The organism is Flavobacterium sp. S87F.05.LMB.W.Kidney.N (assembly GCF_004366435.1).
Lineage (GTDB): Bacteria > Bacteroidota > Bacteroidia > Flavobacteriales > Flavobacteriaceae > Flavobacterium.
Window position 1 is genome coordinate 57,672 of the sequence record NZ_SODX01000005.1, and the last position, 115,343, is coordinate 173,014.

Here is a 115,343-nt window from a genome sequence, read left to right on the forward strand (position 1 = left end):
AAGACCGATGATAAACGCAAGAACAATGTTGTTTTAACCGAGAAAGGACTTTTGATTTCGAACAAAATCAAAAATCAATTATTAGACATCGATGTGGCTGTTGAAGGCTTGATTTCTGAAGCAAAACATAATCTTTGGGCTGCAATTGAAGAATGGGAATTCTTGTTACAGCAAAAATCATTATTTAAAAGAGTAAGCGACCAGAAAAAAATTATAGAAAGTAAAGATGTTGAAATTGTAGAGTATAAACCAGAATATAAAGAAGCATTTAAATCTTTAAATGAAGAATGGATTTCGACTTATTTTGAAATGGAAGAAGCTGATTATAAAGCCTTAGATAATCCAGAAGATTATATTTTGAATAAAGGCGGAAAAATTTTAGTGGCTTTGTATAAAAATGAACCTGTTGGAGTCTGCGCACTTATAAAAACGAAAAATCCTGAATATGATTTCGAAATGGCTAAAATGGCCGTTTCGCCAAAAGCACAAGGTAAAAATATTGGCTGGTTGTTAGGAAAAGCAATAGTAGATACTGCAAAGGAACTTGGTGCAAAAAAGATATATTTAGAAAGTAACACGATCTTAAAACCTGCTATAAACTTGTATTACAAATTGGGTTTTGAAAAAGTTTTCGGACTCTCAACCCCCTATAAAAGATGCAATATTCAAATGGAGTTGATTTTATAAAGGTGCTAAGGTTCTGAGATACTAAGACTCTAAGAAAAAACTTAGTATCTCAGAATCTTAGTCTCTTAGAACCTTTTTCTCACCTTCCAAATCGATAATACTCCAAATCTGTATTTTTTTTATTGTGAAGAGAATCTAATATAGAATTCATTCCGATCACGCTGAAGGTTATGCCGTTTCCTCCGAAACCTAGAATATAATGTTCGTTTTTTCTCGGATTTGGTTTTCCAAAATAGGGGAGTCCGTCTTTGGTTTCTCCAAAAGTACCTGCCCAGGAATAATCAATTTTGAAATTTAAGTCTGGAAATCGTTTAAAAAAATTCTTCAAAAGATACTGCTCTTTTTTAGGCAGTAATTTATCGCGTTTTACAGCATCTTTAAAATCTTCGTCGCCGCCACCCATAATAATTCGGTTATCTTCTGTAGTCCTAACGTAATGGTAAGGAGAGGCGGTATCCCAAAATATAGCATGTTTAAAACTTTCAGGGAGATCCGGCTGACTTTCAGATGCAATAACATAAGTGCTTTTTAAGTCGACAACCTTTTCGGCTAGGGTCTCTGTACTTTCATAACCTGTGCAATGAATAATATGTGAGGCGGTTATAGTATGTTTAGAATCAGTTTCAGCGATTATTTTGCCTTTTTGATGTTGTATAGAAGTTACATTTGTTCGATCAAAAATCTGCATGCCTTTTTCATGGCAATGAAATAAAAGATCAGTAGCTAATTTGAACGGATCCATTACGGCTGCAGTTTTAGATTCTATTGCTGCAATGGCATTTAATCCCATTTTTTGTAATTCAGACCGATTGAGCCAGCTAACTTCAAAACCATGCTGTTTGCGGGCTTTAAATTCATTTTTTAAATATGGGACATCCTTTTTTAGTGTAGTAAAATAGATGCTTTTTTTAAATTCAAAATCACAGTCACACCCTACCGTGTCAATAATATTACGAAGATCAAAAATGGCTTTTTTTCCATTTTGATAACTTTCTACGGCACATTTTACCCCTCTAAGTTTAATAAGTTGATGCAACGGTACATCAATTTCGTATTGCAGTAAAGCAGTGCTGCCTGATGTACTGCCTCCGCAAACATCACGACGGTCTATCAAAACAATTTTTTTTCCTTCGTTAATTAATTTGTAAGCGGTAAGGGCTCCAGTAATACCTCCTCCAATAATTAAAATATCGGTATTGATATCAGAATCGATTGAGGGATAACTATGTTTTATGGCATTTTTTAATGGCCAGTAAGTTTCTATAGAGCTTAATTTCATTTTTTAGATGCGTTTTTGGTAGTGTTTTTGGTATTCTTCGGAGTGGTTTTGCCCGTTTTCTTTATGGTTGTTTTATCTGATGGTTTATTTTTTTGTTGTTTTCGATTGTGCAGCTCATGTGCCTCTGCAATAGAATGTGAAGTTCTTATGCTTTCGTCTTTTTTGGCCAGTTCACTCAATCGATGATAGTATTTTTGAACAATAATCATTTCTTCTTCGGTCATGCTTTCAATATCAACCAAACTATTGCTGGATAAATCATTAGAAGCAACAAGCTCATTTAACTTTAATTGAATGGCGAGCGAATCTTTATTTTGAGCTTTTTGAATTAAGAAAACCATCAAAAAAGTAATAATTGTAGTTCCAGTATTAATGACCAGCTGCCAAGTTTCTGAATAATCGAAAATTGGTCCCGAAACGGCCCAGGCAACAACGATAATAAATGCGCCAATAAAGGCAGTGGTACTTCCTGCTGCCTTGGAAACTTTTGTAGCAAATTTCTCAAATGCACTTTGACTATGTGGAGATTTAGAATTCATTACGATTTTTTTGTTTTAGATTTACTTACTTTTTCTTCCTTTATAACTTTATTGTTTTTTTCGTCATAAACAGCAGGATCAATTTCTTGTCCCGTTTTGCTGAATATTTTAATTTTTGGAGCGTCATGCGTACCAGTAATAACAATCGGAAATCCGATAAGTCCGAAAAGGGGAAGACCCAAACGCATTCTAAGATCCAATAGTCCGTCAAAGCTTGTAGTTCCTTTTATAGTTGGTTTAAAACCGGCTACAGTAAAGGTGAATGGTTCAATATGAATAAGATTTTTATTTATTGTAGATTTGACTTCAATTCCTTGCATATCAGGATTATTCAAACCATTTTGTCCTGTTTTAGAACTAATTCCATCAAAAAGTTTTAGTCCTTTAATTTTTACGTCTCTTAAATTCAATGTACCGCCTCCCTGAAGAGATTCATAAATAGGTCCCATATTGCCATTTAAATCTCCTTTGATGTTATAATCTACGGAAATTATTCCGTAAGCATTTTCAGCTGCGGTAACCATATCATGAAACATCGGAATTTCTTTGTAAGCTCTTTGTACATCAAAATCTTTCGCACGGAAGTGAGCATCAAAATGTGCTGCTGTAGGTGATTCATCTTTGTAAGTTGCATCAATTCCTAAAATACAGTCAATGATGTTAAAGGTTGTATTTTCTAAATAAAACTCACCTTTCGTAATACCCGTTTTTCCGTTAAGTTTGTTGAAGACCAGTCCGTTATATTCTACCTTGTCTGCACTTGCATTTAAACTGACATTTAAGTTTTTCGGAATTATAACTACACCGCTCATTTTCGGATGATCTTCTTTGGCATATTCTACCTCAATATTTCGATCTTTATTTTCGCCTTTCTCAAGTGCCATAAATTCGTCAACATTTATCAATTTTGATTTTAAGTTGAAATTACCGCTCAAAGTTCCGTTCGATTCTAAGAAATAATTTATTGTATTTAAGAGGTAACCGTTAATATCAAAATCTGATTTTCCGTAAGAAGCATTAAATTTCTCAAACCACATTTTCTCGTTTTGAAAACGGAAATTTCCCTGTTTGATAAAAAAAGCTTTCGGAAACAACTCAGATGTTGCTTTTATATTTTTAAGGATTAAAGTTCCTTTATTATCTAGTTTGTCATATTGTCCAGTTGTAGCGTAACTTTGTTTTCCTTTCAATGAAAGATCTGCTTTTGCATAACCCGTTAAATCGAGACCTTTTTGAGAGAAAACCTGATAGATTCTACCAACATTTAATTCACCTTTTATTTTAGCATTATAAGCCAAATCATTGAAATCTGATACAGTTGCATTTACGTAAACAGGATTTCCTTCAAAAACAAAAGAGGCTGGAGCAACTGCAACAATCAAATCTTGATAGGTTCCTGCTTTGTTAAGCATATTGGCAACAAAAGTGATATTGGTGATTGGATTTGGATAATATTCTGTTTTAAGCCATCCGTTTCGTAATGAAATACCACCGATAGTTTTTGGAAAAAGTTTTTTAGAAGTGCTGAAAGTACCGCGTGCCTGAATATCGGTTTTTAAAATTCCTTTTACGTTAACACTGGTTAAACCTAAAGCGGCATCCACGACAGCCAAATCCAAAGCGCCTTTGACACTTGCATTGATATCCATTTCGCTCAGACCTTTACTATGCAGATAAGCGTTGAAATAATCTTTTTCGCCTACTTTAAATTTGAATGTTCGCAGATTAATCAATAATTGTTCAGGATCCAATGACGGAAGTATTGCATTCAAATCCACTTGGAAATCGGTTAATGGAACAGGGGCGTTTTGGTAATTTACCGAACCTTCATTGATTTTTAAGTTGAATGCTAGATTTGGTTTTTGTTTTTTAGCGACATTATAATCGCCTTTAAAAGTAAATACCAAATCACTTCGGCCAGAAATATCCGTTTTTTCTAACCATGTTAAATATTCTGGCGGCATGACAGACAATAAATCTTTAACAGTTGTATTCTCTGAAGCGGCTTTTATATTTATTTTATAACCATCTCTAAGAATGGAAAAAAGGCCAGTGAATTTTAAGGGTAATTTATTGATATTAAGTTCATTCTTTTGAAGAATAAACGAAAGCGCATGTGTATTAATTCGGGTAATTAAATCGGCGCGAACCTCTTTTTTTCTAAGATAAGCTGTTCGGTTGTAATAGAAATCCAGATTTTCAATTCTGGCATCGGTTGCAAGATCAAAAATATCTTCGCTTAAGTTTCCTTTTCCAACATAATTAAAACCTTGAGCATCGACCAAAATTTTGGCCGAACGATCGTTATATTTAACATGACAATTTTCTAAATCAATGCGTTCTAGTCGAATTGCTGTTCCTTCTTCTGGAGCGTTTGGATCGTTTTTCTCGTCTTTGGGAGCCACATAAATATTATAGTTTGCCTGACCTTTTTCATTAACCATTACATTGATTAAAGCATCTGAAATATACAGCTTATTGATTTTTACTTCATTATCAAAAATCAAACGTTTTAAGTTTATACCAAAAGCAACTTGATCTGCTTTTAACAAAGTATCATTGCTAAACGGTTTAGAACCGGTAAGAGATAAATCGTCTAAAGAAACTGTCAAAGATGGAAAATGAGTGAAAAATGAAAGTCTTGATTTGCTAAAATCTAGTTTGGTATCTAAACGTTCATTGGCAATCTTCTTTACTTCAGAAGCAATTTTACCAGGAAACAGCAGCGGAATTATAAACAATAAAAACAAAATCACCGCAATCGTAATTCCGGTAATTTTTAAGACTTTTAAGGCGGTATGTTTAAATGAAGTTGGCATGTACAATACGTTTTTGTTGTTTAAAAACTGAAATAAATTTAGATTTAAAGTGTTAGAAATTAGAACTTAAAGTTGTAATAAGGAATTATGATTTAAACAGATTCTGAATTTTCAATTTCAAATTTTCTCAATTTATTTTTTCTTTTCAGCTTCAGCTTTTTTAGCATCTTCTTCTTTTTCCTTTTGTTCTTTCTCTTTCTGCTCTTTCTCCTTTTGTTCTTTTTCTTTTTGCTCTTTTTCTTTTTGAGCTTTTTCTTGCTGTTCTTCTTTTTTCTCTTTGGCTTCTTCTTTTTGTTTTTCTTTTTGTTTCTCTTTTTTCTTGAAATAACCTCTAAACAGGAAATTGCTTTTTGCAGCTTCCATATTTTCGCTGAAACCCTTTGTTCCACTTTCTAAATTAGAAAGCGTGTTCGAAACGCTGTTCGCCATTTTATCATCTCTAACCAATCTAGCTAGCGCACCGTTTCCGTTGTTCATACTGTGGCTGAAAATGGCTATTTCATCTGAAATTACACCAATATTATCCACGCTTTTCTTAACGCTTTTCATAATATCGTGCATTTCTATTCCGTCGACAGAAGCAATCTGCCCGTTGTCTTGAATGACTTTTTGGGACTTTTGCCCTGGAGTAATTGTCAATACTTTGTCGCCCATTAATCCGTCAGAACCAATGCTGGCCGTTGCATCTGTTTTAATAAATTTTCGAACATCTTCTTTCATTACTAAAACAACAACTACAGATGAATCGTTTATTAATTGAATTTGTTCTACAGTTCCGACATTAATACCCGAAAAACGAACATTATTTCCAACTTCTAAACCACTTACAGTTTTAAACTGAGAAGTAATATGAAAGGTTGAACCGAATAGGTTTTTTTGTTTTCCGATAAAATATACGGCCATTATAAAAAGCAGTAAACCTATTGTTACAAACATTCCTAATTTCCAAGTATATCCCGATTGCTTTTCCATGATTTCTATTATTTATTTTGCTTTATTCAAAAAATGAGCGTACCCATTCGTCTTCGTTTTTTTCTAATTCTTCGTATGTTCCTTCAGCGTGAATTACTCCTTCTTTTAAAACAATAATTCTATCGGCAGTTAATTTCGCACAAGCCATATCATGTGTGATAATGATCGAAGATGTTTTTTGTTTGTGTTTAATATCAAGAATCAATTCACTAATTTCTCTCGATGTTATCGTATCTAAACCTGTTGTAGGTTCGTCGTATAAAATAATTTCAGGCTTTAAAATTAAGGTGCGGGCCAGACCAATTCTTTTTTTCATTCCTCCAGATAATTCAGAAGGCATTTTGTCAATTGCTTCTGATAAACCAACACTTTCAAGAGCTTCCATAACTTCACTTTCAATTTCTTCGGCACTTAAATCACGTTTGTGTTTGGTCAATGTAAAAGAAAGGTTTTCTCTAACCGACATTGAATCGTAAAGTGCACCACTTTGAAATAAAAATCCGATTCGGACTCTAATCTCATTTAGTTCTTTTTTGGAAATGTTCAGTACATTTTCGTCAAAAACTTTAATTTCACCTTTGTCAGGTTCAATCAATCCAACGATGCATTTTATCGTTACCGATTTTCCAGATCCTGAACGTCCTAAAACCACCAAATCTTCTCCTTTATTCAAAGTAAGATTTACGCCTTTTAATACTTTATTATCTTTTCCAAAAGTTTTGTGCAGATCTTTAATCTCTATAATTGGAGCTTGATCTTTTTCTTTCGTTTTGGGTTCTTTATGTAGTTTTTCTTTGGTCATTTTTAAAAGAATAAATCGGTTATTTGAACGGCAACCATATCAATAATAAAAATGCTTAATGATGCTGTTACAACGGCTGAATTGGCAGCTTGTCCAACACTTTCTGTTCCATTTGATGCGTTAAAACCTTTATAGCATCCAATCATTCCAATAAGAAATCCGAAGAAAAAAGTTTTAATAGTAGCAGGAAACAAGTCTAAAAACTCTAATGATTGAATAATTTGAGTTAGATATCTGTAAAAGTTAACATCTCCGTGAATATTAATTCCTACATATCCGCCCATAATTCCGATTGCGTCTGCAAAAAAAACTAAAATCGGCACCATCAAAGTACAGGCTAATACTCTCGTTACAACCAAATAGTTATAAGGATTTACTGCCGAAACTTCCATTGCGTCGATTTGCTCTGTCACTTTCATAGATCCTAATTCGGCTCCAATTCCAGATGAAATTTTTCCGGCGCAAATCAAAGCTGTAATTACTGGTGCAATTTCTCTAATTAACGAAAGTGCAACCATTCCTGGAAGCCAGCTTTCGGCTCCAAATTTTACCAAGGTTGGTCTTGACTGGAGAGTAAGTACCAAACCCATAATAAAACCTGTAATGGCAACTAAAGGCAGCGATTTGTAGCCAATGACATAACATTGTTTTAAAAACTCCTTCGTCTCATAAGGCGGAATAAATACCTCCTTAAAAAACTTTTTGGCGAACAATGTTGTTTCTCCAATTTCAGCAAATGTATTTTTTAGGTTGAGAATCAAAATGTTTTTGTTTTTAATATGAATGATATAAAATGAGAATCAATTATTTAACAGTTTTTTTCTACTGATTAAATTATATATGAAAGTTAGCCCGATACTTGTTAAAATATATTACACAACTTTTTTCGAGCCTTATATAATTTTCATAGGCTCACAATATTTGAAATAAATTTCCGTTGCCGTTTTTGCAAATAAAAAAATCCCTTTCGTTTAGGAAAGGGATTTATAAAAATGAAAACTTTTAAATTTTGGCGTATATCGTTATTCTTTAAATTTTTTAAAGATTGAGCTGGCAACATGACCTCCAAAACCGAAAGTATTACTCATAGCATAATCAACTATTCGCGATTGTGCTTTTCCTAAAGTAAAATTGAATTTATCGGCATATTCTTGTTCCACAGTTTCTGTATTTATAGTGGGCGGTACAATGTTTTCCTGAAGTGCTTTTATACAGGCAATTGCTTCAATAGCTCCAGCGCCGCCAAGCAGATGTCCAGTCATGGATTTTGTAGCACTAACATTTGCATTCGGATTTATTCCAAAAACTTTTTCCAATGCTTTAAGTTCGCTTAAATCACCAGTTGGAGTAGAGGTAGCATGTGCGTTGATATAGTCAATTTTGTCTGGAGTAATCTCCGCTTCTTCAAGAGCAAGTTCCATTCCTAAAACTGCACCTTCGCCTTCAGGATGTGTTCCTGTTAAATGATAAGCGTCTGCCGCCAGTCCGCCGCCAACAATTTCGGCATAAATTACCGCATTTCTTTTGATGGCATGTTCATAGCTTTCCAATATGACAACGCCGGCACCTTCGCCCAAAACAAATCCGTCTCTTGTAACATCAAAAGGACGTGACGCTTTAGTGTAATCATCATTTAAAGTTGACAATGCTTTCGAAGCATTAAAGCCGCCAATTGAAGATTCTGTAACAGAAGCCTCAGACCCGCCGCTGATAATCATATCTGCTTTACCCCATCGAATGTAATTGAAAGCATCTATTATTGCGGTATTACTTGCAGAACAAGCCGCTGCTGTGGTATAATTAATGCCGCGTAATCCATATTTAATAGAAATGGCTCCCGAAGCTATATTGACAATTCTCTTTGGAATGAAAAACGGACTAAATCTAGGTGTACCGTTTCCTAATTTGTATTCTCCAAATTGTTCCTCAAAAGTAGAAATACCGCCGTCTCCACAGCCCCATATAACACCAATTCGGTTTTTATTTAAGGTATCAAAATCAATATTTGCATTTGTTATTGCTTCGTCTGCTGCATATAGAGCATATTGCGTGAAAAGATCATATTTCCTAATTTCATTTTTCTCAAAAATGTGCTGCGGATTAAAGTTTTTAACTTCACATGCAAATTTAGTTTTGAATTGTGAGGTGTCGAATCTTGTTATTGGTGCTGCACCGCTGACTCCATTAATCAAGGAATGCCAGTATTCTGACACATTATTTCCAATGGGAGTTACAGCTCCTAATCCTGTTATAACTACTCTTTTCATTATTTTTTAGGTCTTAATTCTGTTAATATTGTTTCTCTTACCAATTCAAAATCATCGTCGGTTGTAAGCCTCGAAAGCTGTACAATGGCTACCATATTTGTTATAATCATTATTGCTTTTGTTCGTGGTGTCATATCAAAATCAAATATGTTTTGCTCTTTTCCTTCAATTAAAATTTCAGTAAGCCATGTAATTACCAATTGAGCAAATTGTTGTAATTCTGTTTTTATAGAATCATCTAAGGTGTTTAAATCGGTGGCTAATGAGCCTACAATACACACTTTATTCTCTTTTTTGATTTTAGCCTGTACTTCTAAGAAAGCTTGCAGTTTTGTTAATGGTGATTCGTTAGCTACTTTTTCCTTTAAAATTTCAACTCTTTCGATATGTTCTTTTATTGTCGCTACACCCAAATTTGATTTTGTAGGGAAATGATAATGTATTGATGCTGTTTTTATTCCTATATCATTAGAGATGTCTTTAAAACTAAAAGCGTTATAACCTTTATCCCTTATTAATTGATCTGCTTTTTCAATAATAGATTCTCGTGTTGTCATGGCAATAATTTTTATACAAATATACTACCTATTAGTAGATAGGCAAATTATTTAAACAGTTTTTTATTCAGTGAAGATTTTGATGATTTGACGAAATAGCAAAAAACAAAAAATCCCTTTCATTTAGAAAGGGATTTTCAGGGTTTTAAAAGAGAAGTATTTGGTTAGCTTCTACCTTATTTTTATGAATTAATTGCGATTCCAGTACGGGATTTCATTAACGGAATAACTTTAGACTGTGTCTGAGCTAATTTTTCCATTAATAATCTTGCTGTTAAAAAACATACTGTAGATTCTGCGCCTTGATTTAAGTTTACATTTTCTTTTTCAAGTCCGTCATAACCACCGCCGCTTACTGGGTTGTACATAATTTGATTCAAGTGGTTTTTACCTAAGAACCAATTAAATGCAATTCTCATTTTCTTTTTATATTCTGGAGTTTTAAATGCATCATAAAAAGCATTTAAAGTCTGTATCGTATAAGTAACATCTATTGGCTGTTCTCCATATTGCTGTGGTTCTGAACCTTTATGGTGCCAGCTTCTATTAGAAATTGCTTTAAAATCACCATTTACGAATGTTTTAGAAATCAAGAAATCTAAAGAATCCAAAGCAACCTTTTTGTAAATTGGCTTATTAGTAATTAAGTAAGCATACAGCATTGATTCTGGTAAAACACCATTTCCGTATGTTAAATAATTTTCAAACCATTTCCAGTCTTCTGTAGCTGTATCTTCGTAATTTTTAAGCAGTTTTGCATTCAATTTATTAATAATTGCCGCTACATATAAATTAGGAATTGTTGAGTGATACAAGTACAAACCTTTTGTTGCAAAACCAATAGAACGTGGCGATTGAATAGTTTCAGTCCATTTTAATGAATTCAATAAACATCTAGTTGCTTTTTTAGTAATAGCTTCTGGAAGAATATCTGAAAGTGAAACCACAGTTCCTAATGCCCAAATTGCTCTTGCATTTGAATCTTCTAAGTTAACTTCGGCATTTTGTTCAACATGTTCACGATTTTCCTGATCTACGTAATTGATGAAATCACCTTTTGGTTTTTGACAACGCTGGATAAAATCTAAGTAGATTAGGATATAAGCTAAATCATCTTTATCTTGAGTCAGTTTGTAATGCATACAGAAAGCAATCAATGCTCTTGCGTTATCGTCTAATGTATATCCAGAATCTAAATCTGGAATTGAAATTTTACTAAATTGAATAATACCCAGTTCGGTAGTTAATCTTTTAATATGTCTTAGTTGAATTTCCGGATAACTGTATTTAATCTCTGAAGAATTTTCCATTAAGTTTTTATATGTATTCATGTGGGTAATGGCAGCATTTTCCCAAGAAGAAGCACGCATTTTTGTAAACGAGTTAATACCCATTTCATTTCTTAAGTTTTCATCAGCGATTAATTTAATTGCCGCGTCGGCAAACTGATCTACATCTCCGATATCTACTAATATTCCTGAATCTGGAGTTAATACTTCTTTTGTATGAGGAATTTTAGAAGCCACTATAGGACACGCACAGCTCATTGCATAAGCAAAAGTACCGCTTACAGCCTGATTTGGATCTTTAGATGTAAACATATAAATATCTGTAGCTTTTAGGTATTCTAAAAGTTCATCAGTGTCTAAATATTTGTTTATAAAACGTACATTATTCTGCAGATTTAATTCTTCTACAATTGACTCTAATTTTTCTCTATAAGTGTCTACACCATCTTTAATTAAATTTGGATGTGTTTTTCCAATAATTAAATACAATGCATTTGGTGCTTTCTCAACAATTTTTGGAAGTGCCTGCAATCCAGTTTCGATATTTTTTCCTTCGCCTAAAAGTCCAAAAGTTGATAATACGATACGATCTCCAATGTTTAATTTTTCCTTTGCATTTTGAGGAGCTTCATAAACAACGATATGAGTTCCATGAGGTACGCAAGTAATTATTTCTTCATTGATGTCATAGTCTTTAATTAGTATTTCTTTTGATTTGTTAGTCATTACAAAAACCGAATTGCTGTAACTCAATAACAGTTTTACAAAAGTTTTTAATTCGTTGTTTGGGTTTGGTATTACACTATGGAAAGTGTATGTCACAGGTACTTTAATTACATTTAAAAAATCTAATAGATGATCTCCGTAATTTCCTGAAAACAAACCAAACTCATGTTGAATGTGAACTAATTTTACAGCTCCATCCTGATTGATTTCTTCTGCTACTTTTGCGTACTCTTCTCTGTTTTTTGTGTTTAAGGTAAATGCCTGTGTTGGTTTTTCTTTTGGTGTATCCACGAGCTCACATATTTCGCATGTGATAGATTTACCATATACATCGGTGATTCCTTTAATTGTATCTTGAGTATAAGTTGCTATGCCGCATTGTGTTGGCGGAAAAGTAGATAGAAAAACTATTTTTGATTTATTTGATATTGTTTTCATGAGAATTCATTTTTAGTTCGGTTAATAACTCGTTCAGGTTCAAAGATGCCACCGCAATTTTGTCATCGGCAGCGCCATAATAAATATATAATCGGTCATCAAAAATTGCAGTTCCAGTCGGGAAAACTACATAATTTACATAACCATGTCTTTCGTAATATTCAGAAGGAGTAATAATTGGTTTTGGCAGTCTGCCGATTACTTTAGCTGGATTTTTTAAGTCCAGTAAAACGGCACAGGCATGATAAACCAATCCTTTTTCTCTTCTTTCAGCAGCATGATAAATTAAAAGCCAGCCGTCTGCTGTTTCGATCGGCGGAGCTCCTGGTCCAATATGACTTGTTTCATGGTCAAACTTGGGTTCCATTACAATATGACTCGGAAGATCTTTTAAATAATTTTTCCAAAAGTCTTCAGTCAGCTCAGATTTTTTTTCAAACATAACAATCTGAATAGACGGGAAGAGCCTGTGCAATGCGACAAATTTTCCATTAATTTTTTTCGGAAAAAGAACCACATTTTTATCCCACACGTATAAGTGCTCTTTCATGGTCTCCGTAAGCGGATAGTTTCTTTCGGTATTAAAAGCTAATATCTTTGCAATACTCGGATTTTGTAAATGGTTTCTAATTAGATTAGTAAATTCATTTAAAATAAATCGCGGTGTAATTATTCCTTTCTTTTTAAACTTTACTAAATCTTTAGAAACAGCAAAGGCACCGCAGGCATTTAATCCGTCATACGTGACATAAGTCATATAATACAGGTCATCTATTTTAGTAATTCTTGGGTCTTCAACTCCATGAATTTCATAAATATACTCTGGAAGAAAAATCGGATTTGAACGTCTTTCTACTAAAGTTGTCGGTCCTTCAAAACGACAATAACCTATAGTGGAGAAATTTCCTTTTTTGGCAGCTCTGTAAAACATGTGAACAGTATTTCCATCTTGATAAATGGCTGGATTTAAAACACCCAATTCTTCAAAATTTCTTTCTGTTTTTTCTAAAAGAACACCATGCTTTTTAGCTTCTTCCATTACTGTAATTATTTTTGATAAAATTACCTTGGGATAGGAGCAGCGATTAATCCAATCCATTAAAAAATTAACTCAAAAGCGTAAACATGGTAATTCTGTAAGACTAAAAAATAATAATGAAAACCTGCGGTAAATACTTGTTTTTTAGTTTATTGAGTTAATTTAAAAAGCGTTTTGAGTTAACAAGATTTGTAGGAATAAAATAAATTTGAATAACAAACAAAACAGACTATTGAATAGTCGTATTTACGAACTAAAAAATCTAAAATTATGTTACGCTGGACAGTCATTTTTATAATTCTTGCTATTATAGCCGGAATTTTTGGTTTTGGTGGTATTGCCGCTGGAGCTGCAGGTATTGCAAAAGTTTTGTTCTTTATCTTTATAGTGTTATTTATTATTTCACTAATTACAGGTAGAACAAAGGTTTAAGCACTTTTAAGAAGATATTTTTTTTAACATATAAGTAATTCGGGTTCTACGGAACTTGAATTACTTTTTTGTTTTTAGACCATTTGAGATTATTTTCAGAAGTTAAAAATGTAAAAAGTAAAAGTATAAAAGCAACTAAATTAAACCTTTGCCCCTCTGTCTCTCTGTCCCTTTGAACCTTTTTTCTAATACCATTTAGCATAATATTTTCGCGTTATGAATGCTATTGGTATCCCTACGCAGCAAATTACGATTAAAATTGACAATAGGAGAGCAAAGTCTAATTTCTTTTCTGGTAAAACTGGAAAAACAATTGGAAGTACAATAAGATTCATTACAACCCAGATAAAGAAGCCATAAGAAACTCCAGATAAAAGGGTATTTATTTTAAAAAAAGGAATGTACGGAAAGATCTTAAAATAAAACCAGGCAAAGATAAAAGTGATTAAGAAATGTAAACCTAAACCCGCAAAAGTCATTTCTGTTCCAGCTGTATAAGCTTCTTTTTTAAAAACACCGCTTGCGATAGACTGCAGGATTTTTTCGGCTGTTGTTTTATGAAGAATCACGGCATAAATTAAAATAGCTGCAGTAATATCTAATGTGCCAGCTACTAAACCAGAAGAAACAATAGTCTTAACTTTTGATCTCATAAAAATAAATTTTGGTTTAACTATTTATTATTTTTTGATATTTTCATAAATCAATTTCAATTGATGTGTATGTCTTTGTGTATGAACAATTGCAAAATAAATCCATTCGTAAATAGTGAAATTTTCAAAACCTGGTATTTTGGCATCAAGACACGTCAGCGTTAAATCATAGGTTTCAGCAGCTTCAAATAAATCTTTTTGTATTTTATTTAATGAAGTCAGTAATTTGCTTTTATCATAATCAATTTCAGCAGGTTTTATATTTTCGGGAGATTGGTATTTGGTATTAAAATCTAAAAAAACCGCATCTAGATTTTTAACGTTTTCATCAGCCTCGCGGTTTGTTTTCTCTGTTTTTCCAGCAAACAGTTTTGGAATATCAGCACAAGCTAAAATAATATGCTGTGCAGTTTGGCCGGCCGTCCAGCTTCCTTCAAATGGTACAATATTAATTTCTTCGTCCGAAAAAGAAGCAATAGTATCATTCAATTCACTGTAAGTTTCTATAATAGTATTTTGGATACCGCTTTTCATCTTATTTTAATTTTAGAATTAGATCAATAACAGCTGTGAACCGATGGGTTTTAAGAAAACCTGCCAGTGCATTTTGTTCAATTAAATTTATAGAATTAGGGGAATGATAGTACTTCAAATATACGATAAAAAAAATAAAATTCTAATAATCAGTATTTTGAATTTCGGTTTTCTGCTTTAATTATTTACAGAGGTAATCCACCACACATTTCCAAACGGATCTGTAACACCGCAGGTTCTGCCATAATCTTGGTCGCTTAACTCCATTAAAGAAACAGCTCCGTTTTCTATAGCTTTTTTATATGTTTCATCGGCATTGGGAACATAAACAAATAGGTGTGAAGTTTGTTTTGCCCAATCCGTAATTTCATCCGTAATCATAATGGTGCTTCCGTTAAGGGTAACTTCAGCATGCATTATACTTCCGTCTGCGCGGATTGATTTTGTGTTAGTTTCAGATGCTCCAAAAACAACTTTTGTAAAATCGATAAATTTTGCTGCGCCTTGTAAAATTAAATAAGGCATTATGGTTTGATGTTCTGCCGGAATATTCATTTTCGATATTTTAAAATTAGTATTCTAAAATTACGATTTTTATTTTACTATTTGTAAATCAATAAATTATGTTTTTATAAAAGAACCTCACAATGAAAACCATGTGCATTCAGAAGCTCAATTATTATATTATTTGAAATTCCCGCAGCATGAATTCGTAAAATTTTATCGCAGTCTTCAAGGTCAAAATTAATAGCGCTGTTAGGATAGTGTTCAAGAAGTTTCTCAATAATAATTTTACATTGAGATTCTTCTTGAACATTTGTTTTAAAAACTTCAATCATAAAGTTTTGAATTTACAGCGCGATATTTTTGTATCGCTCTATTTTATGATAATAGATATAAGAAATCGCCAGAATCACTAAAAAGATCAATGGAAAAAAACTTTGAAAATTCACTCCGTCAACCGCAAAATGACTGATAGAAGCAAAGATAAAATCGAAACCAAATCCAGCATATGCCCATTCTTTTACATTTTTAGGAACTTGTGGAATTACCAAAGCCAAAACACCTAGAATTTTAAAAATTACCAAGGCAACTCCAAAATATTCAGGGTAACCTAAATGTCTGATTCCTTCTTTAGCTTCCTGGCTTTGTGAAAATAAAGCGGGCATAACGCCTTCAAATAGAAAAATAATAATAGTCGTAATCCAAAAAATAATTTTTGCTTTTTTCATTGGGTATTGTTTTAAAAGGTTATTAGTTAATGTATTACAAATCTAATAATGTTTTGCTTTTTAACGAATACGCATTTGCGACTATTTTAGGGGCATTTGGGACATTGTTGATTTTAGATTTTAGTCCCGAAGCCTCGGGATAGATTTTAGACTTTAGATTTTTAACCGCAATGACAGAAAATGAGAAATTTGGATTTTTTGATTTTAAAATTTACTTCAGTTGGTAATTAGTAATCAAAAACAAATCTTCAAAACCTAATCTTGTATAAATCCCTTTTCCTAAAGCTGAAGCTTGTAACTGGGCATATTCACAGCCGGCATCTATTGCTTCGTTGAGGGCAAATTTCATAATTTCTTCTGCAAAACCCTTTTTACGCATTTCTGGAATTACTCCGACGCCATGAATTCCCATTATATTTCCAGTTTGAAAAAGGGTCAGTGTTCCAATTGGTTTTTCTTCAAAATGAACCAGATAAAACTTCACATTTTCGTAATTATGCACCAGCGTTTCTTTACTGATTACATAGCTAAAAGATAATGGATAAATATCAGACCAAGTTTTGGCATCTTCTTCATTTAGAACTCTTTTAAAATTCAACTTATTTTGAAGTGTGAATTTTTTATTCAGTTTTAAGGCCATAGCCATCAGTTGAATTCGAATTTTAAATCCTTTATTTTCAAAAAATTCACTGGAGTTACTTCCAAAAATATCCCAATACGGAATAACTAATCCCGGATTTTTTTCCATAATTTCCATAATCTGCGGAAGATTTTCTTCTTTAATATCTTCACGAAACCATAAGCGGTTTGGCCAGCCTGAGTTTTTTATTTGGCTGAATTCAAAAGGATCGAATTTATGATAGGAAAGGAGAGGAGTGGCAACAGTTCTCCAAAGTGCTGTAAGATTGTCAATATTGTCTTTAATAAGGTTTCTATTGGTCATTGTAATAACAAGTTTGAATTATAGAGCAAAGATAAAACCAGTCTTTTAGAAAAGCCTTTACATATGTTGATTTACAAATCTTTTTCCAGACTTTTTCTAATTCGGCTTAACTGCGTTGGCGTAATACCTAAATGCGATGCAATATGCAATAACGGAACCCGATCTGCAATACTTGGATGTTTCTCTAAAAGACTTACATATCTCTCGGTTGCGTTTTGCATAACCAAAGCGACTTCTCTCTGCTCTTTATCTATAATCCAGTTTTTCTCTAAATGAGCGATATAAAAGTTTTTGAGATCATCGTTTTCATTAATTAACGAAATGTATTTTTTATAATTAAGATTAATGATAATGCTGTCTTCCAAAGCTTCAATTGTAAAATTCGAAGGTGATTGCAACATTAATGAAACCTTAGAACCTGCAAAATAATTTTCAAGAAAGAGATTTTTGTTATAGAAATTTCCCTCTTGATCTGTGATAAAAGCTCTTAAAACACCTTTCGCAATAAAATGAAGATTTTTAGCGATTTCTCCGTTTTGCAATAACGTTTCACCTTTTTTAAGGGTTTGAAATGCTGCAATGCCCTCAATCAATTGCCATGAGTTTTCAGAAAGAGGATAGTAGCTTTCAATGGTTTGTTTTAAGTTATTGAGGTATATCTGGTGGTTAGAAATCATTATATAATTTTTAAGCTTACCAAAAATAGCTAAATTTTGAGTCAGATTTGTCATTGCGAGGAACGAAGTAAACTCATTTGCTGAATCACTAATGCTAGTGTGGTTGCTTCGTTCCTCGCAATGACGTAGAGTGAGATAAAAAAAATCAGCGAGAGGCTTAAAAAAACTTCGTGCCTTAGCGCCTTCGTGGCAAATTAAAAAAACTAAAAAACGCCATGAAACCCAAAGGTCTCACAGCGTTTTCATCTCAAAAAATAAATAATTAACGGGTAACGGGTATTATTTCCAGCCTCCTCCTAGAGCGCGGTACAAATCTGTATTAGCTGTAAGCTGTTGTCTTTTAATATCAGCAAGTTCCAGTTCGCTTTGTAATAAATTCGCTTGTGCTGTTAAAACTTCCAGATATTCTGCCATACCATTTTTGAATAAAAGGTTAGCATTTTTAATAGCCAATTGTAGTGTTTTTACTTTTTCCTTTAGGAAAGTTTCCTGCTGTTGTAATTTTTCTACTTTAACCAAAGCATCAGAAACTTCGCTTACAGCAACCAAAACCGATTGTCTGAAATTTAAAACTGCTTTTTCTCTTTCCGCGACAGCAATATTATATTGCGTTCTTACTCTTTTGTTGTTCAAAAGCGGTTGTGTTAAACCTCCCGCAACAGTTCCAAATAAAGAAGCCGGAATGTTGAACCAATTGCTAGTTTCGAAAGAGTTTAATCCGCCTTGCGCAGTGATTCTTAAAGCTGGATATAAATCGGCTTTTGTGATTCCTACGTTTGCGTTGGCAACTTTTAAAGCCAATTCGGCACTTTTTACATCAGGTCTTCTGCTTACTAAGGCAGACGGAATCCCGATTGCTGTATTGTGTTTTACATCAATTGCACTTAAACGAATTGTTCTTTCTTTTGAATTCGGAAAAGAACCCGTTAAAACACTCAAAGCATTTTCCTGAATCGCAATATTTTGTTCTAATAACGGAATCAATTGCGCTGAGTTTAATTTCTGTGCTTCAGATTGTTGAATCGCTAATGTCGTTACCTGACCAGCATCGTATTTTAATTTGATAATATTCGTTGTACTATCGTTTAATTTTAGATTTTGTCTCGCAATTTCCAATTGTGCATCCAGCATTAAAAGATTATAATATCCTCTTGAAACATTAGCCACAATATTAGTCTGCAAAGCTTTTTTTACTTCTTCAGATTGAAGATATCCTGCATAAGCACCTTTCTTTTGGTTTCTGATCTTTCCCCAAATATCAGCTTCCCAAGAAAGTGAAGCTCCAGCAGAATAATCATCAATATGTTTAGCTCCAATTGCCTGATTTAAGTTTAATCCTGTAAAACTATTGTCAGACGGATTGCTTGTACTGGCGTTTACAAATAAATTAACCTGAGGTACATTTCCCCATTTAGATTGTGTGAATCTGTATTGTGCAATTTCGATGTTCTTTTCAGCAATCTGAAGATCGTTGTTTCTCGCAACGGCGCTGTCAATTAGTTTGATAATATCTTTTTCTGTAAAGAAATTTTTCCACTCCACATCGGCAATACTGGTTGTATCACTCGAAACAGATGCATTCCTGAAATTCTCAGGAAATGCATCTTTTGGAGTTTCAATATCCTTCGAAACTTTACAGGATATTAAGGTCGTGATCAGAATGGCGAAGGTCACGATTTTGGTTATATGATTTTTCATTGTTTTGTTATTAAATTTCTGTACAAGTATCTTTTCTAGTTTCAAGATCTTTTGAGATTCTGTACGATATATAAGCGATGCCAATGATAATGGCTACTAAAGCTGTTGTTATATAGTTTTCCATATTTTATTTTTCTTCATTATGAATTACGGCAACTGGTTTTCCAGAAACCTTTTCTTGTAAATGCTGGAAGATGATGAAGAGCACCGGAATGATAAACAAACCTAGAATTACTCCTGAAAGCATCCCTCCAGCTGCCCCGATACTGATAGAGTGGTTACCTTGTGCAGATGGACCTTTGGCACTCATCATTGGCACTAAACCTACTACAAAAGCAAGAGACGTCATGATAATTGGTCGCAAACGTAATTTTGCTGCATCGATTGAAGCTCTGACTAAAGCTTGTCCCGATTTTCGTTTTTGAACGGCAAACTCGACAATCAAAATCGCATTTTTAGCAAGAAGTCCAATCAGCATGACGAGCGCAACTTGTACGTAAATGTTATTTTCGATTCCAGTTAAACCAATCGCTACGAATACTCCAAAAATACCTGCAGGGATTGACAAGATTACAGCCAAAGGCAAAATGTAACTTTCATACTGTGCAGCAAGTAAGAAATAAATGAATATCAAACACAGTAAGAATATAGTTGCAGACTGTCCTCCGGAAGAAATCTCCTCACGAGTCTGGCCCGAGAATTCAAACCCGTAACCTGCAGGTAATTGTTGTGCTGCTACTTCTTCAATGGCTTTAATGGCATCTCCCGAACTAAATCCTGGTTTCGGAATCGCATTAATCGAAATTGAATTAAATAAATTGTATCTAGAAGCGGTTTCAGAACCATAAATACGGGTTAGTTTCACTAAAGTATTTATTGGCACCATTTCGCCTGTTTTGTTTTTGACAAAAACTCTGTCAATAGCAGTTGGATCAGCTCTGTCTTCGATATCGGCTTGAACAACCACACGGTAATATTTACCAAATCGGTTGAAATCAGAGGCCTGAGCGCTACCAAAGTAAGCCTGCATCGTTTGTAAAATGTCTTTTACATTAACGCCTAACTGATTTGCTTTTTCGTCATTAACTTCCAATTGTAATTGCGGATAATCTGCTTTGAAAGAGGTAAAAGCAACAGCAATTTCTGGACGTTTCATTAATTCGCCGATAAAGTTTTGAGAGATTCCAGAGAATTTATCCAGTTTTCCTCCCGTTTTATCTTGAAGAACCAAATCTAAAGCCTCAACGTTACTAAATCCAGGAACAGTTGGGAAACTGAATACGAAGAAACTTCCGCCAGAAATAGCGCCCAGTTTACCACGAACCTGATTCATGATTTCGTCAATATTTTTCACTTCGCCTCGTTCCTCATTTGGTTTAAGCAATACGAAAACTACTGCAGAAGATGGACTTGTTGAATTTGTCAATAAGTTGAAACCTGAAATCGCTGTTACAAATCGAGAAGCATCTAAACCTCTTAAAGTATTCTCAGCTTCAGTCATTACTTTTTGAGTTCCGTCCAATGATGTTCCAGATGGCGTATTTACTGCAATTGCAATAAATCCTTGATCTTCTGTTGGGATAAATCCTGCTGGAGTTGTTTTCACCATAATTACTGTTGCAACAGTAATTAAAGCTAATCCGCCTAAGCTCAGCCATTTTCTTCTGATTAAGAATTTCAATCCGCCAACGTAACGGTTTGTCAACGATTCAAAACTGCTGTTGAAAGCGGTAAAGAATTTTTCTTTAAATCCTTTTTTCTCATAAGGCGCGCCATGATCGTGAGATCCATGATTATCCTTTAAGAATAAAGCAGCAAGCGCCGGACTCAATGTTAAGGCATTAACAGCCGAAATTACAATTGCGATTGCCATCGTAAAGGCAAACTGACGATAGAAAACTCCTGTTGAGCCTTCCATAAAACCAACCGGCAGGAATACAGCAGCCATTACCAGCGTAATCGAGATAATAGCACCCGTTATTTCGTGCATTGCTTCATGGGTTGCGATTTTTGGAGACAAACGTTTGTGCTCCATTTTCGCATGCACCGCTTCGACTACCACAATGGCATCATCGACCACAATACCAATCGCCAGAATTAATGCGAAAAGCGTTAAAAGGTTGATCGAAAATCCGAATAACTGCATGAAGAAGAACGTTCCTAAAATTGCTACAGGTACAGCAATAGCCGGGATTAATGTTGATCTAAAATCTTGCAAGAAGATAAATACCACAATAAATACAAGTATAAAAGCTTCCAGTAATGTATGCTCAACCTGTTCGATAGATTGGTCAAGAGATACTTTTGTACTATAGAAAATATTGTGTTTAATGCCTTTTGGAAAATCTTTAGAAGCCTTTTCCATCATTTTGTTAATAGCAATCTGAATATCATTCGAGTTAGATCCCGCTAACTGAATAACCCCAATTACAATTCCTTTTTTACCATTTAAACGAGTTAAACTGTTGTATGAGTAAGCACCAAGTTCAACTCGTGCTACATCTTTTAAGCGAAGTACTGAGCCATCTGCATTAGAACGTATAGCAATATTTTCATAATCTTCTGGTTTAGTTAATTTTCCTTTGTATTTAATAACGTATTCAAAAACTTCTTTGCTTCGTTCTCCAAATTTCCCTGGAGCCGCTTCCAAACTTTTGTCCTGAATTGCCCCCATAACTTCGCTTGGCGTAACTTTGTAAGTCGACATCTGCGTTGGATTCAACCAAACACGCATAGAGTAATCTTTAACACCACCAAAAATACTGGCAGAACCTACGCCCGGAATACGTTTCAACTCCGGAATAATATTAATCTGCGCATAGTTGGCCACAAAAGTCTGATCGTATTTGGATTCATCCTCAGTGTACATACCAATTGCCATGATGAAACTGTTTTGCTGTTTCGCCGTCACAATACCCTGCTGTACAACCTCCGCAGGAAGCTGGCTTGTTGCCTGCGCAACACGGTTTTGTACGTTTACCGCGGCCTGATCGGCATCTGTTCCCAGTTTAAAGAAAACCGTAATCGCTAAAGTACCGTCATTACTGGCTGTAGAACTCATGTAAGTCATGTTTTCTACACCATTTATTGATTCTTCGATAGAAGGTGCCACAGAACGTAAAACCGTTTCTGCGTTGGCTCCAGGATATACCGCCGTAACCAAAACCGATGGAGGCGCAATATCAGGAAACTGTTGTAAAGGCAGTTTAGTTAAACCCAATACCCCCAGAATTACCAATAAAATGGAAATTACGGTTGCCAGTACAGGTCTTTGTATAAATATTTTGAACATTGTCTTTTAGAATTATTTTTTATTAGTTACTTGGGCAACTTTTGCAGCTTTTTCTGGCTGAATCGCCTGTCCGTCCTGAAGTTTGTCAATACCGCTCATTACGATTTGATCACCCGTTTTTACACCGTCTTTAATTAAATAATTGGTACCGTTTTTACCTACAACTGTAATTGGCATTTTGGTTACCTTGTTGTCTTTGCCTACGGTGAAAACAAATACTTTATCCTGCATTTCAATTGTAGCGGCTTGCGGTACTAAAATCGCATCGTCGTGTTGTAATCCTAAACGGATTCTTCCTGTGTTTCCAGAACGTAACGTTCCGTTTGCATTTGGGAAAGTTGCTCTAATGGTAATCGCTCCTGTAGTTTTATCAAACTGACCGTCAACCATATCGATTTTTCCCGTTTGAGGATAAGCGTTATTATCAGCCAAAATCAAAGTAACCGGAGGCAGTTTTTTAATTTTATCACCAAGTGAACTTCCTGCGTATTGTGATTTAAAGTTGATGAAATCTGTTTCGCTCAAAGAGAAATAAGCAAAAACTTCATGAACGTCTGATAAAGTCGTTAAAGGTTCAACATCCGAAGCTGATACTAAACTTCCTTGTTTTTTAGGCAGTCTTCCAATGTAACCACTAACTGGAGCTGTCACATTTGTATAGCCTAAATTAATTTTAGCAGAACCAACCATTGCTTTTGCCTGCTCGATATTCGCAGCAGCAATTTTTTGAGAAGCTTTAGCCGTTTTCAACTGATAGTCAGAAACTACTTTGTTTTGAACCAGCGGAGTCAGTTTATCTACTTCTAAATTAGCGTTGATTAAAGCCGCTTCTGCAGCGTGTAGACTTGCCAAAGCATTGTTTAACTGCTCACGAAACGGACGCTCATTGATTTTGAATAAAGTTTGTCCTTTGCTTACATACGCACCTTCGTCAACAAAAATTCTGTCAAGGTTTCCGCTTACTTGCGGGCGAATCTCAACGTCAACAGTTCCTTGTATTGCAGCAGGATATTCAGCGTCAGTTGTAGTGTTTGCACTTGTAATAGCCAGCACAGGTAAAACCGGTGGAGGCGGAGCAGTAGGCGCCTGATTTTTGTCGCCACAGCTGCTTAATACTAGGGCCAGAATAAAACTGGTTATAATTACATTTTTCATTTTCATAGTGGTTTTAATTGGTTGAACATTTTCTCGGATTAAATTCTTTGGTATTCTGGCATTCTCGGGATTCATATTTAATTGAATTAAATTATTTAACGTTGTTAAGTAAAAGTGCACAAATTTCTATACAGCAAGCCCGTTCCAATTCTATTCTAAATCAGTATTAAATTATCTAACATTGTTAAGTAAGAGTCTAAAAAAAGAGCTTTTACTACCTTTATTAAATTTTCTAACAGTGTTAAGCGAATGTTATAAAAAAAAGGATTTAATATTATCCTGTTTAAATCATTTTACACCGTTAAGTAAAATTGAAAATTTTTTTATTGTATAGATTTGATGATACCACCAATGGCATCTTTCAAAATCTGAGCATTTATTGTTTCTAAAATATCACTTTTATTGATGATATTGATGGCGATTAAACCATGAATAACAGAAAAGAAAGTAAAATATTTTTGTTTGATGATATCTTCACTAGGGTTGCTGTCCTTCATGATTTCAGCAATAACACCTGTGAACAATTTGTAAGGTGCTTCCTGAGCCGAACATCGCTGTGCGCAGCAGGTCATTTGAACACCAAACATTAACTGATACATTTCAGTATTAGTAAAAGCGAAGTCCCAGTAAGTCATCCACATGGCTTCTAATTGATCTTCGGGTTTTTCAAATTTGGCTTTAGCAGTTTGTAACTCTTTCGCCAGTTTCATAAAACCTTTGCCAGTCAGTTCTTCTAGAATTGCTTCTTTATTCGAGAAATATTCATAAATAATAGGAGCAGTATATTCGATCCTGTCGGCAATTTTACGCATACTCAAACCATTCCAGCCTTCGTCTTTCACGATATCATAAGCAGCCCCAAGGATGTTGTTCCTTGTCTCTTCTTTTTGTCTTAAAATTCGATCTTTACTAGCCATTATATTCGAGTATTAAATTGTTTAACACTGTTAGGCAAATGTATGGCGGTTTTTCTAATTATGAAATATTTTTATCATAATATTTTCTTATCGTGTCATAGATTGATTTAAAAAACTTCGGAAAGCCTTTATTTTATTTAAGTTTTTGTCTGGCTGATTATTTTAAGGAGCAGACATTTTTTAGTTTTTAAGACCATTTGTCCCGCTCTCTATTATATTTTTTGTAGTCTCGTTAAAGAAACGAGACCACAAAAAGATACCATTTCGATCGGGGCTAGGCGAGAACTTATCTTTTTCATTAGAACTTTTTCAAATTTTACCATCAATGATTTTCTCGAAGGTAAAATTCCAGAGGAATGAAATATTTATAGATTGTTAAATAGCGGTTTCCAAAAGCTCCAGCGGAGCGATATAATAATTATCAAAATCAACAGAGATATTTCGCCCCACTGGGGCTCTCAAAATGTAATTAATTGTTTCTATAAATATTTCGTCCCGCTGGGACTTTTAATGAAATAGTAATTGTTTCTTTTGTCGGACTGAGCAAAACCACCTATATCATTTTTTTTCGTAACATTACAATAAAAAAAATGAAGCCACTAACCATCCTAAAAACCACAATTGCTGTTTTATTTTTCCAGCAGACCTTTTCTCAGGAAGCCAAAAAAGAAACCGCACAACCGCAATACACAATCGAGAACTGTGTCAATCATTTCGAATTAGACAAAGCTACTAAAACCAAGGTAGGTTATCAATATTGGTTTGGCGATAAAAACTTCACTCAGGAAAACACACTCAAAATGAGCATTGTCGAACCTGGCAAATCTACACACGCGCCACACCATCACGTCGAAGAAGAATTTTTCTATATCCTCGAAGGCACAGCCGAATTCTACTTAGATGGAAAAACCAAAACCGCCGGCCCGAACACGAGTTTGTACTGCCCCTCAAATATGGAACATGGAATCAAAAATGCTGGAACTACCGATTTAAAATATTTGGTTATTAAAAAGGATTTGAGGTAATTCCTTTAATATGATTTTTAATCGTTCTCTAAGTTGTAATCCTATAAAATAGTGAAGTATAATGGCATGAATTTTATATAATTACAGTTTAATTTTTAATAAAAATCTGGATTTCAATTAATTAACTTTTATTAAAGAAAGGTTTAACACTGTCCGTTTTCGCTTGCTGTTTGAAATAAGTAATTTTAGGTAAATCAAAATTAATAACGTTTTAAAATTTAAAATTATGAAAAAGAATATAGCCATATTAGCCACAAACGGGTTTGAAGAATCAGAATTATCATCTCCAAAAGCGTATCTGGAAGAGCAAGGATGGAATGCAGATATCATTAGTTTGAAATCTGGAACTATTAAATCTTGGAAAGACGGTAACTGGAGCACAGAATATAATGTTGATGTTGTATTAGATCAGGCAAATGAAGCAGATTACGATGCTTTGGTTCTTCCGGGTGGAGTTATAAACCCTGATTTATTAAGAAGAGAAGAGGCTGCAGTAAATTTTGTCCGTTCTTTTTTTGAAAGTAAAAAACCAGTAGCAGCTATTTGTCATGGACCTCAAATTCTGGTAGATGCAGATGTTTTACAAGGTCGAAAAGTAACTTCGTTCTTTTCTGTTAAAAATGATTTGAAAAATGCCGGAGCACAATGGGAAGATTCAGAAGTAGTCGTAGACAATGGTTTAGTAACCAGCCGAAACCCAAATGATTTGCCCGCTTTTAATAAAAAAATGGTGGAAGAAATTAAAGAAGGAAAACACGAGCGTCAGACAGTGTAATTTTTTTTTACATTTATGAAGTTACAAAAAATGCAAGATCAATTTTGGTCTTGCATTTTTTTATTGAATAGCCCCTAGTTTTAACTAGGGATTAAAAGGTTCCATAGTAATAAGGCTTTAGCCAAATGCGTATTTTGGCTAAAGCCTTTTCTAACTTTATTTATACCTCCAACTAAAGCTGGAGGCAATTGATTCTTTTAATTAAATGTGGTTTTTAAATCTGTAAAGAAAATTCCGGAGGAATGAAATATTTATAGATTTATAACACGTGCCTTACCAAAGCTCCAGCGGAGCGACATACGGTAAATAAGATTTCACCCCGCTGGGGTTCTTTTAAAATGGGAAAAATTGTTTTCTATAAATATTTCGTCCCGCTGGGACTTTCTCGAGGTAATTCATATAATTTTAAAAATGATTATTTCTAATAACGATTTTATACATTTGGTATATTGTAAAGTTGATAAGTATAGAAACAGTATTGAAAGAAAAATCTTTCTTTTTAAAAATTTTTCTTACATTTGAAGTTCCTATAATTACGACTTTAAATTAGAACAAGATTTGCCCTTGTATTATGTGTACGGTATCGGAAACGACCGTAAACGCTGTCGTAGGCGTTAGGAACACTAAAATGCAAGGGTTTTTATATTTCCTAATACTACGACATTATGAGTACAAACCCACTTTCCAAAGAAGCAGAAACAAGGCTGATTGATTTCTTTAACCATATTATAGATCCCAACGATATGGCTAAAATATTAAGACAAGTAAACTGCATTTTAGCTCTCGCCGTAACGCGACAACACGAAACCCTACAAATTGGACTTTTAAATTTTGAAGACAATTATTACTGGCTCAATGAATTGGCGGAGATTTTGAATCCTTATTTGAGTGAGGAGTAAGGTTTTTTTAGATAGTATAAAAAAGCCGCTTATTAAAGCGGCTTTAAAAATTAAAGTCTACTACAATGACTACAAAGAGGTTTTCCACCTGTTCCTGGTCGAAGATTAACTTTTTCAATGTTGTTTCCTTCCGTACAACTAGTGTTGTTGTGATACACAGTTTGTTTTACACTGTGAAATGCAGCTGTTTTTGCCATAATAAATTATTTTTATAATTAATATGGCGAAAGTTAATTCAGTTGAATTTTAGTGTTTTATGGAAATCCGTAAAAATTATTGTTACTTGTAAAAAAAACTTTAGGTTCACAAGCGGGACGGGATGTTTTTTAGTTTTCGAATTGTAAATATCCTAATATTATACCTTTGCCCTCTATTTTGTCGTAATACATTATTGTTAAATATACTTTGTTTTCTTTAAATAAACTCTGAATTTTACTTTTTGTTATTTCTAATTCTTCGCTATTTTCATAATTAAATTCCGCTACATTTTTTTTCTCACTTAACAATTTAATTTTTTGTTTTCCGTATGATTTTGTGTCCCGAAAGAAAACAATTTTTAAGGATTTGAAATCATCTTGCTTTTTAATTACTCCAGTAAGCTTATAACAATCGAATTCATTACTACGAAACAATAGTTTTGAATCCTTGTAAACTTGCCAATTAGTAATTGTGTCAATTTCTGTTTTAGCCCAAGTAGTTTGACATAAACTTATTAAAGAATACAGAAGTATTATCTTGATATATTTCATTTTCGTAATATTTAAATGTGATATCGTTTAGTATTCTGACTACGAATGTTAAACATTTGTTGTAGAAAGTTTTCATTTTGGTACTTCATACTTCCTACCAATAAGTTCACATTTTTTTGTTACATTCCAAAATCCAAAGCCAGCCGTTCCTGTTGGTATTTCCCATTCTATAATTTCCCCATTTTTTAATTTTAGAGCAAAAGGACTCAAGTAACCATTTGTTTTTACATTTATATTTTGTCCAATCAATCGCTTTTTAATTATAAATCTGTCAAACCCTTTGTGTTCTTTAAAATTATTGTATTCGATTTCTTCTATTCCTTGATCTGTTACTTTAATAAATCTTTCGGTGGTATTAACGATTGATTTTTCTTCAGAAATTTTAAGGTAAAGTACTGGTAATTCATTCTCCCTTAATTTTAATAAATTAATTATTTCATTTTTTTGCCTTTGGCTAATTAAATCAAATATTGTAAATAACTCTTTTCCACTTAACTCGCTTTTTTCTTTACAATAATATTGTAAGAGCCAAAACTCCATTTGCTTTTTTATGTTTTCAGCAGTTTTTTCCAATTAATTAAGTTTTTAAAATGTTCTACAAGGTTTTGTCGACAGTAAGTTTGGAACTGAATTAAGCCTACTATTTGTAATTACAATCATTACAAATATAAAATAACTTTCTTTAGGCTAACCATATCCGAAGATATGGCTAAAATCTTAAGACAAGTAAACTGCATTTTAGCTCTCGGCGTAACGCGACAACACGAAACCCTCCAAATTGCACTTTTAAATTTTGAAGACAATTATTATTGGCTCAATGAATTGGCGGAGATTTTGAATCCTTATTTGAGTGAGGAGTAGAGTTTATAAAATGGAAAAAACCTCGATTTTTTAAGTATCGAGGTTTTTTATTTAGGTACGATAGTCTTTTTCAAGTAATGATTTTATATCAGCGAACTCTTGTATGTAATTATCCTTTACTCCCTTAAAATCCTTTGAATACTGCCCGCTTATCGTTTCCTGTGAAGGCTCATAACCCAAATTTTCTAAATGATAAATTCTGACCTGAGATAATATTTCCTCTAAATTTTTTAGTGAAAAATAATTGGTTTCTTCGTCCATTTTTAAAATTATGTTTTCGATATGATTTATTAAAATATTTTTTTATTTCATCTGAAATTATAAACTCATTAAAATCAAGAAAGGCAAACATGTCTATAAATATATTATCGATGTTTTGAACGAGTTCCTTTTTTAGTTCGATTAAATATTTATTATCATTTTTTAGTTCGTCAAAGAGGAAAATATAAAATACCAACAAAAAGCCATCTTTGACCCAAAACTTTTCATATTTATATTCTAATTTACTTTCAGAAGGCATACATTATTGATTTTAATAGACCGAATGTTATTTGTGAAAATCAAATTTATAAAAAGTTTATCGTTTTCCTAGTAACTCTCGTCGTAACGCGACAACACGAAACCCTCCAAATTGGACTTTTAAATTTGAAGACAATTATTACTGGCTCAATGAATTGGCGGAGATTTTGAATCCTTATTTGAGTGAGGAGTAAGGTTTATAAAATGGAAAAAACCTCGATTTTTTTGGAATCGAGGTTTTTTGTTCTTCTGTTTTTTTGTTAACTGGCGGGACACTATCGTAAACAATTGAATTTAAGGGATTTATTTTAGATAAAGAATAAAGAACCTATCTCATATCCATTTGTCTACCACCTTCAACACTTCCCATATAGTTTACCATATCAGGAAAAAGTATAGTAGCACTTGAAACTCCTGCGAAAAAATAGCTTGAAAAAGTTTTCAAGTGAGCATATTTATTTTGGTAAGGAAATACAAATCTATGTTTTAAATTAGTATTTGAAAAAAAAGGATAATAAAGCGTTTTTTTATGACCTAAATTTATATCATCAAAATAATATAGTAAAACGCCGTCATCAATGCTAAGAATTAAATTATGCTTTTGGTAATGTAAAATGTCGGAATCATACAAAGAATCGATTTCATTAGGAAGATTATCTATATTAAAATTTAGTTTTTTACATATTAAGAAAGTAAAAATGCCATCATAACCAATATTAACGGGATTATAAGGAATTTTTTTTTCAATATCTCTTTTTAAAATTGAAGGATACTGAATGTCGTCTCTTAACTTCTTTACTCTTGCAAGTTTATTTATTGCAAGTTTAAAATCGCTTTTGCTTAAAGTTGACTTTATTTCACCTACGGAGCAAACAGTCTCAACCGTATAAAATCTTTGTAGTTCATTGCTTTGTAGAAGAGGAGTATTTTCTCGATCGTATATTATAATATCACATTCTGTGCTAACTTTTTCTAAGCTAGTTATTACAAATCCTTTGTTAATGTCTAAATTTTGAGGAATTAAAAGGCGAAGAAAATCCTTGCAAATATTTTCTCTGTAAGCACCGTACTCTCCAGGGTGAATTAATTGACCTTGTTCATTTACAAAAAGTTTAACCGTTGTTTCGTTGAAGCTAAGTTTGAATTTTTCAAAGTGTTCAATTAATAATGCTTCAAAAGCTGGATTTCCCATAAATTGATAATAATTAATTTAATAAATGTTAAAAGAACTTGCTATTTATGATAATCTAAATTAATCAATATCTAACCTTCAGAATATTTTCGCATGAATAAATTAACTCCTTCAAGCATTAATTTAATCCTTTGTCGGTCGTTAACATTTTCCCAATGTCCATGTGCTGCATCGTTTCGCGTACCTCCCCAAGAAGTGATATCTTTTAAATCTTGCTTACTAATTTTATTAAGCTTTTTTAACTCTTGCGTATAAGCATCGAGACTGTTTTTTATAGTTGAGATATCAAATTCTAAATCTTCTAACCAATTTCTTAAAAATTCTTCCAAAGATGCCCCAATTAAAACTGCAGCGGCAGCAGGATGAACTCCTTTATCATTTAATAATGATTCTGCTTGTTCTAAATAATCAGAAACTGTTTCAATTTGTATTTCACGTTCTAAAGAAATTTTTCTAAGCAGATCATTTTCAACATATCCCTTTAATGCTTTTAATATAGTACTCACTTCTACAGAAATACCGCTATTATGACCAAAAGGATTGATTTTTTCTAAAGTTTTCAAAAATGAATTATCTTTTCCAATATAATTTTTTAAGAATTCAATAGATTGCGCTAATCCTCCTCCAGGACTTTGAGATGTTGTTGTAATTAATCGATCAATATTTGTAATTAGTTCTTCTTTTGTCATGTGTTCTTTTTCAAATTTTTGAGAAAAATGAATAATCTATTTGTAAATTAAATAAAAATATTGCTTTGTTTAATTATTTATTTATCAAAAATATCAATTTACTAATGCAAGCAACCACGTATTTTTACCTGATTTTTGTAAAGCAAAAAAGGACAGTCCCTCAAAAAAGAAGAACTGCCCTTTTAGGCAAATTTTTAAATTTGCATTCCGAAAAATGCGTACAGTTAATGGTAATCTACTAAAATGAAGACTTAAACGCAGGTTATTCGTTTATTGTATCGCCTTCCTTAGTTTCTTCGCTGGCAATTTTTACCAGTTTATCTTTCGGGTTTAAATCACCGAATATTTCGATTTTATCGTCGATTTCTCTTCCTTTTTTAATATTGACTCTTGTTGCTTTGTGGTTCAAAACTTTGATCACAAATAAACCTTCAGCAGAATTCACCACCGCCGATTTCGGAACTACAAATGTGCTGTCTTTCGCGTTTAATGGCAGTAAAACTTCGGCAACCATTCCAGGTAAAAGATCTTTTTTGGTATTGATAACGTCCATTTCAACTCTTTCAGAACGCAGTTTTAAATCTAAGGCACCAGACATTCTAGTAATTTTCGCTTTAAAAGTTTCTGGCAGAGATTTTACATTAAAACTCATTTCGTCGCCATTGTGTAAATATCCCGTATACAATTCCGGAATCGAAACTGCCAAACGCAATTTATCCTGCTGCTGAATCGTCAATAAAGGCAGATCAGAACCTTTTCCGGCTGGACCAACGTAAGTTCCTAAATTCACATTTCTAGCCGCTACAACTCCGTCAAAAGGAGCACGAATTTCAAGATAACCTCTCATAATCGCCACTTCTTTGTGTGCCGCAACCGCAGCCTGATATTGTGCGTAATCAGAATTCTTTTTTCCGCTTGCCATTTCCAAGTCGTTTTTAGAAATCGTTCCTTCTACTTTGCTTGTTTCATACAAACGGTTGTAGGTACTTTTGCTGGTGGCGTAAATAGCTTCCATCGATTTCAATCTTGATTCGGCAGCAGCCAATTGCGAACTGATTTCCGGCGCTTCTAAAACAATCAAAAGCTGTCCTTTTTTTACTTTCGTTCCAATATCAACTTTTAGTAATTTTACGAAACTACTCACTTTGGCATATAAATCTACTTGCTGGAAACCCGTTAATTCTGCCGGTAAACGCAATTCTGTAGTCAGTTTTTCTTTTTCTAAAGGAAACGTTTCTGTTTTAGGTTCGATTTCTGCCGTAACAACTTCTTCTTTCTTTGAATTACAGCTGTTCAGAAAAAATAATGCTGCTAAAAACAGCGGGCTATATTTTATAATTTTAGTGTTCATTTTTTGGTTTTAATGATGAGATATAATGGATACTTTCTTCGTCTTCAGGATCTAAAGAAACAGATTGTGTCGTTGTTTTTTCTTGTGCCCAGGCAAAAATCTGCGGAAGGATTAATAGTACGGCAAAAGTAGAAAATAAAAGTCCACCGATAACCGCTCTTCCTAACGGAGAAACCTGATCGCCTCCTTCGCCGTGGCCAATTGCCATTGGCAGCATTCCCGCAATCATCGCAACAGAAGTCATGATAATTGGACGCAAACGCAGTGCAGCAGCTTCACGCGCAGATTCTAAGGCATTGCCGTTTATTTTTCGAAGCTGTTCGGCATTCGTAACCAATAGAACGGCATTGGCAATCGAAACCCCAACCGACATAATTATTCCCATATACGATTGTAAGTTTAGTGTAGAACCTGTAATAGTCAGCATTAATAATGCTCCTAAAACTACCGCAGGAACTGTCGTTAAGATTACTAAGGAAACTTTGAATGACTGGAAATTAGCGGCCAACATTAAGAAGATTACAAAAACGGCAACCAATAATCCTGATTGTAAACTGCTTAATGTTTCAGTCAGTACAGTACTTAATCCAATTGGCGTGATAAACAAACCACGTGGTAATTCGCCTAGAGAACTAATTGTTTTGCCTACATCTTTTGTAGCCGTACCTAAATCGGTTTGGTTGATGTTTGCAGTAACGGTAATGTACGGCATGGCCCCTAAATTGTCATTTTCACCACTTACAAATCCAGGTGTAATTTTAGCAACGTCGCTTAAAACAGGACGAAGCGAGTTTCTCAATAACGGAATTTCTCCAATATCGGTTTTACTTTTCATCTGGTTCAACGGAACCTGAACCTGAACGTTGTATGATAATCCGGCTCTTTCATCAACCCACATGTTTTTTTCGGTGTATCTTGATGATGAGGTTGAAGCCACAAGTGAACGCGAAATATCGTTCATGTCTACGCCTAATTCTGCCGCACGGGTTCTGTCAATATCAATATTCATTGCTGGATAATGAATGGGTTGTCCGATTTGAACGTCTCTGAAATACGAAATCGCTTTTAGTTTGTCAACAATTTGATTCGCGTATAATCCATTTCGTTTTTTATCTTTTCCTGCAATTCGAATTTCGATTGGAGTAGGAGATCCTTGGCTTAAAACCTTATCCGTTAATTCAATTGGTTCAAAAGAAACTTTAGTGTCTGGCAGTACTTTTTTCAATCTTGCTCTGAACTCGTCTTTAAACTCATCCATATCGGCATGATAATCTTTTAAACTTACCTGAAAAACAGCTTCATGCGAACCTGCCATGAACAAATAAATCGGGTTGATGGAGAATAAAGATGGGTGCTGTCCAACGTATACAGAAGATATTCCGATATGTTCTGGCCCAACCATTTTTTTCAATTCTTTTAACGTAATCACAGCCTGTTCTTCTGTTCTTTCTAAACGAGTTCCGTCTGGAGCACGAAGTCGCAGTTGAAACTGACTTGAATTGGTTTTAGGAAATACATCTTTACCTATAAAAGTAATTAATACAATTGCTAAGACCGTTGCAGAAACCAGATATACAATACTAGTTGCTTTTTTATGAACGAATAATCGATCCAGCGTTCTCATAAAACGGATTCTAAAACGCTCAAAAGCACCTATTTTTCCATCACTGTTTGTATCGTCTTTTTCTACATAGTTTTTTTTCTGCGTAATAAGCTCTCTTTCAGATTCTGGAGTTAAGCCGCAGGCATTAAATTCAGCTTCATCGTCTGTGATTTCCGGCGTATGATCGTGTTTTGGATGCGCTTTCATTAACCAGTTGGCCATTACAGGCACAAAAGTCTGTGATAATAAAAATGAAATTACCATTGAAAATCCGATTGCTAAAGCCAAAGGCAGAAACAACGCTCCCGGAATACCAACCATTGTAAATGCTGGTGCAAATACGGCTAGAATACAAAGTAGGATCAATAATTTAGGTAAAGCAATTTCCTGACAAGCATCCCAAATGGCGAGTGCTTTTGGTTTTCCCATGTCAAGATGCTGGTGAATATTTTCGATTGTAACCGTACTTTCATCCACCAAAATACCAATTGCCAAAGCCAATCCTGATAAAGACATTAAGTTGATCGTCTGCCCAAATAATTTCAAGAATAAAACGCCAGAAATAATCGAAATCGGAATCGTTAAAATAACAATTAACGCCGCACGTCTATCTCCTAAGAATAATAAAACCATTAAACCCGTTAAAACCGCACCGATAATTCCTTCGGTAATTAAACTTTTAACCGAGTTGATTACATAAACCGACTGGTCAAATTCGTATGATAATTTTACATCTTCTGGTAATGTACTCTGAATTTTAGGAAGTTCTGATTTTAATTTCTGAACCACATCCCAAGTCGAAGCATCTCCGGCTTTTGCGATACTGATATAAACCGAACGTTTTCCGTTTACCAAAGCATAACCCGCAGTAATATCGGCACCATCTTTTACAGTAGCTACGTCGCCTAATTTTAAGTTTTGAACGCTTCCTTTGAATAACGGAATATTTTCAAAATCCTTAACTTCTTTAATTGTATTGTTGGTTGGCGTGATATAATTTTTGTCGCCCATTCGCACATTTCCGCCCGGAGCCGTCTGGTTGTTGACACGAATCGCTTCTACAACTTGATCTGGAGTCATATTGTGCGAACGCAGTAAATCCGGGTCAACGTTAACCTCAATTGTTCTTGGGCTTCCGCCGAAAGGCGCAGGAGACAATAATCCTGGAATCGAAGTAAACGAAGCACGAACATAAACGTTGGCTAAATCCTGTAATTCGTTGTTTGAACGTATTTTACTGCTCAAGACCAATTGCCCGATTGGCAGTGAAGAAGCATCGAAACGAATGATAAACGGAGGCTGTGTTCCTGGAGGAAATGCCGCCTGAATCCTGTTCGAAAGTGAACTCAGTTCGGCTGCAGCCTGCGCCATATTGGTGTTTTCATAATAGGTTAATTTCATGATCATTAACCCCTGAATATTTTTGGTTTCTACCGATTTTACACCGTTGGCAAAAGGCAGAATATTGACGTAAGTCTTGGCAAAATAAGCTTCCATCTGGTCCGGCGTATAACCTCCAAAAGGATGCGCAATATAGATAACCGGCAAATTCATTTTCGGTAAAATATCTACCTTAATGTCTTTGATGGCGCCAATTCCGAAGAAAAATAGACCCGCAACCAATACTAATATGGAAATGGGCTTGCGGAGTGCAAAACGTATTAAATTCATTTGGATCTAATTAAAATTCATTTATAAATAAGTCAAAATTGCCCGTTGCAGCAACTTTAAGCAAGAACGACTGCCATACATTATTGTTGACAATATCACGGTCAATTTCCGCACGATTCAAAACATACATTGTTTGTGTTAAATCAGTTAAGTCGGTTAAACCGTTTTTGTATAAAGTCGATTTTTGCAAATAAGCTCTTTTTGCCGCATCAACCTGAATAGGCGCTTCGGCATAATTTTCTAAAGTAATTTTGATCTTATCTTCGGCAAAATTCAGCTGTGATTTTAAATCTCTATCCGCCTGATTGTATTCTTCCTGCAAAGCCTGAGAAACAAATTTCTGAGCGCTGACTTGTTTGCTGGATCTAAACGGCGTGGTTAAATTCCACGTAATTCCAACTCCAATCAAATAGTTTGTACGATCTGGATTTACGCCGTCCCAATAATTTCTGCTGAAAGCATTTTGGTCGGTTGCATAACTATTTTCAAATCCTGAAGCTCTAGTTTGTAAAACACCAAAAGCACTCATTGTTGGGTAATAAAAACGTTTAAACAATTTAACCTGCTGGTTGCTGTAATCAATTCTCGTTTTATAGAATTGCAATAACGGATGCAGACTGTCATTTGCAGCGTTTCCTTTAATTAGTTCTTTTGGAATCTGAGTTACAAAAAGAGTATCGGTAACAAAATCCTGTGGCGCAACACCCATCAAATCAACTAATTTGTTGTTTTGTTCTTTAACGAAATTTCTAGCTAAGTTTAAAGCAATTTTAGCTTTAGAAACTTCTGCAGTTGCTAGTGTAGAATCTACGCCAGCTAATAATCCGTTTTTAACTCTGGCAACAGCTGTCTTTTTGAAAATTTCTGCGCGGTCTAGATTTTTTTGCTGCGAAATCAATAATCTTTGGCTCGCTAATAAATTAAGATAAGCAGCAGAAATTTTGATTTCCTGTTGGAATTTTTCCTGCTCTAAATCTTTTTCTTTGGCCTGAACATCAATCTTAGACAAATTGATTTTTTCTTTCATTTTTCCAAACGTGAAAAAATCCCAGTTCATGTTGACAAGATAAAGCGCGCCAAATGCTGAGTTCCAGTTTTGTTCAGGTAACGGAAGTCCTGATGAAGCAACTCCAAGTCCTCCAAAACCATAAAGCGGTCCGTTTTGTCCGTTTACAGTTCCGTAATCTTGCTGCGCTGACAAATTTAAGTTAGGCAGATAATCACGACGAGATTGTTTTAGAGTCTCTTTTGATGCATTGGTGTAATTGGTTTTTGCTCGGATCGAACCGTAGTTTTCAAGCCCAGTTTTTACTGCTTCTTTTAAAGAAAGGGTTTGAGAGTAACCGATTGAGGCAAAAATCAATAAAAATAAAATGGTAATTTTTTTGAAATACATAAACTCAAGGTGTGATATGAAATGTTTTTTGATGAAACAAATTTATTTCTCTTACGCTGATAAAAGTCAGGTTAAGTGATGTACTGCACTAGTAAATGACGAATTGAATTTGTCATTTTTTGAAAAAATTAATTAAATATTTGTTCGTACTTTGTAACCTATTTCCAAATTAAGAATGAACAAAAAAGTCGATAATATATTGGATAACAAATGGTGGCAGGAGGTTGCTGTTGTCCTTTTTTCATTTACAATTTATACCTTAAAAAATGATTGGATGTTATTTAGTTCATTCATTTCGATTTTAATGGGGGTATTTTTCTATTGTATTTTATACATGCACGCCCAATTTAACCGTTTCTTTCTCCTTCCGATTTTATTCAAAGCAAACAAACCTTTTACGTATATCATATTGACATTGTTTGGCGTTTTTGTATTTTCTGTTGTATTGTACGAAATCACAATGCTGGATATGTTTGCCAAATGTCATTTGTATCAAAACTCGCATCAAAGAAGTTATGCTTACCAATTGGCCAGCGTTCTAGGAACTTTAGTCTGTATTCTGAGTCCGATAATTGTATTTAAATTTTATCGTATTCACAGAAAACAAACCGATGCGGCTTTATTGTTCAATCAAATGCAGTTAAATTCTTTGAAAGGACAATTGAATCCGCATTTTTTGTTCAATACTTTTAATACACTTTACGGAATCAGTCTTCAATTTCCAGACCGAACACCAGATTTGATTATGAAAGTTTCGCAGCTCATGCGTTATCAATTGGAAAGTAACAGTAAACAATGCGTTTCTTTAGAAGACGAATTGGAGTTTATAAACAGTTATGTTCAGCTTGAAAAAGAACGTGTTGGCTATCGCTGTGACATTACATTTGATGCTGATATTGACAACGAAAACGCTTATAAAATTTCGCCAATGCTTTTAATTGCATTTATTGAAAATGCCTTTAAACACGGAACTTGTGCAATTGAAAACTGCTATGTAAAAATTACGATTACGGTAAAAGAAGGATTACTAAATCTGCATGTTACCAATTCGATTCCGAAGAAAAATGATGTGATTTCGACTAAAATCGGCTTAAAAAACACAATCGAACGTTTGAATTTAATTTATGGAAAAGACTATAAATTAGATATTCAAGACCATAAACAGACTTATATTGTTGATTTGGAAATACAACTTAAAAAGTTTGTAGGATGAGAGACGCAAAAAAATGCATTATTGTAGACGACGAACCAGCGGCGCATTATGTTTTGGCGAATTACATCAAACAGAATCCGCAGTTAGAATTGGTTTTTCAGGGTTATAATGGTATTGAAGCAATGAATTATCTTAGAGAAAATACTGTTGATTTGATGTTTTTGGATATTAATATGCCTGAAATCTCTGGAATGGAACTGCTGAAGATTCTTCCAACCCATCCAAAAACTATTTTGACAACCGCTTATTCTGAATTTGCTTTAGAAAGTTACGATTACGGCGTGATTGATTATCTGCTGAAACCGATTTATTTTCCAAGATTTTTAAAAGCAATTGATCGTTTTTTTGCCACAGAAAATGGAAAACAAAAACCAGAAGAAGCTATTAATTCGGTTGATGTAAAAGTCGACGGCTACTTAATGAATATCGAATTGGATCAGCTTTTGTTTGCGCAGAGTTTTGGGAACTATGTAAAACTGCATACAATTAAAAGGACTTATCTGGCATCGATTACAACAACTGAATTTGATAAATGCCTGCCAGAAAAAAGTTTTATGCGTATTCATAAATCGTATATAGTTGCCTTAGATAAAATTGAGGTTACTGAAAAAGATTTTGTGGTGATTAAAAATGAAAAAATTCCAATAGGAATTACTTATAAAAGAGAACTAACCGATAGATTAAAAAAGCTGGAATTATAAATTGATTTCTGTTTAAGTGTTTGTTTTTGGATGATTAATTTGCGTTCGTTAAAAATGTTGTTCACTTCATTTGTTCTTAATTAAAAAGTAGTACTTTTAATACGTTATTTAAAGTTTAATTTAAAAAATGAAGCCATGAAAAACGCGTTTTTGACTTTTACTTTTTTATGCAGCAGTTTTTTAATTGCACAAGAAGGAACGAAAATGAAAAAAGTAGTTACACCTCCAGAAGTTGTGAGACTTGCTTTTGAAAAGGAATATCCGGGTAAAGTGCCGGTTTGGGCCGAAGAATATGTGGGAGATGACAATGATGAAATTCGTTACGAAGCACGATATAATGTAAATAACACAACCAAAGCATTAGCGGTTTACGACAATTTGGGTGCTATGAAAGCTTATGAATTACAAATTCCTTTAAGCCAGCTGCCGCCAAAAGCACAAGCTTATTTAAAGAAAAATTACCCGGCCAAAGCTATTCGCGAAATTGCAGTTGTTGTAGATTATAAAAAAATAACGACCTATGAAGTTGGAATTGAAAAAGACGCCAAATTCTATGATATCCAGTTTGATAAAGACGGTGGTTTTAATGTGATAGTAGAGAAAAATTAATTTTGTAGGAAAATTATCAATATTTGTTTAGTTTTATATTTTTAATTTAAAATCTAAGCATGAGAAAAATTATTTTATTCGCCTTTGTAATTTATAGTAATTTTCTAATTGGCCAAAATGGGATTATAGTGCCGCCAGAAAATATTAGAACAGCTTTTGAAAACCAATATCCGCAAAAGAAACCAGTTTGGGATATTGAATACGGTAAAAATGAAGATATCATTTTTGAAGCAAAATTTAATGAAACAGCAAAAACAATTGCTTTTGCCCGATATGATAAAGAAGGAAATTTTAAAGCTTACAAAACACAAACATTATTAACCAAACTGCCGAAAAAAGCACAAGCTTATCTTAAAGAAAATTATCCTGTTAAGTCTTTGAAACAATTTTTTGCTGTCGTAAATAATTTAAATATAAAAAGTTATGAAGCCGGAGTGGTCAAAGATGCAAAGTTTTACAATGTAGTTTTCGATCAGGACGGTGAATTTTATAAAAGAATCCAAATTAGGTAAACTTCTTACTAATTCAAATATATTTGAAATGACAAACCCGATAAGTTTTTAAAGCTTATCGGGTTTTGTTTTTTATGGGTTAAGAAATTAAAAGTTAAAAGTTAAAAGTTAAAAGTTAAAAGTTAAAATTACCGCTAACCATCCACAATCAACCACTAACCATCAACCATCAACCATTAACCATTAACCATTAACCATCAACAATTAACCATTAACTTAAAGCATCATCCCACCAGAAACTTCAATGCGTTGTGCATTTATCCAGCGAGCTTCTTCAGTACATAAAAAAGCTACGACACCACCAATATCGTCAGGTAAACCAACTCTTCCTAAAGCGGTTACAGAAGCTATTTGTTGGTTCATTTGTTCATTATCGCGAACCACTCCGCCACCAAAATCTGTTTCGATTGCTCCAGGCGCAACAACATTTACTTTGATTTTTCTAGCGCCTAATTCTTTTGCCTGATATTTAGTTAAGGTTTCAATTGCCCCTTTCATTGCAGCATAAGCAGCATAACCAGGGAACGAGAATCTAGCTAAACCTGTAGAAATATTTACGACTCCGCCGCCGTCATTCATTATATTTAATCCTTTTTGGGTTAAGAAAAACGGACCTTTGAACTGAATATTAGTCAATTGATCAAACTCAGCTTCAGTTGTTCCAATGAATGAATTGTGAATTCCGATTCCAGCGTTGTTAACCAAAAAGTCAAATTTATCAGTATTGAAAACACTTTTTAAAGTTGATTCTACTGCTGTAAAAAATGAATCAAAAGTACCAGACTCAGCCACATTTAATTGAAGCGAAGCCGCTCTCTGCCCTAAATTTTCAATTTCTTTCACCACCAAATCAGCTTCTTCTTTTTTACTGTTGTAAGTGATAATTACGTCAATTCCTTTTTTTGCTATTGCAATTGCCATATTTTTTCCTAAACCTCTGCTTCCTCCTGTAACCAGAGCTATTTTTGTATTTACTGCCATTTTTTATAATTGTTAATTTGTGAAATGTGAAATGTAAAATGTTAGTTGTAAGATGTTAGTTGTAAGATGTGAAATGTGGATGTGAAATGTGGATGTGAAATTTTTGTCATGTTTTTTTAAGGTAGGATTCTTTTTTTGCATCTCACATCTCACATTCAACATTTTACTTAATTAGAATGCAAAGCCTCAAATGATGCCTTCAATTCTGGTACACTTGCGTTTAATCTGGTTTCGCTGGTTCCAAAGGTAAGTTCTGTTCTGCCTTCTTTTAGTTGTTCAAAAATAGAAACAATAAAATCGTTTACACTTGGATGTGCGTCGTGTAAACCAACTCCACCCAAATCTGTATTTAGTGCCGGCGGAATAATTTCGATTACTTCGATATTTTTAGCCTTTAATAAATGACGAAGTGAAATCGTAAACGAACGGAAAAACGCTTTTGTAGCGGAATAAACCGGAACTTTTGCAAAAGGGGAAAACGCCAATCCAGAAGTTACATTCATAACTGTTGTCAAAGATTTCAACTCAATAAATAAAGAAGTTAAATGTAAGGGAGCCTCGATATTCGTTGCGATTTCAGCTTTCATACTTTCGTAAAAACCAGCATCTGTAACAGAAATCCATTTTTGAATTCCAGCATTATTGATTAATACGTTTAAGTCCGGATGATTTTCAGAAATCCATTTGTAAAGTTCGATTCTTTCTTCTTCTAAAGATAAATCGCAGACTTTTGTTATCACCGATGGAAATTTTGCTTTTACTTCGTTTAAAACAGATTCTCTTCTGCCGCAGATTATAACGGTATTGTTTTCTTGAATAAATCGTTCAGTAAGTCCAAGTCCGATCCCGCTTGCACCTCCTGTAATTAAAATTTTGTTGTTTGATAAATTCATCTTTTCGATCTTTTAAATTGATAAGACAAAGGTAGGAGCAAAGTAGATTTGGGAATTGTAAATATCAAACCGATGTTTGCGAAATTCAAATCAGATACCTGAAATTTTAAATTTTTTAAATTCCAAAATCCAATTCTCATTTTATGTATTCCTGCGCGAAATCGAAGGACATGAACAGAATATACTCAAAGCATAGTCTTTGCGAGGAACGAAGCAATCTCACTTGCTATAGGTATTCATACTAGTGCGATTGCTTCGTTCCTCACAATGACAAGTATTGCGTCTATTTGTATAATCTAAAATCTAAAATCAAGCTCTAAAAGCCAAAGGCGTCAACGACGTTTGTTTCTTAAAGAAATTAGAAAAATGCGCTAATTCTTCAAAACCAAGTGAATAGGCAATTTCAGAAATATTCCAATCGGTTTGTTTCAAAAGGATTTTAGCTTCGTTTGTTAATCGGCTGCTGATTAATTCTGTTGTGGTTTTTCCAGTGTTTTCCTTTAAAACCTTATTTAAATGATTGACATGAACTGATAGTCTAGATGCAAAATCTTTGGCAGTTCGCAATTCTAATCTTTGATTTGGAGATTCAATTGGGAATTGTCTTTCAAGTAATTCCGCAAATAAAGAAGAAACTCTCGCAGCAGAATTGTGTTTAGAATACAGCGCTGTAATAGGCTGTAATTTTTGTCCGAAGTGAATTAATTCCGCAACATAATTTCGAATTAAATCGTATTTATAGATATAATCAGAATTGATTTCTTTTTGTATTTTGTTGAAAATCAAAGCAACTTCTTCAACTTCTTCATCAGATAATTGAAATATAGGATAACCATCTGAAGCGAAAATCGGAAGTTCGTCCAAATCGATTCCGCTTTTGTTTTTAGATAAAAATTCGCTGGTGAAAACACAAAACTGTCCAGATTGATTGGTGTCCTGCGGTAAATAGTTGTACGGAATTTTTGGCGTTGCAAATAACAATCCCTGTTTTTCTATATCGATTATTTTATCGGCATATTCGGCTCTGTTTTTCCCGCGAATCAAACTTATTTTGTAGTAAGCCCTTCTGTCATAAGGCATTCCAGGCTTTTCTTTCATGCGTTCCAAAAGCTCTTTGATATCAAATACATTAAAATGACCAATTTCTTTTTGAATGTCATTTGGCAATAAGGAGTTAGGTTCTACAGTTGAACCTTCGGTAATATCTTTATAAAATGAATCTAGGGATTTCATATTTTAGAATTGTAAAATTCAAATATACGAAACATTTTTTTTAGTTTTAGGTTTCAGGTTTTTTTAGTTTCATGTTGCTTTGCTTGTGTTTATTTAACCGCAAAGAACGCAAGGTTTTCTCGTAAAGTTCAAAAAGAAAACTTGCGTTCTTTGCGTAAATCTTTGCGAACCTTGCGGTTAAAATAAACTTCCCTGAATTAATTCTGGCTGAGGATTACTGCCAAAAGGAAATATTTCTAAGATAAAATATTGTTTTTTAATCGGATCGAATTCTCTTAGTATAATAGCATCACATAAAAATTCCATGTTAATTGTAGTGAATAAATCACGGGCAATTTTGATGTTTTCAGGCGTTAGATTTCGTCCTATTGAAATATGAGGATCGTCGCTTCTGTCTTTACTGGAAATCAGAAGTGTTTCCTGAATTTTTTTCATCATAGGTTTTAAATTTACTTTAGAATCTTCATTAGGAGATATAAAGAAAGCCCGACTTTCCTCATACGCATCAAAATGATCTAAATAAATTTGTATTGGAATTAAAGTGTCAGCGATTTTAGAAAGCTTTTGTATGAATTTTTCAAGCTGATTTTCACTCGCTTTAAATCCACCAATTGTAATATGTGCTACAGAATTGCAGCTGCCATACCATCCAATTTTATTGAATAATTCTAATTTTAGTTTTTTGATTATCTCAATTCCATCTTGTGAGGGATGAAAAACAACTGAATATTTCTTTTCCATTGCATCAGCTTTTCTGCAAATTTAAAATTTAAACTGAGCAGTCAAAGCTGAATAAAAATAATCTTTTCCTGAGCCAGCTTCTTTTAGGAAAGCTCCGGCATTAAACCAAGCACCTTCAACGGAAAGCGTTAAAAAGGAATTTACGTTATAATCAAAATTAGCGATCAATTGTGTTCCTATAAAACGCTCGGTTGTGTTGTCTCCAGAATATAACAATTGCATGTTTGGAGCATATAAACCGTCATGAATCGAACTTCTCCAGAAAATATCATAGTCTATCCCGAAGCCTAAATTTTTTGTTAGATCGAAAGCAATCGATGGGTGAATGTCAATTAAATTCGCTGGACCTATTAACCCGACCAAGCCAAAATAAGCGCCTTTTGGATATAAGGGATTGAACGTTTGTAATGTATTGTCGCTATTGTTTTTATCTCCAGAAATAAACTCGGTTTTTAAACCAATTTCAGGACTGAATTTTACATTTTCAAAAGTATAAGATGTGTTTGATGAAAGTGTCCATGCTGCAATATTTTGAGCGTTTATTTTTCCAAATTGATACAATCCTTCAAAATCGTATTTCCAGTTTCCTTTTGTTTTCCAAATTCTGGTTCCTATCGAATGTCTTGTTTCTTCACCAACTGCATTATCAAAAACAGCTCGGTTTTTCCATAATCCTAAATAATACAGATCGATATTTTGGATAAAAGGAAATTTATGAATCACCGTATAACTTCCCCAAAGTTTAGCATTGTCATTGAAATCATCATTAAAAACTCCAGGTTTATTAGCAACAGGATGAGAGTAAAAAGCATCTGTCTGCCAGTTATTGTTTTTATAAAATAGTTTTACTCCGTCAAAGGCAATTCGGCTATTTGGTCTTTCGCGAACGCTTACTAAGCGCTGTGAGCCGTAAGCCATTTCTTGTCGACCAACTCTAAGAATTAACTGCTGATTTTTATTTTGAATGAAATCAACATCTAAAAAAGCCTGATGAAAATCCAGTTCGTTCTCATCCACCGGACTTGGATCTATTTTGCTGTTGGCAAGACTGCTTTGGAATTCAACAAAAGTCCTGAATCTGCCAAAATGTATATCGGCATTTAATAAATAACGTGAAAGTAAGTAGCCGTCTCCGCCAGTTGTTTCGTCGCCCCATTTGTCATTAACGGTATAAAAATATTGTTCTCTGATTTCACCGCCAATTGAGGCGTAGTATTTATCGTTTTTACCTAATGGAATATATTTGATTTTCTCGTACCAGTTTTTCGTCGAATCGGGTTTTAGATATTGAAAATCATCCTCATATCGCAGCTTTTGAAAAACTGGTTTTTGTTGTGCATTTGCAGAAAAAAAGATTCCCAAAAGCAACAATAGTAAGAATGTATTTTTCATGATTTAATTTTTTTGGTAACCTCCAAAGTAATTTACCGGACTCCAGTCTGGAATTGCTTTTTGGGTTTGCTTGGCAAAGGTTCTAAAGTCATTATCGGCATATACTACTTTTCCGTTTACGACTGTTAGTTTGGATTCGATGTTAAGTATTTTTTCGTCAGAAGTTGAAAAATAATCGTCGGAAAGAATCGCAAAATCGGCTAGTTTATCTGCAGTCAGCATGCCTCGGTCTTTTTCGATATTGATTAATTCGGCACTTCCGTAAGTAAATAATTTTAAAGCGGTTGTTCTGTCTACGATATTTTCATCATTCATATATTTTAAACCGCCAAGTGTTTTACCAGTAGTTAACCAGTATAAACCAACCCATGGATTATAACTTGCTACGCGGGTTCCGTCAGTTCCCATTCCGACTTTTATTCCCAATTCTAAAATTTTCTTAAGCGGAACTGTATTTGCAGCAGCGGTTTTGCCATATCTTTTGATGAAGCTTTCTCCTTGATACGCCATTCTGTGCTGAATTGCTAATCCGCCATTTAAGGCTTTTATTCGTTTTAAATTTTCTACAGAAACCGTTTCTCCGTGATCAAAGAACCATAAAAGGCCGTTTAAAGGAGTTTCCTTGTTAATGTCTTCGATGACATTTAAAAATCTTGTAATGCTTTCGTTGTAAGTCGCATGTATTCTAAATGGCCATTTGTTTTTTACTAATAGTGATAAAACTTCTTTCAATTGTCCTTCCATCGCTGGGCTTAATTCAGGTCTTGGTTTGTCGAAGTTTTCAAAATCTCCTGCGCTCATAACCAAGTTTTCTCCGGCGCCCTGAACGTGATATTCTACTTTGTCCGAATGATGATCGTCATCACAGCCTTCACCAATTTCAACAGTATTAATCCATTTGGTGTAATCGTTTAATTCGCTTCCTGCTTTTTGTGCAAACAAATAATAAGGCATTCTGATGGTCAAATCACTGTCTTTGCATAAACCGTTTGTTACGCCGTAATCGTCTGGAAAATTTTGAAATCCACCTCCTGCATCCATAATAGCGGTTACGCCAAGACGATTCATTTCGGTCATAAATTGCTTAGTCGAATTAAATTTTTCATCCTGAGTTAATTCTGGAAGTTTGGCAAGAGTAGAGTAGAGGATAAAAGCATTCGGCTCAGCAATTAATAATCCGGTTGGATTTCCGTTAGCATCTTTTTCAATTAATCCCGCATTTGGATTTGGCGTATTAGAATCAATTTTTAATGCTTCTAAACCTGCTTTGTTTAAATAAGCGTGTCCATATAAATGCAGTACAAATGTCGGAACATCGCCGCTTGCTTCATTAATTTCGGCCAAAGTTGGCAGTCTTTTTTCTTCGAACTGGTAAGCATTCCAACCGCCTACAACTCGCACCCATTGTCCTTTTGGAGTTCTTTGTGCTTGTTCTTTCAGCATGGCTAACGCTCTTTTTAAAGATCGCACTCCATCCCAGCGTAATTCAGTATTGTAGAATCTTCCGCCGCGGATAATGTGCATGTGAGAATCAAATATTCCAGGAATAATTACTTTTCCTTTGGCATCGATTATTGTTGTTGCTTTATCTTTTAACTTTAATATTTCACTGTTTTTTCCCGTTTTAAGAATTTTTCCATCAGCAACAGCCATCGCTTCAACGATTGTGTTTTTATTGTCCAGAGTATGAATTACTGCATGATGAACAATTAGTGTGGCTTTTTTGTTTTGCCCGAAAATGGGAAGAGAAATGATTAAAAGAAGGGCTGTTATTTTAGAAATGAGTTTCATGGTTGTGGTATTTAAGTGGTTTTGGAGAGTGGGTTTTAATTAAAAATTGAGAATTAAAAATTAAATTTCAGCTCATCTTCCTGGAAAAATAAACTATAGATTTTAAATATCTTTTAATTTTTAATTCTCAATTTTTAATTTAAAATAAAATTAGTGTTTCAACATTTCGTGAGCATATTGTACGCCTACACCATAAGCACCACCGTATTTTTTAACTAAATCTGTCACAGGTACATAAGTTTCCTGACGACCCCAGTCGCGTTGCAATTCTAATAAATACTGTAATGAAGTTATTGGGTGAGCGCCAGCTTGAACCATACGTGTTACGGCCATTTCGTGCGCTTCTTTAGAAACGTCTCCGCTTGCATCTGTAATTACATAGACATCATAGCCCTCGTTGATTGCTGATAATGCTGGCCCAACGATACAAACACTTGTCCATAATCCGCCAAAAACAATTTTCTTTTTACCTGTTGCAATAATTGCTTTACGTGCAGGAGCATCCTCCCAAGTGTTCATTGTGGTACGATCAATATAGTTTGAAGTTTTTTGCGGGTAGAATTCTTCGATTTCTCTAAAAACAGGTCCGCTGAATGATTTTTCTGCAACTGTTGTTACGATAGTTGGCACTTTGAATATTTTTGATGCTCCAGCAACAAGGGCTGTATTGTTTCTAAGTTGATCGATTGGAATGTTGCTTACTGCAAATGCCATTTGGCTTTCATAATCTACCAGTACCAATGTATGGTTTGTTGGATCTAATAATGCTGGACTTGGCTTTTGAGCGAATCCGATAAATGTAACTAATAATAAAACTGCGGTAAGGATTAATTTTTTCATGATAATTTGATTTTGTTGTGAATAAATGGTTTTTAAAAATTATTTAGTATTTGATTTTCAGTGTATTGCATTCAAATTAAATGCCTTGTTTGTAATGTATTGATTTTAAAAGGTGTTTCAGAAAAGGCAATAGTGATCCTAACGATATATCGTCAATCAAATTGGATATTTCGTGAATGAATTATTTTAAAGCTTTAATGAATTTTAAAAGGAAGATTCTGGCACCTAAATTTTTCCTTTTAGATGTAATCTGTGGAGAATTTCAGATTTTAGTAAACCGCTTCCTCCACCAAAATGTTCAATTACTTCTACATCTGGCTGATGTTTTAAACAAAATGAAGTAAATTCTTTTTCGATATGATCTTCGATTCCGGAACTCAATAGAACAACATCGATTTTGTGATTCTGAAAATATTCTTGAGCCTCTTTCTCATTGTTGAAAGAAACAGCGTTCCAATCTTCATAAGCATTTACAAGGCGAAGTAAAATGGCCAGAATTGCTTCGTTTTTTCCGAGTAATAAGAATTCAAGTGTTTTCATTTTTTTTAAGTTTCTGAGATTCTGAGTGGCTAAGGTTCTAAGTTTTTTTTACTTAAAAAATTAGTTTGGGCAGAACTTCTAATTTACTTTACAAATTTATTTCTTTCGTTTTTGTTTCGACTTAATCTAGAACAAGAAAAGATTTTATGTTTCAAATATTTTTTCTTTGTTTTCTATTTCAGTTTTTGACAGAACTTGTAATTTACTTTGCAAATTTATTGGTTCTTATCTTGCTTCAACTTAATCTAGAACAAGAAAAAAAATTAAGGCTTTCATACCTTTTCTCTTTTTGATTTCAGTTTTTGATTGAACTTATAATTTACATTACAAAGATAATTTAAGAAGAAAAAAACAGCTCTTAATCTAGGACAAGAAAGTGTTTTAAAGTATGATTTCACAATTTTAAAAAAGAAGATGAGTTTGAGTTGTGTAAAAAAAATGTTAAACTTTAAAATTTATTTTATTGATAAACAGTTTGTTAGTTTGTTTTATTGATAAGAAGCGCCTAGCTTTTTCTCAATATGAGGAAAACCGTAAGGTAATTGCTTTTGTGAATTATAACTTTGACATATAGAAATTTGAAACAGTGGCACTCTTTACCTTTTTAGATGTCATTTAGAATTTTTATAAAAAACTGTTTTTGGAGAAACGTTTTTAGAATTTAATTGACAGATTCATTTGATCGTGGGTTTTGTATATAAGTTTGCAATATACATTAATGTCGAATTTTTAAGGGTTTTAAGATTAAGTCGACGGACATAATTTTAAGACCCTTTTTTTTTTACCACAAAAATGAAAAACCTATTAACCAAAATTGAATAATGTCGGTATTGATTTTAAATTTTTGTGGAGAAAAGCCGTAATAGCTTTTAAATGCGGCCGAAAAATGAGAAACATCTTTATAGCCGCATTTATATGCGGCTTCGCTTACGGTTGCTGTTTTGCTTTGAAATAACTCTTTGGCGTGTTCCATTCTAAGTTTGATAATATAGCTTTTAACGGTTGTACCAAAACAAGCTTTAAAGCCTTTTTTTAATTTGAATTCGTTTAGCGAAATAAGTCGTGAAAGTTCGGGCAGGGTAGGTGTGTTTCGATAATCGTTGTCTAGTATTTTTTTTGCTTCTAAAAGTTTGTTGTATTCTTCTTCGTCAATTTTTTCTTTTAATGGAGGTTTGGTAATTATTGCTTCGAGCTGGTGAATTAGAAGTTCTTTAATTTTGCTTTCAATATAAATTCTCTTGAGTGCACCTTGACGCGTACAATTCTTTATTTCGTGTGTAACCCATTGAATAGCTGGTGAAAAAGGAAGATATTTTGAGTTTAAATAACTGGATTCTTTTCTAAGAATGTTTTTTGAAAATTTTTCATGTAGCTGCCAATCTTCATTAATGATATTATAATAAAACTCCTTTGATAAAATAATAGACAAGTAATTTATTTGTTTAGAAGGCGGAATTGTAAATGAAGCTTTAAAATTACTGGTATAAAAAATATTGTGTGTATTTTCTTTAGAAAATTTTTCGCCTTCTAACTGGTCTATTTGAGTTTCTACATTGCTGCTGTAAATAAAATTCATAACAACAGATTCTTCATCTATTTCAAAAATGACTGTTTTTGAGCTCGAATAATACATTTGGGTATCGAGTATAACTAAGCCTTCTGTAATTAAATGCCGGCTGCTAATTTTCTCTGAATTGTTGTTTTCTATATTGATATTCTCCTCTGTTAAAATGCTTTTTGGACAATATTTATCTCCAATTTGAATTTTAATTATTGGCGTTTCTGGTGTTAAAAGTGTGGCTTTGATTTTCAAAATTTAATCCGTTTTTACAAAATAATAATCCGTTTTTCCCTATCTTTTTTCAGGTTGTTGATGGTACTTTTGTGACAAAGTTATTTATAATTAGTCTAATTAAAGATATGTCAACTCAAAAATTTTTATTTTTTATTTCATCTTTCTTCTTTTCGTTCTTATCATTTTCCCAGCAAAATCAAGCTGTTACCGTATCTGGACAAGTTGTTGAAAAATCTGGGCAAACAATTCCATTTGCCACAATAGTTATTGAAAAAACGGGTTTAAGTATGGTTTCAGATGAAAACGGGAAGTTCATTTTTAATAATGTTAAGCCTGGAAAACACACATTAAAAATTTCTGCAATCGGGTTTTCAAGCTTTAAAAAAAGTATAGAAGTTTCAGATGTCAGCATAAATATTCCAGTTCAGTTAGAAAGTGAATTACAAGAGTTAGAAAGCGTAACCGTACTTGGAAGAACACCAACCGAAAAAGTAAATAAACAAGCTTACAGCGTAACAGCAATTGATGCTAAAAAATTACACAATTCAACATTGGATCTGTCTCATGCCTTAGATCGTGTTTCTGGAGTTCGTAATCGCGAAGCAGGAGGAGTTGGTTCGAGATCTGAACTTTCTATAAACGGATTTTCGGGTAATCAGATCAAAGTTTTTATTGACGGAGTACCAATGGATAATTTTGGTTCTTCATTTCAAATGAATAATATTCCAATCAATCTTGCCGATCGTGTCGAAGTTTACAAAGGAGTTGTACCAATTTGGCTGGGCGGAGATGCTCTTGGAGGTGCAATTAATATTGTGACTAACAGCAAGCCAAGAACTTTTGTAGATGCATCTTATTCTTTCGGATCTTTTAATACGCATCGTTCTAGTATCAATGCAGGCTATACCGCAAAAAGCGGATTCACAACAGAAATCAATGCTTTTCAAAACTATTCAGACAATAATTATTGGGTCAACGTAGACGTTGCCGATTTAAATACGGGAGCTTATTTCCCCAATCAGCGCGTAAGACGTTTTCATGATAAATACCGCAATGAAACCGTAATTGTAAATATTGGTGTAACAGGAAAAAAATATGCCGATAAATTAATGATTGGTTTTACTGGAGGAGAAAATAAAGCTGATATTCAGACTGGTGCAAGAATGGTTAGCGTTTTTGGAGAAATCTACAGAAGAGGAAGTATTGTTATGCCGACTTTGAAATATCAGGTTAAAGATTTATTTACCAAAGGTCTTAATGTTAATGTGACGGGTAATTACAATTTTGGATTCGAACAAAATGTAGATACAGTTTTTAGAAGATACAATTGGTTTGGAGACTATAAACAGTATGAAGGTACTGGCGGAGAAAGAAGCCGTACACTTCGTAAATTTTATAACAATAATGGTGTAGCGACTGCAAATGCAACTTATACGCTGAATGAAAGACACTCATTTATGATCAATAATACTTTTAATACTTTTGACCGTAAAGAGAGTGATGAACTAGTTCCTGAATCTTTGGTGTACAAACAGCCTAAAAAGACACAAAAAAATGTTTTAGGTTTAGGGTATAAACTGGATTATAATGAAAAGTGGAGTACTTCTTTATTCTTAAAAGATTATTCATTAAAAACTACTTATTCAAGAAGTTACAATCCTTCTGGAAATGCGGGCGATATTGCTTATCAAAAATATGTTGATAATACTTCTACAACAGGATATGGTGCCGCAACGAGTTATTACATAAAGCGTAATCTTCAGGTAAAAGCTTCTTTTGAGAAGAGTTACAGACTTCCAACTCCTGAAGAAATCTTCGGAAATGTAAATGATAATTTAGAAGGAAATCTGGCTTTAAAACCAGAAACTAGTAACAACTTTAATATTGGTGCAAGTTATCAAACGAGTTTTAATGTAAAAAATGCGCTGTCATTTGATGTGAATCTTTTACATAGAAATGCGACAGATTTTATTCGTCCTACCTTGAATAATAATCAAACCATGACTACGAATGTAAACCAAGGGAAAGTAACCAATTATGGTATTGATGGTGAGGTTAGATATTCGTACAGCAACAGGTTTACGGCTGGATTTAATGCCACGTATCAGAATATTAGAAATATGACTGAATATGAGCCAAATCAAAATTATGTTTCTCCATTTTACAAAGACAGAATTCCAAATATGCCATTCCTTTTCGGAAATGCCGATGCAACTGTATTCTTCAATAATCTATGGAAAAAAGGAAACAATTTATCCGTTGGCTACAATTTACTATATGTCCATACTTACTATTTGTCTTGGCCAAGTATGGGAAGCAAGGATAGTAAATTAGAAATTCCGCAGCAGTTCAGCCATGATTTGAATGCAGTTTATACGCTTGCTAACGGAAAATATAATATTGCTTTTGAATGTAAAAACTTCTTAGATAATAAACTCTACGACAACTTCTCCTTGCAAAAACCAAGTAGAGCTTTTTACATCAAACTTAGATATTACTTCAGTAAATCAAATAATTAATTTAATACAAACACATATTACAATGAAAAAAAGTACCAAATTAGCGTTATTATCAGCTGTATTAGCTTTTACAGCTTTTTCTTCTTGCAGCAGTGATTCAGATAAACCAGGCGACACAACAGGTGGTGGGACAGATACTGGAAAAACTAAATATATTATTACTGCAACAACAGGAGCAGCAGGAATTGCAGATTATTTATTAACTGCAGACGATGTTACTACAGGAACTATCACAACTACTGGAAACGGATTGGAACAAGACGGAACGTACCGTTACTATATTACAGCACAAAATAACTTTTTCAGTTTACTTTACGGACAAGGAAATCCTGGAGCTGTAACAACTTACAATTTAAATGCTGAAGGAAAATTAGTGAAGAAATCTGATTTCCAGGCAGAAACTGTACACGTATTTGCTGCTGTAAACAAAGATATCCTAACAATTAAGGTTCCAAGAAGTGGTGCTTCAATTGCTTCTATGTACAAGATTGATGCTGAAAAATCACTTATTATTGGTGAAGCACAGCAAGATACTAAGAAATTGGCAGGAAATGGAGAAAGAGCTTTCTTTACTTGGGCAACTCAGGTTGGAGACAAAGTTTATATGCCATATATGAGTATTAAAGGTGATGGAGTAGATAATTTCGGAACTGTAAATCCAGATAGTACTTGGGTAGCAGTTTACAACTATCCAGAACTTAAATTAGAAAAAGTAATCAAAGATAACCGTACAAGTTACTTAGGAGCTTATTTCACAAACGGATTATTTCAAGATGAAAATGGAGATGCTTACGGTTTCTCTGGAGCTATTGCGACAAGCAATGCTGTTGTGACTTCTACAAAACCATCTGCGGTTGTAAAAATTAAAAAAGGAACTACAGAATTTGATAAGTCTTATTTCTTCAACGTTCAGGAAAAATCTGGAGGATATAAAATTTCTTCGACTTCTTACATTTCAAAAGGTAAATTCTTATTGTTAATGTACGGAAATGTGGGAAAAAACAATGGTGCAGTTAAAATGGCTATTGTCGATGTGTACAACCAGACATTTACATGGGTTACAAATGCTCCTGCAATATTAACTTCTGTTACAAGCCGTTATAATATTACTTCTGAAGACGGAAGTTCTGCAATTGTTGGTATCAACACTCCTGATGGAAACTGGATTTATTCTATCAACGGCTCAACAGCTGTTGCTACAAAAGGAATGAAAGTTGAAGGCGGACAAATTACTGCAATTCAGAAATTAAAATACTAATATTTTTTTACCGTAAGTCCTTCTTTTTTATGAGGACTTGCGGTTTTTTTATTTATCCTATTTATCTATCCAATTATGTTTTCTTCTTCAAAACCAAAACCCAATACTAAGAAAAAAAGTAAAAAATCGCTTTTTAAGCGTGTTATGGCCTGGCTCCATTTGTGGCTTGGCATGGCATCTGGAATTATTGTAGTGATTGTCAGTCTTACGGGCTGTATATATGTTTTCGAAAATGAAATTAAAGATTTTATTGAAGACTGGCGTTTTGTAAAACCACAGGAAAAAGCATTTTTACTGCCATCTCAATTGGTTACGATTGCAGATAAGAAAATGAAAGATAAACATGCGACCAGCGTAACTTTTGGCGGAAAAGACGAAGCAGCGATTGTTGGTTATTTTGTGGAGAAAAAAGAAGAAGGCAGAAAAGGCAGGGGAGAAAGAGCGGAACGCAAACGAGACGATAAGAGAAAAAACTTTGCTAAAAATGAAAGTGTAAAAGCAAAGTCGGACTTAAAAGCGCAGCCGAATGAAAAAGGAAAAGAAAAAGGTAAAAAAGGAAAAGGCGGAAGAAGAAGCGGGACTTTTATAAGTGTTTATATGAATCCTTATACGGGAGAAATCCTAAATGTAAAAACATTTTCGCGAGGAGAATCGCCAGATTTTTTCAGATGGATCTTAAACGGTCACCGTGCCTTATGGCTTCCGTATGACATAGGACGCCCGATTGTAGGGGTTGCTGTCCTGATTTTTGTTTTTCTTTTAATTTCCGGAATTGTTTTGTGGTGGCCAACAAAATGGATAAAATCAATTATCGATAAAAGTTTTAAAATAAAATGGGACGCGAGTTTTAAGCGTGTCAATTACGATTTACACAATGTATTCGGATTTTACAGCTGTATTTTTCTTTTTTTCATTGCCGTAACTGGTTTGGTGTGGAGTTTTGGGTGGTGGAGTAAGTCACTATATTGGGTAACATCAGGAGGAACTCCGCTAGTTGAAAATCGAGAATCTCCAAAATCTGATACCACAATTGTCAAGGCATTTAATATTACAACTGCTGATAAAGTATTATTGAATATTAAAAAAGAAAACCCTCAGGCTGCTGGAATCATGATTAGTATTCCTTCGAAACCTGCAGATCCTATTGGTGCTTTTGTTTACAAGCAAAGACATACTTTTTACAACATGGACCGCTATAGTTTTGATCAGCAGACTTTGAAGGAAATTTCGATTAAAACTCCTTTTTCAGGAAAGTATATCGAAGCCAATATTCCAGACAAGATTCGACGTATGAATTACGATATTCATGTAGGAAGCGTTCTTGGTTTGACAGGTAAAATTATTGCGTTTCTCGCTAGTTTAATTTCAGCCAGTTTACCCATTACAGGTTTTATTATTTGGTGGGGAAAACAAAAATTTGGCAAAAAGAAAGCGCCTGCAGCAAAACCCAAAGTGGCCAGTAAAATTATTACTGCCCCGAAATTGAAAAGCAACGCAGCACAAGAAGTTTCTGCTTAAAATATAAAATGTTTTTTAATTCCTTTTTGTTTTTTTTTTTGATCAAAAGGCAAAACTTACGAAGTTTTGCCTTTTTTTATTTTTTAGTTATAACCATTGGCTTTAAGCCATTCTACACAATCTCTGGTCCAAAATTTACTGGTATCATTAACTCCTAATCCAAAACCGTGACCGCCTTTTTCGTATAAATGTAACTCTGCTTTAACACCATTTTTTTTGAGTGCTAAGTAGTAATTAATACTGTTTTCTGGTATAACAACCGTATCATCTGTAGCGTGAATTAAGAAAGCTGGAGGTGTTTTAGACGTAACTTTCTTTTCGTTCGAATAGGAATCAATTAAATCTTGTGACGGATTACTGCCAAGTAAATTAGTCTGCGAACCTTTATGAGTAATTTGATTTTCCATTGAAATTACAGGATACATTAAAATAGAAAAATCGGGGCGTGCACTAACTTTATATGTAGATTCATAAACTTTATCATCATAGTGAGTAGATAGAGTTGAAGCTAAATGTCCGCCCGCAGAAAAACCTAAAATTCCAATCTTATTCGGATCAATATTTAATTTTGCTGCATTTTGTCTTACATAACGAATTGCTTCCTGCGCATCCTGTAACGGACCAACATTTTTATTCTTCATAATCAAATCGTTTGGGAGACGATATTTTAATACAAAAGCCGCAATTCCTAAGCTGTTGAACCATTCGGCTACTTTTGTTCCTTCTTTATCAAAAGCTAAATGCATATAACCTCCGCCGGGACAAATGATTACCGCAGTTTGATTGGGTTTTGCATCTTTGGGAATAAAAATACTTAAGGTTGGAATGGTAACCTGAGTTGTACTTTGCAGTTTTCCGTCAGTAATACTTTCTTTTTCGTTATAATCTGCGGCTTTTATCTCGTCTGGAATTTTATTCCATAACGGAATTACCTGATTCTGTGCACTGCTGGAAAATATTCCAGAAAGCAATAGAAAACCCAAAGCAATTCCTCGTAATAGTTGTGTTTTTTTATTTTTCAATTTGTTTGGTAATTATTTGATTTTTAAATATTTATTAGCTTTTGTTGTAAAAAAAGTAACCGTTTATTCTAAAAGTAAAATTAGAATAAAATTGATTCTAGAAACATAAATTTCAGGACAATTTTACCCCATAAAAAGGATGAATTTAACCTCTTGCTTTTTAACAAATATATTGTTTAATGTGTAATTTTGTATTCTTTTTTTTATGTAATATGTTTATTTAAATAGTTAAAATAATTTTTTATACAATTTATTTGGATTGTAGAGATTAAAAACTATATTTGTGCAATCGATTACATTATTTATTTCATTGATTGTTAAAATATTGATTTTAACATTTTTAAATAGAAGTAAATGCTATAGGCTGAGATTACCAAAAATTACAAAACTATAATACCCACTTATTATGAATCAAACCGAAACTGTTGCCGTGAATGAGAATGTCAAATCTACAGGAAAATACCGTTGGAGTATTTGTGCATTGTTGTTTTTTGCAACTACAATTAATTATTTGGACAGACAAGTACTTTCGCTGACTTGGAGTGATTTTATTGCACCCGAATTTCACTGGACAAATAGTGATTACGGAAGTATAACTGCATGGTTTTCTATTTTTTATGCGATTGCCTTATTGTTTGCGGGAAGGTTTGTAGATTGGTTAGATACTAAAAAAGGATTTCTTTGGGCTATAGGAATATGGTCAGTTGGAGCCTGTCTGCATGCTTTTTGTGGAATTGCCACTTCAGGACTTATAACTGGAAACTGGTTTGTAGGTTTTGAAGGCGCTAAAGAAACAATCCATATGGTGAATAATACCGGATTGGTAATTAATGTAAGTGTTACATTATTCATATTTGCCCGTTTTGTTTTGGCAGTAGGAGAGGCGGGAAATTTTCCGGCAGCAATTAAAACTACAGCAGAATATTTTCCTAAAAAAGACAGAGCTTTTGCAACTAGTATTTTCAATGCTGGTGCAACAGTAGGAGCTTTAGCTGCGCCAATTACTATCCCTTTTATTGCAAAATCATTTGGCTGGGAAATGTCATTTATTATCATTGGAGCTTTAGGATTTGTCTGGATGGGATTCTGGATGTTTATGTACGATAAACCAGAAAGACATTCAAAAGTAACAGCAGACGAGTTAGCTTATATTCAGCAAGATGATATTGCCGATAGTAAATTAGTGGGTTACGTTCCTGAAACGACTACAAAAGTGTCTTTATTAGAGTGTTTCAAATACAAGCAAACTTGGGCATTCGCATTTGGAAAATTTATGACCGATGGTGTTTGGTGGTTCTTTTTATTCTGGACACCAGCTTATTTAAGTTCTGTTTACGGAATGGATTCTACTCAAGCCGCATTACCATTGTTTGTTTTATATATGATTACTTTATTGTCAATTATCGGCGGATGGCTTCCAACTTATTTCGTAGAGAAAAAAGGAATGAATCCATACGAAGGAAGAATGAGAGCGATGTTGATTTTTGCGTTTTTCCCATTGTTAGCACTAATTGCACAGCCTTTAGGATATATTAGTTACTGGATTCCTGTCATCATTATCGGAATCGCTGGTGCTGCACACCAATCTTGGTCGGCAAATATCTTTACTACGGTTGGAGATATGTTTCCTAAAAAAGCAATTGCCACCATTACGGGAATTGGAGGTTTAGCAGGTGGAATTGGTTCGACATTAATCAATAAAGGATCAGGAGTTTTGTTTGATCATGCTAAAGAAACAAATATGGTTTTCATGGGATTTAAAGGAATTGAAGCTGGATATTTTATTATATTTTCTATCTGTGCCGTTTGTTATTTAACTGGCTGGATTGTGATGAAAACACTAGTTCCGAAATACAGACCAATTACAAATCTCTAACCAAGATTTCTCAAAACTAACTAACCAACTTAAACCAAAACCACATTATGAACCAAGCTAATGCAGCAGTAGGAAAATACCGTTGGACTATTTGCAGTTTAGTGTTTTTTGCTACAACTGTCAATTATCTGGATAGAAATGTAATAAGTTACCTTCGGCCTTTTTTAGCAGAAGCTTTTCATTGGACACCAGAGCAGGAAGTAATTGATTATTCAAATATCGAATTGGCTTTTAAAATAGCTTATGCCTTGGGAATGCTGGTTGCCGGTGGAATTATTGATAAGTTAGGAACAAAATTAGGTTATGCAATTGCAACCGGATTATGGAGTTTAGCCGCAATTGGACATGCGCTGGCAACAGGAACAGGAGGGTTTTTAATTGCACGTGTGTTTTTAGGAGTAACAGAGGCAGGAAACTTTCCGGCAGCGATAAAAGCAACAGCTGAATGGTTTCCGCAGAAAGAGAGAGCCTTAGCAACAGGGATTTTCAATTCAGGAAGTAATATTGGAGCTATAATCGTACCTTTAACTGTTCCTTTTATTGCAGAAAAATATGGATGGCAGTGGGCTTTTATCATAACAGGAATAGTTGGTTTTATCTGGCTGATTTTATGGTTTTTGTTTTATGAAGTTCCGCAAAAGCAGAAACGTGTGTCTCAGGCAGAATTAGAATATATCACTTCTGATAAAATTGAAGAAGTAGAAGAAGAATCAAAAGAAAAAGTTTCGTGGATTAAATTATTGTCGTTTCGCCAGACTTGGGCTTTTGCAATTGGTAAATTATTGACAGATCCAGTTTGGTGGTTTTATCTCTTCTGGCTTCCAGATTTTTTGATGAAAGAGTACAAGCTTACAGCAACAGAAATTATCTGGCCTTGCGCGCTGGTATATATGATAGGAAGTGTTGGAAGTATTGGCGGAGGCTGGCTTCCGTTAAAATTAATAAACAATAATTGGCCTGCTTACAAAGCTCGTAAAACAAGTATGCTCATTTATGCATTTGCCGTTCTTCCCGTTTTGTTTTCACAATATTTAGGAACAATAAATATGTGGTTTGCCATATTGGTTATTGGTCTAGCAGTTTCAGCGCATCAGGCTTGGAGCGCCAATATTTTTACAACTGTTTCAGATATGTTTCCGAAAAAGGCAACGGCATCGGTTACGGGAATGGGAGGAATGTTTGGAGCGCTTGGCGGTATATTATTGACTTTAGTAGTACAGAAAAACATGTTTGTATACTATACTAAATTGGGTAAAATCGAAACAGGATATTTCATTATGTTCTGTATCTGCGGAGCTTCATATTTATTGGCTTGGCTGATTATGCATATTCTAGTTCCGAGAATGAAAAAAGTAGAATTGTAAAGAAAAAATGATCGGCAGTGAAATAAATTTTGGTTTGAATTATGGTTTTTCAATATAAAAAATTAATTTTGTGCAATCGATTACATTAAATAGAAATTATGACAAAATATAGTTCACGATACGCGTCAAGCCCAAAAGCTGTAAAAAAATATGATACACAACAATTAAGAGAAGAATTCTTAATTGATGACCTAATGCAGGAAGATGAAGTGGTATTGGTTTATTCTCATTACGACAGATATATTGCAGGTTCTGCAGTTCCGGTAAAAGGAGATTTGGTTTTAGAAACTATTGATCCACTTAAAGCGTCTTATTTTTTAGAAAGAAGAGAACTTGGAATTATTAATGTAGGAGGAAGCGGTTCTGTTATAGTAGAAGGAACAACTTATGAATTAGGTTTTAAAGATGCACTTTACATTGGAAGCGGTAATAAAGAAGTAATTTTTAAAAGTGATGATGCAGGTAGTCCTGCTAAATTCTATCTGAATTCAGCTCCAGCTCATACCAATTACCCAACTAAAAAAGTAAGTTTAGCGGAAGCGAATAAACTGCAGTTAGGAACAATGGAAACAGCTAACCACCGTACCGTAAACCAAATGATTATTGGAAGTGTTGTTACAACATGCCAATTGCAAATGGGAATGACAGAATTAAAACCGGGAAGTGTTTGGAATACAATGCCGGCTCACGTACACGATCGTAGAATGGAAGTTTATTTCTATTTAGATATTCCACAAGATCAGGCTGTTTGTCACTTTATGGGACAGCCTCAAGAAACAAGACATATCTGGATGAACAACCATCAGGCAGTAATTTCGCCGCCTTGGTCTATTCACTCAGGTTCAGGAACCAGCAATTATACTTTTATCTGGGGAATGGCAGGTGAAAATTTAGATTACGGAGATATGGATGTTTGTAAAATCACAGATTTAAGATAAGAATATGACAAACTTATTTGATATAAAAGGAAAAGTTGCCCTTATTACAGGAAGTACGCACGGACTGGGAATGGCAATGGCAAAAGGACTTGGAGAAGCCGGGGCTACAATTGTAGTGAACGGAAATTCATCTCAGCAAAAAATTGACGATGCCGTGGCAGAACTTCAAAAAGAAGGAATCAATGCTGTGGGTTATAAATTTAATGTAACAGATGAACAAGAAGTAAAGGCTGCTGTTGAGAAAATCCAAAGTGAAGTTGGACCAATCGATATCCTAATCAACAATGCTGGAATCATCAAAAGAATTCCGTTGTTAGATATGGAAGTTTCAGATTTTAGAGAAGTGGTTGATATTGATTTAGTAAGTCCGTTTATCGTTTCTAAGCATGTTGCAAAAGGAATGATCGAAAGAAGACAAGGAAAAATAATCAACATTTGCTCTATGATGAGCGAATTAGGACGCAGCACAGTTTCTGCTTACGCTGCTGCAAAAGGCGGTTTAAAAATGCTGACTAAAAACATGGCTACAGAATGGGCAAAATACAATGTTCAGATCAACGGAATCGGACCAGGATATTTTGCAACGGAACAAACAAAACCAATTAGAGTTGACGGACATCCGTTTAACGATTTTATTATTAGCAGAACTCCAGCGGCAAAATGGGGAGACCCAAGTGATTTAGCCGGAGCGGCAATATTTTTATCATCAAAAGCGAGTGATTTTGTAAACGGTCACATTTTGTATGTTGACGGTGGAATCCTTGCTACAATTGGAAAACCTTCAAACGAAGAATAATTCTCAAATTATATTTTAAAAGACATGAGCGCAAATACATTCATACATGACAATTTTTTATTAGAAAATAAATACGCTGAAGAGTTATATCATAATTATTCTAAAAATCAGCCAATTATTGATTATCACAATCATCTTAATCCGCAGTTTATTGCAGAAGATAAGATTTTTGATAATATAACAAATGTATGGATCAACGGCGATCATTACAAGTGGCGTGCAATGCGTACATTAGGAATTAACGAGCAGTTTGTAACAGGAAATGGTTCAGATAAAGATAAGTTCTTAAACTGGGCAAAAACAGTTCCGTACACGATGCGTAATCCTTTGTACCACTGGACACATTTAGAATTAGCTCGTTATTTTGATATTTATGATCTGCTAAATGAAAAATCGGCTGAGAAAATTTATATCGAAACTTCAGAAAAAATAAATTCTCAGGCGTACAGCACACAGAATCTTCTTAAAAAAGTAAACGCTGAATTAGTTTGTACTACAGAAGATCCAATTGATTCACTAGAATATCACCAAAAATTCGCAAACAACTCAGTTGGAATCAAAATGAGTACGGCTTTCAGACCTGATAAAGCCATCTTAATTGCTAATGATGGTTATAATGCATATCTGGACACATTAGGGGATGTGTCCGGACTTGCAATTAATACTTATGCTGATTTACAAACTGCCTTAAGAAAAAGAATTGAGTTCTTTAATGCAAACGGATGTAAATTAAGTGACCACGGTTTAAATCAAATTGATTTTGAAGAATTTACTGAAAATGAAGTAAGTGCAATTTTCAAAAAGAAAAGAGAAAACAGAATTTTATCGCCAGAAGAAGCTTTGAAATTCCAAAGTGCGATTTTAGTATTCTTATCAGAAACCTATCATGAATTTGGATGGGTACAGCAGTTTCACTTAGGTGCATTGCGTAACAATAATGCCCGTATGCACAGAATTTTAGGTCCAGACACAGGATGGGATTCTATTGGAGATTATCCGCAGGCACAAAAATTATCTGCTTTCTTAAATGCGTTAGACAGTAAAGACAAATTGACGAAAACAATTATCTATAACCTAAATCCGGCTGATAACGAAGTTATGGCAACAATGATTGGAAATTTCAATGACGGAAGTGTTCGCGGAAAAGTACAATTTGGTTCCGGATGGTGGTTCTTAGATCAAAAAGACGGAATGACAAAGCAGTTAAACGCGCTTTCCAATATGGGATTAATCAGCTGTTTTGTTGGAATGCTTACAGACTCAAGAAGTTTCTTATCGTTCCCAAGACACGAATATTTCAGACGTATTTTATGTAATCTTTTAGGAGATGAAATCAAACGCGGTGAACTTCCAAACGACATGGAATGGATCGGAAAATTAGTTGCTGATATTTCATACAACAACGCTAAGGAATATTTCAAATTTTAATTAAAAGTTAACCGCAAAGTTCACAATTCCGATAGCTATCGGGAGTGGCAAAAAAGATATAATATGAGTAGAGTAGTTGCATTTGGAGAAATCATGCTGCGTTTATCGACAGAAAGACATTTGCGTTTTTCACAATCTACAGCATTTGGTGCTACGTATGGCGGCGGTGAATTTAACGTATGCGTTTCTTTGGCAAATTACGGAGTTAATGCTGAATTTGTTACCAGACTGCCAGAAAATGAAATTGGTTTTTCTGCATTAAGAGAAATCCGAAAAATGAACGTTGAATCTAAAAACATTGTTTACGGAGGAGAACGTTTAGGAATCTATTTCTTAGAAACTGGAGCAGGAACACGCGGAAGCAATGTTGTTTACGATCGTGCACACAGTGCCATGTCAACAATTGAAAAAGGGCAGGTAGACTGGGAAAAAGTTTTAGAAGGAGCTGAATGGTTTCACTGGAGCGGTATAACACCAGCGATTTCAGAAAGTGCAGCAGAAGCTTGTTTAGAAGCAATTAAAGTCGCTCATAAATTGGGAATTAAAATTTCATGCGATTTAAATTACAGATCAAAACTTTGGCAGTATGGCAAAACTCCAAGCGAGGTAATGCCAGAAATGTTAAAATACAGTAATGTTATTTTAGGAGATATTGATACTGCGTATTTTATGTTGGGAATTCCTAAGGTAAATCCGAATTATCAGGACGAAAAAACGCTTCCAAATTTATATACAAAATTGTTCGAATTTATTCCGAACCTTGAAATCGCTGCTACGACACTTCGTTATTCTGTAAGTGCTTCTCACCAAAGAATCGGCGGAATTTTGTTTGACGGAAAAGCAATTCACAGTGCAGCTGTAAAAGAAGTTACTCCAGTAGTCGACCGTGTAGGAAGCGGCGATGCATTTATGGGCGGATTAATTTATGGTCTGCTGGAATATCAAAATAATAACCAAAGAGCATTAGATTTTGCAGTTGCAGCATGTTGTTTAAAACATACCATTGCAGGAGATTACAACTTGGTTACATTGAAAGAAGTTGAAAATATGATTGATGGTGATGGCTCTGCATTAGTATCAAGATAAAAAAATAAAAATGGCAAAATATTCAAGAATTGAAGTCGCTTCGCAAATGAAAGAAAACGGTATGGTTCCGTTGTTTTTTCATTCTGATATCGAATTGAGTAAAAAAGTTTTAAAAGCATGTTACGACGGTGGTTCTAGATTAATGGAATTTACCAGCAGAGGTGATTTTGCACACGAAGTTTTTGGCGCTTTAAACAAATATGCTTTGGCAGAACTTCCAGGAATGATCTTAGGAGTGGGCTCAATTACAGATGCCGCTTCTGCTTCATTGTACATGAGTTTAGGTGCAAATTTTATTGTAACACCAGTTTTTAGAGAAGATATTGCTATCGCTTGTAATCGTAGAAAAGTATTGTGGTCACCTGGCTGTGGTACTTTGACAGAAATTGCGAGAGCAGAAGAATTAGGCTGTGAAATTGTAAAATTATTTCCAGCAGATATTTACGGACCAGAATTTATAAAAGCCATAAAAGGACCGTGTCCGTGGACAAACATCATGCCTACAGGAGGTGTTTACCCGACTAAAGAAAGTCTGAGTTCATGGTTAAATGCAGGTGCAACCTGCGTTGGTTTAGGTTCGCAGTTAATTTCAAAAGATATATTAGAAAATAAAGACTTCGACGGATTGACTGCAAAAGTCAGTCAAGTTCTTGACATTATAAAAGAGATTAGAAAATAGATTAAGGGGTAATCATGCCGAACTCCTTATTTTATAAGTTTTTTTTAGATTTTTAGAGATTGTAATTGAACATTACGCTTGAAAAATTTTACCCGCCATTCCTCACAGCAGGTTTTATTTTGCTAATCGGGTGTAATGTTTCATTTACAATTTAAAAGGCAGAAATAAAGAAATAAGGTTTGTAAATGGTTATTTATAACGCATTAAAGAAAATTTAAAATGAAAAAATTAAATAGAATAAATACAGGATTAGAAAAGTTACAGCCAATTAAGGTAGTTCAGTTTGGAGAGGGTAACTTTTTAAGAGCCTTTGTTGATTATGCTTTTGACAAACTAAATAAAGAAGTTGATTTTAATGCCGGTATTGCAATAGTTCAGCCTTTGAAAGACGGTATGGTAAATATGATTAATGATCAGGACGGTCTTTATACCTTATTTATGAACGGAATTAAAAAAGGTGAAAAAATACAAGATATTGAGTTAATTACAAATATTGTAAAAACTATAAACCCTTATACTGAATTTGCAGATTATTTGGCTTTAGCCAAAGAAGAAGAACTTCAGTTTATTGTTTCTAATACTACAGAAGCTGGAATTGAATTTATTGAAAGTGATACTCCAGACATGCAGCCGCCAGTGTCATTTCCTGCAAAATTGACGGTTTTATTATATGAAAGATTTAAACATTTTAATGGAGATGCTTCTAAAGGAGTTACAATAATTCCTTGTGAATTAATTGATTATAACTCTGAAACACTGAAAAAATATATTTTACAATATGTTGATTTATGGAAATTAGAAGATGCATTTAAAACTTGGGTATCAGATGCTTGTACGTATCATAGTACTTTGGTTGACAGAATCGTTCCTGGATATCCAAGAGCTGAAATTGAAGAATACAATAATAAATTAGATTATGAGGACAATTTAATTGTTGCTGCTGAACCTTTTTTCCTTTGGGCTATTGAAGGTGGAGATGATTTAAAAGCAAAATTGCCATTTCATAAAACAGACTTGAATGTAAAAATCGTTGATGATATACGTCCTTTTAAAATGATTAAAGTTCGTATTTTAAACGGTGCGCACACGGCAATGGTTCCTTTTTCACTTTTACATGGTAATAAACTAGTAATGGAAACTGTTAATGGAGACTTTACTGGAAAATTTGTAAACAGCGTTATTAGTGAAATTAGTGAAACTCTTGATATGGACAAAAATGAAATTACAGCCTATTCTGAGGAAGTAATGGACCGATTTAAAAATCCATTTATCAAACATGCACTTGCTGATATTGCGTTAAATTCTGTATCGAAATTCAAAGTAAGAGTTTTGCCTAGTTTATTAGGATATTATAAGGCTAACAAAAAACTGCCTGTTAATTTGACTTTTTCATTAGCAAGTTTAATTCGTTTCTACAAAGGAACATGGAATGGTCAAAGTTTACCGGTTAAAGATGGTGAAGATATTACAACTTTCTTTAACGGACTTTGGAAATCTGATGATTATGAGAAAATCGCTCGTTTAACATTACAAAATAAAAATTTCTGGGATGAAGATTTAACAGAAATCCCTGGATTAACAAAAGCAATTACAATTGCATTAGAGGAAATAGATGCAAATGGTATTGAAGCTGGCTTCGCTAAGTTTCAAGAAAGAATCAAATAAAAAAACACACAAAAAGAACAAAGAACAAAGGTTAATTATGGCAACGCAGAAAAAATTAATAAAAGTTAATCCTACTGATAACGTAGCGGTAGCTTTGGTAAATCTTACAGCAGGCGAAGTAATTGATTTTGAAGGAGAATCAATTACTGTTGAGTCTGATGTAAAAATGAAAAATAAGATTGCAATGGTTCCTTTTAATGTAGGAGACAGAATCATTATGTACGGTGTTTTGGTGGGAAAAGCTAGTGCAAGAATCGAAAAAGGAGGATTGCTTTCTACTTTAAACGTAAAACACGAAAGTGATAAAGTTACTGGTAAAACAGAAACTATTGGCTGGAATGCACCAAATGTTGATAAATGGAAAGATAGAACGTGGCAGGGCTATCATAGAGAAGATGGACAGGTTGGAACAGAAAATGTATGGTTATTTTTTCCATTAGTTTTTTGTGAAAACAGAAACATCGAAATCTTAAAAGATATCTTTGAGAAAGAGTTGATGAAGCCTAAAGAAAACGATTATCAATTGTTGTTGCGTTCTTTAGTAAAATCAGAAACTGGAGGAGCAGGAAATCAAGAAGCGTCAAACGATGCTAACTTATTCAATAATATTGAAGTTAAATTCATTACACATCAAGGTGGATGCGGTGGAATTCGTCAGGATTCTCACAGTTTAGCGAAGCTTTTGGCTGGTTATGTAAATAATCCAAACGTGGCTGGAGCAACTGTTTTGAGTTTAGGATGCCAGAATCTTCAAATTTCAATTTTCAAGGAAGCTTTAGATGCTATAAATCCAAACAGTAAAAAACCTGTTTTAATTTACGATCAGCAGTCTATTGGAACAATTGAAACCATGTTGAGCAGTGTTGTAAAAGATACTTTTGAAGCGATAAAAAAAGCAAATGAAATAAAAAGACAACCAGCTCCATTATCTAAACTAAGAATTGGTTTAGAGTGCGGTGGATCTGACGGATTTTCTGGAATTTCTGCAAACCCAACGTTGGGAGTGTTGTCCGATCATTTAGTTGCTTTGGGAGGAACTACAATTCTTTCTGAATTTCCAGAATTATGCGGCGTAGAACAGGAATTAGTTAATCGTTGTGTAGATGATAAAGATGGAAAACGTTTCTTAGACTTAATGCAGTGGTACGAAAAAACAGTTGTAGATGCAGGTTCAGGATTTGACATGAATCCATCACCCGGAAACATCAAAGACGGTTTAATTACAGATGCAATGAAATCGGCTGGTGCGGCTAAAAAAGGAGGGACTTCACCAATTGTAGGGGTTTACGATTATGGAGAATATATTAATGAAGCAGGATTTACATTGTTATGTACTCCTGGAAACGATGTGGAATGTACAACTGCAATGGTAGGTTCTGGAGCTAATATGGTATTGTTTACAACAGGTTTAGGAACTCCGACAGGAAACCCAATTGCACCAGTTGTAAAAATTTCATCAAACACGCAGTTAGCGAATAAAATGTCTGATATTATCGATATTGATACTGGTGGAATTATCACTGGAGAAAAATCAATTGACGAAATGGCTGACGAAATGTTAGAATTTATTATTGATGTTGCCAGCGGTAACATTAAAACTAAAGCTGCAATATTAAATCAGAACGATTTTATTCCTTGGAAAAGAGGGGTTTCGCTTTAAGTTTTTAGGTACTAAGGTACTAAGGAGCAAAGTGACAAAGGTTTATATAGAAGACGCACAATATAGTGCGTCTTTTTTTTGTTAGGTTTATCCGTAGAGAAAGCTCCAGTGGAGCAAAATTTTTATAGCATTACAATATGACAAACAAAAGAAGCTCCAGAGGAGCGACATATTTTTCTACGGCCTAGATTTATGTCGCTCCTCTGGAGCTGCTGTGAATGTTTATTCTTTCCTAGAAATATTTTGCTTCTCCGAAAGCTTGCATAAAAAAAGCCCATTCTAAAATGAGCTTATATAACTTATATAGGGAAAAAAATTAAAAATTAGTTTTGGTAGAAGATTTACGAATATGTAATTCTGGTGCAAGAACCACCTTTTTTTCGATTTTAATAGTATCTGTTTTATCGACTTGTTCTAAGAAAACGCGGGCAGACATTCTTCCCATTTCCAATGGTGACTGATCTACAGATGTGATAGATAATTCCATGAATTTTGTAAAAGGCTCATTACTAAAACCAGCCACACAAAAATCGTTTGGGATATTGATATTGCGCTCTTTTAATTCTTGAATAGCTCCTAATGCAGCAAAATCACTCGAAGAAAATATAGCATCGGGAGGAGTTTCTAATTGCAAAAGTTTATCCACAGCTTCTTTTCCAGCATCGACAGCACTTTTGGTGTAAATAACATATTTTTCATTAAACTCTATTCCGTTATCAAGTAAGGCTTGTTTGTATCCTAAAAAACGGTTTTTAAAGATGTCCAGCGATTGATCTCCAGAAAAGTGAGCAATATTTCTACAGCCTTCATCAATCAAATGTTTAGTGGCTAAATAACCTCCTTTAAAGTCGTTAATAGTGACAGAGCTTACACCATCAATATGTTTGCTCCTGTCAAAAAATATCAGCGGTACATTTTTTTCTAATACATTTCTAAAAGCGCTGTCATTTTCATCAGAAACGCCAGTTACAGACATCATAATTCCGTCAACCTGCGCATCTACAAGCGTATGAAGGTTTTCATTCTCTCTCTTAATGCTTTCATGTGTTTGACAGATAATAACTTGATAGCCATGAGGATAAAGTTCTTCTTCAATTCCCCTGATAACAGAGGCAAAGAAATTGCTGTCAATACGCGGTACAATAACTCCGATATTATTACTTCGACCACTTTTTAAAGCCAGCGCCAATTTGTTCTGCTTATAGTTCATCGCCGCTGCGGTTTTAATCACCAGTTCACGTGTAGCCTCCTTAATTTTAGGATTGTTATTTAGTGCTCTAGAAACTGTTGCAGCAGTGATATTTAGTTTTTCAGCAATATCGTAAATAGTTACTTTTTCACTCATTAAAAAAAGTTTTATCGGATTATTTTAGACAAAAATACATTTTTTTTTATTACGCAATATAAAATGTTATCGATTACCATAATTAATAACTAAAACGTTTTATATTTTACAATGATAATAAATTATGTGTTTTTTTAAATTAAATGTAATTATATTTTATAATAAAAATTAAATATATAATTTTTTTCTAAATTAATTTGGTGTCTTAGAACAATTTTTCTACTTTCGTGTAATCGATTACACAATTGCTTGCGTTTTCGACTTTAAACAAGAAAATACGACTAAATGATTCCTCCTAAAAACCTCACATTTAATTGGATTGTATTTTTAACTGCTTTTACTGTAGTGGCGGTATCATGCGCAAAGAGAACCTCTTCTGTTTCTTCTAATGCATCGAATCCGTGGAAAAAAGTGGATTTGGTTTTAAAAAGTATTCCACAAACACATTTTTTGGATAAAGTATACAATATAAATGATTTTGGTGCTGTTGCAGATGGAAAAACGCTTAATACGGAAGCTTTTCAAAAAGCAATAAAAGAATGTGCGGCAAACGGAGGCGGGCAGGTTTTGGTTCCACATGGAAAATATCTAACTGGAGCTATACACTTAGAAAGTAATGTGAACCTGCATTTAGAAGATCACGCTGAGATTCTTTTTAGTTTAAATCCTAAAGATTATCCAATCGTTCATACCTCTTGGGAGGGAACAGAAGTAATGAATTACTCTCCTCTTATTTATGCAAAGAACAAAACCAATATTGCTGTAACTGGAAAAGGTACTTTAAACGGTCAGGCTGACAGCACCAATTGGTGGATTTGGTCTGGCGGAAAAAATTACGGCTGGAAAAAAGGGATTCCGTCTCAAAATGATCCGACAAACCGTGAAGTATTGGTCGATATGGCTGAAAAGGGAGTTCCTGTTGCCGAACGCATTTTTGGTGAAGGAAGATATCTTCGTCCAAATTTCATTGAGTTTTTTGAATGCAATACCGCATTAATCAAAGATGTTACAATCATAAATTCTCCTTTTTGGATTTTGCATCCAATTAAGACAAATAACATGATTATTGATGGCGTAACGGTTAACAGCCATGGACCTAATAATGACGGCTGTGATCCTGAGTATTCTCAAAATATTGTAATTAAAAACTGCACTTTTAATACTGGCGACGATTGTATTGCAATAAAATCCGGCCGCGATGCGGATGGAAGAAGAGTGGCAATTCCGAGTAAAAATATAATTGTGCAAAACTGTAAAATGATCGACGGCCATGGCGGTGTTGTTATTGGGAGTGAAATTTCTGCAGGTGTAAATAATGTATTTGTTGAAAATTGTGTAATGGACAGTCCCAATCTGGATCGCGCCATTCGTATCAAAACCAACTCTAAAAGGGGTGGCATTATCGAAGATATTTTTGTTAGAAATCTTGAAGTCGGCACTGTTAAAGAATGTGTTTTAAAATTAAACATGTTTTATAATGTATACGGATCACAAACTGGGAATTTTATTCCAACCATTAGAAATGTAAGTTTAGAAAACGTAAATGTGAAAAACGGTGGCAAATACAGCGTTTGGGCAGAAGGATATGCAGCATCTCCAGTGGAAAATATTACCCTTAAAAACGTGAAAATTCAGAAAGTAGATTCTGTTTATTTATTAAAAAACGTAAAAAACATAAATTTTATAAATACCTACATCAATGAGAAAAAAGTAGAATCAATTAAACACTAAACACTATCAATTAACCAAACTTTAAACCAGACTATGAATTTTAAAAAACTATCAAAGAAAAAAGAAAAATACAGCTTTGTATTTTTATTTTTCCTGAATTTACTGCTGTGTAATACAACAAATGCACAGTCAGTACTAATTGAAGGAAAAATTACCGATGCCGCGGGACTATCACTTCCTGGAGTAAATATTCAGGAAAAAGGAACTAAAAACGGAACTTCAACAGATTTTGAAGGAAGTTTTAAAATGAATGTAACTAATCCAAAAGCCACTTTGGTTATTAGTTATTTAGGCTTTCAAACGCAAGAAGTTAGTATTGCCGGAAAATCTAAAATTAACGTAAGTCTTGCAGAACAATCCAACTCTCTAAATGAAGTTGTTGTGGTTGGTTATGGCTCTGTTAAAAAAACTGATTTAACAGGATCTATTAGTACAATCAGTGCTGCAACTATTACGGAAAGAAATACTACAAGCCCATTAGAGGCAATTCAAGGAAGTACACCAGGGGTTCAGATTTCATCTGCTTCAGGACGTGCAGGAGACGGATACAAAGTGGTAATCAGAGGAAATAATTCATTAGTTGGATCATCACCATTATATATCGTAGATGGTGTTCCAGTTGATAATATTGACTTTTTGAATCCGCAGGATATTTCTAGAATGGATGTTTTAAAAGATGCCTCTTCGGCTGCAATTTATGGTTCGCGAGGAGCTAGCGGTGTTATTATCGTAACAACAAAAAGCGGTGCAAATGTAAAATCTGGAATCAACGTAACTTTTGATACTTCTTATGGTAATAAAACTGCCGTGAGAATGCCAAAAATGATGAACGGAGCAGAATGGTGGAAATTTCATCAGGTTGCCTATATGAGTGCAACACCTCAAACACAAACGCCTGCGCAATTAGCAGCTTTAGCAGGAAATCAAAGTCCATTATTAGTTTCCCGCGCTAACAACGGTTACAATTTTGACTGGACAGATGCTGTTCTTAAACCAGGTATGACTCAAAACAATTATTTAAATGTTACAGGACGTTCAGATTCTGGTTTGAGCTATAATTTAGGATTTGGTGTTCAAAGCGATGAAGGGCTTATCGAAAATGATTCGACTGATAAATATTCTTTTAAACTAGGATTGAACCATAAAATCAATGATAAATTTACTACTGGGGCCAACATTACTGTTGCACGCCTTGATACACAATTAGGAAGTGATTTAGCAATGCAAGACGCTTTCAGATTAAGTCCGCTGATGTCGCCTTGGGCTGTAGATGCACAAGGAAATGAGAAAGTAGGAACACTGTTTTTCCTTCCAGGAAAATTAACTTATCCAGATGGTTCATGGGCAATAAACAAAACCAGTACTGTAAACCCATTAATGGAAATTGCCAATTCATCTCAAACAGAAAAAACATGGCAGACAGTTGGAAATGTTTTCTTCCAATACCAGCCTTTAAAATGGCTTTCGTTTAAAACAACATTTGCAGGAGGTATCGAAAACACTGTTACCAGTACAGCTTATAAAGCGCAGACCAATGCAGGTGTAACCTTAAACGGAAAAAATTCTGCATCAATTAAAAACTTCAACAACTTTAACTACACTTGGGATAACCAGATCGATTTAAAACACACATTTAAAGAAGTACACGATTTTAGTGTTTTATTATTACAGAGTTTGTATTCAAATGTTGATGAAACGTCTTATTTATATTCTAACAATCAGCCTTTTGATGTTGGATCAAATAATATGGGATCTGGAGTTCAGACGAGTTATAACATAAGTTCTGGATATCAAAAGAACACTTTAAGTTCTTATGCAGTTCGTTTAAATTATACATTTAAAGACAAATATCTTTTAACAGCTTCTACAAGATGGGATGGTTCTTCTGTTTTATCTGAAGGTAATAAATGGCAGAGTTTCCCTTCTGTAGCTTTAGGATGGAAAATTAGCAAAGAATCTTTCTTAGTAAATAGCTCAGTTATTTCAGATTTAAAACTTCGCGCAAGTTTAGGTTATACAGGTAACGACAACGTTGCACCTTATACTTCTCAGGCTTTATTGAATCAGCAGACTTTTTATGCAAATGGAGCTAATGTAGTATCAGGCTGGCAGTCTGAAAATTTAGCGAATCAAAACTTAACTTGGGAAAAAACACGAGAGTTAAACTTTGGTCTTGATTACGGATTCTTAAATAACAGAATCACAGGTTCTGTAGATGTTTATGACAGATTATCAGATAAATTAATTTATAAGCAAGAACTGCCTCTTGAAACAGGTTATAAAAATACATTTTCTAACGTTGGATCTGTTAGTAATAAAGGGGTAGAAGTTCTTTTAACTACAAAAAATATCAAAAGCAAAAATGTAAATTGGGAAACTACTTTCACGTTTACTAAAAACGTAAATAAATTAGAGTCAATTTACAATCAGGATCAAGTAAGTGATATTGGAAACAAATTAATTTTAGGATCTGAATTAAATCCAAACTACAATTACGTTTATGACGGAGTTTGGCAGGAAAGCGAAGCTGCACAAGCTGCGTCATACGGAATGGCTCCAGGACAAGCAAGACCAAAGGATTTGAACAATGACGGTAAATTCAATCAAGATGATAGAACTGTAATCGGAAATGCTAATCCAGACTGGCAGGGAAGTTTATATTCTAAATTGACCGTTGGTAATTTTGATTTCAATTTCTCAGTTTTAACGAGCCAAGGACAAACAGTTTTAAGTACTTTCCATCAAAACTTTGCTGATGTGAGCGACCGTGGACGTCAGAAATTAGCAATGGATTACTTTATTCCGACAAACGGGACAGGAATTGAGGCTAATGCAAATAATACAAACCCAAGACCAGGGCCGGTAGCTACTGGAGCTGGAGCTTATTGGACTTCTTTATTTGGGTACTACAGAGACGTTTCTTACGTAAAAATTAAAAATATATCTTTAGGATACACATTAGATTCTGAATTATTGAAAAGGCTTAAAATAAGTAATTTAAGAATTTACGTGAATGTTTTAGACCCATTTGTATTTACAGATTTTGATGGATATGATCCTGAATGGGCTGGTGCTGCCTTTGGAGTAAACCGTCCAGCATCAGTGACTACACAATTAGGATTAAGTGTTAAATTTTAATAAGGATATCAAATGAAAAAATTCATCATAATATTAGGAATCATTGCAGGAATCTTAAGTTCTTGCAGTAATTATATCGAAGAAGAAAGTTTGTCAAATGTTCCAGCTGATGGAACTTATAAAACAGCGGCAGGTTTTCAGTTACTAATAAACACAAACTATGCTTGGCTTAAAAGTATTTACGGAGGAAATCCATGGCTTTTTGAAGCAGGAACTGATATGTATGCAGAAGGAAGAACTCCAGAACCAGCAGGTTTGAGCCAGTATACGCTTTTAATTCCGTCCTCAGACAATGTTGCCGATTTGTACAGACCTTGTTATCAGTTAATTCAATCAGTGAATAAAGCAATTTATTATTCAACTGTGACCGAGCAAACTTCTAATTTAAATACGCTTTTAGGTGAAGCTAGATTTTTAAGAGCTCAGGCTTATTTTCTATTAGTTCAAACTTATGGTGGTGTGCCAATTGTAAGCGAGAATATTACAAGCCCAGTTTTATCTTTTACAAGAAACAGTGCAGAAGAAGTATACGAACAAATTATTTCAGATTTAGATTTTGCTTTAGCTAATGTTGGAACTGCTGCTTACAGCACATCTGGAAAAGTCAACAAAAGAGCTGTAAACGATTTATTAGCAAAAGTATATTTAACAAGAGGATATGAAACTTTTGGTAAAGCGGATGATTTTTCAAAAGCTGCCGCTTATGCCGATGCTGCAATCGCAGGACAGACTTTAGCTATCGCTTTCGATCAGCTATTTAAACCAGGAAATGATTTAAATGCAGAAACGATTTTTTCTGTACAGTACGACAAAGCTTCAACTAGTACAGATCCGACGAAATTGGGTAACAACCAGTTTTACTATTTCAGTTCTTATTTAGGAGGGGCAGAAACTGGAGCGCCACTAAGAAGTTACAATTTATGTCCTACAGATTATGCACTAGGTTTATACGAAAAAGGTGATGCAAGATGGAATGCTACTTTTATGACAGAAATTTTAGAAGGGCCTGAAACAACAAACGGCGTTACAAAAACTATTTTATATTATCCGTATTACAGAAGTTCAAACCCAGCTTCATTAAAAGTGAGACATTTTTACGAGCCAAAATGGTTTACTCCAGCAGATAAAACAGCTTGGATGGCAGCAAATGCTTCTAGGTTAGCTTCAACATTTGTGTACCATCCTTGGGGAGAATACTCTGCAGCACATACGTTAATTAAAAACTTAGACTGCTACACTATTCCAGTTAAGAAATTTGATGATCCCGACCCAACTACTCCTTCTAGCACAGGACCTGTAAGTACAAGAGATATCATTGTAGCAAGATTGGGAGAAACTTATCTTGTAGCTGCTGAAGCCTATTTAAAAGCTGGAAATCCGGGAACTGGATTAGATCGTTTAAACGAAGTGCGCAGAAGAGCAGGAGTAGCCAATGCAACTTTAGCTCAATTTAATATCGACTATATCTTAGACGAAAGAGGAAGAGAGTTATTAGGAGAATACAAACGCTGGTTCGATTTAAAGCGTACTGGAACTTTGGTAGCGAGAGCTTCAGCTCATAATTATAAAATAAAAGAAGCAAATTTTGTTGGTGTTGACGGCAAACTTAAAATTTTAAGACCAATACCACAATCTGCTTTAGATTTAAACCAAAATAAAGATTTTCCTCAAAATCCTGGTTATTAGTAATTTTTTTAGTTTTTTGAGAATATTGTTTTTTTGAAGTAGTTAAGAAAGAGTTTGACTATTTGTCAAGCTCTTTCCTTAACTTAAATTAAGAATTGAAATGCAGAAAGTGAGATTAATTTTAATAGTATTTTTTTATGTAATTGCAGTTCAAAGCCAGCAGTACAAGATTGATACGTCTTATACAATTAAAAGCACTTTTACTAAATTGATTAAGAAATATCCTTTTATCACAATTCCAGAAATTAAGCCCAATCCAGACGTTACAGAAATGTTTGATTTGGTTTATAATAAGGAACAAGATAGGACATTGCATTTTGATGCATTTGTAAATACCAAAAATAAAAAGAATCCAGTCGTAATAATGATTCATGGCGGAGGATGGAGATCTGGAAATAAAAACCAAATGCAGTTTTTAGGAAAAGAGATCGCATCAAAAGGGTATTCTTGTTTTGCCATAGAATATAGGTTGTCGCTGGAAGCCAAATATCCAAGGGGTGTAATTGATGTAAAAAATGCAATCAGATTTATAAAAGACAATGCAGGGAAATTTAATGTAGATCCTAATAAAATTGCGGTTTTAGGCTGTTCGTCAGGAGGTCAAATGGCAGCTTTAATAGGAACAACAAATGAAAATCCGATTTTTGAAGATAAAACTTTTAAAAGTAAACATTCATCAAAAGTTAATGCGATTGTCGATGTAGATGGAGTATTAGCATTCAAACATCCAGAATCATCAGAAGGAGATATGGCTGCCTTTTGGCTTGGCGGAAAATCAGATGAAACTCCAGAAAACTGGAAAAATGCCTCTGCATTAACTCATACCGATAAAAATACACCGCCGATATTATACATCTGCAGCAGCATTCCGAGATTCCATGCAGGACGCAATGATATGATTAAAATTTTGAATGAGAATAAAATCTATAATGAAGTGCAGACAATTCCAGATTCGCCGCATTCGTTTTGGTTTTACGAACCTTGGTTTGGACAAACAGTTTCGTACACCGTACGATTTTTAGATAAAATTTTTAAGTAATTTAGAATAAAAATGAAAACCAATACAAACTATGCATAAATCTCTTTCTAAAAAGATTACTATAAAAACCGTAATTATTTTACTGCTTATTTTCGGTTGGAAAAGTATGGCTCAGGATCAAAACGATTCAGAAAAAGCTGTTGTTCCTTACGATTTAAAATGGTCCGAAAGAACTGCAATTACCATTTTAAACAAATATCCACAGGCGTGGCAGCTCGACGGAAACGAAAAACCAAAATGGGATTATAAAATGGGATTTGTATTGTCTGGTTTTGAGAAATTATATCAAAAAACAAACAACAAAAAGTATCTGAATTATATCAAAGAGTATGTTGATGGAATGATTGACAGCACTGGAAATATTAAAAAATACGATATCAAAGAATACAATATTGATTATTTAAATCCGGGAAAACTGCTTTTCAATTTATATGACATTACAAAAGATTCCCGCTATTTACAAATTATTGGAAAGCTGCGAAATCAGCTGGAAACACAGCCAAGAACAGCGAGCGGAGGATTTTGGCACAAGCAGATTTATCCAAACCAAATGTGGATTGATGGTTTGTATATGGCAGAACCTTTTTATACGCAGTTTACGGTTAAATATGAAAAGGGAAAAAGTTTAGACGACATCGCTAAACAATTTGAATTGGTTCATAATCATATTGTAGATAAAAAAACAGGTTTAGTTTATCATGCTTGGGATGAAAGTAAAGAAATTGCTTGGGCAGATAAACAAACAGGAGCTTCGCCAACGATTTGGGGACGTGGAATAGGATGGTACATGGTTGCACTGGTTGAAACCTTAGATTATTTTCCGAAATCACATCCAAAGTATAAAGTTTTGGTAGAATATTTGAATCAGATTTCAAAGAATGTAAATCAGTACAAAAGTGAATCTGGATTATGGTATCAAGTAGCAGATAAACCAGAACTGTTTGGAAATTATGTTGAACCATCAGCTTCAGGAATGATTATTTATGCTTTTGCTAAGGGCGCTAATAAAGGCTATTTACCCAGCAGTTATAAATCGACAGCTAAAAAATCATTTGACAGTTTTGTAAAAGAATTTGTAAAAGTCGATAAAAAAGGAGAAATAAATATTCTGAATGTTTCTTCGAATGTAGGTTTAGGAGGAAAACCTTTTCGAGACGGAACCAACCAATATTACCTCACGGCAAAACCAAAAGAAAATGGCGCAATAGGCATAGGAGCATTTTTATTGGCCGCAATAGAATTAGAAAAATAAAAGAATTTAAATATATTTTGAAATGAAAAATACTAGAAAACAAAGTTATTTGATGTCGGTTTTAATGATCTGCGTTATGACATTTACAAGTTGTAAAGTAACTTCTCAAGAACCAGCAAAAAAAGATATTGTAATAGGAAAGAATGCGAAGTGGTCAGATAAAATGGCATTAACTTTAATGAAACGCCATCCAGAAGCATATATGCTGGACGATGCTAAAAAACCAAAATGGGATTATGTACATGCTTTAGTTTTACATTCTATCGAAGAATTATACAAAAAAAATCCAGATACTAGATACAAAGCTTACGTAAGAGGTTACGTAGATGAGTTGGTTCAAGCTGATGGAACTATTAATACATACGAATTTGATAAATACAATATTGACTTAGTGTTGCCAGGACGTCTTCTTTTTGATGTTTATGAGTCTTCAAAAGAAGATAAATACTTAAAAGCAATGCAGTTAATTCGTAAACAGCTTACAGAACAGCCAAGAACACAAAGTGGAGGATTTTGGCACAAGCAAATCTATCCAAATCAAATGTGGTTAGACGGTTTGTATATGGGAGAGCCATTCTACGCAGAATATACTGCTAAATTTGAAAACGGAAAAAGCTTTGATGATATAGCCAAACAATTTGAATTAATTCAGCTTCACGCGACAGATCCAAAAACAGGATTGTTATACCACGGATGGGATGAAAGCAAGCAAATGCCTTGGGCAGATAAACAAACAGGAAATTCTCCAAATTTTTGGTCTAGATCATTAGGATGGTACGTAATGGCTTTGGTTGATGTTTTAGATTATATGCCAAAAGATCATCCAAAACAAAAAGAATTGGTGAAATATCTAAACAATGTTTCGGAAGCATTACTTAAATTTCAGGATAAATCTGGTTTGTGGTATCAAGTTACAGACAAAGTTGATGGAAAAGGAAATTATTTAGAGGCCTCTGGTTCGGCTATGTTTTCATACGCTTTTGCGAAAGGAGCAAACAAAGGATATTTACCAGCTAAATTTAAAAAATCAGCCAATAAAGCTTTTGACGGATTAACTAAAGTTTTAATCAAAAAAGTAGATGAAGATGGCGGAATCACTTTAACAAACTGCTGCCAAGTTGCAGGTTTGGGAGGAACTCCATATCGTGATGGATCTTACGAATATTATGTAAACGAAAGAAAAAAAGACAACGATCCTAAAGCTACAGGACCTTTTATTTTAGCAGCTTTGGAGTTGAATCGATAATTGTTAATGGTTAATTGTTAATTGTTAATGGTTGATTGTTAATGGTTGATTGTTAATGGTTGATTGTTAATGGTTGATTGTTAATGGTTGATTGTTGATTTTTAATTATTAATTGTTAATGATTGATGGTTGAATTTAATTGAATACTTGGAGTAGAAATTTTTGTTTTCTGGAGCGAATTCGAAAGGTCGCATGAAGCTCTGCTAAGAATAATAAATAGAATCCTGACAGGTTTTTAAAACCTGTTAGGATTTCTTTGAAAGACAATACTTTTAAAAATGAAAAATATAAAAATCATCACTTTTCTTCTTATAGTTTTTTCTTTACAGAAGAATAGTGCGCAAGTCTGGGTGCCTGATAATGGAGATGGAACTTATACAAATCCAATCATTCATGCCGATTATTCAGATCCAGATGTTGTTCGCGCAGGCGATGATTATTATATGACAGCTTCATCGTTTAACTGTAATCCGGGATTACCAATTTTACATTCTAAAGATTTGGTGAACTGGAAAATTGTTGGATATGCACTTACCAAACAGCCGCCCTTTGAAACATACAATAAAGTACAGCACGGAAATGGGGTTTGGGCGCCCAGCATTACTTATCACAATAATGAATTTTATATTTATTATCCAGATCCAGATTTTGGAATTTATATGATTAAAGCCAAAAAAGCAGAGGGACCTTGGTCTGAACCGCTTTTAGTAAAAGCCGGTACAGGATTAATAGATCCGAGTCCGCTTTGGGATAATGATGGTAAAGCTTATTTAGTTCATGCTTTTGCGGGAAGCCGTGCGCAGATTAAGAGTTTACTGGTAATCTGCACCATGAATTGGGAAGGTACAATTGTGAATAATGACGAAGTAATGGTAATTGATGGGCATGCTGGTGAAGAAACAATAGAAGGACCAAAATTTTACAAACGAAATAATTACTATTACATTTTTGCACCAGCTGGCGGTGTTCCTACAGGCTGGCAGACTGTTTTAAGATCTAAAAATGTTTTTGGACCTTATGAAAAGAAAAAGGTTCTGGAACAAGGATCGACAACTATAAACGGTCCGCATCAAGGCGCTTGGGTAACAACTCCAACAGGCGAAGATTGGTTTTTTCATTTTCAGGATAAGGGTGCTTACGGACGAATTGTTCATTTACAGCCAATGAAATGGATAAACGACTGGCCAGTTATGGGAGAAGATTTTGATAAAAACGGAATTGGAGAACCAGTTACCACTTATAAAAAGCCAAATGTAGGAAAGAAATATTCAATCGAAATTCCAGCAACTTCAGATGAGTTTAACGAGCCAAAATTAGGATTGCAATGGCAGTGGCAGGCCAATAAACAAATCAATTGGGGATTTCCAACAAGTTTGGGATACTTTAATTTGTTTTGCAATACCACGACGACAAACATTTTTAATGCTCCAAATTTATTACTGCAAAAATTTCCGGCAGAAGAATTTACAGCAACTACTAAACTAACTTTTAATGCTAGGTTAAATGGCGAATCTACAGGATTAATCATTATGGGATTGGATTACAGTTATCTCTGTTTTAAAAACGATAACGGAAAATTATACCTGAATCAGAAAACTGGAACTTTTGCTGATTCAGTCTCACAAACCGAAACAAAACCCATATCAATAGAAAGCAATACCATTTACCTTAAAGTAAAAATTAAAAAGGGCGGAATCTGCAGTTTCTTCTATAGTTTAGATGATAAAAATTATCAAGTTATAGGAAATGAATTTACAGCAAGAGAAGGAAAATGGATTGGCGCTAAAGTTGGTCTTTTTGCTTTAGGTGAAGAGGTGAAAAATGATTCTGGAAATGTTGAAGTAGATTGGTTTAGAGTAACGAAATAACAAGAAATGATGCAGTTAAAAAAACAAATACTATTTTTTTTATGTCTTTGCAGTGTTGCTGTAAATTCTCAGAATACTTATAAAAACTGGTCTGAAATTATTCGTAAGAGTGATGCAGCTTGGTTTGCTTCGGCGGATGCCAAAAGAATAGCAGAAAACGTTCTACTGTACCAAAGAGATATTGGTGGCTGGCTAAAAAACATACAAATGCAGCAAGAGCTGACTGAAAAGCAAAAGAAGGACCTAATAGCGCTTAAAAAAACAGCCGTAGAAACCACTACAGACAATGGAGCAACTTGCCAGGAAATGCTTTTTATGTCAAAAATGTATGCTCAGGTAAAAGACGAACGTTATAAGGAGTCTTTCTTAAAAGGATTAAATTATTTGCTAGAAGGCCAATATGAAAATGGAGGCTGGCCTCAATTTTATCCCTTAAAAAAAGGATATTATACGCATATTACCTACAATGATGATTCGATGGTTAATATTCTAAATGTAATAAAATCGGTGGCTGATGAAACCAATTATTACAGTATTAAACCTTCAAAAGAAGTTGTTGAAAAATGCAAAAAAGCATTTGATAAAGGAATCGACTGTATCTTAAAAACACAATACAAACAAAATGGAGTTTTAACAGCATGGTGCGCTCAGCATGACGAAATTACTTTGGCCCCAGCAAATGCAAGAGCTTTTGAATTGGCTTCTTTAAGCGGTTATGAATCGGCAAAAATTGTATTGCTTTTAATGTCTTTAGAAAAGCCGTCAGCAGAAGTTGTGACTGCAGTAAAAAGTGCTGTCGCTTGGTTCGAAAAAACTAAAATTACCAATTTAGAAGAAAAAAGAGTCTTAAACGATGCAGGAAAAATTGTAGACAAAAAAATGATTCCTGCAACAAATGCATCACCAATTTGGGCAAGATTTATGGATTTGGAAACCAACGAACCTTTCTTTTGCGATCGTGACGGAATAAAAAAGAAGTCGATTGATCAAATTGGAGCAGAAAGACGAAACGGTTATTCATGGTATTCTGATGCGCCAAAAGAAGTTTTAAAAAGATTTCCAGATTGGGCAGTAAAAAACGGGACAAAAGTTTCGGCTTCAGAAAAGAAAAATGTCACCCTAATTACAGTGGCACAAGATGGTTCTGGAGATTTTACAAAAATTCAGGATGCAGTATATGCGTGTCCAGCGTTCCCTTATGAAAAAGTTACTATTTATGTAAAAAATGGAACTTACAACGAAAAAGTCCGTATACCAGAATGGAACACGAATGTAATTTTAAAAGGCGAAAGCAAAGAAAATACAATTATTACTTTTGATGATAACTTTTCTAAAATTAGTTTAGGTCGAAACAGCACCTTTTATACGTATACAGTTTTAGTTGAAGGAGACGATTTTTCGGCATCCAATTTAACGATTAAAAATACTTCAGGAGAACACGGACAAGCTATTGCATTATCTGTTGTGGCAAATCGAGCGAAAATTTCCAATTGTAACCTTTTAGGAAATCAAGACACTTTGTATTTATCAGGAAAAGAAGCAAAGCAGTATTTTAAAGATTGTTATATAGAAGGAACAACCGATTTTATTTTTGGAAGCGCGACAGCTTTATTTGAAAATTGTATTATACATAGTATTAAAAGTTCGTACATAACTGCAGCTTCAACTCCAGAAGGAACTGCTTTTGGTTTCGTTTTCAAAAATTGCAAACTAACGGCAAATCCTGAGGCGAAAGATGTTTACCTGGGAAGACCATGGCGTATTTATGCCAAAACGGTTTTTATTAATTGTGAAATGGGTAAACAAATTAAAGCAGAAGGCTGGGAAAATTGGGCAAAACCAGAAGCAGAAAAAAAGGCCTTTTATGCAGAATACAATTGTAAAGGTGAAGGTTTTCAACCGTCGCAAAGAGTGAAATGGTCGCATCAACTTTCTAAAAAAGAAGCAGATCAGTATTCAATAGAAAATATTCTAAAAGACAAGATCTTGAATTGGTATTTGAGGTAGAGTTTTCAGTCTCGGTCTCAGTTTGAAAACTGTGACTGAAAACGGCGACTGCGACTGAAAACTGAAAACTGAAAAACAGCTATTAAAACTATAAAAAAATGAATTCTAAATACTTATTTCTCCTATTTTTTACCTGGGTTTCTTTTTCCCAAAACAGTGATTTCCCTTCAGAAAGAGTAGATTCTATAGTGAAAAGAATTCAGCTGCCCGTTATTCCTGCTTATCAGATAAATGTGTTGAAACTTGGTGCAAAAGGCGATTCAATTACGGATAACAAAAAAGTTTTTGATAAAGCCATGGCTTTGTGTAAAAAAAATAACGGTGGGACAATTATTGTTCCTAAAGGAATTTATAAGATCAACGGCCCAATTCATTTTGTCAGCAATGTGAATTTAAAAATTGAGAAAGGCGCAAAAATTAAATTCAGTGATAATCCAAAAGATTATTTGCCATTAGTTTTAACCAGCTGGGAAGGAACAATGCTCTACAATTACAGTCCGTTAATTTACGCTAATAACTGTACCAATATAGCCTTGACAGGAGAAGGAATCATTGATGGTGAAGGCGGAAAAATATGGAAAACTTTTAAAGCAAAAGAAGGCGAAGGAAAAAACCGCAGCCGTGAAATGAATCATAACAATAATCCAATTTCAGAAAGGAAATTTGGAGAAGGCTATTTTTTAAGACCGCAAATGATTCAGTTTTTGAATTGCAAGAATATTTTAGTAGAAAACATTCGAATCGAAAATTCGCCATTCTGGTGTCTGCATCTTTTAAAATCAGAAAGCATTACGATTAGAGGAATCAGTTATAAATCATTGAATCATAATAATGACGGAATCGATCCAGAATATGCAAAAAATGTTTTAATTGAAAATGTGAACTTTGATAATGGTGATGATAATGTTGCCATAAAAGCGGGACGAGATCATGAAGGAAGGGCCAATGCAGCAACACCAAGTGAAAATATTGTAATTAGAAATTGTAATTTCAAAGGACTGCATGGTGTCGTTATTGGCAGCGAAATGTCTGCTGGTGTTCGGAATGTTTTTGTTGAAAATTGTAAAACAGCAGGTTATCTTAAAAGAGGAATTTATCTGAAAACCAATGCAGACAGGGGAGGTTATATTAAAGATATTTTTGTGAGAAATATAAAACTCGATGAAGTAGAAGACTGTCTTTACATTACAGCCAATTATCACGGAGAAGGTAAAGGCTTTCAATCGGATATATCAAATGTACATTTTTCTGATATTACCTGTAACAAAGCTTCAGAGTCGGGAATTGTAATTCAGGGTTTTCCAGATAAAAAAATTAGGAACATATCTTTAAAGAATATTGAAATCAAATCGGCAAAAAATGCGTTGTCAAACGAGAATGCAGAAAATGTTCTAATGACAGATGTTTTTATTGGGCAAAGAGCTGGTGTGCCGTCGGCGGTTTCAAAAAATTAGTTTTTTTTTGAAGGTTCAAAGGTTCAAAGGTTCAGAGTGACAAAGGTTTTCTGTAGAGACGCACAGCAGTGGACGTACGTGAAGAGTATCCGAAAAAATCTGGTCTGTCGGTAAAAGTGAAAGTACTTTTACGATTAAGAAGGTCTTCGACTACACTCAGACTGACAATTCCAAAACAATTAACATTAACAAAAATAAAATGAAAAAATATATACTATTAACGTTTTTAATAACCACATTTTGTTTTGCTCAAAAAACAGCAGTTTATTGTATTGGAGATTCTACAATGGCTAATAAAAAAGATCCAGATCGTAATCCAGAACATGGATGGGCGCAGGTGTTACAGCCATTTTTCAATGATAATATAGTTGTAATAAATAAAGCTGTAAATGGAAGAAGTACTAAAAGTTTTATTAATGAAAAACGCTGGGATTCTATTTATAAAAAATTAAAAAAGGGGGATTACGTTTTAATAGAATTTGGACATAATGACGAAAAAATAGAAGATTCCACTCGTTACACTAATCCTCATACAAGTTACCGCTATAATCTAATTCGCTTTGTAAAGGAAAGCAGGGAAAAAGGAGCTATACCCATATTATTGACTTCAATTGCCAGACGTAATTTTAATGAGAAAGGTGTATTAGTTCCCACTCATGGAGACTATCCTTTTGAAACAAGATTAGTGGCGCAGGAATACAAAGTACCATTTATTGATTTGGAGTACTATACAGAATTACTGGAGCAATCTTATGGTCCAGAAAGATCAAAACAATTGCATTTACATTATAAAGCTGGTGAAAATCCTTATTACGATAAAGATAAGGCAGATGATACACATCTTTCTTTAAAAGGTGCTACCGCAATAGCTCAAATTGCTGTAGAACAAATAAGACTTTTAAATGACTCATCAATTGATAAACTTAAAAAGGGAATAAAGTAATTTTTACGTTAGCAACTATATGTGAAAAGAGAGAACTTTGGTTCTCTCTTTTTTTATAAACTTTTTTTAATCTTTTTTAGTGTTAAAATTTTATTAATATGCTGAAATTGAGTACTTTTATGTTTTAAAAATAAAAAACTATTAATTTTGGTTATAAATCCTTAGTAAGATTATTCACTCTTGTTCTATAGCCATTACTACAAGCCTACACTTAGAGAGCTATATTTTTTTATTACGCCAGTATCTTTTTTATAAATAATTTTAAAAATTATTGTTTAACTATTTGTAATTAAGTCTTTTTAATTATTCCTTAGTTGGTGTTGCGTTTATTTGTATTATCTAGGAAATCTTTGCTCCTAAATAAATTTCTTTTCCTATAACTTTTTAAACTTTTAAAGGTAATTGGAAAATTTAACCAGCTAAGAACTTATGTTTGTTTTATAAGTATTTGTAAATGATTAAAATATAAGATTTTTTAATTATGAAATAGTTGTTTTAAAAACAGCATATCTTTTATCCTTAACAAAAGATATTGTGTTCAAAGTAAGTCTGTTTAATTAATTAGAACAATTATGAAGTCAAAAATTACTTTACTAATATTTTTAATGATTTTGCCGGTAATGAGTTTCATGAATAATGAGGCTTTTGCTCAAACTGTTTCAGGCGTTCCGAGCAATACAGGTTGTTTTAACAGCGGAATTATTACTGCTAGCAATACAGGTTTGGGAGCTACACCGCAATATCAATTATTAAAAGCAGGGGTTGTAGTTGCTCCAGTTTCTGGAGATCCTACACAATTTACAAACAATAATGTTTTTACAGGATTAAGTTCGGGAGTTTACGTTGTAAGTGCTCGGGCAACCGCTGGCGGCACTGTATTCTCCAGCGCTAACATTACAGTTACTGATGGCTATACCGCTATGAATGTTGCTACGCCAACAAAAGTGGCAGATTGTGTGGGAGGAACAACTTCGTTGACCTCGACAGTAACAGCTGGAAAAGCACCTTATACTTATACTATTGCAACCCAGGCTGCTCCAGGTGTGATTTTACAGAATAGTGGACCAATTAGTGCAACTACTTTTACTTTTAATCCGTTAGGAGTGAGTAACTATTTAGTAAGCGTGACTGATGACTGCGGACAAACTATCACAGGAGCAACATCTATTTCTAATCCGACTGTAACAGTAAATGATTTTAAATTAGGAAGTTTAGCTTATCCTAGTTTTAATACTACAAATAACTGTTCTACGCCTCTAAATGTTATTAATGAATTATTATTTCAATATACAGCCAATAGTACGACTATTTCACCAAGTGATGCTGCAAGATTTAGCTGGAAAATATTGTATCAGGGACAGTTGTACGGTCAGGATACAAACGCTGATGGATATAGCGATGTGGGTGGAGCGGGCTATTCTCCATTGCTTAATACTGTTAGACTTCCATTAATTGCGACAAAAGCAGGTGTATTAGCTGAAATTGCAAGTGCATCTATGAAAGTTGTATTAAGTGACAATTGTGGTAATACCAAAGAATTTAATGTAACCCAATATAATAGTGGAGGTACGATGGGGCCAACAAATTGTGCAGGCGCAGGATTAATTAGGGCGGTACCTAATAGGTTGAGCTGTTTTCCTTTGAATGTTACATTTACTAATATTGCAAATCCTTCAGATATTGTTACAACCACAATTAATAGTACCGCACAGCTAATTACAGGCTTTACCGCAGGAGCAACTTATCATGTAACGTATATAGATGCACAGGGCAGCACAACAAGAAGTTTCGATACACTTCCTGTATCTCAAAATATATCTATTCCCGCGGCTTCTACATTTACAATTAATCAGGTTTTAACAGGGGTTCAGCAAAATTTGAACGCGTTAGGTTACGGAAGATTAATTCTAACGGTATCTCCTGTTCAGGCGGGAGACATAATAAATTATACGGTTACATCTTCAGATAATCCTTTAGTTCCTGTCGGATATACAAGCAGCACACCTTTAAATCCAACATCAGGAAGTGCTACATTACCAAGAGTAAATGCCTCAGATCCTTTAGATTATTGGCCATCTGGTCATTATACTTTAGATATGACTATTCCTTGTGGTACAAGAACCATAAATGCTACAGTTTCAGGTTATAATGCTACTTTAAATGGAAATACAATTACTCCAGTTTGTGGAGGATTTAATTACGTAATGAATGGAAATTTTGATAGTGTAAGCGCTTATCAGGTTATTATTGTTTCTGGTCCGTCAAGTGTGGGCCAAGTTAGAGATTTAGCAAGTAATACTGCGTCACTTCCTTTTAACGGATTAAGTTATGGTACTTATGTTTTTGGTTTACGAATAAAAGGAGGAACCGTTAATGTTCTTACTCAAACTTTGACTTATGATTCTAATAATGTTATTAGTGTAAATAAAACCAATACTGGTGGTTATGTTTGCAGCAGTGGTGCGACTAATGGAACTTTAACTATTGTAGCAACATCAAATTCACCTGCCCCTGGAAATGTTTTGGAATACGCTCTTAGTACAGATGGCGGAACTAATTTCAGTGCTTATCAAAGTGCTAATACTTTTCCTGGTTTGACTGATAATACCTATTTTTTTAGAATTAAAGACGGTTGTGGAAACGTCATAACTCAATCTGCACAAATAGGTGTGGCGGCAGCTCCAACTGCAACCGCTAATAATATTTCAAGTCCAGCAACATTTTGTAATTTAGGTACAGGCACATTACAATTAGATATAGATACGGTGGGAGCAATTTCATATTTATGGACTGGTCCGGGAATCACTCCAGCTAATGAAACACTTAAAAGTCCTCTAGTAAATTATTCTGCTCTATTAGTTGGAAACAATAATTATACTTGTTCGGTAACTTTTGGTCCGCCATGCAGCAGTACTACAGTTTCAAACTTAACAGTCGTCATTACAGCTCTTCCTAATCTTGTGATCACAGATCCAGCAGCTGTCTGCTTTCCAAATACAGTAAATATTACGGCGCCTGAAATAACTGCTGGAAGTGAAGCAGGGATGACATATTCTTATTTTACAGATGCACAGGGGACGGATCCAATAGTTGATCCTACAATTATTGATGTTAGCGGTACTTATTATATAAAAGGTACTAACGCTACTTGTAGTAATATACAGCCTGTAACGGTTATTATTAATCCATTGCCTGTTGCAGGAATATCTTATACAAGTACACCATATTGTCAAACAGGTACAGCAATTGTAACTCAAACAGGTGTAACAGGAGGAATTTACAGTGGAGATACGGGTTTAATTATTGATGCTGCCACAGGAACAATAGATTTAGCTGGTTCGACTTTAGGAAGTCATATAGTTACTTATAGTTTTACAGATGGTACCTGTTCTAGTACAGACATTGCACAAATAGAAATAAATGAATTACCAACTGCAACAATTGCTTACTCAAGTACTCCATATTGCAATAGAGGTACAGCCGTTGTAACTCAAACAGGTGAAGCAGGCGGCACTTATAGTGGAGATACTGGTCTAATTATTGATCCAGCTACTGGAACGATAGATTTAGCACTTTCTACAGTTGGAACTCATACGGTTACTTACAATTTTAGTAATCCAACCTGTTCAGGAACAACAACTGCAAGTATCACGATAAATGCAACAGTAGTCCCATCAGCTTTAGCAGATGTTATAGGACAATGTGAGGTAACACCAATTGCCCCAACAATTACAGATCCTTGTGCAGGAACAATTACTGCAGTAACAACAACTTTATTTCCGATTACAACTCAAGGAACAATTGTGGTTACCTGGACTTTTGATTATGGAAATGGTTATACTCAAACAGCCACTCAAAATGTAATAATAGATGATACTTTAGGACCAGTTATGCCAATTTTAGCAGATGTTATAGGTCAGTGTGAAGCAACACCAACAGTACCTATAGCTACAGATGCATGTACAGGTACAATTACAGGAGTAACAACAACTTCATTTCCGATAACAGCAAAAGGTACAACTATTGTTTTGTGGACATTTGATGATGGAAATGGGAATATATCATTTGCAAATCAAAATGTTATTATAACAGATACTTTAGGACCAGTCGTGCCAGTATTAGCAGATGTAACAGCAGAATGTTCAGCAACACCTTTAACACCAACTACTACAGATAATTGTGATAGTGGAGTAATAACTGGTACAACTTCTACTATTTTTCCAATAACAACACAAGGAACAACTGTAGTTACTTGGAACTTTACAGATAGTTCAGGAAATACATCAACAGCGACTCAAAATGTTATTATTGATGATACGACTGCGCCGAGTGCTCCTTTATTGGCAGATGTAATAGGACAATGCGATGCAACACCTGCAGCACCAACAGCATTAGATGCCTGTACAGGAACTATAACAGGAACAACTACTTGATAATAAAGGTGTTTTTCTAAAAATGTTTAAAAGAAAATTTAAAGATGAGTTTGAGTTTTCAGAAAAATCTTTTTTTGGAAATAATGAAGAGGAAGAAGCAAAGCAGTATGATCGAATTGTTTACGTTGTACATACGCGAGAAGAATTACTAGGATTTCTTCAAGAAAATAAAACAACAAATGTATTAGTTTGTTTATTTAATAAACAGTTTTATCCAAGTTTGGCTTTTTTAGTAAATAACGTGGTTTTGTTTGATGAATCCAAAACGAGTCGGGAAATTTTCAAAGAACTGCAAACTTTTTTTAAAAGCAAACTGGATTTTAAAAACGAAAGAATTTCCTTCTCGGGATCAAAATTATTACAGACAAAGGCAGATGATTATTTTAAAGCCATGTATTTTTTAATGTAATTAGTTTATTTTTTTTATATTTTTTTCGTGCACACATTTTGATTATGACTTGATTTAAAGTTGTGCATTTTATGCAGGATAAATATTGTTCTTTATCCTGCATTTTTTTTTGCTATCCTGAAATCTTTCTAACAAAGTTTTTTATTTGAGGTGTTATAATGACAATTAAAACCCTTAAATTGTTCTAAAAAATAAAAATCAGATAGAATGAAAAAAACAATGTCAATTTATCTTCCAATTACTTAATTATCTAAAAAAGCGATTTTGATAAAAAGGGAGCGTCTCGGAAAGATTAATTAGAAAAATATTTATTCTATTTTGATAAAGAAATTAGCTATTATGCGATTGTAGCTTGGTAATTAAGTGCGAATAAAGATTTAAATATTAGGTTAGCGAAACAGCTTTCGCCCAAAATAAAAGTTGAAAACAATAATTAACCGGTAAAAAATGTTTTTGAAATGAGAAATAATCTTTTAATGCTATTTATTATAGGAGTATTTAATTTCTCTTTTTCACAGCAGCAAACAGAAAATTTTCCTGATGGAACTCCAATAGCTAACTGGTTTAAAGAACATCAAAAATTAAAGCTTGAAAATTTAGGAAAGCAATATGTAATTACAAATTTTGGAGTTAAAAACGATAGTACTTTACTTCAAACCAAAACTATACAAGCTGTTATCGATAAAGCATCGGAGAACGGAGGCGGCGTGATTGTGATTCCGCAAGGTGTGTTTTTAAGCGGTGCTTTATTTTTTAAACCACAAACAGTTTTGCATTTGGCAAAAGACGCAGTTTTAAAAGGTTCTGATACTATCGCAGATTATCCAATAATGCCCTCGCGTATGGAAGGACAGAACTTAGATTATTTTCCTGCTTTGATTAATGCCTATGGAGTGGATTATTTTTCTATTTCTGGCGAAGGCACAATAAATGGAAACGGAAAAAAGTTTTGGGAAGCTTTTTGGAAAAGACGCAGTGAAAATCCAGATTGTACAAATCTTGAGGTTTCAAGGCCAAGATTGGTTTTTGTTTGGAACTCTAATAATGTACAGTTTCAAGAGGTAAAAATGGTCAATTCTGGTTTTTGGACGAATCATTTTTATAAATGTAAGAATGTAAAACTGCTCGGACTTCATATTTTTTCACCGCACGTTGGCATCAAAGCGCCAAGTACAGATGCCGTCGATCTCGATGTTTGCGAAAATGTTTTGATAAAAGACTGCTACATGTCTGTTAATGATGATGCAGTTGCTTTAAAAGGCGGCAAAGGACCTTATGCGGAACAAGATAAAAATAACGGACCCAACAAAAATATTATAATTGAAGACTGTACTTTTGGGTTTTGTCATTCGGCTTTGACAAATGGGAGTGAAGCGATTCATAACCGTAATGTTATATTTCGGAACAGTAAAGTCGATGGAGCTTCAAGATTGCTTTGGCTAAAAATGCGCCCAGACACTCCACAGCGGTATGAATACATTTTGGTTGAAAATATAAAAGGTGAAGCCGAAACTGGTTTGGCAATTTTTGCTTGGCGACAATTTTATGATTTAAAAGGTCGTGCAGATATTCCTTTGTCTTATGGCGATCATATTACTTTGAGAAACATTGATCTTAAGTGCAGTAATTTTTACGGAGTAGAAAAAGATCCCAATGTTCGCTTGACTAATTTTAAATTTGAAAATTTAAATATAGAAACTGTAAAAACTAAGTTTGATAAAAGCATTATCGACGGTGTTATTTTAAAAAATGTATACATCAATAAGATGCTGACCGAGTAAAATTTCCTTTTTTTGAGTAATTTTTCCACTTTTAAGGCATACAACACAGCGTTCTCTGCTATATTTTCATACATTTTTTTAGTAGAACAAAAGCTATGTACAAAGCTTCAAAAGGATCATGATTATTTTGTTTTGTAAATAAGTATTTGATTGCTAGTCTTTTGTGTTTGCTGTGTTTTTGCAAAATTGTGAGGTCAATTTATTGTAAAGAAAATGAATGAAAAACTGCATTAAATTTAACAGCAATTTTGTTGTAACTATCACACAAACTTTTATTTTTGTGGCTTAATTTAACAATATATAAGCATGAAAGATTTATTAGTAAAAATCAACGCCGAAATTGACACATTTAAAGCAGAAGCTGAATCTTTAACTGAAAAAGGAATTAAAGCAGCAGGTCCAAGAGCACGTAAAGCGACTTTAGAAATTGAAAAACTTTTAAAAGAGTTCAGAAAAGTTTCTATCGAAGAATCAAAAAAATAATACAATTAAACCCCATCATCAGATGGGGTTTTTTTATGGTTTTTGTTTCGTTGAAAATTAAGAATTAAGAATTAAGATACTTAGATACTTTTTAATTTCAGAAAAAAACTCTAAGCCTCTGTTCCACTGTCACTTTGCACCTCAAAAAAGACTATATCCACTTCAATTTTGCAGCAAGCGTACATGCCTCAGCAGTATTATTAACTTTCATTTTTTCCAGAATGTTTTGCCTATGGCGGCTTACAGTATTAATACTTATAAATAAAAGAGAAGCAATTTCTTTACTTTGTTTTCCTTTTTGGAGCATTTTTAGAATTTCTTTTTCCCTAGCCGAAAGAAAAGAGGTATTGCTAGTTATATTTTCCTCCACAATATTTCCGTTTGCTGTATTCATAATGGCTCCTTCATATTGAAGAGCTAGAGAAAAATCAAAATTATAAAGACAAAGAGCCAATTCTACATCTTCATATTGATTTGAAAAATAAAACATTTTGTGCACGAGAGACTTTCCAGACGTTTCATCATTCATTCTCAGTTTGCTAGTGATACAAAAGTCCTTTCTTTCCTCAATAGAAACCGTTTTTATAAACTGAAAAAAATGGAGTTCCAAAAGATATTTTTGCAATACATCGTCAGAATTCAATTTGCCAAAAAGTTCATCTTCCCATATACTTTCTATTTCCTGGACTTGATCTTTCTTAAAAATTCCTAGTTCATCGGTAATTTTACCAGAATAGATATAACTTTTGTTATTATATAAATCGCTTAGCACCGCAATGCCGTTTTCTAAATTAGCAAAATTCTGCGCAATTTTTTGAAACGCTTTTAAATCTTGCGTAGGATGTAAGCTATGCGAGTTTTTTTGCTCCAAAAGCTGTTTGCTCAAATCATCTTTTATGCTTCTCATAAAAATGGTTATTTATCAGTATTGTCTTATGCTTTAACAGCTAATATATTTGTGTGATTATAGGACTGAAATATAGTAAAAAATGGTTTTTAAATTAATTATAAAATTCTTAGTCATTTTATTTGATTTATTGTCAAGTTGTTTTGCTTGAGTGTATTACTCAAAAAAAATGATAAAAGCAGCATTAATTAGTAACACTGAATACATCTTAATCATGAAAAATCTTTTTCTTGTTATTTTTTTTATAAATATAATTTCTGTTCAAGGACAAAATCCGGTCATTAAAAGACTTGATGGAAGCACAATTTCTGCTGATAGTTTGACCGTTGCAATTGAAAACCTTATGGGTAAAGCCGATGTAAAAGGATTAGCTATTTCTGTTTTTAATGCTAAAAAACCTGTTTATATGAAAACTTTTGGTTTTAGTAATATCGAAACAAAAAAGAAATTAGAATTGCAGACAAATCTTTATGGAGCCTCTTTTAGTAAAGCTGTATTTGCTGTTTTGGTTATGAAATTGGTTGAAGAAGGCGTAATAACCTTAGACAAACCACTTCAAGATTATCTTCCAAAACCCATTTATGAATATGATTTTAAAGTATGGCATGAAGATTTTAAAGAATTAAAATCGTATCCTGAATACAAAAAGATAACGGCAAGAATGTGCCTAGATCATACATCGGGTTTGCCTAACTGGCGCTGGTTTGAAACAGATGAAAAGCTTAAAGTTAAGTTTGAACCTGGAAGCCGATACAGTTATTCGGGTGAAGGGCTTACATATCTTCAGGTAGTATTAGAGAAAATTACAGGAAAACCTTTGGAAGAACTGGCTCAGGATAAAATATTTAAACCGCTTGGGATGAATTATTCAAGCTACCGCTGGCAGGATAAATTTGAGAAAGATTTTGCCTACGGATATGATAACGATGGAAAGGTTCAGGAAAAAGATAAAGACAACGCGCCAAGAGGAGCGGGAACACTTGAAACTACGATAGAAGATTACAGTAAATTTATAACCGCTATTTTGAACAAAAAAATACTAAAAGACAAGTCGTATAAAGAAATGTTTAGTCCGCAGATTCGTATTCGCTCCAAAAATCAGTTTGGGCCAGGAGCATTAGAAGACGGGAATTGGAATGACAAAACGGAGCTTTCGTATGGGCTGGGCTGGGGAATAGTAAAATCACCTTACGGATATGGAGCCTTTAAAGAAGGACAGGGTTCAGGTTTTCAGAATTATAGTATTGTTTTTCAGGATAAAGGAATTGCAATGCTGATAATGTCTAATAACTATTCGACAGGGAAAATAATAAAATATTTGCTAGAAATAGGAATCAAAGATACTTACACACCCTGGGAGTGGGATCAATATATTCCGTATGATAAAAAGTAAGTTTCTGAGATACTAAGTTTCTAAGAAAAAAACTCAGCATCTCAGAACCTTAGCGCCTTAAATAGAATTTCTATCAATAAAATTAAAAGGAACTTTTACCTGACCTTTTTCTTTATTCAAAATCATTCGTGCGGCTGTTTCACCCATGATATTAAAGTCAGTTGACATTACTGTAATTCCTAATAGTTCTTTAAGAGGTGTATCATTATAAGAAATAACTCCAATTTCTTTTCCTAAAACATATTCTTCATCACGAATTTGTTTCATTAAATTCACTAAATCAGATTCTTCAATGGTGATAAATAAATCTCCTTTTTTAAGAATCATATCATCGTAAACTTCACTTAAAATTTCAAAATTGATATCATGTTCGACACAGAACTTTCTAAATCCATGTAAAATTCTTCTTGGATATGGATAAACAGCTTTGTCGGGATAAACTAAAATTAAGCGTTTGTATTTGGCTATTTTAGAAAGGCCTTCTTTTAAGGCATTGTAAATATCATTTTCAAAATCCTGATAAATCTTAATGACATCGTCGCTGGTTCCTAATTTAATATTATCCAGAACAACCAGCTTTTCTGTCGGAATATTTTTTATGGCATTCACCACTTCATCTGTAAAACTCAAATGCTTGAGTTCGTCAGTTTTAAAATGGGTTGTAATTACATAATAGTCGTAAGCGCCTTCAAACTTATCTAAAATGTTCAAAAATAAAGTTTCGTCACAATGATAAATTTGCAGGTCAACATGTGCATTTGCTCCAAGAGTATTAATGAAAGAACTATAAGTCTTCATTTTATAAGAACTCAGTTTATTGGTCAGGAACAAAATATTGACTTTCGATTCTAGTTTTGTTCTTGTAATGTAGTATCCTTTTCCTCTAATCGAAGAAATAATTTTACGTTCCTTCAAAATATTATAAGCCTTTTCGACAGTGTCTCGAGACATATAAAATTCTTCACTAAAACTATTTATGGAGGGAATTTTTTGGTTGATTTTTAAATTTCCGTTGGCGATGTTTTGAAGAATAGAGTCAACAATCTGTTTGTATTTAGGTACTCTTGAATCTTCGTCTATTTTAATTAGTTTAATCATGATTATGTCTTGGAAATTTGTTTCATCTTTCGACGAAACCAATTTTGATTCTAACTTTCTTCCTCTTTTTTTAAGTGAAATAACTATAGTGGCTAAATTATTTTACTTTTTTAAAAAAGAGAATATAATAAGGCTTGTAATACTTTTTTTATAATTCTTGAATTTTGTCCTAAATGAGGATTCAATAATTACGAAATCGATTGCTAAAATAGCTATTTTAAATTTATTTACCCAATAATTACAGTGCCTTATTTCTAATAATCCTTAGTTTTAACAAAAAAACACAAGAACTATAAAGGATAGTACAGGACAGTTTTGTTTTTGACATTCTATTATTTTACAAAACCAAATTACTATCAAACAAACCTTAAACCAAAAATTATTAAATGGAATCATTATTAGGAATTATTTTTCATTCTATCGGAGGATTTTCTTCAGGTAGTTTTTATATGCCTTTTAAAAAAGTAAAGGACTGGGCTTGGGAAAGCTATTGGCTGGTAGGAGGATTTTTCTCTTGGCTGATCGTTCCGCCAATCGCAGCTTATTTAACGATTCCAAATTTTGTTGAGATTATTGCAGAAGCTTCCCCATCAATAAAAGCCTTTACATATTCGATGGGATTAATCTGGGGAATTGGTGGTTTGACTTATGGTTTGGGAGTTCGTTACTTGGGAATGTCTTTAGGAAATTCAATTACTTTAGGATTCTGCTCTGCATTTGGAGCTTTAGTTCCATCCATTTACTATGATTTTGTTCCAACAGAAGGTAAGATTTCTTTTTCTCACATGCTTTCTAACACTGGTGGGCAGATAGTTTTATTGGGAGTGGTGGTATATCTTATAGGAATTGCTATTTCTGGAAAAGCAGGAATGCTTAAAGAAAAAGACTTTGCGACAGGGCATGAGGATAAAGACAAAGATTTCAATTTGGTAAAAGGACTGATTGTTGCTGTGATTTCAGGAATTTTAAGCTCATTTTTTAATTACGGAATCGAAGCAGGAAAATCAATGGCAGAGCAAGCGGTAATAACTGGCTCTAATCCTTTATTTCAAAATAATGTGACTTATGTTGTTTTGCTTTGGGGCGGATTAACAACCAACTTTATCTGGTGTCTTTATTTGAATTTTAAAAACAAATCAATAAAAAATTACACAGATAAATCTACCCCGATCACTAAAAATGTTTTGTTTTCTGCTCTTGCCGGAACCATGTGGTTTTTACAATTTTTCTTTTACGGAATGGGAGAGAGCAAACTGGGGAATGGTGCCAGTTCTTGGATTCTGCACATGGCGACCATTATTTTAACAGCAAACTTTTGGGGATTTTATTTGAAAGAATGGAAAGGTGTTTCTAAAAAAACATTAAGTACTTTTTTCTGGGGCATTGGGCTTATTATGCTTGCAATCGTTTTGGTAGGAATTGGTAACTCATTATAAATAAATACAAGAAATAATACAAATAGTATATGTCGAATACAAACACAATTAATATGAATTTTAAGCATGTAAGCTACCTTTGGGATGAAGCTAAGGCAGCAGCATTAGCAGGAGATGAAGTGGCGCTTTTTATTTATCGTTCTAACTTGTTAGGAGCTGATTTAAGATTGACCAACTACGGAGGTGGAAACACTTCTGTAAAAATTACAGATAAAGATCCTTTAACAGGAGAATCTTCTGAAGTAATGTGGATTAAAGGTTCTGGTGGAGATATTGGAACATTAACAAAATCAGGTTGTGCGGCTTTGTATTTAGACAGACTTCGTAATCTGGAAAATGTGTACAAAGGAATCGAGTTTGAAGATGAAATGGTAGAGTTATTCAACCACTGTATTTTCGATTTAGCTTCAAAAGCACCTTCTATCGATACACCTTTACACGGTTTTCTTCCATTCAAACATATCGATCACTTACATCCAGACGCGGCAATTGCTATCGCTGCAGCGAAAGATGGAAAGAAAATCACAGAAGAATTATTTAACGGAGAAATTGGCTGGGTAGGCTGGCAGCGTCCAGGATTTGATCTTGGTCTTCAGTTAAGAGCTTGTTTAGAAGAAGCAGCAAAAAACGGTAAAAAACTACGCGGAATCATGTTAGGTTCTCATGGTTTATTTACTTGGGGAGATACTGCGTTTGATAGTTATATTAATACGCTGGAAGTAATCGAGAAATGTGCTTCATATTTAGAGAATAATTACGGAAAAAAACGTCCTGTTTTTGGAGGTCAGAAAATTGAAAGTCTTCCTGAAGCAGATCGTAAATTAAAAGCAGCGAAAGTAGCTCCAATCTTAAGAGGTTTCTGTTCGTCAGAGCGCCAGATGATTGGACATTATACAGATGATGCAAGAGTTTTGGAATTTATTAATTCTAATGATCTTTCAAAATTAGCTCCATTAGGAACATCTTGTCCAGATCACTTTTTGAGAACTAAAATTAGTCCATTGGTTTTAGAATTAGATCCAAACGAAGACTTATCGGACGTTGATGCGATCAAAGCAAAATTAACACCTGCTTTTGAAGCTTACCGTGCCATGTACAAAGACTATTACAATGCTTGTAAAAAGTCTAATTCACCAGCAATGCGTGATCCAAACCCAGTTGTGATTTTATATCCTGGAGTTGGTATGTTCACTTTTGCTAAAGATAAAACAATGGCGCGTTTAGCATCTGAATATTACATCAATGCAGTAAACGTAATGAAAGGCGCTGAAGCAGTTTCAGAATATACATCTTTACCGCACCAAGAAGCTTTTGATATCGAATATTGGTTATTAGAAGAAGCAAAATTACAGCGTATGCCAAAACCAAAAGCATTATCTGGAAGAGTAGCGTTGATTACAGGTTCTGCAGGCGGAATTGGTAAAGCTATCGCTAAAAAATTCGCACAGGAAGGTGCTTGTGTTGTAATTAATGATATTAACGAAGAGCGTTTAGAAGGTGCGGCAGCTGAGTTTATTAAAACATTTGGAAAAGATGCCGTTTCTAGTACTTTGTTAAATGTTACTGATGAAGTAAGCACAGAAAAAGCATTAGACGAAGCTTCTTTAGCTTTTGGAGGTGTTGACATCGTAGTAAACAACGCTGGAATAAGTATTTCTAAATCGATCGCAGAACACACTTTAGAAGAGTGGGACAGATTATACGATATCTTGGTAAAAGGACAATTCATTGTTTCTAAAGCCGGAATCGAAGTAATGCGCAAGCAAGGTTTTGGAGGAGATATCGTAAATATCGTTTCTAAAAATGCTGTAGTTGCAGGTCCGAACAATCCGGGTTATGGTTCGGCTAAAGCAGCACAGGCGCACTTAACACGCTTAATGGCTGCAGAATTAGGAGCAGACAAAATACGTGTGAATACAGTAAATCCTGATGCCGTAATTTCAGACTCTAATATTTGGTCTGGCGGATGGGCAGAAGGTCGTGCAAAAGCATATGGAGTAACAGTTGAAGAATTGCCAGCTTACTATGCAAAACGTACGTTATTAAATGAAATCATATTGCCTGATGATATCGCAAATGCTTGTTATGCTTTTGTTGGAGGTTTACTTGGTAAATCTACAGGAAACGCATTAAACGTAGACGGCGGTGTAGCAATGGGCTTTTATAGATAAAGATTGTTTAGGTTTTTTATATAAGTTTGTTTAAGCAAAAGTGGTTTTTTGTGGTCTAACGTTCGAATCTTTCGAACGTTAGATTTTTTTAGACACATCGCTTTTAAACTTATAAAAAACAAAAAAAGTGAAGTAAAAACCAGAGTTTAAATTATTATAAATTTATAAGTTGAAGTATTTAAACGCATGGAACTCATAAAACGCAGATGAAACGGATTCGCTATCGCGAAGACACAGATAAAACGGATTTTTTTGTTTCACGCAGATTTAGACAGATTAAGCAGATTAATTTTATTCTTAATTAGTATATAATTCAAGATAAATCTGCGTCAAATCAGGAAAAAAAAATCTGTGTAGATCAGCGTTTTCGCGATAGCGAATCCGTCTAATCCGCGTGTGAATTGGGAACTGTGTGTTAAAAAGTAAACTAAAAGTATAAAATTATATATCTTGTAAACTCTATTAAAATATCAAATTACTATGTTAATCTCATCAAACCACATTGAATCTCATAACGAAGATTTATTAAAAAAACACCAAAACAAATTAGTTTTTACAGCATCAGAAATAAATGGTACAGAAGCGATTATCCAGAAATTAATCGACTTTCAAATTGCAATTCCATCTTGGGCTTTAGGAACAGGAGGAACAAGATTTGGACGTTTTGCTGGCGGCGGAGAACCTCGTTCTATCGAAGAAAAAATCGAAGATGTTGGTTTACTTCATAAATTAAACAACGCTTCTGGAGCCATTTCACTTCATATTCCGTGGGATATCCCAACCAACTACAATTCAATTAAAGCACTTGCAGCACAACACGGATTAAAATTCGATGCTATGAACTCGAATACTTTTCAAGATCAGGCAGATGCTTCAAATTCATATAAGTACGGTTCTTTACAAAACGTAAATAAAGCAGTTCGCAAACAGGCAATTGCTCACAATATAGAAGTTATCCAGCACGGAATCGAATTAGGATCTGAGTCGCTTACCATTTGGTTAGCAGACGGTTCTAATTTCCCAGGACAATTAAACTTCAGAAAAGCATACCAAAATACATTAGAAAGTTTAGAGGAAATCTACGATGCATTACCTTCAAACTGGAAATTATTTTTAGAATACAAATGCGCAGAGCCTAACTTTTATTCTACGACTGTAGCAGATTGGGGGCAGTCTTATTCGTATGTTAAAAAGTTAGGCGACAAAGCGCAGACTTTAGTCGATTTAGGTCACCATCTTCCAAACGCTAATATTGAGCAGATTGTTTCTTTATTATTGATGGAAAACAAATTAGGCGGATTCCACTTTAATGATTCAAAATATGGCGATGACGATTTAACTGCTGGAGCTTTAAAACCGTATCAATTATTCTTGATTTTCAATGAATTGGTAGAAGGAATGGATGCAAGAGGAATGAATCACGCCAAAGATTTAGGCTGGATGATCGATGCTTCTCACAACATCAAAGATCCTTTAGAAGATTTATTACAATCTGTAGAAGCGATTATGATTGCTTACGCTCAGGCACTTTCTGTAGATAGAAAAGCATTAGAGCAGGCACAAGAAGAAAATGACGTCGTAAAAGCACAAGAAATTCTTCAAAATGCATTCCGTACAGATGTTCGCGCTTTAGTAGCAGAAGCTCGTCTTCGTTCTGGCGCGGCTTTAAATCCAGTAGCATTATATCGTTCACTTCAGGTTAGAGAAAACCTAATTGGCGAAAGAGGTTTAAAAACATTGGCAACGGGATTGTAATTTTGAGTTAGGAGTTATGGGTTATGAGTTAATAAAAGACTTAGTAAAAAATCATAATTCTGCAATTCACAATTTATAATTCATAATTTACAATTAAAAAAATGAATGTAGTTGCGATTTTTGATATTGGTAAAACAAACAAAAAGGTTTTTTTATTTAACGAAAATTATAAAATTGTTTGGGAGAAATCGGTAAATCTGGAAGAAACCACAGACGAAGATGGATTTCCGTGTGAAGATATCGAAGTACTTAAAAATTGGATTTTAGACCGATTATCTGAAATAAAAGAGCTGACAGAATATGTTTTGAAAGCGATCAATTTCAGTACTTACGGAGCTAGTTTTGTGTATATTGACGAAAAAGGAAAAGTTTTAACTCCTCTGTATAATTATCTTAAAGATTATCCAGAGGAATTAAAAACTCAATTCTATGAAAAATATAAAGGAGAGAAAAAGTTTGCTGTAAAAACGGCTTCTCCAGTTTTGGGCAGTTTAAATTCGGGAATGCAGATTTACCGATTGAAAGAAGAAAAGCCTGAAATATTTGAAAAAATAAAATACTGTCTGCACCTGCCGCAGTTTTTGAGTTTTCTTTTAACCAATGAAGCATACGCCGATATTACCAGTATTGGCTGTCATACGAATTTGTGGAATTTCAAAAAAATGAAATATCATAAATGGCTGAAAGAAGAAAATATAGCATCTAAAATTCCACCGATTCATTACGGTAAAGATGTAATTATGAATAGCGATAATCTTGCTGTTGGTGTTGGTCTTCATGATAGTTCATCCGCAATTATTCCATACACGATCAATTTTACAGAACCTTTTGTTTTATTGTCAACAGGAACTTGGAGTATATCTTTAAATCCGTTCAATAATAAACCTCTAACTTTTGACGAATTGCAAAACGACTGTCTTTGTTATATGCAATACACCGAAAAGCCTGTAAAAGCGGCGCGTTTGTTTGCAGGAAACGAACATGAAGTACAGACCAAACGTTTGGCACAGCATTTTAATGTACCTGTTGATACGTACAAAGAAGTTTATTTTGATAAGAAAATCGTAGCCAATTTACGCTCGCTCAATTTTCAAATTATCTATCCTAAAAAGTACGATTTTGATATTTTAAAAGAATGTCCTTTTCAAAAAAGAGATCTTTCTTACTATAAAGATTACGAAACGGCTTATCATCAATTAATGCTGGATTTGGTAGAACAGCAGGTTTTTTCTACCAATTTAGTTATTCATAACAGCCCGGTAAAAAAGATTTTTGTAGACGGAGGTTTCAGCAAAAATTCTATTTATATGAATTTGTTAGCAGAAGCTTTTCCAGATGTAGAAGTCTATGCGGCTTCGATGGCGCAGGCAAGTGCATTGGGCGCGGCATTGGCCATTCATCAAAACTGGAATCCAAAACCAATTCAGAACGATTTAATTGACTTGAAATTCTATAAACATTAGGTAAAAACGGTCTGTATGTTGTAAATTTGCTGAGAAACGTATTTTTTACATTTTTACAGTATACGCCTAATGAACAACACACTAAATACTACAACATGAAAATTGGACTTTTTATACCTTGTTATGTCGACCAATTTTATCCAAAAGTAGGAATTGCAACCTACGAATTACTTCAAAAATTAGGCTGTGACGTCGAGTTTCCAATGGGGCAGACCTGCTGCGGACAGCCAATGGCAAACAGCGGTTATGCACATTTGACAAAAGGATGTGACGCCAATTTTATTGCCAATTTTTCTGGATTTGATTATATCGTCTGTCCTTCTGGAAGTTGTGTTTTACATGTAAAAGACCATTTGCACGACGAAACCCAAGAAGATAAAGCAGCAGCAATTCGAAATACGGTTTACGAACTAACAGAGTTTATAACCGACATTTTAAAAATTGACCATATCGACGGAAGATTTCCTTATAAAGTTGGAATGCACGTAAGTTGTCACGGTCAGCGTGGATTAAAGCTTTCGCAGATGTCTGAATTAAACGCACCATTTTTCTCTAAACCAGAACAATTATTACACAATATTGAAGGTCTTGATTTGGTTGCCTTAACTAGAAAAGACGAATGCTGTGGCTTTGGAGGTACGTTTTGCGTTACCGAAGAAGCGGTTTCTGTGAAAATGGGACAAGATCGTATTAAAGATCACGAAAGCCATAATGTGGATTATATTACTGGAGGCGATATGTCTTGCTTAATGCATTTAGAAGGTATTTTAAAAAGACAAAAAAGTAGGATCAAAACGATTCATATTGCTGAAATATTAAATTCACTCGAAAATTAAAATAAATGTTGAGTGTATTTTTTAACCGCAAAGTTCGCAAAGAAAAAATACGCAAAGCACGCTAAGATTAAAAATTAGCTTTGCGAACCTTGCGTAAAAACCTTGCGAACTTTGCGGTTAAATAGAACATACCAATAGTAAAGATTTCAAAATTGACTTTTAAATAATTAAAAATGTCATCAGAAAAAATAATACCGCACAGCGAAGCCGCAACCAAATTCAACAAAGATGTAGAGCGTGTCAATTGGCATGATGAAACACTTTGGTTTGTGCGTGCGAAACGTGACAAATCTGCTCATCAAATTGCCGATTGGGAACTGCTTCGTGAAACCGCTTCCAAAATCAAAAATAATGTACTCTCCAATATTCATGACTATTTAGTTGAATTTGAAGCTAATGCTCAGCGAAACGGAATAATTGTGCATTGGGCAGCAGATGCCAAAGAGCATAACGAAATAGTGCATTCGATCATGGCAAAACATGATGTAAAGCAAATGGTGAAATCCAAATCGATGCTTACAGAAGAATGCCATTTAAATGATTATTTAGCCGAAAAAGGAATTGAAGTTATCGATTCTGATTTAGGTGAATATATCGTCCAGCTTCGTAAAGAACCACCTAGCCACATTGTACTTCCAGCGATTCACTTAAAGAAAGAAGATGTAAGCGAAACTTTTCACGAACATTTAGGTACCGAAAAAGGAAATTTCAATCCGCAGTACTTAACAGAATCGGCGCGTCATAGTTTAAGAAATACTTTTTTGACTAGAAAAGTAGCTTTGACGGGAGTAAATTTTGCCGTTGCAGAAACTGGAGAATTTGTAGTTTGTACGAATGAAGGAAATGCCGATATGGGTGCGCATCTTGCAGACGTCCACATCGCGTGTATGGGATTTGAAAAGCTGATTCCGAAAAGAGAACATTTAGGTGTTTTTCTAAGATTATTGGCTAGAAGTGCAACGGGTCAGCCTATAACAACTTTTTCTAGTCATTTCAAAAAGCCAAGAGACGGTCAGGAAATGCACATTGTAATTGTAGATAACGGAAGAAGCAAGCAGTTAGGCAGAGAAGATTTTAGAAATTCGTTAAAATGTATTCGCTGCGGTGCTTGTATGAATACCTGCCCAGTTTACAGACGAAGTGGCGGACATAGTTATCATAATGCAGTTGCAGGTCCAATTGGTTCTATTTTGGCTCCCAATTTAGACATGAGCAAAAATGCCGATTTACCATTTGCAAGTACACTTTGCGGCTCTTGTACAAACGTTTGTCCTGTTAAGATTGATATTCACGATCAATTGTACAAATGGCGTCAGGTTTTGGTGAAAGAAGGTCATACACCGACTTCTAAAACCGTAGCTATGAAAACGATGGCAACTGTATTGGCAAATCCAACGGTTTTTAATATTGCTGGAAAATCAGGCCGATTTGTAATGAAGAATATTCCAGGAATGGTCAATAATAAGATGAATAAATGGTACGATCAACGCGAAATGCCAGACGTTCCAGAAGAATCGTTTAGAGAGTGGTACAAGAAAAATTCAAGAGAATCTAAATCGAAAGACAATGAGTAGTAAAGCAGAAATTTTAAATAGAATAAAACTGAATCAGCCGGATTTGGTTGCTGATCTGCCAGATTTAAGTCTTTTAGGTTCAGAACAATTTGATGTGCTGGAAACGTATAAAACGGTTTTAAAGGGAATTGGTGGCGACCCAGTTGAAGTTGCTGATTATAATGAAATCATCAATTACATCAAATCCAATTATAACCTAGAAAAAAGGCTCATTACAACGCTTCCAGAACTTTCTGAAATTGCTTCTTTAGACTGGAAAACGGTCGATCCGCATTCACTGCAGAATGTTGAATTAACAGTTATAAAAGCACATTTTGGCGTAGCAGAAAACAGCGGACTTTGGGTAACAGATGATATTTTAGGACAACGCGTGGCACCTTTTATTGCGCAGTATTTAGCAATTGTGGTTCACAAAAAAGACATTTTACCAACTATGCAGCAAGCGTATAATAGAATTGGAAACATGGAATACGGTTTCGGAACTTTTATCGCAGGTCCGTCAAAAACCGCAGATATCGAGCAGTCTTTGGTTCTAGGTGCTCATGGAGCCAGAGGATTGATTGTGTTTTTATTGGATTAAAATAAAATATAGAGATAAAGAAAAAGCGAGGCATTTACCTCGCTTTTTTTATGTTTAAAACAGTTTGTAATTATACCGTTTGGTCGTCAATTACTGCGTCTGGAGCATTTGATTTTACAGATGCAATTCCATTATCTCTTGCAGAAGTACTTTCATACATTTCGCTAGAACCAATTATCTGTCCGTTTCCAGCTTTTAATGTAAAATAGGGTTTGCCGCTTTTCGATTCTTCTTTATTGTAACGAGAATCATCCTGCGAGTTTGTTTTAACAGATTCGATTCCGTTTTCAGCACCTGCTTTAGTAGAGTAACCTTCGCTGCTTAAAATGGTCTGGCCATTTCCAGCTTTCAAATTAAATTGAAATTCACCGTTGGTTCTTTTAGTAATTACAAATTTTCCCATGTAGTTTTTTATTTAAGTTAGGTAATACTTTATTTTTGATAAATATAAAAATACAAAACTTAGTCCTATAAATCATACAATCATTTTAAAAAATGATTACCTAAACAATAAAAAAGGTATCGTAAAAATTGAAATTAAATCCCTAAGCGAAAATCAGATACACTTTTTTCTTCCAAGTTAATTTGATCAAATGTGCTTTGAGTTCCTTTATCTACAGGGCACTGCGTACTAATTCCAGCCCAGATTTCTTTTGGATAATTATTTTTATACAATCGAACCATCTGCCAGTTTTTCTTATCAAGAGAATAATAGCTGGCAACCGTTTTGGTATCCGAAGAAATTTTCATGTAAATAGAAGGCTGTTTTACAACATCATGATTATTGTCATCAGAAGTACCCATTGTGCGTACCGTTACAACTCTGTGATTTCCTCTTTCGTCTTGTTCAAAACAAAATTTTTGGTAGAAACTATCATTTACATAAATGTATAAAACACCAGCATTGTACAGTCCTTTTTCGGTAAACTCAGGCGTAACTTTCGCGGTAAGCGTAAAAGGTTTGGTGTTGTCGACTTTAGACAAAAGCATTGGAGCAGTGTTATTGGATAATTTTCCATCAGGATCAGAAAAATAATCTGATTTCTCGCTAGCTTTAAATATAATTTTTTCGTCTTTTTCAGTTTTAATTAAAGTATCTGCACCGTTAACTGCTTTTGTAAAATGTATGGCAGATAATTTAATATCACAAGGTGAACCATTTACAAATGCTGAATCTTTTTTGGTTTCTTCTGCAGTTGTGGCTTTTGTAGTTTCATTTTTAGAATTACAGCTTAGAAATATAGAAAGGCTTGAAATAATGAATGTCTTGTAAAAAAATGTTTTCATAATGGTCTTTTTTGGGATATTAAATGATATTTTTAGTTTTCCAAAATTAAAATTGCTTTTCAAGAAGGGCAATACGTAAAATTAACCAATTCCTCTTTTAAATGCCACAGAAGCTTTCAATCGAAAACCAGTTAATGACTACATTTTTAGAACAAAAATTTGATATAGGAGAATCAAATGATATTGAAATGTATAAACAATTTGTGAGCAATTATGTAAAGATCGAACAATGTGTGGCAGTTCTATCCGATTATCAGTCAGATTGCAGTTATATTTATGCGGGAAGTTTCGGTGCTGTATTCGGACTTCCAGATGCAAATTCGGTAATTGATTCGGCTTTTGAAGAATGTATTTTTACCAAAATAAATCCAGATGATTTAGTCGAACGTCATGTTTTAGAACTCAATTTTTATCAGTTTTTAAAAGGAATTCCACAAGAAGAATATAGTAATTACAGTACTTTCAGTCGTTTAAGAATGAGAGATTCTGTAGAAAAATGTTCGTATATCAATCATCGCACTATTTATCTCAAAACATTCAGCAACGGCAGTATTTCTTTGGCGCTATGTTTATATTTACCTTCAACAGATCTACAGCCCCGAACTGGAATCGATGGAAAAATTATCAATATACAAACGGGTGAAGTAATAGATTCTAAAAAGTATAAAAATCAGGTTGAAAAGATTCTTTCAAAAAGAGAAATAGAAGTTTTAACCAGCGTTGCAAAAGGGAACAAAAGCGAGCAGATCGCTTCAGAAATGCATATCTCCGTATATACAGTTCGTCGTCATAGACAGAATATCATTGAAAAACTAAAAGTAACCAATACGGCAGAGGCAGTGCATACAGCTTTTGTTATGGGAATTATTTCGCTTTAAATTTTTAATTTGTATTTTTATAATCACTTGTTCAAAAGACGTCGACGTAAATTTTGTTGGCGAATATTTATATGAAAGAAATCAGCGAAATACTAAAAGCATATTCTCGAGCAAAATCCGAAGGAAAAAAAACAGCCCTGGCTACTGTAGTTAAAGTCGAAGGATCTTCATACAGACAGGCAGGCGCACGAATGTTAGTTACAGAAGATGGTTTGCTGACCGGCGCAATAAGCGGCGGATGCCTGGAAGGAGATGCTTTACGAAAAGCACTTCTTTCGATTAATCAAAAACAAAATAAACTAGTTACTTATAACACAAGTAATGAAAATGATGCCGAAGTTGGTCTACAACTTGGTTGTAACGGAATAGTACATATTCTTTTTGAATACATTGACGATGAGGTTCAGAATAATTCAATTCAGCTTTTACAGCAATTAGAATTAGAAAGGAAAGAAGCTGTTATTGTTACTGTTTTTTCTTTAAAAAGAAATGCTTCTCAGATTGGAACCACATTATTTTTCAGAAAAGACAGTCCTGTTATAAATCATAATGATGAAGTTTTGAGTTTAATTTCGGATGTAAAAGAAGTTATTAAAACCAAAACTTCTGTAGTTAAAAAACTTCAGGGAAAAAATGATGATGAAGCTTTAATTGAATATATAAAACCTCCAATTTCTCTAGTTATTGCAGGTGCAGGAAATGATGTACAGCCTTTAGTAGAAATGGTTTCGATTCTAGGATGGAAAATTACCGTTGCGGAAGGTCGTGCCACTCATGCCGTACAAAAACGTTTTCCAAAAGCAGATCAAGTTTTTGTTACAAACCCCGAACAATTTTTAGAGCATATTAGTATTGACGATCAAACGTATTTCGTTTTAATGACGCACAATTACAAATATGATTTGGGAATTCTAAAATTATTACTAGAAACAAACTGCCAGTACATTGGTATTTTAGGTCCAAAATCAAAGTTGAACCGAATGCTGGATGATCTCGAAAAAGAAGGTGTTTTTCTAAATGAAGAACAGCTTAATAGAATTTACAGTCCAATCGGACTAGATATTGGTTCTGAAACAGCAGAAGAAATTGCGCTTTCTATAGTCTCTGAAATTAAAGCGTTTTCTACCGAAAGACAAGGAGCTTCTTTAAAATATAAGTCAGGTAAAATTCATGATGAAATTCATTATGGAAAATAAATTCCAAAATAAAATAGGCATTGTAATTTTGGCTGCAGGGAGTTCTTCCAGATTAGGACGGCCAAAGCAATTATTGCAGTACAAAGAGACAACGCTTTTAAATAATACAATTTTAGAAGCTTCTAAAGTTCAAAATTCGTTTGTGGTTGTGGTAACAGGCGCAAATAGTGAAAGTGTTTTAAAAGAGCTTAATTCTGCTGAAATAACTACTTGCTTCAATCTAGATTGGGAAACAGGAATGTCGTCTTCAATTGTAAAAGGTTTAAGCGAAATACTGCTTTTAAATCCCGATTGTGAGCAATGTATTTTTGCAGTCTGCGATCAGCCTTTTGTAACGACTTCAATATTTGAAAACCTTATAAACGAATATGATAAAACAGGAAAAGCAATTGTTGCTTCTGCCTATTCCAAAACTTTAGGAACGCCAGTCTTATTCCATAAAAAATACTTTCGTGAATTATTGGAATTGAAAGGGCAGGAAGGCGCAAAAAAACTCATTAAAAAGTATGCTGAAGATACGGCTTCCATTATCTTCGAAAAAGGGAATATTGATATTGATACCCAAGAGGATTATGATGAGTTGATTTGTTGATTTTAGGTTCAAAGATGCAAAGTTTTTTTCTTATATTTTCGAGTAAAGTTCACGAACCAAAAAAAGCACACGATCAATAACAATATCAATTTCTTCTTTGGCAGTAAATCTTCCCAAACTAAACCGAATCGAACTCAAAGCTTCTTCATCCGATAATCCCATTGCTTTTAAAACATGAGAAGGCTCAGAAGTTACTGCCGAACAAGATGCTCCGTTTGAAACCGAAATAGTACCTAAAGCCATAATCAGTTGTTCTGAATTGACACCTGGAAAACATAAATTTGAAGTATTACAAATGCGATTTTGAGTATTTCCATTTACAAAAGAACCTTCAAATTGAAGTAATCCTGATTCTAATTTATTACGTAATAATTCAATTCTATATTGATCTTCTTCTAATTCATTTACAGCTATTTCACACGCTTTACCTAAACCAATAATTCCAGGGACATTTAGCGTCCCACTTCGTAATTTACGCTGCTGGCCGCCGCCAAGTATCTGTGAAGTTAATTTTAGTTTGGCTTTCGCCGAAATATATAGCGCACCAACTCCTTTTGGACCATAAAACTTATGCGCTGATAATGCTAAAAGATCAATTCCCAAAGATTTAACATCAATCTGGATTTTCCCGATGGCCTGAGTAGCATCACAAAAAAACAGCACATTTTTAGCTTTCAGAATCTTAGAAATTTCAGCAATGTTTTGAATAACACCTGTTTCATTATTAGAAAACATTCCAATGAAAACCAGTGTTTTATTGGTTAGTATTTCTTCTAAAAGTTTAATATCTAAAATGCCGTCAGAACTAGTTGGTAAATACGTTACTGTAAAACCTATATTTTCCATAAAAGCACAAGTTTCAAGTACGGCTTTGTGTTCAGTAGCAATTGTAACAATGTGTTTTCGATCCTGATCGGCTAGACCTTTTATCGCTAAATTAATTGCTTCTGTTGCTCCAGAAGTAAAAATGATTTCTTCTGCATCTGCATTAATTAAATCTGCTGTCTGCCATGCAGCATTTTCAACGGCTTCTTTAACGGTTAATCCCGCAATATGCTGACTAGTCGAGTTGGCATAGAAATCTGTAAAATAAGGAAGCATAGCTTTTAGAACTCGTTCATCAACTCGAGTTGTAGCATTATTATCCAGATAAATATTTTGGTTTTGAAACATAATTTTGACTTATTCTCGTAAAAATACAATTTTGAAAATTTCCAGATTTAAAAAAACTATAAATGTTTGGTATTTTTTACCGCAAAGCACGCAAAGGTTTAATAAAAATAAAAAGTTATAAAAAAGCGCAAAGTCTGCAAAGCTGGGATTGATGAAGCTTTGCGGACTTTGCGTTTTTTTCACAACAATCTATATAAAAAAAAACTAGCGTTCTTTACGGTTAAGTTATGAGAAACTGTAATTATTCTAAATAAGCGTAATGTTTGAATTTTATAACTTTTTGTGAATTAAGATTGTTAAATTTGTTAGAATACCTAAAGTGATTTTGCTAATTTAAAGATAGACTGAATGGCTTCAAAAAAAACAAATCCGAATAAAGTAAGTGTGGAAGACTCCAATTCCCGCCGAGACTTTATAAAAAAATCAGGACTTTTTACCGCTCTCGCCTTGACACCCCCTTCATTGGTAATGGCATCCGAGAATAAATGGGACGAAAAAATAGCGGAATATTTGGAGACAGTACCGCTTTCTATCGAAGTAAATGGCAAAAAACACAATCTTAATATCGAACCAAGAACCACTTTGCTAGATTTGTTAAGAGAACAATTGCAGCTTACCGGAACTAAAAAAGGATGCGATCACGGACAATGCGGTGCATGTACGGTTCACGTAAACGGAACCCGAATTTTGTCGTGTTTATCTTTGGCTTCGATGCAGCAAAATGCACAGGTTACTACAATCGAAGGTCTTTCAAACGGAAAAAAACTACATCCGATGCAGGAAGCTTTTATCAAAAATGATGGTTTTCAATGCGGTTACTGCACGCCAGGACAAATTATGTCTGGGATTGCCTGTATCAAAGAAGGTCATGCTAACAGCAGGGAAGAAATCAGAGAATATATGAGCGGTAATATCTGCAGATGTGGTGCTTATCACAATATTGTTGATGCTATAACTGAAGTGAAGGAAGGAGGAAAGGAGATATGAAAAATTTTCAGATCATAAGAGCATTGTCAGCAGCATCTGCTGTTTCAAATATCAAGAAAGAAAAAGAGGCGATGTTTATTGCCGGCGGTACAAACTTGGTTGATTTAATGAAAAAGAATGTAGTGGCTCCAGATAAACTGGTAGATATTACAGCTTTAGATTTAAAACAGATTGAATTTTTAAAAGGAAAAGTTTCTATAGGCGCCCTAGCCAAAAACAGTCAAGTTGCCGAAGATGCATCCATTAAAGAAAAACATCCTTTGCTCGCTCAGGCTTTGGCAGCAGGAGCTTCACAACAAATAAGACATATGGCAACGGTTGGCGGAAATATGTTACAGCGTACTCGCTGTTCGTATTTTTACAATACGGATATGCCTTGTAACAAACGTGTTCCTAAAAGCGGCTGCGGCGCTATTGGTGGTGTAAATAGAATGCACGCAATTTTTGGAGCTTCAGAAAGCTGCATTGCCGTTCATCCAAGCGATATGTGCGTGGCGCTGGCTGCATTAGACGCTAATGTTTTGGTAGAAGGTCCAAAAGGGAAAAGACAAATTAAATTCACAGATTTTCATCGTCTGCCGGGAAATAAGCCAGAAAAAGACAATACTTTGGAAGATAAAGAATTGATCACTTCAATCGAAATTCCAGACAATAATTTCACTAAAAATGTACATTATCTAAAAGTACGTGACCGAAGCAGTTATGCCTTTGCATTGGTTTCTGTTGCTGTGGCTTTAGATCTTAAAAATGATAAAATTAATGATGTCAGACTTGCTATGGGCGGTGTGGCACATAAACCTTGGAGATTAACTGAGGCAGAAGAATTTCTGAAAGGGAAAACAATTTCAGAAGGGATTTTTAAACAGGCAGCAGATTTAGCAATGAGAGGCGCCAGAAGTTACGGTGATAATGATTTTAAATTAACACTCGGAGCCAATGCCATAACAGAAGCACTTACAATAGCAGCATCAAAATAATTAGATTATGAGCAAGACAAGTAATATTAATAGAGTTGACGGATTTGCTAAAGTAACAGGTTCTGCAACATATTCTGCCGAATATAAAACGCCTGGTGTTGTATATGCGTGTTTGGTTGGAAGTACGATCGCAAAAGGAAGAATCAAAACCATTGATACTAAAAAAGCAGAGTGGGCGCCTGGAGTTTTAGCAGTTATCACACATTTAAATGTGGATAAACCTGTTGGCTATCAAAAGGCGAAAGACAAACATAATTTCGGTCAGCCGCTTCAGATTTTTAAAGATGATTCGGTTTTGTACTACGATCAGCCGATTGCATTGGTTATTGCCGATACTTTCGAGCGTATGCAGTATGCAGCAAGTTTAATTAAAGCCGATTATCTCAAAGAAGAACATTCGACCGAACTTAAAAAAGCAGTAGATAAAGAGAAAAAGGTTGAAACCGATAAAGGAAATGACTACCATCGCGGTGAGCATGACGGATATAAAAATGGAGAGGTTGTTTTAGAAGCAGAATATACCATTCCAACCGAAGTTCATAACCCGATGGAACTTGCCAATATTATCGCAAAATGGGATGGAAATAAACCGATTTTGTATACCAAAAGTCAAGGTGTCGAAGGAACTCGTAAAAGTGTTGCCGGAGTTTTTGGTGTACCTGTTGAAGATGTTGAGGTGCATTCTGAATATCTTGGAGGTGCATTTGGAATGGGTTTACACACCTGGCCTTATGAAATCGCAGCTTTAATTGGAGCAAAAAAACTAAATCGTCCGGTAAAATTAGTTCTGCATCGCGAGCAAATGTTTACCAATGTTGGATTCAGACCCTATACCATTCAGAAAATGGGTTTAGGCGCAACCAAAGAAGGCAAACTGACTGGCTTAACACACGAAGCCGTTGCGATGACTTCCAGCTATGAGGATTTTATGGAAGGAACCGTAAACATGTCCCGATTTATTTATGATTGTGCGAATGTTTCTACGCGTTATCGCATTGTGCCTTTGGATACTTGTACACCAATTTGGATGCGAGGTCCAGGCGAGGCAACGGGTTCTTTTGCATTAGAATCTGCAATGGATGAAATGGCGCATAAATTAAATCTCGATCCGATTGAGTTTCGAAAACTGAATTATGCGGAAAAAGATCTGGAACAAAATAAACCGTGGAGCAGTAAATATCTTTTAGAATGTTACGAAGGCGGTATGGAACGTATTGGATGGAAAAACCGTAAAAACAAACCTGGTTCAGTGAAAGAAGGCGACTGGCTGGTAGGCTATGGAATGGGAACGGGAACTTTTGGAAGTTACAGAAACCCAACAGCTGTAAAAGCTAAATTTTTAGAAGATGGAAATTTGGTACTTCAATGCAGCGTAAATGATATGGGACCGGGAACGGCAACTATGATGACTGCAATTGGCGCTGAAATTACTGGAGTACCGCCAGAAAATGTAATTATTGAAATGGGAAAAAGCGGACTGCCAAAAGGTCCCACACAG

The 115,343-nt window shown here is 34.2% G+C and carries 94 protein-coding genes (2 of these 94 cut by a window edge); 49 read left to right on the forward strand and 45 right to left on the reverse strand.

Annotated elements, in window-relative coordinates; genetic code table 11:
- Positions 1 to 687: the 3' portion of a bifunctional helix-turn-helix transcriptional regulator/GNAT family N-acetyltransferase gene (locus EDB96_RS15855; RefSeq protein ID WP_134141870.1), read on the forward strand. Its footprint begins 264 nt before the window's first position; 687 of the gene's 951 nt are visible here — the last part of the coding sequence; the start codon falls outside the window, past its left edge; its stop codon occupies positions 685 to 687.
- A gap of 79 nt (positions 688 to 766) precedes the next feature.
- On the opposite strand, the gene EDB96_RS15860 is transcribed toward EDB96_RS15855, so the two are convergent.
- From EDB96_RS15860 to EDB96_RS15905, 10 genes are all read right to left on the reverse strand, one after another.
- On the reverse strand, positions 767 to 1,966 hold the full coding sequence (locus tag EDB96_RS15860; RefSeq protein WP_134141872.1) for an NAD(P)/FAD-dependent oxidoreductase: 1,200 nt from the start codon (positions 1,964 to 1,966) through the stop codon (positions 767 to 769).
- Positions 1,963 to 2,505 (reverse strand): low affinity iron permease family protein, encoded by a 543-nt coding sequence (locus tag EDB96_RS15865; protein WP_243839362.1) that lies wholly within the window; start codon positions 2,503 to 2,505, stop codon positions 1,963 to 1,965. Before EDB96_RS15865 ends, EDB96_RS15860 begins: the two co-directional genes overlap by 4 nt.
- Positions 2,505 to 5,324: an AsmA family protein gene (locus tag EDB96_RS15870; protein ID WP_134141874.1), complete on the reverse strand. Its 2,820-nt coding sequence runs from the start codon at positions 5,322 to 5,324 to the stop codon at positions 2,505 to 2,507. The genes EDB96_RS15865 and EDB96_RS15870 overlap by 1 nt, the downstream gene beginning before the upstream one ends.
- 132 nt (positions 5,325 to 5,456) lie before the next feature.
- Positions 5,457 to 6,296 (reverse strand): MlaD family protein, encoded by an 840-nt coding sequence (locus tag EDB96_RS15875; RefSeq protein ID WP_057116235.1) that lies wholly within the window; start codon positions 6,294 to 6,296, stop codon positions 5,457 to 5,459.
- A 22-nt stretch (positions 6,297 to 6,318) separates the two neighbouring features.
- Positions 6,319 to 7,098: an ABC transporter ATP-binding protein gene (locus EDB96_RS15880; RefSeq protein WP_057116234.1), complete on the reverse strand. Its 780-nt coding sequence runs from the start codon at positions 7,096 to 7,098 to the stop codon at positions 6,319 to 6,321.
- A 2-nt stretch (positions 7,099 to 7,100) separates the two neighbouring features.
- Positions 7,101 to 7,859: an MlaE family ABC transporter permease gene (locus EDB96_RS15885; protein ID WP_057116233.1), complete on the reverse strand. Its 759-nt coding sequence runs from the start codon at positions 7,857 to 7,859 to the stop codon at positions 7,101 to 7,103.
- Positions 7,860 to 8,120: 261 nt separating this feature from the next.
- Positions 8,121 to 9,365: a beta-ketoacyl-ACP synthase II gene (fabF, locus tag EDB96_RS15890; RefSeq protein WP_134141875.1), complete on the reverse strand. Its 1,245-nt coding sequence runs from the start codon at positions 9,363 to 9,365 to the stop codon at positions 8,121 to 8,123.
- Positions 9,365 to 9,922, reverse strand: a complete 558-nt coding sequence (locus EDB96_RS15895; protein ID WP_134141876.1) for a TetR/AcrR family transcriptional regulator — start codon at positions 9,920 to 9,922, stop codon at positions 9,365 to 9,367. Before EDB96_RS15895 ends, fabF begins: the two co-directional genes overlap by 1 nt.
- A 182-nt stretch (positions 9,923 to 10,104) precedes the next feature.
- Positions 10,105 to 12,375: a glycosyltransferase gene (locus tag EDB96_RS15900; RefSeq protein ID WP_057116230.1), complete on the reverse strand. Its 2,271-nt coding sequence runs from the start codon at positions 12,373 to 12,375 to the stop codon at positions 10,105 to 10,107.
- Positions 12,356 to 13,414 carry a pesticidal protein Cry7Aa gene (locus EDB96_RS15905; RefSeq protein WP_134141877.1) on the reverse strand — a complete coding sequence of 353 codons (1,059 nt, stop codon included), beginning with the start codon at positions 13,412 to 13,414 and terminating at the stop codon, positions 12,356 to 12,358. Before EDB96_RS15905 ends, EDB96_RS15900 begins: the two co-directional genes overlap by 20 nt.
- Positions 13,415 to 13,684: 270 nt before the next feature.
- Between EDB96_RS15905 and EDB96_RS15910 the strand changes: the two genes are divergently transcribed.
- On the forward strand, positions 13,685 to 13,846 hold the full coding sequence (locus tag EDB96_RS15910) for a DUF1328 family protein (protein WP_082586767.1): 162 nt from the start codon (positions 13,685 to 13,687) through the stop codon (positions 13,844 to 13,846).
- Positions 13,847 to 14,031: 185 nt separating this feature from the next.
- On the opposite strand, the gene EDB96_RS15915 is transcribed toward EDB96_RS15910, so the two are convergent.
- The 11 genes from EDB96_RS15915 to EDB96_RS15965 all read right to left on the reverse strand — a co-directional run bounded on the left by EDB96_RS15915 (position 14,032) and on the right by EDB96_RS15965 (position 24,947).
- Positions 14,032 to 14,499, reverse strand: a complete 468-nt coding sequence (locus EDB96_RS15915; protein ID WP_057116229.1) for a hypothetical protein — start codon at positions 14,497 to 14,499, stop codon at positions 14,032 to 14,034.
- A 27-nt stretch (positions 14,500 to 14,526) separates the two neighbouring features.
- Positions 14,527 to 15,033, reverse strand: coding sequence for a DinB family protein (locus tag EDB96_RS15920; protein WP_134141879.1), 507 nt, complete (start codon positions 15,031 to 15,033; stop codon positions 14,527 to 14,529).
- A 177-nt stretch (positions 15,034 to 15,210) separates the two neighbouring features.
- Positions 15,211 to 15,588: a VOC family protein gene (locus EDB96_RS15925; protein ID WP_057116227.1), complete on the reverse strand. Its 378-nt coding sequence runs from the start codon at positions 15,586 to 15,588 to the stop codon at positions 15,211 to 15,213.
- Positions 15,589 to 15,662: 74 nt separating this feature from the next.
- Positions 15,663 to 15,872, reverse strand: coding sequence for a hypothetical protein (locus EDB96_RS15930; RefSeq protein ID WP_057116226.1), 210 nt, complete (start codon positions 15,870 to 15,872; stop codon positions 15,663 to 15,665).
- Positions 15,873 to 15,884: 12 nt separating this feature from the next.
- Positions 15,885 to 16,265 (reverse strand): DoxX family protein, encoded by a 381-nt coding sequence (locus EDB96_RS15935; protein WP_057116225.1) that lies wholly within the window; start codon positions 16,263 to 16,265, stop codon positions 15,885 to 15,887.
- Positions 16,266 to 16,476: 211 nt separating this feature from the next.
- A complete protein-coding gene (locus EDB96_RS15940; protein WP_057116224.1) occupies positions 16,477 to 17,208 on the reverse strand; it encodes a GNAT family N-acetyltransferase in 732 nt (243 codons plus the stop codon).
- Positions 17,209 to 17,279: 71 nt separating this feature from the next.
- Positions 17,280 to 17,885, reverse strand: a complete 606-nt coding sequence (locus tag EDB96_RS15945; RefSeq protein WP_134141880.1) for a Crp/Fnr family transcriptional regulator — start codon at positions 17,883 to 17,885, stop codon at positions 17,280 to 17,282.
- 279 nt (positions 17,886 to 18,164) lie between these two features.
- Positions 18,165 to 19,583 (reverse strand): TolC family protein, encoded by a 1,419-nt coding sequence (locus EDB96_RS15950; protein WP_134141881.1) that lies wholly within the window; start codon positions 19,581 to 19,583, stop codon positions 18,165 to 18,167.
- Between the two features lie 127 nt (positions 19,584 to 19,710).
- Positions 19,711 to 22,875 (reverse strand): efflux RND transporter permease subunit, encoded by a 3,165-nt coding sequence (locus tag EDB96_RS15955; protein ID WP_134141882.1) that lies wholly within the window; start codon positions 22,873 to 22,875, stop codon positions 19,711 to 19,713.
- A 12-nt stretch (positions 22,876 to 22,887) separates the two neighbouring features.
- Positions 22,888 to 24,105 (reverse strand): efflux RND transporter periplasmic adaptor subunit, encoded by a 1,218-nt coding sequence (locus tag EDB96_RS15960; RefSeq protein WP_134141884.1) that lies wholly within the window; start codon positions 24,103 to 24,105, stop codon positions 22,888 to 22,890.
- Positions 24,106 to 24,353: 248 nt separating this feature from the next.
- The gene (locus EDB96_RS15965) at positions 24,354 to 24,947 is read right to left on the reverse strand and encodes a TetR/AcrR family transcriptional regulator (RefSeq protein ID WP_057116220.1); all 594 of its coding nucleotides are present in this window, start codon (positions 24,945 to 24,947) and stop codon (positions 24,354 to 24,356) included.
- A 590-nt stretch (positions 24,948 to 25,537) separates the two neighbouring features.
- On the opposite strand from EDB96_RS15965, the gene EDB96_RS15970 reads away from it, so the two are divergent.
- The 3 genes from EDB96_RS15970 (at position 25,538) to EDB96_RS15980 (ending at position 27,646) form a co-directional block, all read left to right on the forward strand.
- Positions 25,538 to 25,972, forward strand: coding sequence for a cupin domain-containing protein (locus EDB96_RS15970; RefSeq protein ID WP_134141885.1), 435 nt, complete (start codon positions 25,538 to 25,540; stop codon positions 25,970 to 25,972).
- Positions 25,973 to 26,198: 226 nt separating this feature from the next.
- The gene (locus EDB96_RS15975) at positions 26,199 to 26,747 is read left to right on the forward strand and encodes a type 1 glutamine amidotransferase domain-containing protein (RefSeq protein ID WP_134141887.1); all 549 of its coding nucleotides are present in this window, start codon (positions 26,199 to 26,201) and stop codon (positions 26,745 to 26,747) included.
- Positions 26,748 to 27,412: 665 nt separating this feature from the next.
- The gene (locus EDB96_RS15980; protein WP_134141888.1) at positions 27,413 to 27,646 is read left to right on the forward strand and encodes a hypothetical protein; all 234 of its coding nucleotides are present in this window, start codon (positions 27,413 to 27,415) and stop codon (positions 27,644 to 27,646) included.
- A 326-nt stretch (positions 27,647 to 27,972) separates the two neighbouring features.
- On the opposite strand, the gene EDB96_RS15985 is transcribed toward EDB96_RS15980, so the two are convergent.
- The 8 genes from EDB96_RS15985 to EDB96_RS16025 form a co-directional block, all read right to left on the reverse strand.
- Entirely contained in the window at positions 27,973 to 28,395 is a 423-nt protein-coding gene (locus EDB96_RS15985; protein WP_134141889.1) for a hypothetical protein, read from the reverse strand.
- Positions 28,396 to 28,467: 72 nt separating this feature from the next.
- A complete protein-coding gene (locus tag EDB96_RS15990; protein ID WP_134141891.1) occupies positions 28,468 to 28,968 on the reverse strand; it encodes a hypothetical protein in 501 nt (166 codons plus the stop codon).
- A gap of 457 nt (positions 28,969 to 29,425) precedes the next feature.
- A complete protein-coding gene (locus EDB96_RS16000; RefSeq protein ID WP_134141893.1) occupies positions 29,426 to 29,776 on the reverse strand; it encodes a hypothetical protein in 351 nt (116 codons plus the stop codon).
- A 327-nt stretch (positions 29,777 to 30,103) separates the two neighbouring features.
- Positions 30,104 to 30,967 carry a DUF6602 domain-containing protein gene (locus tag EDB96_RS16005; RefSeq protein WP_134141894.1) on the reverse strand — a complete coding sequence of 288 codons (864 nt, stop codon included), beginning with the start codon at positions 30,965 to 30,967 and terminating at the stop codon, positions 30,104 to 30,106.
- 71 nt (positions 30,968 to 31,038) lie between these two features.
- On the reverse strand, positions 31,039 to 31,656 hold the full coding sequence (locus tag EDB96_RS16010; protein ID WP_134141896.1) for a hypothetical protein: 618 nt from the start codon (positions 31,654 to 31,656) through the stop codon (positions 31,039 to 31,041).
- 262 nt (positions 31,657 to 31,918) lie between these two features.
- On the reverse strand, positions 31,919 to 33,007 hold the full coding sequence (locus EDB96_RS16015; RefSeq protein WP_134141897.1) for an efflux RND transporter periplasmic adaptor subunit: 1,089 nt from the start codon (positions 33,005 to 33,007) through the stop codon (positions 31,919 to 31,921).
- Complete coding sequence (locus EDB96_RS16020; protein ID WP_134141898.1) at positions 32,997 to 36,281, reverse strand: efflux RND transporter permease subunit; 3,285 nt, start codon at positions 36,279 to 36,281, stop codon at positions 32,997 to 32,999. The genes EDB96_RS16015 and EDB96_RS16020 overlap by 11 nt, the downstream gene beginning before the upstream one ends.
- Positions 36,282 to 36,291: 10 nt before the next feature.
- Positions 36,292 to 37,677 (reverse strand): TolC family protein, encoded by a 1,386-nt coding sequence (locus EDB96_RS16025; protein WP_134141899.1) that lies wholly within the window; start codon positions 37,675 to 37,677, stop codon positions 36,292 to 36,294.
- A 175-nt stretch (positions 37,678 to 37,852) separates the two neighbouring features.
- On the opposite strand from EDB96_RS16025, the gene EDB96_RS16030 reads away from it, so the two are divergent.
- The 4 genes from EDB96_RS16030 to EDB96_RS16045 all read left to right on the forward strand — a co-directional run bounded on the left by EDB96_RS16030 (position 37,853) and on the right by EDB96_RS16045 (position 40,712).
- A complete protein-coding gene (locus EDB96_RS16030) occupies positions 37,853 to 38,890 on the forward strand; it encodes a sensor histidine kinase (RefSeq protein ID WP_134141901.1) in 1,038 nt (345 codons plus the stop codon).
- Positions 38,887 to 39,591, forward strand: coding sequence for a LytR/AlgR family response regulator transcription factor (locus EDB96_RS16035; protein WP_134141903.1), 705 nt, complete (start codon positions 38,887 to 38,889; stop codon positions 39,589 to 39,591). Before EDB96_RS16030 ends, EDB96_RS16035 begins: the two co-directional genes overlap by 4 nt.
- A gap of 135 nt (positions 39,592 to 39,726) precedes the next feature.
- Positions 39,727 to 40,200: a PepSY-like domain-containing protein gene (locus EDB96_RS16040; protein ID WP_134141905.1), complete on the forward strand. Its 474-nt coding sequence runs from the start codon at positions 39,727 to 39,729 to the stop codon at positions 40,198 to 40,200.
- Positions 40,201 to 40,259: 59 nt separating this feature from the next.
- Entirely contained in the window at positions 40,260 to 40,712 is a 453-nt protein-coding gene (locus tag EDB96_RS16045) for a hypothetical protein (protein ID WP_134141907.1), read from the forward strand.
- A gap of 216 nt (positions 40,713 to 40,928) precedes the next feature.
- Here the strand turns inward: EDB96_RS16045 and EDB96_RS16050 are convergent, their stop codons facing one another.
- The 9 genes from EDB96_RS16050 to EDB96_RS16090 all read right to left on the reverse strand — a co-directional run bounded on the left by EDB96_RS16050 (position 40,929) and on the right by EDB96_RS16090 (position 50,936).
- Positions 40,929 to 41,693, reverse strand: coding sequence for an SDR family oxidoreductase (locus EDB96_RS16050; RefSeq protein WP_134141910.1), 765 nt, complete (start codon positions 41,691 to 41,693; stop codon positions 40,929 to 40,931).
- Positions 41,694 to 41,860: 167 nt separating this feature from the next.
- Positions 41,861 to 42,586 (reverse strand): SDR family oxidoreductase, encoded by a 726-nt coding sequence (locus EDB96_RS16055; protein WP_134141911.1) that lies wholly within the window; start codon positions 42,584 to 42,586, stop codon positions 41,861 to 41,863.
- 309 nt (positions 42,587 to 42,895) lie between these two features.
- Positions 42,896 to 43,819: a helix-turn-helix domain-containing protein gene (locus tag EDB96_RS16060; RefSeq protein ID WP_134141912.1), complete on the reverse strand. Its 924-nt coding sequence runs from the start codon at positions 43,817 to 43,819 to the stop codon at positions 42,896 to 42,898.
- 177 nt (positions 43,820 to 43,996) lie between these two features.
- The gene (locus tag EDB96_RS16065; protein ID WP_057116203.1) at positions 43,997 to 44,560 is read right to left on the reverse strand and encodes a 2'-5' RNA ligase family protein; all 564 of its coding nucleotides are present in this window, start codon (positions 44,558 to 44,560) and stop codon (positions 43,997 to 43,999) included.
- 21 nt (positions 44,561 to 44,581) lie between these two features.
- Positions 44,582 to 45,952 carry an alginate export family protein gene (locus EDB96_RS16070; RefSeq protein ID WP_134141913.1) on the reverse strand — a complete coding sequence of 457 codons (1,371 nt, stop codon included), beginning with the start codon at positions 45,950 to 45,952 and terminating at the stop codon, positions 44,582 to 44,584.
- A 3-nt stretch (positions 45,953 to 45,955) separates the two neighbouring features.
- Positions 45,956 to 47,743: an amidohydrolase gene (locus EDB96_RS16075; protein ID WP_134141915.1), complete on the reverse strand. Its 1,788-nt coding sequence runs from the start codon at positions 47,741 to 47,743 to the stop codon at positions 45,956 to 45,958.
- 150 nt (positions 47,744 to 47,893) lie between these two features.
- Complete coding sequence (locus tag EDB96_RS16080; RefSeq protein WP_134141916.1) at positions 47,894 to 48,583, reverse strand: hydrolase; 690 nt, start codon at positions 48,581 to 48,583, stop codon at positions 47,894 to 47,896.
- 225 nt (positions 48,584 to 48,808) lie between these two features.
- On the reverse strand, positions 48,809 to 49,123 hold the full coding sequence (locus tag EDB96_RS16085) for a hypothetical protein (protein ID WP_057116199.1): 315 nt from the start codon (positions 49,121 to 49,123) through the stop codon (positions 48,809 to 48,811).
- Between the two features lie 781 nt (positions 49,124 to 49,904).
- Complete coding sequence (locus EDB96_RS16090; RefSeq protein WP_134141917.1) at positions 49,905 to 50,936, reverse strand: AraC family transcriptional regulator; 1,032 nt, start codon at positions 50,934 to 50,936, stop codon at positions 49,905 to 49,907.
- A gap of 107 nt (positions 50,937 to 51,043) precedes the next feature.
- On the opposite strand from EDB96_RS16090, the gene EDB96_RS16095 reads away from it, so the two are divergent.
- The 3 genes from EDB96_RS16095 to EDB96_RS16105 all read left to right on the forward strand — a co-directional run bounded on the left by EDB96_RS16095 (position 51,044) and on the right by EDB96_RS16105 (position 56,213).
- Positions 51,044 to 53,437 (forward strand): TonB-dependent receptor, encoded by a 2,394-nt coding sequence (locus EDB96_RS16095; protein WP_134141918.1) that lies wholly within the window; start codon positions 51,044 to 51,046, stop codon positions 53,435 to 53,437.
- A gap of 22 nt (positions 53,438 to 53,459) precedes the next feature.
- Entirely contained in the window at positions 53,460 to 54,695 is a 1,236-nt protein-coding gene (locus tag EDB96_RS16100; protein ID WP_134141920.1) for a DUF4374 domain-containing protein, read from the forward strand.
- A 75-nt stretch (positions 54,696 to 54,770) separates the two neighbouring features.
- A complete protein-coding gene (locus EDB96_RS16105; protein WP_134141921.1) occupies positions 54,771 to 56,213 on the forward strand; it encodes a PepSY-associated TM helix domain-containing protein in 1,443 nt (480 codons plus the stop codon).
- An 83-nt stretch (positions 56,214 to 56,296) separates the two neighbouring features.
- Here EDB96_RS16105 and EDB96_RS16110 read toward each other — a convergent pair whose 3' ends face one another.
- Positions 56,297 to 57,235 carry an alpha/beta hydrolase gene (locus tag EDB96_RS16110; protein WP_134141922.1) on the reverse strand — a complete coding sequence of 313 codons (939 nt, stop codon included), beginning with the start codon at positions 57,233 to 57,235 and terminating at the stop codon, positions 56,297 to 56,299.
- Between the two features lie 406 nt (positions 57,236 to 57,641).
- Here EDB96_RS16110 and EDB96_RS16115 point away from each other — a divergent pair, with 406 nt between their 5' ends.
- From EDB96_RS16115 to EDB96_RS16155, 9 genes are all read left to right on the forward strand, one after another.
- Positions 57,642 to 59,111 (forward strand): MFS transporter, encoded by a 1,470-nt coding sequence (locus EDB96_RS16115; protein WP_134141924.1) that lies wholly within the window; start codon positions 57,642 to 57,644, stop codon positions 59,109 to 59,111.
- A gap of 47 nt (positions 59,112 to 59,158) precedes the next feature.
- Entirely contained in the window at positions 59,159 to 60,475 is a 1,317-nt protein-coding gene (locus EDB96_RS16120) for an MFS transporter (RefSeq protein WP_134141925.1), read from the forward strand.
- 98 nt (positions 60,476 to 60,573) lie between these two features.
- Positions 60,574 to 61,413 (forward strand): 5-dehydro-4-deoxy-D-glucuronate isomerase, encoded by an 840-nt coding sequence (gene kduI / locus EDB96_RS16125; RefSeq protein WP_134141926.1) that lies wholly within the window; start codon positions 60,574 to 60,576, stop codon positions 61,411 to 61,413.
- 4 nt (positions 61,414 to 61,417) lie between these two features.
- Entirely contained in the window at positions 61,418 to 62,209 is a 792-nt protein-coding gene (locus tag EDB96_RS16130; protein WP_057116191.1) for a gluconate 5-dehydrogenase, read from the forward strand.
- Between the two features lie 24 nt (positions 62,210 to 62,233).
- On the forward strand, positions 62,234 to 63,637 hold the full coding sequence (gene uxaC / locus EDB96_RS16135) for a glucuronate isomerase (protein WP_134141927.1): 1,404 nt from the start codon (positions 62,234 to 62,236) through the stop codon (positions 63,635 to 63,637).
- A gap of 63 nt (positions 63,638 to 63,700) precedes the next feature.
- Complete coding sequence (locus EDB96_RS16140) at positions 63,701 to 64,723, forward strand: sugar kinase (protein WP_134141929.1); 1,023 nt, start codon at positions 63,701 to 63,703, stop codon at positions 64,721 to 64,723.
- A gap of 10 nt (positions 64,724 to 64,733) precedes the next feature.
- On the forward strand, positions 64,734 to 65,402 hold the full coding sequence (locus EDB96_RS16145; RefSeq protein WP_057116188.1) for a bifunctional 4-hydroxy-2-oxoglutarate aldolase/2-dehydro-3-deoxy-phosphogluconate aldolase: 669 nt from the start codon (positions 64,734 to 64,736) through the stop codon (positions 65,400 to 65,402).
- 219 nt (positions 65,403 to 65,621) lie between these two features.
- Positions 65,622 to 67,067, forward strand: coding sequence for a tagaturonate reductase (locus EDB96_RS16150; protein ID WP_134141930.1), 1,446 nt, complete (start codon positions 65,622 to 65,624; stop codon positions 67,065 to 67,067).
- A 37-nt stretch (positions 67,068 to 67,104) separates the two neighbouring features.
- Complete coding sequence (locus EDB96_RS16155; protein WP_134141931.1) at positions 67,105 to 68,727, forward strand: UxaA family hydrolase; 1,623 nt, start codon at positions 67,105 to 67,107, stop codon at positions 68,725 to 68,727.
- A gap of 316 nt (positions 68,728 to 69,043) precedes the next feature.
- Here the strand turns inward: EDB96_RS16155 and EDB96_RS16160 are convergent, their stop codons facing one another.
- A complete protein-coding gene (locus tag EDB96_RS16160; RefSeq protein WP_057116185.1) occupies positions 69,044 to 70,072 on the reverse strand; it encodes a LacI family DNA-binding transcriptional regulator in 1,029 nt (342 codons plus the stop codon).
- 285 nt (positions 70,073 to 70,357) lie between these two features.
- Between EDB96_RS16160 and EDB96_RS16165 the strand changes: the two genes are divergently transcribed.
- The 14 genes from EDB96_RS16165 (at position 70,358) to EDB96_RS16230 (ending at position 93,542) form a co-directional block, all read left to right on the forward strand.
- Complete coding sequence (locus EDB96_RS16165) at positions 70,358 to 71,803, forward strand: glycoside hydrolase family 28 protein (protein WP_134141932.1); 1,446 nt, start codon at positions 70,358 to 70,360, stop codon at positions 71,801 to 71,803.
- 33 nt (positions 71,804 to 71,836) lie between these two features.
- Positions 71,837 to 74,941, forward strand: coding sequence for a SusC/RagA family TonB-linked outer membrane protein (locus EDB96_RS16170; RefSeq protein ID WP_134141933.1), 3,105 nt, complete (start codon positions 71,837 to 71,839; stop codon positions 74,939 to 74,941).
- Positions 74,942 to 74,953: 12 nt separating this feature from the next.
- Entirely contained in the window at positions 74,954 to 76,627 is a 1,674-nt protein-coding gene (locus tag EDB96_RS16175) for a RagB/SusD family nutrient uptake outer membrane protein (protein WP_134141935.1), read from the forward strand.
- A gap of 100 nt (positions 76,628 to 76,727) precedes the next feature.
- Positions 76,728 to 77,666, forward strand: a complete 939-nt coding sequence (locus EDB96_RS16180; protein WP_134141936.1) for an alpha/beta hydrolase — start codon at positions 76,728 to 76,730, stop codon at positions 77,664 to 77,666.
- A gap of 31 nt (positions 77,667 to 77,697) precedes the next feature.
- Entirely contained in the window at positions 77,698 to 78,918 is a 1,221-nt protein-coding gene (locus EDB96_RS16185) for a glycoside hydrolase family 105 protein (protein WP_134141937.1), read from the forward strand.
- A 22-nt stretch (positions 78,919 to 78,940) separates the two neighbouring features.
- Positions 78,941 to 80,164 carry a glycoside hydrolase family 105 protein gene (locus EDB96_RS16190; protein WP_131726577.1) on the forward strand — a complete coding sequence of 408 codons (1,224 nt, stop codon included), beginning with the start codon at positions 78,941 to 78,943 and terminating at the stop codon, positions 80,162 to 80,164.
- 278 nt (positions 80,165 to 80,442) lie between these two features.
- Positions 80,443 to 82,032: a glycoside hydrolase 43 family protein gene (locus EDB96_RS16195; protein WP_134141939.1), complete on the forward strand. Its 1,590-nt coding sequence runs from the start codon at positions 80,443 to 80,445 to the stop codon at positions 82,030 to 82,032.
- 6 nt (positions 82,033 to 82,038) lie between these two features.
- Positions 82,039 to 84,039, forward strand: coding sequence for a pectate lyase (gene pelA / locus EDB96_RS16200; RefSeq protein WP_134141941.1), 2,001 nt, complete (start codon positions 82,039 to 82,041; stop codon positions 84,037 to 84,039).
- Between the two features lie 98 nt (positions 84,040 to 84,137).
- Positions 84,138 to 85,493: a glycoside hydrolase family 28 protein gene (locus EDB96_RS16205; RefSeq protein WP_134141943.1), complete on the forward strand. Its 1,356-nt coding sequence runs from the start codon at positions 84,138 to 84,140 to the stop codon at positions 85,491 to 85,493.
- Positions 85,494 to 85,692: 199 nt separating this feature from the next.
- On the forward strand, positions 85,693 to 86,436 hold the full coding sequence (locus tag EDB96_RS16210; RefSeq protein ID WP_134141945.1) for a rhamnogalacturonan acetylesterase: 744 nt from the start codon (positions 85,693 to 85,695) through the stop codon (positions 86,434 to 86,436).
- Between the two features lie 572 nt (positions 86,437 to 87,008).
- Positions 87,009 to 90,869 (forward strand): beta strand repeat-containing protein, encoded by a 3,861-nt coding sequence (locus EDB96_RS16215; RefSeq protein WP_134141947.1) that lies wholly within the window; start codon positions 87,009 to 87,011, stop codon positions 90,867 to 90,869.
- A gap of 22 nt (positions 90,870 to 90,891) precedes the next feature.
- Positions 90,892 to 91,278, forward strand: a complete 387-nt coding sequence (locus EDB96_RS16220) for a hypothetical protein (RefSeq protein ID WP_057116173.1) — start codon at positions 90,892 to 90,894, stop codon at positions 91,276 to 91,278.
- A 458-nt stretch (positions 91,279 to 91,736) separates the two neighbouring features.
- A complete protein-coding gene (locus EDB96_RS16225; RefSeq protein ID WP_134141949.1) occupies positions 91,737 to 93,059 on the forward strand; it encodes a glycoside hydrolase family 28 protein in 1,323 nt (440 codons plus the stop codon).
- A gap of 306 nt (positions 93,060 to 93,365) precedes the next feature.
- Entirely contained in the window at positions 93,366 to 93,542 is a 177-nt protein-coding gene (locus EDB96_RS16230; RefSeq protein WP_026729959.1) for a histone H1, read from the forward strand.
- A 151-nt stretch (positions 93,543 to 93,693) separates the two neighbouring features.
- Here the strand turns inward: EDB96_RS16230 and EDB96_RS16235 are convergent, their stop codons facing one another.
- Positions 93,694 to 94,413, reverse strand: a complete 720-nt coding sequence (locus EDB96_RS16235; RefSeq protein WP_243839363.1) for a response regulator transcription factor — start codon at positions 94,411 to 94,413, stop codon at positions 93,694 to 93,696.
- Positions 94,414 to 94,618: 205 nt separating this feature from the next.
- Between EDB96_RS16235 and EDB96_RS16240 the strand changes: the two genes are divergently transcribed.
- Positions 94,619 to 95,842: a serine hydrolase domain-containing protein gene (locus tag EDB96_RS16240; RefSeq protein WP_243839364.1), complete on the forward strand. Its 1,224-nt coding sequence runs from the start codon at positions 94,619 to 94,621 to the stop codon at positions 95,840 to 95,842.
- A gap of 57 nt (positions 95,843 to 95,899) precedes the next feature.
- Here the strand turns inward: EDB96_RS16240 and EDB96_RS16245 are convergent, their stop codons facing one another.
- Positions 95,900 to 96,940 (reverse strand): GntR family transcriptional regulator, encoded by a 1,041-nt coding sequence (locus tag EDB96_RS16245; RefSeq protein WP_057116171.1) that lies wholly within the window; start codon positions 96,938 to 96,940, stop codon positions 95,900 to 95,902.
- 386 nt (positions 96,941 to 97,326) lie between these two features.
- On the opposite strand from EDB96_RS16245, the gene rhaT reads away from it, so the two are divergent.
- From rhaT to EDB96_RS16280, 7 genes are all read left to right on the forward strand, one after another.
- A complete protein-coding gene (gene rhaT, locus EDB96_RS16250) occupies positions 97,327 to 98,376 on the forward strand; it encodes an L-rhamnose/proton symporter RhaT (protein ID WP_134141953.1) in 1,050 nt (349 codons plus the stop codon).
- A gap of 29 nt (positions 98,377 to 98,405) precedes the next feature.
- Positions 98,406 to 100,547, forward strand: a complete 2,142-nt coding sequence (locus EDB96_RS16255; RefSeq protein ID WP_134141955.1) for a bifunctional aldolase/short-chain dehydrogenase — start codon at positions 98,406 to 98,408, stop codon at positions 100,545 to 100,547.
- Positions 100,548 to 101,027: 480 nt separating this feature from the next.
- On the forward strand, positions 101,028 to 102,302 hold the full coding sequence (locus EDB96_RS16260) for a TIM barrel protein (RefSeq protein ID WP_134141956.1): 1,275 nt from the start codon (positions 101,028 to 101,030) through the stop codon (positions 102,300 to 102,302).
- Positions 102,303 to 102,403: 101 nt separating this feature from the next.
- Positions 102,404 to 103,765, forward strand: a complete 1,362-nt coding sequence (locus EDB96_RS16265) for an FGGY-family carbohydrate kinase (protein ID WP_134141957.1) — start codon at positions 102,404 to 102,406, stop codon at positions 103,763 to 103,765.
- Positions 103,766 to 103,860: 95 nt separating this feature from the next.
- Complete coding sequence (locus EDB96_RS16270; RefSeq protein ID WP_134141959.1) at positions 103,861 to 104,601, forward strand: (Fe-S)-binding protein; 741 nt, start codon at positions 103,861 to 103,863, stop codon at positions 104,599 to 104,601.
- Between the two features lie 173 nt (positions 104,602 to 104,774).
- Positions 104,775 to 106,175 carry a lactate utilization protein B gene (locus EDB96_RS16275; protein ID WP_134141960.1) on the forward strand — a complete coding sequence of 467 codons (1,401 nt, stop codon included), beginning with the start codon at positions 104,775 to 104,777 and terminating at the stop codon, positions 106,173 to 106,175.
- Positions 106,168 to 106,755 (forward strand): lactate utilization protein C, encoded by a 588-nt coding sequence (locus EDB96_RS16280; RefSeq protein ID WP_134141961.1) that lies wholly within the window; start codon positions 106,168 to 106,170, stop codon positions 106,753 to 106,755. Before EDB96_RS16275 ends, EDB96_RS16280 begins: the two co-directional genes overlap by 8 nt.
- Positions 106,756 to 106,825: 70 nt before the next feature.
- Here the strand turns inward: EDB96_RS16280 and EDB96_RS16285 are convergent, their stop codons facing one another.
- On the reverse strand, positions 106,826 to 107,158 hold the full coding sequence (locus EDB96_RS16285) for a YegP family protein (RefSeq protein WP_057116163.1): 333 nt from the start codon (positions 107,156 to 107,158) through the stop codon (positions 106,826 to 106,828).
- A 134-nt stretch (positions 107,159 to 107,292) separates the two neighbouring features.
- On the reverse strand, positions 107,293 to 108,042 hold the full coding sequence (locus EDB96_RS16290) for a DUF1349 domain-containing protein (RefSeq protein ID WP_134141962.1): 750 nt from the start codon (positions 108,040 to 108,042) through the stop codon (positions 107,293 to 107,295).
- 134 nt (positions 108,043 to 108,176) lie between these two features.
- Between EDB96_RS16290 and EDB96_RS16295 the strand changes: the two genes are divergently transcribed.
- The 3 genes from EDB96_RS16295 (at position 108,177) to EDB96_RS16305 (ending at position 110,708) form a co-directional block, all read left to right on the forward strand.
- Positions 108,177 to 108,920: a response regulator transcription factor gene (locus EDB96_RS16295; RefSeq protein ID WP_243839365.1), complete on the forward strand. Its 744-nt coding sequence runs from the start codon at positions 108,177 to 108,179 to the stop codon at positions 108,918 to 108,920.
- A gap of 71 nt (positions 108,921 to 108,991) precedes the next feature.
- Positions 108,992 to 110,116, forward strand: coding sequence for an XdhC family protein (locus EDB96_RS16300; RefSeq protein WP_134141965.1), 1,125 nt, complete (start codon positions 108,992 to 108,994; stop codon positions 110,114 to 110,116).
- A complete protein-coding gene (locus tag EDB96_RS16305; protein ID WP_243839366.1) occupies positions 110,106 to 110,708 on the forward strand; it encodes an NTP transferase domain-containing protein in 603 nt (200 codons plus the stop codon). The genes EDB96_RS16300 and EDB96_RS16305 overlap by 11 nt, the downstream gene beginning before the upstream one ends.
- A gap of 30 nt (positions 110,709 to 110,738) precedes the next feature.
- On the opposite strand, the gene EDB96_RS16310 is transcribed toward EDB96_RS16305, so the two are convergent.
- On the reverse strand, positions 110,739 to 111,881 hold the full coding sequence (locus EDB96_RS16310; protein ID WP_134141966.1) for a cysteine desulfurase family protein: 1,143 nt from the start codon (positions 111,879 to 111,881) through the stop codon (positions 110,739 to 110,741).
- Positions 111,882 to 112,229: 348 nt separating this feature from the next.
- Here EDB96_RS16310 and EDB96_RS16315 point away from each other — a divergent pair, with 348 nt between their 5' ends.
- The 3 genes in view from EDB96_RS16315 to EDB96_RS16325 are tightly spaced (at most 7 nt apart) and all read left to right on the forward strand, a layout consistent with a single transcriptional unit that may run on beyond the window.
- Positions 112,230 to 112,868: a 2Fe-2S iron-sulfur cluster-binding protein gene (locus tag EDB96_RS16315; RefSeq protein ID WP_057116158.1), complete on the forward strand. Its 639-nt coding sequence runs from the start codon at positions 112,230 to 112,232 to the stop codon at positions 112,866 to 112,868.
- Positions 112,865 to 113,845, forward strand: a complete 981-nt coding sequence (locus EDB96_RS16320) for an FAD binding domain-containing protein (RefSeq protein ID WP_134141967.1) — start codon at positions 112,865 to 112,867, stop codon at positions 113,843 to 113,845. The genes EDB96_RS16315 and EDB96_RS16320 overlap by 4 nt, the downstream gene beginning before the upstream one ends.
- A 7-nt stretch (positions 113,846 to 113,852) precedes the next feature.
- Positions 113,853 to 115,343, forward strand: partial view of a xanthine dehydrogenase family protein molybdopterin-binding subunit gene (locus tag EDB96_RS16325; RefSeq protein ID WP_134141969.1) — the 5' portion only. The gene runs 714 nt beyond the window's last position; only the first 1,491 of its 2,205 coding nucleotides appear in the window; it begins with the start codon at positions 113,853 to 113,855; its stop codon lies off the right edge, out of view.

Bases quoted from the DNA above. Each gene is read 5' to 3' on its own strand.
- EDB96_RS16095 (WP_134141918.1), top strand. From the start codon at position 51,044: ATGTCAACTCAAAAATTTTTATTTTTTATTTCATCTTTCTTCTTTTCG.
- EDB96_RS16045 (WP_134141907.1), top strand. From the start codon at position 40,260: ATGAGAAAAATTATTTTATTCGCCTTTGTAATTTATAGTAATTTTCTA.
- EDB96_RS15865 (WP_243839362.1), bottom strand. From the start codon at position 2,505: ATGAATTCTAAATCTCCACATAGTCAAAGTGCATTTGAGAAATTTGCT.
- EDB96_RS16290 (WP_134141962.1), bottom strand. From the start codon at position 108,042: ATGAAAACATTTTTTTACAAGACATTCATTATTTCAAGCCTTTCTATA.
- EDB96_RS15895 (WP_134141876.1), bottom strand. From the start codon at position 9,922: ATGACAACACGAGAATCTATTATTGAAAAAGCAGATCAATTAATAAGG.
- EDB96_RS16015 (WP_134141897.1), bottom strand. From the start codon at position 33,007: ATGAACACTAAAATTATAAAATATAGCCCGCTGTTTTTAGCAGCATTA.
- EDB96_RS16225 (WP_134141949.1), top strand. From the start codon at position 91,737: ATGAGAAATAATCTTTTAATGCTATTTATTATAGGAGTATTTAATTTC.
- EDB96_RS16150 (WP_134141930.1), top strand. From the start codon at position 65,622: ATGAAAAAATTAAATAGAATAAATACAGGATTAGAAAAGTTACAGCCA.
- EDB96_RS16315 (WP_057116158.1), top strand. From the start codon at position 112,230: ATGGCTTCAAAAAAAACAAATCCGAATAAAGTAAGTGTGGAAGACTCC.
- EDB96_RS15900 (WP_057116230.1), bottom strand. From the start codon at position 12,375: ATGAAAACAATATCAAATAAATCAAAAATAGTTTTTCTATCTACTTTT.
- EDB96_RS16195 (WP_134141939.1), top strand. From the start codon at position 80,443: ATGAAAAATATAAAAATCATCACTTTTCTTCTTATAGTTTTTTCTTTA.
- EDB96_RS15950 (WP_134141881.1), bottom strand. From the start codon at position 19,583: ATGAAAAATCATATAACCAAAATCGTGACCTTCGCCATTCTGATCACG.
- EDB96_RS16170 (WP_134141933.1), top strand. From the start codon at position 71,837: ATGAATTTTAAAAAACTATCAAAGAAAAAAGAAAAATACAGCTTTGTA.
- EDB96_RS16025 (WP_134141899.1), bottom strand. From the start codon at position 37,677: ATGTATTTCAAAAAAATTACCATTTTATTTTTATTGATTTTTGCCTCA.
- EDB96_RS15960 (WP_134141884.1), bottom strand. From the start codon at position 24,105: ATGAATCCCGAGAATGCCAGAATACCAAAGAATTTAATCCGAGAAAAT.
- EDB96_RS16230 (WP_026729959.1), top strand. From the start codon at position 93,366: ATGAAAGATTTATTAGTAAAAATCAACGCCGAAATTGACACATTTAAA.
- EDB96_RS16055 (WP_134141911.1), bottom strand. From the start codon at position 42,586: ATGAATTTATCAAACAACAAAATTTTAATTACAGGAGGTGCAAGCGGG.
- EDB96_RS16240 (WP_243839364.1), top strand. From the start codon at position 94,619: ATGATAAAAGCAGCATTAATTAGTAACACTGAATACATCTTAATCATG.
- EDB96_RS16210 (WP_134141945.1), top strand. From the start codon at position 85,693: ATGAAAAAATATATACTATTAACGTTTTTAATAACCACATTTTGTTTT.
- EDB96_RS16100 (WP_134141920.1), top strand. From the start codon at position 53,460: ATGAAAAAAAGTACCAAATTAGCGTTATTATCAGCTGTATTAGCTTTT.
- EDB96_RS16035 (WP_134141903.1), top strand. From the start codon at position 38,887: ATGAGAGACGCAAAAAAATGCATTATTGTAGACGACGAACCAGCGGCG.
- EDB96_RS16115 (WP_134141924.1), top strand. From the start codon at position 57,642: ATGAATCAAACCGAAACTGTTGCCGTGAATGAGAATGTCAAATCTACA.
- EDB96_RS16175 (WP_134141935.1), top strand. From the start codon at position 74,954: ATGAAAAAATTCATCATAATATTAGGAATCATTGCAGGAATCTTAAGT.
- EDB96_RS16105 (WP_134141921.1), top strand. From the start codon at position 54,771: ATGTTTTCTTCTTCAAAACCAAAACCCAATACTAAGAAAAAAAGTAAA.
- EDB96_RS16205 (WP_134141943.1), top strand. From the start codon at position 84,138: ATGAATTCTAAATACTTATTTCTCCTATTTTTTACCTGGGTTTCTTTT.
- EDB96_RS15910 (WP_082586767.1), top strand. From the start codon at position 13,685: ATGTTACGCTGGACAGTCATTTTTATAATTCTTGCTATTATAGCCGGA.
- EDB96_RS16160 (WP_057116185.1), bottom strand. From the start codon at position 70,072: ATGAGTGAAAAAGTAACTATTTACGATATTGCTGAAAAACTAAATATC.
- uxaC (WP_134141927.1), top strand. From the start codon at position 62,234: ATGAGCGCAAATACATTCATACATGACAATTTTTTATTAGAAAATAAA.
- EDB96_RS16185 (WP_134141937.1), top strand. From the start codon at position 77,698: ATGCATAAATCTCTTTCTAAAAAGATTACTATAAAAACCGTAATTATT.
- fabF (WP_134141875.1), bottom strand. From the start codon at position 9,365: ATGAAAAGAGTAGTTATAACAGGATTAGGAGCTGTAACTCCCATTGGA.
- EDB96_RS16190 (WP_131726577.1), top strand. From the start codon at position 78,941: ATGAAAAATACTAGAAAACAAAGTTATTTGATGTCGGTTTTAATGATC.
- EDB96_RS16140 (WP_134141929.1), top strand. From the start codon at position 63,701: ATGAGTAGAGTAGTTGCATTTGGAGAAATCATGCTGCGTTTATCGACA.
- kduI (WP_134141926.1), top strand. From the start codon at position 60,574: ATGACAAAATATAGTTCACGATACGCGTCAAGCCCAAAAGCTGTAAAA.
- EDB96_RS16040 (WP_134141905.1), top strand. From the start codon at position 39,727: ATGAAAAACGCGTTTTTGACTTTTACTTTTTTATGCAGCAGTTTTTTA.
- EDB96_RS16280 (WP_134141961.1), top strand. From the start codon at position 106,168: ATGAGTAGTAAAGCAGAAATTTTAAATAGAATAAAACTGAATCAGCCG.
- EDB96_RS16130 (WP_057116191.1), top strand. From the start codon at position 61,418: ATGACAAACTTATTTGATATAAAAGGAAAAGTTGCCCTTATTACAGGA.
- EDB96_RS16300 (WP_134141965.1), top strand. From the start codon at position 108,992: ATGAAAGAAATCAGCGAAATACTAAAAGCATATTCTCGAGCAAAATCC.
- EDB96_RS15955 (WP_134141882.1), bottom strand. From the start codon at position 22,875: ATGTTCAAAATATTTATACAAAGACCTGTACTGGCAACCGTAATTTCC.
- EDB96_RS16260 (WP_134141956.1), top strand. From the start codon at position 101,028: ATGTTAATCTCATCAAACCACATTGAATCTCATAACGAAGATTTATTA.
- EDB96_RS15880 (WP_057116234.1), bottom strand. From the start codon at position 7,098: ATGACCAAAGAAAAACTACATAAAGAACCCAAAACGAAAGAAAAAGAT.
- EDB96_RS15945 (WP_134141880.1), bottom strand. From the start codon at position 17,885: ATGATTTCTAACCACCAGATATACCTCAATAACTTAAAACAAACCATT.
- EDB96_RS16145 (WP_057116188.1), top strand. From the start codon at position 64,734: ATGGCAAAATATTCAAGAATTGAAGTCGCTTCGCAAATGAAAGAAAAC.
- EDB96_RS16120 (WP_134141925.1), top strand. From the start codon at position 59,159: ATGAACCAAGCTAATGCAGCAGTAGGAAAATACCGTTGGACTATTTGC.
- EDB96_RS16075 (WP_134141915.1), bottom strand. From the start codon at position 47,743: ATGAAACTCATTTCTAAAATAACAGCCCTTCTTTTAATCATTTCTCTT.
- EDB96_RS15925 (WP_057116227.1), bottom strand. From the start codon at position 15,588: ATGAATATTCCGGCAGAACATCAAACCATAATGCCTTATTTAATTTTA.
- EDB96_RS16275 (WP_134141960.1), top strand. From the start codon at position 104,775: ATGTCATCAGAAAAAATAATACCGCACAGCGAAGCCGCAACCAAATTC.
- EDB96_RS16215 (WP_134141947.1), top strand. From the start codon at position 87,009: ATGAAGTCAAAAATTACTTTACTAATATTTTTAATGATTTTGCCGGTA.
- EDB96_RS15970 (WP_134141885.1), top strand. From the start codon at position 25,538: ATGAAGCCACTAACCATCCTAAAAACCACAATTGCTGTTTTATTTTTC.
- EDB96_RS16295 (WP_243839365.1), top strand. From the start codon at position 108,177: ATGACTACATTTTTAGAACAAAAATTTGATATAGGAGAATCAAATGAT.
- EDB96_RS15875 (WP_057116235.1), bottom strand. From the start codon at position 6,296: ATGGAAAAGCAATCGGGATATACTTGGAAATTAGGAATGTTTGTAACA.
- EDB96_RS15870 (WP_134141874.1), bottom strand. From the start codon at position 5,324: ATGCCAACTTCATTTAAACATACCGCCTTAAAAGTCTTAAAAATTACC.
- EDB96_RS16080 (WP_134141916.1), bottom strand. From the start codon at position 48,583: ATGAAAAAATTAATCCTTACCGCAGTTTTATTATTAGTTACATTTATC.
- EDB96_RS16180 (WP_134141936.1), top strand. From the start codon at position 76,728: ATGCAGAAAGTGAGATTAATTTTAATAGTATTTTTTTATGTAATTGCA.
- EDB96_RS15975 (WP_134141887.1), top strand. From the start codon at position 26,199: ATGAAAAAGAATATAGCCATATTAGCCACAAACGGGTTTGAAGAATCA.
- EDB96_RS16165 (WP_134141932.1), top strand. From the start codon at position 70,358: ATGATTCCTCCTAAAAACCTCACATTTAATTGGATTGTATTTTTAACT.
- EDB96_RS16065 (WP_057116203.1), bottom strand. From the start codon at position 44,560: ATGGAAAAGAAATATTCAGTTGTTTTTCATCCCTCACAAGATGGAATT.
- EDB96_RS16245 (WP_057116171.1), bottom strand. From the start codon at position 96,940: ATGATTAAACTAATTAAAATAGACGAAGATTCAAGAGTACCTAAATAC.
- EDB96_RS15980 (WP_134141888.1), top strand. From the start codon at position 27,413: ATGAGTACAAACCCACTTTCCAAAGAAGCAGAAACAAGGCTGATTGAT.
- EDB96_RS16060 (WP_134141912.1), bottom strand. From the start codon at position 43,819: ATGAAATCCCTAGATTCATTTTATAAAGATATTACCGAAGGTTCAACT.
- EDB96_RS15985 (WP_134141889.1), bottom strand. From the start codon at position 28,395: ATGAAATATATCAAGATAATACTTCTGTATTCTTTAATAAGTTTATGT.
- EDB96_RS15860 (WP_134141872.1), bottom strand. From the start codon at position 1,966: ATGAAATTAAGCTCTATAGAAACTTACTGGCCATTAAAAAATGCCATA.
- EDB96_RS16155 (WP_134141931.1), top strand. From the start codon at position 67,105: ATGGCAACGCAGAAAAAATTAATAAAAGTTAATCCTACTGATAACGTA.
- EDB96_RS16285 (WP_057116163.1), bottom strand. From the start codon at position 107,158: ATGGGAAAATTTGTAATTACTAAAAGAACCAACGGTGAATTTCAATTT.
- pelA (WP_134141941.1), top strand. From the start codon at position 82,039: ATGATGCAGTTAAAAAAACAAATACTATTTTTTTTATGTCTTTGCAGT.
- EDB96_RS16070 (WP_134141913.1), bottom strand. From the start codon at position 45,952: ATGAAAAATACATTCTTACTATTGTTGCTTTTGGGAATCTTTTTTTCT.
- rhaT (WP_134141953.1), top strand. From the start codon at position 97,327: ATGGAATCATTATTAGGAATTATTTTTCATTCTATCGGAGGATTTTCT.
- EDB96_RS16020 (WP_134141898.1), bottom strand. From the start codon at position 36,281: ATGAATTTAATACGTTTTGCACTCCGCAAGCCCATTTCCATATTAGTA.
- EDB96_RS16085 (WP_057116199.1), bottom strand. From the start codon at position 49,123: ATGAAAACACTTGAATTCTTATTACTCGGAAAAAACGAAGCAATTCTG.
- EDB96_RS16255 (WP_134141955.1), top strand. From the start codon at position 98,406: ATGTCGAATACAAACACAATTAATATGAATTTTAAGCATGTAAGCTAC.
- EDB96_RS16265 (WP_134141957.1), top strand. From the start codon at position 102,404: ATGAATGTAGTTGCGATTTTTGATATTGGTAAAACAAACAAAAAGGTT.
- EDB96_RS15930 (WP_057116226.1), bottom strand. From the start codon at position 15,872: ATGATTGAAGTTTTTAAAACAAATGTTCAAGAAGAATCTCAATGTAAA.
- EDB96_RS16010 (WP_134141896.1), bottom strand. From the start codon at position 31,656: ATGACAAAAGAAGAACTAATTACAAATATTGATCGATTAATTACAACA.
- EDB96_RS16000 (WP_134141893.1), bottom strand. From the start codon at position 29,776: ATGCCTTCTGAAAGTAAATTAGAATATAAATATGAAAAGTTTTGGGTC.
- EDB96_RS16305 (WP_243839366.1), top strand. From the start codon at position 110,106: ATGGAAAATAAATTCCAAAATAAAATAGGCATTGTAATTTTGGCTGCA.
- EDB96_RS16270 (WP_134141959.1), top strand. From the start codon at position 103,861: ATGAAAATTGGACTTTTTATACCTTGTTATGTCGACCAATTTTATCCA.
- EDB96_RS16320 (WP_134141967.1), top strand. From the start codon at position 112,865: ATGAAAAATTTTCAGATCATAAGAGCATTGTCAGCAGCATCTGCTGTT.
- EDB96_RS15920 (WP_134141879.1), bottom strand. From the start codon at position 15,033: ATGAAAAGCGGTATCCAAAATACTATTATAGAAACTTACAGTGAATTG.
- EDB96_RS15935 (WP_057116225.1), bottom strand. From the start codon at position 16,265: ATGAAAAAAGCAAAAATTATTTTTTGGATTACGACTATTATTATTTTT.
- EDB96_RS16030 (WP_134141901.1), top strand. From the start codon at position 37,853: ATGAACAAAAAAGTCGATAATATATTGGATAACAAATGGTGGCAGGAG.
- EDB96_RS16050 (WP_134141910.1), bottom strand. From the start codon at position 41,693: ATGGCAGTAAATACAAAAATAGCTCTGGTTACAGGAGGAAGCAGAGGT.
- EDB96_RS15965 (WP_057116220.1), bottom strand. From the start codon at position 24,947: ATGGCTAGTAAAGATCGAATTTTAAGACAAAAAGAAGAGACAAGGAAC.
- EDB96_RS16005 (WP_134141894.1), bottom strand. From the start codon at position 30,967: ATGGGAAATCCAGCTTTTGAAGCATTATTAATTGAACACTTTGAAAAA.
- EDB96_RS15905 (WP_134141877.1), bottom strand. From the start codon at position 13,414: ATGGAAGAAGCTAAAAAGCATGGTGTTCTTTTAGAAAAAACAGAAAGA.
- EDB96_RS15915 (WP_057116229.1), bottom strand. From the start codon at position 14,499: ATGAGATCAAAAGTTAAGACTATTGTTTCTTCTGGTTTAGTAGCTGGC.
- EDB96_RS16310 (WP_134141966.1), bottom strand. From the start codon at position 111,881: ATGTTTCAAAACCAAAATATTTATCTGGATAATAATGCTACAACTCGA.
- EDB96_RS16220 (WP_057116173.1), top strand. From the start codon at position 90,892: ATGTTTAAAAGAAAATTTAAAGATGAGTTTGAGTTTTCAGAAAAATCT.
- EDB96_RS15940 (WP_057116224.1), bottom strand. From the start codon at position 17,208: ATGACCAATAGAAACCTTATTAAAGACAATATTGACAATCTTACAGCA.